The organism is Providencia sp. JUb39 (assembly GCF_012272845.1).
Taxonomy (GTDB): Bacteria; Pseudomonadota; Gammaproteobacteria; order Enterobacterales; family Enterobacteriaceae; genus Providencia; species Providencia lanzhouensis.
Genome location: NZ_JAAWXD020000002.1, coordinates 1 through 115,343, shown reverse-complemented (window position 1 = coordinate 115,343; position 115,343 = coordinate 1). Strand labels below are relative to the sequence as shown.

106 protein-coding genes and 15 pseudogenes (1 of these 121 running past the window's edge) are annotated in these 115,343 nt (G+C 43.2%); 79 read left to right on the top strand and 42 right to left on the bottom strand.

All coding sequences use genetic code 11. From position 1 onward, the window contains the following. Together HFU86_RS19340 and HFU86_RS19335 are read right to left on the bottom strand one after the other, a co-directional pair. Positions 1–255 carry the start of a plasmid pRiA4b ORF-3 family protein gene (locus HFU86_RS19340; RefSeq protein ID WP_187129929.1) on the bottom strand. It extends 327 nt beyond the left edge of the window, so 255 of the gene's 582 nt are visible here — the first part of the coding sequence; it begins with the start codon at positions 253–255; the stop codon falls past the left edge of the window. Between the two features lie 303 nt (positions 256–558). After that, a complete protein-coding gene (locus HFU86_RS19335; RefSeq protein WP_187129928.1) occupies positions 559–1,758 on the bottom strand; it encodes an IS91 family transposase in 1,200 nt (399 codons plus the stop codon). Positions 1,759–1,963: 205 nt separating this feature from the next. On the opposite strand from HFU86_RS19335, the pseudogene HFU86_RS19880 reads away from it, so the two are divergent. Beyond that, positions 1,964–2,083 (top strand): annotated as a pseudogene (locus HFU86_RS19880) (IS110 family transposase); the annotation flags it as partial. A gap of 10 nt (positions 2,084–2,093) precedes the next feature. On the opposite strand, the gene HFU86_RS19330 reads toward HFU86_RS19880, so the two are convergent. The 6 genes from HFU86_RS19330 to HFU86_RS19305 form a co-directional block, all read right to left on the bottom strand. Next, on the bottom strand, positions 2,094–2,804 hold the full coding sequence (locus HFU86_RS19330; RefSeq protein WP_187129927.1) for a fimbria/pilus periplasmic chaperone: 711 nt from the start codon (positions 2,802–2,804) through the stop codon (positions 2,094–2,096). 12 nt (positions 2,805–2,816) lie between these two features. Continuing rightward, positions 2,817–3,893, bottom strand: coding sequence for a fimbrial protein (locus HFU86_RS19325; protein ID WP_187129926.1), 1,077 nt, complete (start codon positions 3,891–3,893; stop codon positions 2,817–2,819). Between the two features lie 11 nt (positions 3,894–3,904). After that, on the bottom strand, positions 3,905–6,412 hold the full coding sequence (locus HFU86_RS19320; RefSeq protein WP_187129925.1) for a fimbria/pilus outer membrane usher protein: 2,508 nt from the start codon (positions 6,410–6,412) through the stop codon (positions 3,905–3,907). Between the two features lie 14 nt (positions 6,413–6,426). After that, a complete protein-coding gene (locus tag HFU86_RS19315) occupies positions 6,427–7,119 on the bottom strand; it encodes a fimbrial biogenesis chaperone (RefSeq protein ID WP_187129924.1) in 693 nt (230 codons plus the stop codon). A 52-nt stretch (positions 7,120–7,171) separates the two neighbouring features. Continuing rightward, on the bottom strand, positions 7,172–7,765 hold the full coding sequence (locus tag HFU86_RS19310; RefSeq protein ID WP_006663314.1) for a fimbrial protein: 594 nt from the start codon (positions 7,763–7,765) through the stop codon (positions 7,172–7,174). Between the two features lie 586 nt (positions 7,766–8,351). Next, positions 8,352–8,966: a recombinase family protein gene (locus HFU86_RS19305; RefSeq protein WP_132497268.1), complete on the bottom strand. Its 615-nt coding sequence runs from the start codon at positions 8,964–8,966 to the stop codon at positions 8,352–8,354. A gap of 310 nt (positions 8,967–9,276) precedes the next feature. On the opposite strand from HFU86_RS19305, the pseudogene HFU86_RS19300 reads away from it, so the two are divergent. The 13 genes and pseudogenes from HFU86_RS19300 to HFU86_RS19240 all read left to right on the top strand — a co-directional run. Beyond that, positions 9,277–9,432 (top strand): annotated as a pseudogene (locus HFU86_RS19300) (DUF4113 domain-containing protein); the annotation flags it as partial. A 674-nt stretch (positions 9,433–10,106) separates the two neighbouring features. Further along, positions 10,107–10,397 (top strand): hypothetical protein, encoded by a 291-nt coding sequence (locus HFU86_RS19295; RefSeq protein WP_132497267.1) that lies wholly within the window; start codon positions 10,107–10,109, stop codon positions 10,395–10,397. Positions 10,398–10,457: 60 nt separating this feature from the next. Then, positions 10,458–12,155, top strand: a complete 1,698-nt coding sequence (locus HFU86_RS19290) for a ParB/RepB/Spo0J family partition protein (RefSeq protein ID WP_187129922.1) — start codon at positions 10,458–10,460, stop codon at positions 12,153–12,155. Positions 12,156–12,321: 166 nt separating this feature from the next. Further along, positions 12,322–12,438, top strand: a complete 117-nt coding sequence (locus HFU86_RS19285; protein WP_187129921.1) for a chromosome partitioning protein ParB — start codon at positions 12,322–12,324, stop codon at positions 12,436–12,438. A gap of 42 nt (positions 12,439–12,480) precedes the next feature. Beyond that, positions 12,481–13,203 (top strand): plasmid SOS inhibition protein A, encoded by a 723-nt coding sequence (locus HFU86_RS19280; RefSeq protein ID WP_187129920.1) that lies wholly within the window; start codon positions 12,481–12,483, stop codon positions 13,201–13,203. A 13-nt stretch (positions 13,204–13,216) separates the two neighbouring features. Continuing rightward, the gene (locus tag HFU86_RS19275; RefSeq protein ID WP_132497264.1) at positions 13,217–13,483 is read left to right on the top strand and encodes a hypothetical protein; all 267 of its coding nucleotides are present in this window, start codon (positions 13,217–13,219) and stop codon (positions 13,481–13,483) included. A 767-nt stretch (positions 13,484–14,250) separates the two neighbouring features. Beyond that, positions 14,251–14,502: a hypothetical protein gene (locus HFU86_RS19270; RefSeq protein WP_132497263.1), complete on the top strand. Its 252-nt coding sequence runs from the start codon at positions 14,251–14,253 to the stop codon at positions 14,500–14,502. A gap of 96 nt (positions 14,503–14,598) precedes the next feature. Beyond that, positions 14,599–14,937, top strand: coding sequence for a hypothetical protein (locus tag HFU86_RS19265; protein WP_132497262.1), 339 nt, complete (start codon positions 14,599–14,601; stop codon positions 14,935–14,937). A gap of 95 nt (positions 14,938–15,032) precedes the next feature. Beyond that, positions 15,033–15,275 carry a hypothetical protein gene (locus tag HFU86_RS19260; protein ID WP_132497261.1) on the top strand — a complete coding sequence of 81 codons (243 nt, stop codon included), beginning with the start codon at positions 15,033–15,035 and terminating at the stop codon, positions 15,273–15,275. A gap of 37 nt (positions 15,276–15,312) precedes the next feature. Continuing rightward, the gene (locus HFU86_RS19255; RefSeq protein WP_132497259.1) at positions 15,313–15,585 is read left to right on the top strand and encodes a hypothetical protein; all 273 of its coding nucleotides are present in this window, start codon (positions 15,313–15,315) and stop codon (positions 15,583–15,585) included. Positions 15,586–15,594: 9 nt separating this feature from the next. Further along, the gene (locus tag HFU86_RS19250; protein WP_132497258.1) at positions 15,595–16,122 is read left to right on the top strand and encodes an N-6 DNA methylase; all 528 of its coding nucleotides are present in this window, start codon (positions 15,595–15,597) and stop codon (positions 16,120–16,122) included. Between the two features lie 464 nt (positions 16,123–16,586). After that, positions 16,587–17,066, top strand: a complete 480-nt coding sequence (locus HFU86_RS19245; RefSeq protein ID WP_132497257.1) for an antirestriction protein — start codon at positions 16,587–16,589, stop codon at positions 17,064–17,066. Positions 17,067–17,141: 75 nt separating this feature from the next. Further along, positions 17,142–18,008 carry an LPD29 domain-containing protein gene (locus tag HFU86_RS19240; protein WP_187129919.1) on the top strand — a complete coding sequence of 289 codons (867 nt, stop codon included), beginning with the start codon at positions 17,142–17,144 and terminating at the stop codon, positions 18,006–18,008. Between the two features lie 102 nt (positions 18,009–18,110). Here the strand turns inward: HFU86_RS19240 and HFU86_RS19235 are convergent, their stop codons facing one another. After that, positions 18,111–18,596: a transglycosylase SLT domain-containing protein gene (locus HFU86_RS19235; RefSeq protein WP_336431783.1), complete on the bottom strand. Its 486-nt coding sequence runs from the start codon at positions 18,594–18,596 to the stop codon at positions 18,111–18,113. Positions 18,597–19,037: 441 nt separating this feature from the next. Here HFU86_RS19235 and HFU86_RS19230 point away from each other — a divergent pair, with 441 nt between their 5' ends. The 22 genes from HFU86_RS19230 to HFU86_RS20250 all read left to right on the top strand — a co-directional run bounded on the left by HFU86_RS19230 (position 19,038) and on the right by HFU86_RS20250 (position 29,745). Then, positions 19,038–19,418 carry a relaxosome protein TraM gene (locus HFU86_RS19230; RefSeq protein WP_132497254.1) on the top strand — a complete coding sequence of 127 codons (381 nt, stop codon included), beginning with the start codon at positions 19,038–19,040 and terminating at the stop codon, positions 19,416–19,418. A 2-nt stretch (positions 19,419–19,420) separates the two neighbouring features. After that, complete coding sequence (locus HFU86_RS19225) at positions 19,421–19,738, top strand: hypothetical protein (protein ID WP_132497253.1); 318 nt, start codon at positions 19,421–19,423, stop codon at positions 19,736–19,738. Between the two features lie 136 nt (positions 19,739–19,874). Next, positions 19,875–20,546, top strand: coding sequence for a response regulator transcription factor (locus tag HFU86_RS19220; RefSeq protein ID WP_132497252.1), 672 nt, complete (start codon positions 19,875–19,877; stop codon positions 20,544–20,546). A gap of 101 nt (positions 20,547–20,647) precedes the next feature. Beyond that, positions 20,648–20,815, top strand: coding sequence for a TraY domain-containing protein (locus HFU86_RS19215; RefSeq protein WP_132497272.1), 168 nt, complete (start codon positions 20,648–20,650; stop codon positions 20,813–20,815). 261 nt (positions 20,816–21,076) lie between these two features. Then, the gene (locus tag HFU86_RS19210; RefSeq protein ID WP_132497251.1) at positions 21,077–21,442 is read left to right on the top strand and encodes a type IV conjugative transfer system pilin TraA; all 366 of its coding nucleotides are present in this window, start codon (positions 21,077–21,079) and stop codon (positions 21,440–21,442) included. 25 nt (positions 21,443–21,467) lie between these two features. After that, on the top strand, positions 21,468–21,773 hold the full coding sequence (gene traL, locus HFU86_RS19205) for a type IV conjugative transfer system protein TraL (RefSeq protein WP_132497250.1): 306 nt from the start codon (positions 21,468–21,470) through the stop codon (positions 21,771–21,773). 13 nt (positions 21,774–21,786) lie between these two features. Further along, a complete protein-coding gene (gene traE / locus HFU86_RS19200; protein WP_187129918.1) occupies positions 21,787–22,356 on the top strand; it encodes a type IV conjugative transfer system protein TraE in 570 nt (189 codons plus the stop codon). Continuing rightward, a complete protein-coding gene (locus HFU86_RS19195) occupies positions 22,340–23,113 on the top strand; it encodes a TraK domain-containing protein (protein ID WP_187129917.1) in 774 nt (257 codons plus the stop codon). Before traE ends, HFU86_RS19195 begins: the two co-directional genes overlap by 17 nt. Beyond that, positions 23,100–24,464, top strand: coding sequence for a TrbI/VirB10 family protein (locus tag HFU86_RS19190; protein WP_132497247.1), 1,365 nt, complete (start codon positions 23,100–23,102; stop codon positions 24,462–24,464). The genes HFU86_RS19195 and HFU86_RS19190 overlap by 14 nt, the downstream gene beginning before the upstream one ends. 58 nt (positions 24,465–24,522) lie before the next feature. Further along, positions 24,523–24,717: a hypothetical protein gene (locus HFU86_RS19185; protein WP_132497246.1), complete on the top strand. Its 195-nt coding sequence runs from the start codon at positions 24,523–24,525 to the stop codon at positions 24,715–24,717. Positions 24,718–24,721: 4 nt separating this feature from the next. Further along, the gene (gene rfaH / locus HFU86_RS19180; protein ID WP_132497245.1) at positions 24,722–25,213 is read left to right on the top strand and encodes a transcription/translation regulatory transformer protein RfaH; all 492 of its coding nucleotides are present in this window, start codon (positions 24,722–24,724) and stop codon (positions 25,211–25,213) included. 20 nt (positions 25,214–25,233) lie between these two features. Next, entirely contained in the window at positions 25,234–25,509 is a 276-nt protein-coding gene (locus tag HFU86_RS20255; RefSeq protein ID WP_132497244.1) for a hypothetical protein, read from the top strand. Positions 25,510–25,570: 61 nt separating this feature from the next. Then, entirely contained in the window at positions 25,571–25,921 is a 351-nt protein-coding gene (locus HFU86_RS19170; RefSeq protein WP_132497243.1) for a hypothetical protein, read from the top strand. 33 nt (positions 25,922–25,954) lie between these two features. After that, entirely contained in the window at positions 25,955–26,239 is a 285-nt protein-coding gene (locus tag HFU86_RS19165; protein ID WP_132497242.1) for a hypothetical protein, read from the top strand. A 43-nt stretch (positions 26,240–26,282) separates the two neighbouring features. Further along, positions 26,283–26,840: a hypothetical protein gene (locus HFU86_RS19160; protein WP_132497241.1), complete on the top strand. Its 558-nt coding sequence runs from the start codon at positions 26,283–26,285 to the stop codon at positions 26,838–26,840. A gap of 19 nt (positions 26,841–26,859) precedes the next feature. Further along, the gene (locus HFU86_RS19155) at positions 26,860–27,177 is read left to right on the top strand and encodes a hypothetical protein (protein ID WP_132497240.1); all 318 of its coding nucleotides are present in this window, start codon (positions 26,860–26,862) and stop codon (positions 27,175–27,177) included. A gap of 8 nt (positions 27,178–27,185) precedes the next feature. Then, positions 27,186–27,422 carry a hypothetical protein gene (locus HFU86_RS19150; RefSeq protein WP_132497239.1) on the top strand — a complete coding sequence of 79 codons (237 nt, stop codon included), beginning with the start codon at positions 27,186–27,188 and terminating at the stop codon, positions 27,420–27,422. A gap of 1 nt (position 27,423) precedes the next feature. Beyond that, positions 27,424–27,636 (top strand): hypothetical protein, encoded by a 213-nt coding sequence (locus HFU86_RS19145; RefSeq protein WP_132497238.1) that lies wholly within the window; start codon positions 27,424–27,426, stop codon positions 27,634–27,636. A gap of 107 nt (positions 27,637–27,743) precedes the next feature. Further along, positions 27,744–28,385, top strand: coding sequence for a hypothetical protein (locus HFU86_RS19140; protein WP_187129916.1), 642 nt, complete (start codon positions 27,744–27,746; stop codon positions 28,383–28,385). A 2-nt stretch (positions 28,386–28,387) separates the two neighbouring features. Further along, the gene (locus HFU86_RS19135) at positions 28,388–28,621 is read left to right on the top strand and encodes a hypothetical protein (protein WP_132497237.1); all 234 of its coding nucleotides are present in this window, start codon (positions 28,388–28,390) and stop codon (positions 28,619–28,621) included. Between the two features lie 207 nt (positions 28,622–28,828). After that, on the top strand, positions 28,829–29,383 hold the full coding sequence (gene traV, locus HFU86_RS19130) for a type IV conjugative transfer system lipoprotein TraV (RefSeq protein ID WP_132497236.1): 555 nt from the start codon (positions 28,829–28,831) through the stop codon (positions 29,381–29,383). A gap of 2 nt (positions 29,384–29,385) precedes the next feature. After that, on the top strand, positions 29,386–29,745 hold the full coding sequence (locus HFU86_RS20250; protein WP_255426026.1) for a TraC family protein: 360 nt from the start codon (positions 29,386–29,388) through the stop codon (positions 29,743–29,745). Positions 29,746–29,774: 29 nt separating this feature from the next. Here HFU86_RS20250 and HFU86_RS19120 read toward each other — a convergent pair. Continuing rightward, positions 29,775–31,129, bottom strand: a protein-coding gene (locus HFU86_RS19120) for an IS3 family transposase (RefSeq protein ID WP_132497260.1) whose coding sequence is annotated in 2 segments (ribosomal slippage) — positions 29,775–30,667 and positions 30,667–31,129 — 1,356 coding nt in all. Because the reading frame shifts where the segments join, the coding sequence is not laid out codon by codon here. A 68-nt stretch (positions 31,130–31,197) separates the two neighbouring features. Between HFU86_RS19120 and traC the strand changes: the two genes are divergently transcribed. From traC to trbB, 9 genes are read left to right on the top strand one after another with little or no spacing between them, the layout of a single operon-like run. Next, positions 31,198–33,540, top strand: coding sequence for a type IV secretion system protein TraC (traC, locus tag HFU86_RS19115; protein WP_336431788.1), 2,343 nt, complete (start codon positions 31,198–31,200; stop codon positions 33,538–33,540). Further along, the gene (gene trbI / locus HFU86_RS19110; RefSeq protein ID WP_132497235.1) at positions 33,516–33,941 is read left to right on the top strand and encodes a type-F conjugative transfer system protein TrbI; all 426 of its coding nucleotides are present in this window, start codon (positions 33,516–33,518) and stop codon (positions 33,939–33,941) included. The genes traC and trbI overlap by 25 nt, the downstream gene beginning before the upstream one ends. Before the next feature lie 8 nt (positions 33,942–33,949). Further along, positions 33,950–34,582 (top strand): type-F conjugative transfer system protein TraW, encoded by a 633-nt coding sequence (gene traW, locus HFU86_RS19105; RefSeq protein ID WP_132497234.1) that lies wholly within the window; start codon positions 33,950–33,952, stop codon positions 34,580–34,582. After that, positions 34,579–35,580 (top strand): conjugal transfer pilus assembly protein TraU, encoded by a 1,002-nt coding sequence (gene traU / locus HFU86_RS19100; protein ID WP_132497233.1) that lies wholly within the window; start codon positions 34,579–34,581, stop codon positions 35,578–35,580. The genes traW and traU overlap by 4 nt, the downstream gene beginning before the upstream one ends. Positions 35,581–35,595: 15 nt before the next feature. After that, positions 35,596–36,336 (top strand): type-F conjugative transfer system pilin assembly protein TrbC, encoded by a 741-nt coding sequence (gene trbC, locus HFU86_RS19095; RefSeq protein ID WP_243699019.1) that lies wholly within the window; start codon positions 35,596–35,598, stop codon positions 36,334–36,336. Beyond that, on the top strand, positions 36,333–38,174 hold the full coding sequence (locus HFU86_RS19090; RefSeq protein WP_187129914.1) for a conjugal transfer protein TraN: 1,842 nt from the start codon (positions 36,333–36,335) through the stop codon (positions 38,172–38,174). Before trbC ends, HFU86_RS19090 begins: the two co-directional genes overlap by 4 nt. Continuing rightward, positions 38,174–38,965, top strand: coding sequence for a type-F conjugative transfer system pilin assembly protein TraF (gene traF / locus HFU86_RS19085; RefSeq protein ID WP_132497231.1), 792 nt, complete (start codon positions 38,174–38,176; stop codon positions 38,963–38,965). Before HFU86_RS19090 ends, traF begins: the two co-directional genes overlap by 1 nt. A gap of 10 nt (positions 38,966–38,975) precedes the next feature. After that, on the top strand, positions 38,976–39,278 hold the full coding sequence (locus HFU86_RS19080; protein WP_132497230.1) for a hypothetical protein: 303 nt from the start codon (positions 38,976–38,978) through the stop codon (positions 39,276–39,278). After that, the gene (trbB, locus tag HFU86_RS19075; protein ID WP_132497229.1) at positions 39,275–39,814 is read left to right on the top strand and encodes a type-F conjugative transfer system pilin assembly thiol-disulfide isomerase TrbB; all 540 of its coding nucleotides are present in this window, start codon (positions 39,275–39,277) and stop codon (positions 39,812–39,814) included. The genes HFU86_RS19080 and trbB overlap by 4 nt, the downstream gene beginning before the upstream one ends. Before the next feature lie 74 nt (positions 39,815–39,888). On the opposite strand, the gene HFU86_RS19070 is transcribed toward trbB, so the two are convergent. Beyond that, positions 39,889–40,203, bottom strand: coding sequence for a HigA family addiction module antitoxin (locus HFU86_RS19070; protein WP_132497228.1), 315 nt, complete (start codon positions 40,201–40,203; stop codon positions 39,889–39,891). Next, a complete protein-coding gene (locus HFU86_RS19065) occupies positions 40,203–40,481 on the bottom strand; it encodes a type II toxin-antitoxin system RelE/ParE family toxin (protein WP_132497227.1) in 279 nt (92 codons plus the stop codon). The genes HFU86_RS19070 and HFU86_RS19065 overlap by 1 nt, the downstream gene beginning before the upstream one ends. A gap of 260 nt (positions 40,482–40,741) precedes the next feature. Between HFU86_RS19065 and traH the strand changes: the two genes are divergently transcribed. From traH to HFU86_RS20235, 14 genes are all read left to right on the top strand, one after another. After that, the gene (traH, locus tag HFU86_RS19060) at positions 40,742–42,118 is read left to right on the top strand and encodes a conjugal transfer pilus assembly protein TraH (RefSeq protein WP_132497226.1); all 1,377 of its coding nucleotides are present in this window, start codon (positions 40,742–40,744) and stop codon (positions 42,116–42,118) included. Positions 42,119–42,123: 5 nt separating this feature from the next. Further along, positions 42,124–45,012 carry a conjugal transfer mating-pair stabilization protein TraG gene (traG, locus tag HFU86_RS19055; protein ID WP_187129913.1) on the top strand — a complete coding sequence of 963 codons (2,889 nt, stop codon included), beginning with the start codon at positions 42,124–42,126 and terminating at the stop codon, positions 45,010–45,012. A 168-nt stretch (positions 45,013–45,180) separates the two neighbouring features. Continuing rightward, a complete protein-coding gene (traT, locus tag HFU86_RS19050) occupies positions 45,181–45,909 on the top strand; it encodes a complement resistance protein TraT (RefSeq protein WP_187129912.1) in 729 nt (242 codons plus the stop codon). Between the two features lie 119 nt (positions 45,910–46,028). Beyond that, the gene (locus HFU86_RS19045) at positions 46,029–46,235 is read left to right on the top strand and encodes a TraR/DksA C4-type zinc finger protein (protein ID WP_187129911.1); all 207 of its coding nucleotides are present in this window, start codon (positions 46,029–46,031) and stop codon (positions 46,233–46,235) included. Between the two features lie 57 nt (positions 46,236–46,292). Further along, positions 46,293–46,685: a hypothetical protein gene (locus tag HFU86_RS19040; protein WP_187129910.1), complete on the top strand. Its 393-nt coding sequence runs from the start codon at positions 46,293–46,295 to the stop codon at positions 46,683–46,685. Between the two features lie 63 nt (positions 46,686–46,748). Beyond that, on the top strand, positions 46,749–48,983 hold the full coding sequence (gene traD, locus HFU86_RS19035) for a type IV conjugative transfer system coupling protein TraD (protein ID WP_187129909.1): 2,235 nt from the start codon (positions 46,749–46,751) through the stop codon (positions 48,981–48,983). After that, positions 48,983–54,109 carry a conjugative transfer relaxase/helicase TraI gene (gene traI / locus HFU86_RS19030; protein ID WP_187129908.1) on the top strand — a complete coding sequence of 1,709 codons (5,127 nt, stop codon included), beginning with the start codon at positions 48,983–48,985 and terminating at the stop codon, positions 54,107–54,109. The genes traD and traI overlap by 1 nt, the downstream gene beginning before the upstream one ends. Positions 54,110–54,124: 15 nt before the next feature. Then, entirely contained in the window at positions 54,125–54,310 is a 186-nt protein-coding gene (locus HFU86_RS19025; protein ID WP_187129907.1) for a hypothetical protein, read from the top strand. Then, the gene (locus tag HFU86_RS19020; protein WP_187129946.1) at positions 54,262–54,744 is read left to right on the top strand and encodes a PIN domain-containing protein; all 483 of its coding nucleotides are present in this window, start codon (positions 54,262–54,264) and stop codon (positions 54,742–54,744) included. Before HFU86_RS19025 ends, HFU86_RS19020 begins: the two co-directional genes overlap by 49 nt. Positions 54,745–55,127: 383 nt before the next feature. After that, positions 55,128–55,376 carry a hypothetical protein gene (locus HFU86_RS19875; protein WP_255426025.1) on the top strand — a complete coding sequence of 83 codons (249 nt, stop codon included), beginning with the start codon at positions 55,128–55,130 and terminating at the stop codon, positions 55,374–55,376. Next, positions 55,351–56,004 carry a hypothetical protein gene (locus tag HFU86_RS19015; protein ID WP_255426024.1) on the top strand — a complete coding sequence of 218 codons (654 nt, stop codon included), beginning with the start codon at positions 55,351–55,353 and terminating at the stop codon, positions 56,002–56,004. Before HFU86_RS19875 ends, HFU86_RS19015 begins: the two co-directional genes overlap by 26 nt. Before the next feature lie 769 nt (positions 56,005–56,773). After that, complete coding sequence (locus tag HFU86_RS20245; protein WP_255426023.1) at positions 56,774–57,082, top strand: hypothetical protein; 309 nt, start codon at positions 56,774–56,776, stop codon at positions 57,080–57,082. Then, the gene (locus HFU86_RS20240) at positions 57,033–57,344 is read left to right on the top strand and encodes a ProQ/FINO family protein (RefSeq protein ID WP_336431780.1); all 312 of its coding nucleotides are present in this window, start codon (positions 57,033–57,035) and stop codon (positions 57,342–57,344) included. The genes HFU86_RS20245 and HFU86_RS20240 overlap by 50 nt, the downstream gene beginning before the upstream one ends. A gap of 55 nt (positions 57,345–57,399) precedes the next feature. Further along, the gene (locus HFU86_RS20235) at positions 57,400–57,582 is read left to right on the top strand and encodes a DUF2913 family protein (protein WP_336431787.1); all 183 of its coding nucleotides are present in this window, start codon (positions 57,400–57,402) and stop codon (positions 57,580–57,582) included. A 182-nt stretch (positions 57,583–57,764) separates the two neighbouring features. Here HFU86_RS20235 and HFU86_RS19000 read toward each other — a convergent pair whose 3' ends face one another. From HFU86_RS19000 to HFU86_RS18980, 5 genes and pseudogenes are all read right to left on the bottom strand, one after another. Then, the gene (locus HFU86_RS19000; protein ID WP_187129945.1) at positions 57,765–57,977 is read right to left on the bottom strand and encodes a helix-turn-helix domain-containing protein; all 213 of its coding nucleotides are present in this window, start codon (positions 57,975–57,977) and stop codon (positions 57,765–57,767) included. Positions 57,978–58,013: 36 nt separating this feature from the next. Continuing rightward, positions 58,014–58,718 carry an IS6 family transposase gene (locus HFU86_RS18995; RefSeq protein WP_187129905.1) on the bottom strand — a complete coding sequence of 235 codons (705 nt, stop codon included), beginning with the start codon at positions 58,716–58,718 and terminating at the stop codon, positions 58,014–58,016. A gap of 30 nt (positions 58,719–58,748) precedes the next feature. Continuing rightward, a complete protein-coding gene (locus tag HFU86_RS18990; RefSeq protein WP_187129906.1) occupies positions 58,749–59,483 on the bottom strand; it encodes an IS6 family transposase in 735 nt (244 codons plus the stop codon). Positions 59,484–59,690: 207 nt separating this feature from the next. Next, positions 59,691–60,080 carry a cytochrome b562 gene (locus HFU86_RS18985; RefSeq protein WP_132497328.1) on the bottom strand — a complete coding sequence of 130 codons (390 nt, stop codon included), beginning with the start codon at positions 60,078–60,080 and terminating at the stop codon, positions 59,691–59,693. Positions 60,081–60,867: 787 nt separating this feature from the next. Further along, positions 60,868–61,443, bottom strand: a pseudogene (locus tag HFU86_RS18980) (IS6 family transposase); the annotation flags it as partial. Positions 61,444–61,501: 58 nt separating this feature from the next. Between HFU86_RS18980 and HFU86_RS18975 the strand changes: the two are divergent. Next, complete coding sequence (locus HFU86_RS18975; RefSeq protein ID WP_187129905.1) at positions 61,502–62,206, top strand: IS6 family transposase; 705 nt, start codon at positions 61,502–61,504, stop codon at positions 62,204–62,206. 50 nt (positions 62,207–62,256) lie between these two features. Here the strand turns inward: HFU86_RS18975 and HFU86_RS18970 are convergent. Beyond that, a pseudogene (locus HFU86_RS18970) lies at positions 62,257–62,499 on the bottom strand (recombinase family protein); the annotation flags it as partial. A 189-nt stretch (positions 62,500–62,688) separates the two neighbouring features. On the opposite strand from HFU86_RS18970, the gene HFU86_RS18965 reads away from it, so the two are divergent. From HFU86_RS18965 to HFU86_RS18950, 4 genes and pseudogenes are all read left to right on the top strand, one after another. Then, entirely contained in the window at positions 62,689–62,949 is a 261-nt protein-coding gene (locus HFU86_RS18965; RefSeq protein ID WP_132497379.1) for a type II toxin-antitoxin system RelB/DinJ family antitoxin, read from the top strand. A gap of 6 nt (positions 62,950–62,955) precedes the next feature. Next, complete coding sequence (locus HFU86_RS18960) at positions 62,956–63,234, top strand: type II toxin-antitoxin system YafQ family toxin (protein ID WP_132497378.1); 279 nt, start codon at positions 62,956–62,958, stop codon at positions 63,232–63,234. A 253-nt stretch (positions 63,235–63,487) separates the two neighbouring features. Next, a pseudogene (locus HFU86_RS18955) lies at positions 63,488–63,844 on the top strand (transposase zinc-binding domain-containing protein); the annotation flags it as partial. 67 nt (positions 63,845–63,911) lie between these two features. Next, positions 63,912–64,616, top strand: a complete 705-nt coding sequence (locus tag HFU86_RS18950) for an IS6 family transposase (RefSeq protein ID WP_187129905.1) — start codon at positions 63,912–63,914, stop codon at positions 64,614–64,616. 673 nt (positions 64,617–65,289) lie between these two features. Here the strand turns inward: HFU86_RS18950 and HFU86_RS18945 are convergent. The 9 genes from HFU86_RS18945 to HFU86_RS18905 all read right to left on the bottom strand — a co-directional run bounded on the left by HFU86_RS18945 (position 65,290) and on the right by HFU86_RS18905 (position 75,642). After that, positions 65,290–65,634, bottom strand: coding sequence for a hypothetical protein (locus HFU86_RS18945; RefSeq protein WP_132497330.1), 345 nt, complete (start codon positions 65,632–65,634; stop codon positions 65,290–65,292). Between the two features lie 223 nt (positions 65,635–65,857). Beyond that, positions 65,858–66,703: a hypothetical protein gene (locus HFU86_RS18940; protein ID WP_132497331.1), complete on the bottom strand. Its 846-nt coding sequence runs from the start codon at positions 66,701–66,703 to the stop codon at positions 65,858–65,860. Positions 66,704–66,791: 88 nt separating this feature from the next. Further along, entirely contained in the window at positions 66,792–67,598 is an 807-nt protein-coding gene (locus tag HFU86_RS18935; RefSeq protein ID WP_187129904.1) for a hypothetical protein, read from the bottom strand. Between the two features lie 217 nt (positions 67,599–67,815). Beyond that, the gene (locus HFU86_RS18930) at positions 67,816–68,229 is read right to left on the bottom strand and encodes a hypothetical protein (RefSeq protein ID WP_132497333.1); all 414 of its coding nucleotides are present in this window, start codon (positions 68,227–68,229) and stop codon (positions 67,816–67,818) included. Between the two features lie 187 nt (positions 68,230–68,416). Then, positions 68,417–69,472, bottom strand: coding sequence for a hypothetical protein (locus tag HFU86_RS18925; protein WP_187129903.1), 1,056 nt, complete (start codon positions 69,470–69,472; stop codon positions 68,417–68,419). A gap of 71 nt (positions 69,473–69,543) precedes the next feature. Further along, entirely contained in the window at positions 69,544–72,156 is a 2,613-nt protein-coding gene (locus tag HFU86_RS18920) for a fimbria/pilus outer membrane usher protein (RefSeq protein WP_132497335.1), read from the bottom strand. A 124-nt stretch (positions 72,157–72,280) separates the two neighbouring features. After that, positions 72,281–73,075, bottom strand: coding sequence for a fimbrial biogenesis chaperone (locus HFU86_RS18915; RefSeq protein WP_132497336.1), 795 nt, complete (start codon positions 73,073–73,075; stop codon positions 72,281–72,283). A gap of 261 nt (positions 73,076–73,336) precedes the next feature. Beyond that, positions 73,337–73,663 carry a helix-turn-helix domain-containing protein gene (locus tag HFU86_RS18910; protein WP_132497337.1) on the bottom strand — a complete coding sequence of 109 codons (327 nt, stop codon included), beginning with the start codon at positions 73,661–73,663 and terminating at the stop codon, positions 73,337–73,339. Positions 73,664–75,051: 1,388 nt separating this feature from the next. Further along, complete coding sequence (locus HFU86_RS18905; protein WP_187129902.1) at positions 75,052–75,642, bottom strand: recombinase family protein; 591 nt, start codon at positions 75,640–75,642, stop codon at positions 75,052–75,054. A 168-nt stretch (positions 75,643–75,810) separates the two neighbouring features. Here HFU86_RS18905 and HFU86_RS18900 point away from each other — a divergent pair, with 168 nt between their 5' ends. The 4 genes and pseudogenes from HFU86_RS18900 (at position 75,811) to HFU86_RS18885 (ending at position 77,847) form a co-directional block, all read left to right on the top strand. Continuing rightward, entirely contained in the window at positions 75,811–76,071 is a 261-nt protein-coding gene (locus HFU86_RS18900; RefSeq protein WP_132497374.1) for a type II toxin-antitoxin system Phd/YefM family antitoxin, read from the top strand. After that, a complete protein-coding gene (locus HFU86_RS18895; RefSeq protein WP_243699029.1) occupies positions 76,071–76,271 on the top strand; it encodes a type II toxin-antitoxin system RelE/ParE family toxin in 201 nt (66 codons plus the stop codon). The genes HFU86_RS18900 and HFU86_RS18895 overlap by 1 nt, the downstream gene beginning before the upstream one ends. Positions 76,272–76,512: 241 nt before the next feature. Next, positions 76,513–76,884, top strand: coding sequence for a DUF4158 domain-containing protein (locus tag HFU86_RS18890; RefSeq protein WP_132497373.1), 372 nt, complete (start codon positions 76,513–76,515; stop codon positions 76,882–76,884). A 55-nt stretch (positions 76,885–76,939) separates the two neighbouring features. Beyond that, a pseudogene (locus tag HFU86_RS18885) lies at positions 76,940–77,847 on the top strand (IS481 family transposase). 69 nt (positions 77,848–77,916) lie between these two features. Here HFU86_RS18885 and HFU86_RS18880 read toward each other — a convergent pair. From HFU86_RS18880 to HFU86_RS18860, 5 genes are all read right to left on the bottom strand, one after another. Beyond that, positions 77,917–80,784, bottom strand: a complete 2,868-nt coding sequence (locus tag HFU86_RS18880) for an RHS repeat-associated core domain-containing protein (protein WP_222717705.1) — start codon at positions 80,782–80,784, stop codon at positions 77,917–77,919. A 189-nt stretch (positions 80,785–80,973) separates the two neighbouring features. After that, positions 80,974–83,724, bottom strand: a complete 2,751-nt coding sequence (locus HFU86_RS18875; RefSeq protein WP_222717704.1) for an RHS repeat domain-containing protein — start codon at positions 83,722–83,724, stop codon at positions 80,974–80,976. Between the two features lie 86 nt (positions 83,725–83,810). Next, positions 83,811–85,202 carry a hypothetical protein gene (locus tag HFU86_RS18870; RefSeq protein ID WP_187129901.1) on the bottom strand — a complete coding sequence of 464 codons (1,392 nt, stop codon included), beginning with the start codon at positions 85,200–85,202 and terminating at the stop codon, positions 83,811–83,813. A gap of 209 nt (positions 85,203–85,411) precedes the next feature. Next, positions 85,412–85,699, bottom strand: coding sequence for a cytoplasmic protein (locus HFU86_RS18865; protein ID WP_187129900.1), 288 nt, complete (start codon positions 85,697–85,699; stop codon positions 85,412–85,414). Positions 85,700–86,340: 641 nt separating this feature from the next. Then, the gene (locus tag HFU86_RS18860) at positions 86,341–86,985 is read right to left on the bottom strand and encodes an IS1595 family transposase (protein ID WP_132497357.1); all 645 of its coding nucleotides are present in this window, start codon (positions 86,983–86,985) and stop codon (positions 86,341–86,343) included. A gap of 1,631 nt (positions 86,986–88,616) precedes the next feature. Between HFU86_RS18860 and HFU86_RS20345 the strand changes: the two are divergent. Then, positions 88,617–88,903, top strand: a pseudogene (locus HFU86_RS20345) (helix-turn-helix domain-containing protein); the annotation flags it as partial. Positions 88,904–88,935: 32 nt separating this feature from the next. Here the strand turns inward: HFU86_RS20345 and HFU86_RS18850 are convergent. After that, positions 88,936–89,760, bottom strand: a pseudogene (locus tag HFU86_RS18850) (lysostaphin resistance A-like protein). Positions 89,761–89,942: 182 nt separating this feature from the next. Between HFU86_RS18850 and HFU86_RS18845 the strand changes: the two are divergent. Then, positions 89,943–91,145 (top strand): IS256 family transposase, encoded by a 1,203-nt coding sequence (locus tag HFU86_RS18845; RefSeq protein ID WP_187129896.1) that lies wholly within the window; start codon positions 89,943–89,945, stop codon positions 91,143–91,145. Between the two features lie 545 nt (positions 91,146–91,690). Here HFU86_RS18845 and HFU86_RS18840 read toward each other — a convergent pair. Both HFU86_RS18840 and tpx read right to left on the bottom strand, forming a co-directional pair. Then, positions 91,691–92,730 (bottom strand): annotated as a pseudogene (locus HFU86_RS18840) (IS110 family transposase). Positions 92,731–93,290: 560 nt separating this feature from the next. Further along, the gene (gene tpx, locus HFU86_RS18835; protein ID WP_132497343.1) at positions 93,291–93,803 is read right to left on the bottom strand and encodes a thiol peroxidase; all 513 of its coding nucleotides are present in this window, start codon (positions 93,801–93,803) and stop codon (positions 93,291–93,293) included. A 1,062-nt stretch (positions 93,804–94,865) separates the two neighbouring features. On the opposite strand from tpx, the gene HFU86_RS18830 reads away from it, so the two are divergent. From HFU86_RS18830 to HFU86_RS19845, 3 genes and pseudogenes are all read left to right on the top strand, one after another. After that, positions 94,866–95,726, top strand: a complete 861-nt coding sequence (locus HFU86_RS18830; protein ID WP_132497341.1) for a LysR family transcriptional regulator — start codon at positions 94,866–94,868, stop codon at positions 95,724–95,726. 243 nt (positions 95,727–95,969) lie between these two features. Continuing rightward, a pseudogene (locus HFU86_RS19850) lies at positions 95,970–96,546 on the top strand (group II intron maturase-specific domain-containing protein); the annotation flags it as partial. Between the two features lie 75 nt (positions 96,547–96,621). Then, a pseudogene (locus tag HFU86_RS19845) lies at positions 96,622–97,034 on the top strand (DDE-type integrase/transposase/recombinase); the annotation flags it as partial. 541 nt (positions 97,035–97,575) lie between these two features. On the opposite strand, the gene HFU86_RS18820 reads toward HFU86_RS19845, so the two are convergent. The 6 genes and pseudogenes from HFU86_RS18820 to HFU86_RS18795 form a co-directional block, all read right to left on the bottom strand. Beyond that, positions 97,576–97,737: a hypothetical protein gene (locus HFU86_RS18820; RefSeq protein ID WP_187129899.1), complete on the bottom strand. Its 162-nt coding sequence runs from the start codon at positions 97,735–97,737 to the stop codon at positions 97,576–97,578. A gap of 76 nt (positions 97,738–97,813) precedes the next feature. Continuing rightward, on the bottom strand, positions 97,814–98,179 hold the full coding sequence (locus HFU86_RS18815) for a hypothetical protein (RefSeq protein ID WP_187129898.1): 366 nt from the start codon (positions 98,177–98,179) through the stop codon (positions 97,814–97,816). Between the two features lie 94 nt (positions 98,180–98,273). Then, on the bottom strand, positions 98,274–98,819 hold the full coding sequence (locus HFU86_RS18810) for an Ail/Lom family outer membrane beta-barrel protein (protein WP_132497339.1): 546 nt from the start codon (positions 98,817–98,819) through the stop codon (positions 98,274–98,276). Between the two features lie 221 nt (positions 98,820–99,040). Continuing rightward, positions 99,041–99,430: a cytochrome b562 gene (gene cybC / locus HFU86_RS18805; RefSeq protein WP_132497338.1), complete on the bottom strand. Its 390-nt coding sequence runs from the start codon at positions 99,428–99,430 to the stop codon at positions 99,041–99,043. Between the two features lie 580 nt (positions 99,431–100,010). Next, positions 100,011–100,416: pseudogene (locus HFU86_RS18800) on the bottom strand (transposase); the annotation flags it as partial. A gap of 275 nt (positions 100,417–100,691) precedes the next feature. Then, positions 100,692–100,988, bottom strand: coding sequence for a helix-turn-helix domain-containing protein (locus HFU86_RS18795; RefSeq protein ID WP_187129897.1), 297 nt, complete (start codon positions 100,986–100,988; stop codon positions 100,692–100,694). A gap of 530 nt (positions 100,989–101,518) precedes the next feature. Between HFU86_RS18795 and HFU86_RS18790 the strand changes: the two genes are divergently transcribed. From HFU86_RS18790 to HFU86_RS18775, 4 genes and pseudogenes are all read left to right on the top strand, one after another. Next, complete coding sequence (locus tag HFU86_RS18790) at positions 101,519–102,721, top strand: IS256 family transposase (protein ID WP_187129896.1); 1,203 nt, start codon at positions 101,519–101,521, stop codon at positions 102,719–102,721. Between the two features lie 157 nt (positions 102,722–102,878). Beyond that, on the top strand, positions 102,879–104,375 hold the full coding sequence (locus tag HFU86_RS18785; RefSeq protein WP_132497316.1) for an MFS transporter: 1,497 nt from the start codon (positions 102,879–102,881) through the stop codon (positions 104,373–104,375). 195 nt (positions 104,376–104,570) lie between these two features. Then, a pseudogene (locus tag HFU86_RS20340) lies at positions 104,571–105,357 on the top strand (IS91 family transposase); the annotation flags it as partial. Between the two features lie 321 nt (positions 105,358–105,678). After that, positions 105,679–105,789: pseudogene (locus HFU86_RS18775) on the top strand (IS6 family transposase); the annotation flags it as partial. A 116-nt stretch (positions 105,790–105,905) separates the two neighbouring features. On the opposite strand, the pseudogene HFU86_RS19840 reads toward HFU86_RS18775, so the two are convergent. After that, positions 105,906–106,028, bottom strand: a pseudogene (locus HFU86_RS19840) (recombinase family protein); the annotation flags it as partial. Between the two features lie 414 nt (positions 106,029–106,442). On the opposite strand from HFU86_RS19840, the gene HFU86_RS18765 reads away from it, so the two are divergent. Both HFU86_RS18765 and HFU86_RS18760 read left to right on the top strand, forming a co-directional pair. Continuing rightward, positions 106,443–112,337: a neuraminidase-like domain-containing protein gene (locus HFU86_RS18765; RefSeq protein WP_132497314.1), complete on the top strand. Its 5,895-nt coding sequence runs from the start codon at positions 106,443–106,445 to the stop codon at positions 112,335–112,337. Between the two features lie 47 nt (positions 112,338–112,384). Further along, the coding region (locus HFU86_RS18760) for a SpvB/TcaC N-terminal domain-containing protein (RefSeq protein WP_187129895.1) at positions 112,385–115,343 on the top strand (2,959 nt) is incomplete at its 3' end.

Genomic DNA, 115,343 nt, shown 5'->3' with positions numbered 1-115,343 from the left:
ATCGCGATTTTCAAACTGAAATGAGGCAAGCGAAACCGACCAAGGATTATCATAAAAGCCTAATCCACCTTCGTAGCTAATACCGTAGTCTTTGCCATGAATATGAAAAGAGTGGAGGTGGTAGTTATCCCAACCAAACGCAAATTGCAGGAGAAAGTGGAAAGCGCCAAGTGACATGCCACCGTGAATACGAAAACGTCGCCAAATCATCGGGCTAATATCGCGAATAGCCACTTTGACCTTATAAACAGTCATTATTCCTCCTTTGTCACAATCAATACGAGAACGATCATACTAATTGATTAAAGAGATACCCCACACTTTTTTATGCTCTCCTCTTTTAGGAGGGGGTAGCCCACTTCATCGAAAAGTCCAAATTTTGCTCATAACACATTGATATCATAACTATGGATAGGTCATTTATTTCGCTGCTTTAATCGATTTTGATACCTTTGAAATCGTATGTCCTAAAGGGTCTATATCGTATTTAAATTTAACTATGCTAATGCGTAATCGCATCATTTTTAACCAAAAACTGAAGTAATAGGCACACTGATCCTAGGCAGCGGTTTGCAACCATCGTTTTTTGTCCATTTTATCCCGCCTTTCTGACAGTAAAGTCACCGCGTGTAGGCCTTTTTCCGCACTCATAAACCGCAGTCGGTTCCCACATAAAATGCATTGGTACGGATCGGTGTTTAAAAACCCTTTGATAAGCGCTGCAAAGCCCGGTTTTTCAGGCACGTTAGGATGTATCATGTCCAACGCGTCATACACTTTAGGTAACAAGCGTCCACGTTTTCGATTGGCTAAAAAACCGTAATAACGGATCATCTTAAAATGCCGCGCTGGGATATGACTGACATAACGTCGTATCATTTCTTCTTGGGATAGGGTCTGTCGTCGATATTGTTGGCTGTGGTGGTCATAATAATGATGAACCACGGTACCCCCACTGTAATGTTTCAATTGAGAAGCCGAGATAGGAGGTCGTTTTAAGTAACGTCCAAGATATTTGACGTTGTGCCACGCGCCTCGGGTCTTTTTAGCAAAATGCAGCTTCCAATAGCGTTGGAACTGGGCATTGAGGTAACGACACCAGGTCGGATAATCGCGAATATGCCCGAAGCCAGGCAATTTATTCGGTAGTAACTGGAAATAGCTGTCACGCAGGAGGCGAATGACGGCACTACGCCAGACTTTTTCGACGTCTTTCTTTTTAAAGAAAATGGGCTTCCAGGTGTCGTATTTGGTGAGACCGCCTCGGGTCACTGACAAATGAATATGCGGATGTTGATTAAGTTGGCGACCATAAGTATGTAGCGCACAAAAAATGCCAATTTCGAGCCCTAGGCGCTTGGCGTGTTTGAGCATAGCACGAGTGGCGCAGCGAAAGAGTTGGTTGAGCAAGGGCCAATTATTGTTGAAGAAAGACCAAAGCAGGTGGGGCATAGTGAGGGTGATATGTTGCCATTCGCAATCCGGCAAAATATGGCGCTGTTGGGCGATCCATTGTTTGGTACCTTTGAGACCACAGGCACTGCAGGCTTTAGATTTACAGGTTTGGCAAAAGAAGCGTGAATGGGTGCAATCAGGAGAAGAGCAGCAATAACGTCGAACGCCCATAGCACAGGTGCTACAGGCGAGCATCTTTTCGACACAGAGGAGTTGCCATTCATCGACGGGGTTGTTATCGATGAAGCGATCCCATCCGTCATGGTATTGAAATAGCAGTTTAGCCGGTCTGGGAATATACATAGAGCAGAGTATAAAAGACGAGAAGGGTGTTGCCTAGAAATAGAGCGGCTTTGCCGCGATGCTCACGCCAACGGCGTGCTTATGTTCTTAGCGTACGTTTTCATACGGTTGGGCTTCAGACCCCTTAAACTGTTAATCGAATTTCCTAACCATGAACGATAACCCAGTGCACTGTGGGAGCCTGTATATAAGATTGTGTAATTGCCTGATTTTGATATGTTCAATTCAACATCAAAATTGGGTTAAGCAATTATTACAAAGAAAAAACAATTTTGTGGTTACCTGCATTTTGGCCAATAAGCTAGCCAGAATTGATAAAATATAGGGTATGATTATCAATATAATTGATTAGTTTGTATAATGTGGCTTACTAGACTACCTTGATCATTGATATATACTGCAATAAGTTTGCCATTTTGCCGATGACTCCCTTCGATCTTTTCGGTTGAATAGGGTGGGATCATAACGCTTTTCGCGATGGGATTATTTTGGTTATTTTCATAATAGAGCTGTGAAATATTCAAAAAATAAGGGGTGGGATTTTTAATCGAAAGCTGATTTTCGGAATGTAACGCACTCACGTTATTGATAAACGACTCTACGCCATTGGCAAGCGCTGTGGGTCGATAAAAAACTTTGATACGAATTTGTAGCGCCAGCTGGATAATATTCATCCCTTCTTTATTTTGAGGTTTTGGCGAGATATTAAGAACATTCAGGTAAAAAACGGATTCTCTATCTTGTGGTAAATCCCCACCAATAAATCGAATCCGTAATTGCGTGCCATCATGAGCGGCGATTTTGGTCACGGGGGGCGTCACAATAAACGGCACCTTTGTCGTTTCAGGGGTGGAGTGGATATTGCCCTCATCAATCCAACTCTGGACTAAACTTGCTTGTTCACTGTCATTAATGGCTTGAATGTTGGCAGATTTTTGGTCGCTTAAGTAAATCAAACGCGTTTTTTTGAGTATTAAGCTCGCATGCGTCTGCGAGCTAAGAAGAAGCAACATTAAACCGTAAAAAACTCCTTGAATATACCGCATTTTTTCATCCTTCTAGTTGTATGACATGACTACAGTTGCGGTGCTGGATACGGGACCTTGTGTCACGATGGAAGGGGTATAAGGGTAATAGTAAGCCCCCATATTGAGGGTAAATGATGGGGAAATGGGACTTCCTTTTGCCACAGTGAAAATAGACGTTGCGGTACTTTGTGCTGACACGCTATTGGATAGAGTGATAGGCGTATTAGGATTACTCGCCATCACGAGTCTAAAACCTACACCGGCAGCGCCTTGGCTGGCAGTGTTATTCATGGTGGTTTTATCTGCTGGGAGTAAGCTGCTGCTGGATAAGAAAATACTGATATCCCTTGATGCATTGCCTCCCGCAAGAAAATCACTGCAAGTGAAGTTGAGATTAAAGGGGGTATAGCCTGCACGAGTTGCCGATTTGACCGTGCTAATACTGACGGGTGGCAAAGTCACGACTAGACCCTGATTCGCAAAGTTACAAGTGGTGGTAATGGGGCTATAAGTGACTAGCACGGGTTGTAAGTAAATATCGTCGGGTTGAGTCGTCCAAGTCAGCCCAAGTAAAAAAGCGAGAAGCCTGACAACCACATCCACAAGCCACTTCACAAGACCGAAGCTGGAGGCATCTGAGGCAAAAACGACGGGGTTAATAGAGACGGTATTACCAGCAATTTCAGTGTAGTTTGTACTAGGTTTGGTGCTCACAAGGGTAAATTGCATTGTAAAATTCACATTCAGTTCATTGGCGTTATGGGAGCCAACAGCAAGACCCGTGACATTATTTTTTTCTAGTTTGGTCACAGTAATTTCAACTAGCTGTTTGCCGCCATTAAACCCTACCGTTGCTTTGCGACCTTGAAATGGTGAGGCAATACCAACGACATTAGGGAGTAGTCCATTATTGGTACAAGTAAATGTACCGGAAAATATGGTTCGAGAGTCTTTGACCACGACAGTCGATGAGTTGCTTAAATCGTTTGATATATCAAACGTAATCGGGGACGCCGTGACTGTTGTCGCTTGTCGACAGTTCGCAGAGGCATACTGGCTGACGGCAAGTAAACTGGAAAATAATAATGCCAATGTGGTTTTTTTCATTGGATGTTCCTTTATTGACAGCGGTTTTTACCTTTATCCATCGTGTTAATTGGTTGATGAATGACGCACTCTTTTTCCCCTTTCAGCTTGACGTGTAAGGCTGAAGGTAGTTGATCACTCTTGAGGTACAACACGCCAGATTGCCCTACATATCCAATACTTTGCTGTTGTGGATCCACAACTTCTGTACCGAATGGCAGGCTATGACCATCCGTTTTTTCACCACGTAAAATAAAGGTTTGTCGAGTGTCTGTTTCTAACTTGATGTAGTTAACTGCGCCTTGATACGGGCTGATGTTCGCCATATTTCCGAGCACTTCAGCGCCAGCCGTGTTTTCGGTATCAGAAAGGGTATATGAGTTAGCGCGATAAGGGGTGCTGTTGGTCACGAGCACCACACCGCGCTGATTGGTTAGTGTGGTTTTATTGTCATTAACCATCATATTATCGGCCATTGGGGCATCAATGATGGTATAGGTATCCCCGGTATCACCCGATAAGGCGATATGGTTAGGGATAGCAACCAAGGTACCTCGGGCACCTAACCCTGCCTGACGATAATCATTCGCTTCGGTGTAAGAACCGGATAATGTGGTGTAAGGGTGTTTATAGGTAATATTTCCACCGAGGACATTGTTACCCCCAGACTGATTCGTGCCTGTCACGGTGTAATTAATTTGGTTATCTTTCCCCGCGATGCCACTGACACTCATGGCAGTTTGTTCATAGTGAGAATCAGTAAAATAGCTGCCTAAGCTCACGTTAGCGCGTTTTTCGAATAGGCTAATGGGAACGCTGATATTCATATAAACGCGGGTTTCTTCTTTATTATCATAATTACGCATCCGTGATACAGATACGTTGTAGGAAATGTCGTTGTAGTTGTTGGCATAACCAACTTGATATTCTCGGCTACTGCCGTGAGTATTCCAGTAATCACGATGGGTTCCAGAAACAAAAACAGAGCCATAATTGTCGCCAAGTTGCTGATTCAAGTTAACGGTGAAGGTATTTTTCGCCCGTGAGCCTCGTAAGGCATCGAAGTTACTTAGCGAGAGATCGGAATTGTTATTATTATTGCCAATTTGGTTGGCATTTTCGTCTTGATATCGTTGCCAGGCTTTATAGTTATCATGAGAATAAATTGAATCGACAAAGCTATAGTAGCCGCTAGTGGAATAGCGGTATGTGGCGAGCGTTAAACTGGTCGAAGTGGCATCAATAAATTTACTGTAGGTTAAACGATAGCTTTGACCACTCTTATCTCCACTATCCAATTTAGTTTTGGCATGAGTGACGTCTGCGGAGATAGCACCAAAGCGAAAGTTCCAACCACTTCCAATGACGGCGGAATAATATTTCTCACTGAGTAGAGCGCCGGAATAGAGCGTCACTAAGTTATTCAAGCCGTAATGATATTCACCTTGAATAAATTTAGGTTGGTATGAGGTATTGTCGATTTTTGCTTGCCCAGCAAGAACGTTATAGTTGGAAACACCCTCTTTAAGCATGTCGGGTACGGCGGAGTAGGGAACAGAGAATGATTCTTTTCGCCCATCCGCTTCTTGTATGACCACCAATAAATCACCGCTTCCCGCGCTAGGCTGAATATCGTTAAATGCGAATTCACCTGGCGGCACGTTTTCTTGATAGACCAAATACCCATTTTGATAAACGCTGACTAAGGCGTTGGTTTGTGCGACGCCCCGAATAATCGGCACAAAGTTTTGGCTTGAGTTTGGCAACATACCCACTTCCGTTGCGAGCATTATTCCTCGCATACGGATGCTATTAAATAGCGCCGTTGGTGTATAAAAATCGCCAGCCTTCAGCCCTGAGTTAATCTGGCTGATTGGGCGGTATACATAGCGGGTGTTATTGCGCCATTTTTGCGAGCCATGGGATGAATAGCGATAACTGGATTCATCACGAAATTGCCATGCACCTAAATTGACACCCGAGTTGAGGGTGGCATAGAAATTCTCATTATTTCTCTTTTCGTGTTTCTTCTCTTTATAAGTGTAATAGTTTGTATTATAAGCAAAAATAATGGCTGGCACGCCATGTTGCCACAAGCTGGGATCGACATAACCAGATTCAGATTGTTTAATCGACACTTGTGGAACGGTAATGTTTAGTCGTAATTCGCTGATTTTAAATTGGTAATGTAAATTGGGTGCCAGTGAGCTGAGTTGAACATATGCGTTATCCTCAGGCTGATCTGTTTGGTTAGGTGTGGTTTTTAAACCGAGCTTAGGGACATCACTTTGCGCAATGCTGATTTGCTTACCATTATCTTCAACATTGATGTCAAACTGTCCTTTCCAAACCTGATTAACATAGATGTCCGCAAGTTGTTTGCCCGCTGGAATTTGTCCATCCGAATAGAAACGAGAAATATCTCCTTTTGCAGATTCACCTACCAAAAGGGAGGTATCGAATTCATCTGCAAATGCATTTTTTAGATAAGTCTGTAGCCCTATTAAAATAAGGATGTAGAGATAATTTTCTTTTTTCATGATGGTTTCTTCTGTTAAAGCTGAAGGTTTTTAGATTTGAAAACACCATAGTCATCAACATAAGTCAGAATAAGATTGTTACCTTTTAACTGCTTTTTTAACGGCAGTGTTTTGGATGTGTGGGGTGGAACCATCTCTGAATCAACAAGCGTTGTTTTTTTATCTTCAGGCGTTGTAATAGCAGCAATTGTAAAGTGGTATTGGGAATTATTATTCACGACAATACCGTTATTATTTAGCTGGTAATTAATATTGTCCGTGATATTTTCAGGTGATTCAGTTAATCCCTTAGGTCGATAAAATAATTTTATTCTTGAACGCGCCGCTAATTGAATGACATTTTTCCCTTTCATTGAATCTGGCGCTTTAGGAATATCTAGGACATTTAAATAAAAAACACTTTCAACATTATCTGGAAGTTTTCTGTCTGTTTTTTTAATTTTTAATTGTTGACCTTGTAAACCCTCTATTTTGATAATAGGAGGATAAAGATAAAACGGAGTATCTGAATTTTCAGGTGTTGAGTTTATATTACCATCATCAATCCATGATTGAACTAATGACGGTGTGTTACTTTTATTAGTTAATTGCACAGACATGCTTTGTGCAGCTTCTGGATATATAATCCTTGTTCCTGTAATAATAACGTTTGAAAATGTTTCTTTAGAAAAAAATAAAAGAAGTAAGAATAATAATTTTATTTTCATAATAAATTCTCACTAAAAGCTAGGTTCAGAGGAACCTAGCTTGAGTTTATTGTTATAGATATGAAACGGTATAAACAACGTTTGATTGCAGCGCACCGACAGATGCGGCAGTCGCATTTGTTTTGTAGTAGCTAGCAATTAAGTTCAATGTTGCACCCGCAGCTGAAGTGGTATTGGCTGCGGTTAACTGAGTATCAAAGGTCGTATTTAATGGAATAGCAACGGTTGGTGATCCAGTCTGTGACAAGCTAAAGCCCACGTTACGAGCAACGGCCGGATCATTTTCGTTCACTGTTGTATTCATTAAATACAGGCCTGAAGGCGAAATATTACTTGAAGAGAAGTGAAGTTTTAATGTCCCTGCTGGCGTACCTCCACCAACAATTGCACAGTTTGAAAAGGTAAGCCCAAAGGCTTTTTGGTTTTTTGTAATAACTGTACTTGCCGTTGTTCCTGCATCAGAAGATATAATCGGATCTAAAGCAATCGACATATCAGCGCTGTTATTACCATTAATCGTACAGGTAGTATCACTAATTGCACCGGAGAAAGAAATAATACCTCCAGGGCTATTTGTGGCAGCAATTACTGAGCCAGATAACACGGATAAGGACAGTATTGATAGAGAAAGTATATGTCTAGGCATAATTAACCCCATCGAGGTTCTCGATTAATTAAAATAAGTGATTTTTTCGCTAGAAAAGTTGTCTAGCTTTCTTAAGCTTAGATAACGAGTGACAATATGTAAAGTGTGTTAAATTAAACTTTAAAACGCATATTTAGAGCCTATCTCAATAGGAGGTAAATTCATTACCTTACCCATCTATATCGATACTTAAAAGTCAGGCTGTATAAGGTTTTGGTTACAGTGATGATATTTTTTTATGCGGTAATTAATCCCTATTGAGATAGGCTCTAAACACGCTGGAAAAAATGCCCCTCTGAATAACCAGCTATTCAGATAATGACTACCCATTATTAATTAATCGAAGATGAGACGGTTATTTATTACGTCAGCTTTTAACCTTTAACTTTTACCTTATTTCTCCACCGGTCAATTACCTACCGGTATTTATTTTATCTAACCATAATATGGGATGTTTAACCATGAAAAAACGTCTGGTGTTTTTGTCTTTAGCGTCATTGTTTTTAGTTGCCTGCAGTTCTACGCCACACAAAAAAATCACATCGGGGTTCTACGCCGGAACCTCAGATTTTTCCGTCCGTTCAAATTATCCACGGTTGAGCAACTTGATCCCATCCGCTCGCAGTTGACCATCAGGGGAAATATGCCTGTACAAAGTTTGCCGGGTTATCCCAAGTTCCTGGCATAGCGTACTGACCTTTGTTTCTGGTTGCCCCATTGATGCCATTGCCAGTCGCAGTTTGACTGGCGTCATTTTATAAGGCCGGCCGCCGTTCCGCCCACGGGCTCTTGCTGATGCCAGACCTGCAGTCGTTCGTTCAGCAATCAGTTCACGCTCAAACTCGGCCAGTGCGGCAAAGATCCCAAAAACAAGCTTGCCGGCAGCTGTCGTGGTATCGATAGTCGCTCCGTGACCGGTCAGTACCTTCAGGCCTATCCCGCGTCCGGTAAGGTCATGCACCGTATTAATGAGATGACGAAGGTCGCGACCAAGTCGATCCAGTTTCCATACAATCAGGGTGTCATCTGGCCGCAGGGCCTTCAGACAGGCAATAAGTCCAGGGAGATCTTCTCGCTTGCCCGATGCCCGGTCTTCATAAAGATGGGCAGCGTCAACGCCGGCAGCGATCAGCGCATCACGCTGTAAATCATTCGCCTGAGAACCATCTGCTTTTGATACCCGCATATAACCAATTAACATTTTACACCTGTCACATATACGTTCGATTATGTGACATTCTGATTTTTGTGCCGGACTCTGTCAATGGAAGTCACATTACCCGTCATTTAAATTATGGCACGTAAAGGGTGTGTTTTAATGATAATGTGACAATTACGTTTGAATAAATATAAGGATCAGGGATGGCCATCAAAAATAAACGGCACTGTTGCAAAGTGTGATTTTTATAAAAAATAAAGTGTTATAGCCACAATATATTGGATTTTTATTAATATAAATGACTATATATGGTAGATAGGTTAATCTCAGTAAAACTTTGCAACAGTGCCCCATTAAGGGCATTGAGGCGATGCGAGCACTCCGAAAAGGCCAGGCTGAGCAATTTTATTATGGTCATCCCTTAGGAGCGTTGTGGAAAATGAAGCAGCAATTTCTTTCCCCGGGTTGGACAACTCAATTTTCGGACATTCCTGTCGTAAAATGCTAATCAATATTTGGTGATTTTTTGAACATTATTAATATTCATTCATTAATCAGCTCATTAACCTTGTTATCAACATAGTTATTTAAAGTTATCCACTGATTTTGTGGATATGCCTTTTTTGCGTTTCGGGGCAACGGCTTCATGCTGGCATTGAGCCAGGCTTAAGCCGAACGCCGGATTGACCCCATTTACACACAGTTGGCGCAGGTTCCCCGTACACTCCCGTTCTCGCGCCTGTTTGGGGCGCGTTCACTGGCTCGCCAAATGTGGAAAATGGGGTCAACCGGCTTGAAAGGTCAACCGCTGCGCCTTTTTTACGTTTTCAACGTGGCGCAAAGGGTAGGGGTGCAGCCCCCTGCGGGACCGCCCCTGGTTCACTGCTTAGCTGCGCTAAGCGTTAATGTCGACTTGCCGTTCGCTTCTCTCGCGGCAAGTCGGGTGCTGCCATTTTCACCGTTTGTGTCGTTAATCGTTCATTGTGTCCCACAGCTTGGCCTAAAACATAGCCTCAAGTCGTCATACAGCAAGGGTTAAGTGAACTCCACCAAAATTCTTGCCGCTGCGCTTACCAACAATTTTGTCTCCGCCCTTGCTTTCTTCCTTGTCTCGGCTCTGTACGGCCTTTGCAGCGGAGGAACTCAACGAAAGAAATCATTAACACCGAGGAGGATTCAAATATGTCATCACATCAACACCTTGCAGCTCCAGAATCTAACGAAAGAAGGGGTAAAACCCCACTGACAGATGGTCAGAAAGCGGATTTATTGCATTACATTGCGCCATTAACACGGTTATTGGATTTGTTCGAGGGGGATATTTCACCTGAGTTGTACGACGAAGAAATCACGCTGCACAGTGATGCTTTCGATTCCAACAGTATTTTTATGAAAGAGGGGTATCCGATTGGTTTTAGTGACAATTTGAACCATTTATTTTATCTGCGCCCTGAACTGATTCAGGGGAAATAGGGGTTAAGCGAGGTTGAGTCTCGCTTAACCCAGACCATTAATCAACTAGAGGTAACTAACATGTCTACAGTAGAAACTATCATTAACCCAAAACAACGTAAAGCAAAAAAAGGCACAAAATCCGCACAGGCCGACGCGATTTATCAGGCATTGGACAGCATGGAAGCACATGTATTGCCGTTATCGGTATTGATGCAAAGTGAACTCAATGTGCGTAAACGCCCAATCGATGAAAAAGCCTTGTCAGAACTGGCAGACAGTATTCAAGCGGTCGGGGTGTTACAAAACTTGGTGGTTTACCCGATGGACAATGACGTCTACGGGGTTGCTGCGGGTCAACGTCGTTTTCTGGCGTTACAACAATTGGTGACAAAAGGGCATTTAGCGTCGAGTTTCCCTGTGCCCGTCAAAGTGGTTTCAGAGTCCGATGCGCTGATTATTTCCCTGACGGAGAACAGCCAACGTGAAGCCATGCATCCAGCCGACCAACTTCATGCTTTTATCGAGCTACAAAAAACAGGCAAGAATGCGTCTGAAATTGGTGACTTATTAGGGTTTAGCACTCACCATGTGAAAAAGTGTCTGCGTTTGGCAAACATGGCTCCCGAGCTATTAGCTGAGTTGGATGTGGACAATATCGCCCTAGACCAACTGCAAGCGTTAGCCGGAACGCCTGACCACGACCGCCAAGTGATGGTCTGGAACAATGCAACGGGTTGGAAAAAAGAGCCACGTTACTTACGTGAAGCGGTTGAAGAAACTAAAACCCCCGTCGAAAATAATCGACTGGTGAAGTTTGTTGGGTTGGATGCCTACGAGCAAGCAGGGGGAACCCTTGAAATTGACCTCTTCACCGAAGCTGGATTCATTGAAAATGCTCCACTATTAGAAAAATTGGCACTCGATAAGCTCACTGTGTGTGCGGAGCTGTTAGCCGATATTGAGAATTGGCAGTACGGTATTGCCCGCTTAGAGCGTCCAAGTTTTTACGGTAATGACGCGGAAACCTTGTCTCTCAGTCATGTGCCCGAGGCGGTCATTCCCCCTGAATTTACGGATTTACTGGCTGAATTGCGTGCTCGTGAAACAGATTTACGTCAGCAATCATGGGAAACAGATGACGAAAATGAACAAGCTGACCTTTGCCAAGCGGTGGCAGATTGCGAAAAGCAGATTGAAGACATTAAAGACCGTACCAAAAATCAGGCGTGGTCAGCCGATGGAAAAGCCACAAAAGGCGTAGTTGTCTTCCTTGACCGTGATGGAGAGCCGTGTGTCATCCGTGGCGTCATTGACTTAGCACAGCAAGCGCCACAGTGCAGTGAAGCGGAAAGCGAAATTGAAAGTGAGAGTGAACAATCAACGACTCAAGTTGAGACGGTTTCTACCTACAGCGCAGCGTTGTGCAAAAGTCTTTCTTCGGAGCGCACCTTAGCCGTTCAAGCGGCATTAACACAACATCCGAACGTGGCATTGGTGATGTTGGTGCATGACGCGTGTATTCAGGTGTTTGGTTCCCCGTATGCCAAAACCGCGTTTAACATTAAATTTTCACGTGCTCAGGACGAATTACTCAACAATGCACCGACGGCTCAAGACAGTGAAGCAATGCAATTACTCAATACGCAATTTGAGTCATGGTCAATGCGTCTCCCTGACGCATGGCAAGCCGATTTTTCATGGTTACTGACATGGGAGCAAGCGGATTTAGTCGCATTACTGGCGTTTTGTTCAGCGCAAACGTTGACCGCACGATAACACGTTAGCCAAAGCTCTGCGCCCGATTGAACAGGCGATTGCCTTTGATTTTCGTCAATGGTGGCAACCGACGAAAGCGAACCTCTTTGGGCGTATCAGTAAAGACCAAATCAGTGATTGTTTAACCGATGCAGGGGCATCAGATAAAGCCCTTGAAGCTGTCAAAATGAAGAAAGGGGATGCGGCGGAATTAGCTGAAAACAGCCTCAAAGACACGCATTGGTTGCCTAGCTGTTTTCTCAATGTCAACGCAGACACTCATCACACGGATAATGTTCAATAAAAACGAGGAGACACTGCCTTGAAAAGGGCAGTGTGACTAATCATGACAACGATCCCAAACCATTTAGCCCTTGTTCCTTTTAACGACCGTCAATATGCGGCAGCAAAAGCCATCATTCATGTGGAGGATAAAATTGAAAAAGGACACTATCAAAAACGTTATCCGTATGCGTGTGCTTTAATTCGGTTTTTTACGGGCAATACGGGCGCAATCACATGTGACGACCTGAAAATCACCCTGATTTTGGCGTTTGATGACAAACGGGCTATGCCGTCAAAAAATCGTTATCTTGCGGCACTTGATACCTTTATTCAGTCCCGAGGACTGGTCTGTCCTTTACCGTTATCCGATCGCAATGTACGCGATTTTTTCCCTGAACGCTATTTTCGCGACTGTGAACGGCAGGATCGCAAAATTCAATCGCATAACCACGTTGAGAGTCGCGCCCGACAAAAAGCGCAAATTAAAGTCGAGCAACAGTACCAGAACCGATTAGCGCAAGCCGAAATTGAGTTAGCGTTTATTACCCCCAGTGAGTTTAAATCGTGGTACAACCGGTTTAATCGTGATGGTATTCACGATTATGATCTGATTGAATTACTGGTGAACTGGACGCAGCGTTTTAGCTCGTTGAACTTACGAAAATACCTGGATTTTGCCCCATTATGGTCGGCTCTCTTGGATTTTTATGACGAAATTGATACCCGATCATACGGAGAGCAATTACTGGATGGTTATGCCATACCCAATAAATTAACCCGTTAAAAGGGGGCTTAAGATGAAGGAAACACCAGTTGTTTTACTCGAAACTGAGGACAGTTTGGTGCTCATAATGCGAGGTGAGCACACTAAGGAAACTGTGATTAACTCTGCCATTGCGGCCAATGAGATCACCGAGGATGATCGCGCTACGTGGATAGCCTGTGACGATATCATGGTGGGCTATTATAAAGCTGTACCAAAAGATGATTATGCTACTTATTACATGCCCTGCAATCAGGATATCAAAGGTGCATTTTTAGCAACTTGTCTAACGCTGTTTTAATACTAATAATAAATACTGTTTGTTATGAGGTAAAAATATCCAGTGGTGCATCCACATTGACACAACATTGGAGCTTCGTTGAGCAAAGACAAGAAATGGTTCGGGTAACCCCGAACCATTCTGGGTTTAGCGCAACATAACAATAATGATAGAAAGAGAGTGTTAGAGGAGAAAAACTGTGGACTTAATTAAAAATGAGTAGATTAGGTCTAAGAAAAGGGTTGAGTAAAAAAACGAGGTAAAGTGGATTATTCATCGTAATAACAAGGCATTGAAACTAATTTATCCTAAAAAAGACACAACGACCTATGGGTTCCTACGGCAACTCGATGTCTTCGAGCTGTCGCCTACACTCCAACACTATTCGTTTTACGAATGGGTTTCCGCAGAGCCGCACGCGTCTCTGTCCTTCGGATAGCAAGCGAAACCTAACGGCACGGCATTTCGTGCTTCGCACGGCCTCTAAGGACGCCACGCGTTGCGTGTCGGCCGAATTCATCCTTACCTATCGCTTTTATCTCTCCGTAAGTACTTTCGCTAGGGCGTGTATTTCGCACCCAAACTCAAGATCTTGCAAGGGTTCGCTTCGCCGCATTGCGCCCTTGCAAAACCTTTCCTTTGTTTGCTTCATCGCCCTTGCCGCGAAAGAACTCACAGAGAGATGTATTAAAACTTGCAGGTAAACCAGGATGTCTTCGGAGAACGTCAACACCGCCGCTCCTGAATCTTCAGAAAGATGGGTTAAAACCAAAACAAGGAATATCAATATGAATTATCAAGTTTTATTTTCAGAAACGAATAAAAAGAGCACCACCGAGGATGCGTATGAAGTTTATCACTTTGATTCAATTAATGAGTTTTTCACTTCTCTGAAAAAAACGCGATTCACTGAAAAAATGAACACCCGTTATCGCTACATATTGACGGATGGAACAACCCATTTCGATTTAACTTACCGAGAATTAATCAGTGAAAGCCACATTAAGCCATTTAAAAAAAGGCTTCACCAATATGTTTAAAGCGACCTATTGAATAGCGCGAAATCGTAACGCGCTATTCAATATCGAGCCAGTTCGATATTGATTCAATGACGAAAACCTAAAAGGAGAAACAGTATGTATCACGCATTAGAGCAGTACGAAACAGACCCTTACCAAGAAGCGCAAAGCGCGGAAATGATGTACTGGATAGGACGCGAACAAGCCGCCAAAACCGCACCCAAAGAAATCACGTTATCGCAATTTATGGATGCCTTATCTGTCATGCCGCCATTGGATTGGCAAGGCAATAACAATACGGAGTCATTTAAATTGCAAGAAATGGTGTTGGGGAACGTGACGGACATTTTTGTCAAAGTGGATGGGCGTTATTTCACGTTTAGAGATGGTTCAACGTTATCTCACGCGCAAATTGTGTCGCGTGTGCGTTGTGCGGGATTACTCGCACAACAATGAAAAAAGCAGGCTTTCGCCTGCTTAATCCGTGCCTTGAGACGCTTTTTTGCAGGAAGAAACTCAAGGCATATCATCAACTCAAAGGAGAAACTCCGATGAATGCAAACATCATGGCATACGCTGCCAACCCTGTAAAGTCCAAAATGTCCGCCATACCCAAACGCCGAGTTATGCGCCACGATATGGCAATCAGTGATATTGAGCCGTGTTATCGTGCAATGGCGCGACATATCGACAAACAACTTAAGCGAAAACAGCCCGTTCGTATCCCTGCGATGAATAATCATTGTTTGGGGCAACTGTTGCGCTGTTTAGAACTGCGTAAATCGTGGATTTAAGTTAATTCACTGCCCCTGTTTTTTTTGGAGTATCGATATGTCACAATTGAGTTTTTTTGATGTGGATTTAAGCCAATCTGTGAAAAAAACAAGCCCTGTTAACGCGGAGTTATCCCGTCAAGCTCAGAAAATAGCCGAAAAAACGGTCGAAAAAGAGCATTTAGTCATAGTTAATCCCACGTCAAACCGCGACTTTCACAAAGAATTTATTCAACTTTTTAACCAAACCGCGCGATCTCACAGTCGTTTAACCGTATTCCGCGATTTTATCCATGTTGCAGCCATTTCATTAGAAAACAGCGTGAAATAATGCCCTGAATTGGAACAAACTTACTTTACCGTGATTGCGCGTTATGAAAGAGCCGATTTAGATGTATTCGCTAAATTACTCGCAATTTGCGTTAATGCTTTAGACCAACAAGCCACCGATTTTTTAGGGGCGGTGTTTATGGCGCTGGAGCTAGGCGAGGGGGCATGGGGGCAATTTTTTACCCCGTTCCATGTTAGCCAGCTCATGAGTGATCTCATCACCGGAGATTGTGCGGCGGTCATTGAGAAAAATGGCTATATCAGTGTGAGTGAGCCGACGTGCGGTGCAGGTGGGATGGGGATTGCTTGTGCCAATTCGGTTTTACAGCAAGGGTATAACCCACAAACGCACATGATAGCGGTGTGTACCGATATCGATGAGGTCGCCGCCCGAATGTGTTACGTCCAACTGGCATTATTGGGGATACCTGCCATTGTGAATATCGGTAACAGCTTAACGCTAGAGGTTCGACAAACACTGTATACCCCGATGTTAATGCTAAATTCATTCCGCTTTAAATCCTTTTTCACAGCCTAATTCACGTTATTTTCAAGGGGATTTATTCCCCTTTTCGCGCATCGGCTTAATCCTGGCATCGAGCCAGGCTCAATCCGACAATATCAACCCCTGCGCCTTTTTACGCTGACGCGTGGCGCAAAGGGCTGGGGTGCAAGCTCCCGTTGGGAGCTGCCCCTGAAATGACCGCTTAACGTTGTTAAGCTCTAACGACGACTTGCGATTCGATTCTCTCGCCGCAAGTCGGGTTGCGTCATTTTCTGTCTGTGAGTTGTTAATCTTTCGTTGTGTCCCTCCGCTTGGGCTTAAACATAGCCTCACTGCGTCATCCAGCAAGGGTAAAATGCACTCCGCCAACATTCTTGCCGCTGCGCTTTCCAACAATGTTGTCTCCGCCCTTGCTTGCTTCCTCGTTTCGTCTCTGTCCGCCCTTTGCAACGAAGGAACTCAACGAAAGAAATCATTAACGCAAAGGGGACACTAAAATGCCACAACAGCAACATCTTGCAGCTCAAGAATCTAACGAAAGAAATGGAAAAGACGAAGTGCGGATCACTGCAATTGAAGTGACAAAACCGCAAGCCCGTTTGGATTTTTTATTTTCAAAGCTCCGTTCACAGTGTCAGGTCTTTGAACGCAGCGTTTTTAATTACATGAGCCAACATGCTATCGCTTATCAAGGGGGCTTTTGGGATTTTTATCATTTGTCGAATGGCGGGTTTTATCTACAACCGCCAAGAGGTTACATGCTTACGACCCCAAACGGCTTTATGGACGAGGTCACGGCGAAAGAAGCGGGGATCATTGTCACTTTAATGATGTTGAGTCATTTCTCATTTTTGACTCATGAAAAGGGATTACAGGACGATTTTGAGCGTATTTCTGCTTATTTTTACCAATTGCGTGAGTTTATTTTTACCTTATCTGCGGAGTCCCAATCCACGATATTTAGAGCCATTGATTAATCACACCACCGCGCAAGTTTCAGGCTTGCGCGTCATTTAAAACTCATTAACGTATTAGGTAAAGGAAAAAAGAATATGGAACAGCAAACACAGTTATCTATCGGACAAGTTGTTTACACCAATTTATATAATCTGGGTAAAGGGGTGATTGTTAATATTCATGGAAAGCAAAAACCGGAAAGTATCCAAAATATTCATGACATTATGGTCATTGGCGGAAACGCGGAATTTGATATCGTCTTTTTTAACGGTGGGAAAACCCAACGTTTACCGGAAAGTATTTTACACGGTATCCAATGGCAAATTGAAAATGACCGTGTTGATAAAGAAACAATAGAAGCACTCATTCAAAAAGCGGATGCTTTTGAGAAAACTAAAATAGCCGAAGAAGAACAAAAGCAACTTGAATTTAATCAAGGTGTCGAATTACAGCGACATAATGAAAAATATACACACCTGACACAACGCGGATCAAAATCAAACAGTGAAATTAAATTAGTCGGTAAAAATATCCGTGTAGATTTAAAAAAGCATTTTCCTAAAACAAAATTCTCTGTTCGAATGCGTCATTATACGTCGTATACTATTTCATGGACGGATGGTCCAACTGTCGATAACGTTAACTCAATTTTACTGAAGTATAAAACGGGACATTTTAACGCTTATGAAGATTATCATTATAATGAAAATACCCCCTTTAACGTGATTTATGGTGGTGTCGATTATGTTTTCACCGATCGCAATTACAGCGATGAAAAAATAGAAATGGCAATACAGTTTTTAATTAACAAACACGGTGAGTTTTATCATTTTGATATTAGCCTTATGACCGTTGAAAATTTTCACCACGGTAAATTATGGAATGTGGGTGTAGATCAAGCCAGAGGGAATAATGGGATGCAAGGAGAAATTCACCGCGTATTAAGTGAAACAACCTATTAAAAGAAAACGCGCCAATAGGCGCGTTTCTTTTTTTAATACTAAGCCACATGCATTGCTTAATATCAAACAAGATTATAATTATAAAAATAAAAAACAACAGCGTTAAGTTGATTTATTTTCTTTAATCTTTAGATAAATGTGATAGATCTCCAGTGCGTATTGATTTCTTTTCTGTTCTTGCTCGATTGATTTTTTGAGTCCTGCATTATAAGCGCCTACCCCTTTCCAGACGTCCCCTTGTATTCGAATGAATTTCGCTAAATAAAATGCACCTGTATAAATATTCATGCATGGATCTTGTTTTAAATGATTTTCGGTAATTCCATATTGGGCTAATTCGCCAAAATTTTGTGAGTGAATTTGCATGAGTCCGATAGCATAGCGAGTCGATGAGGCTTGATTAATGGCATTAGGATTAAATGAGCTTTCCCGAAATGCGACCGCGCGTAATAAATCTGGGTCAATTTTGTAATCATTACCCGCTTTATCATAGCAATCATAGGAAAATGAAAATGGCGAAACAAATAACGCAATGAGAATAAAGATTATTCGCATAGTGAACCTCATTAAATAATGATATTTCTGCACTCAGAGTCCCCCATTTGAATAAAAAAATAAAGCACTATTTTTAGACAAGCCAGAAGAACTGAGAAGCAATAAATATGCTCCTCAGACAGGAAGAACTCACACCCCATGCAAAACTTCGTTTTGCAAGAATTTATATTTAATACAGCATGTTATCATTTTATTTTTATGCGAAAATTGACAAAAGCATCATTTAATGACCACCATTAGCCCATTTAAGTGTGATAATGATGGTCTAAAGGTGGTTTTTTGGTGGGTATCTTTATTAATATCATGGGGTTAAAATTTTTAATTGAAATTGATGGGCTAATGATGGGCTTTGTAATATACTGAATATTATGAAAGTAAAATTGATGTGCTTTAAAGGTGGGCTCATTGTGGGCTTTTGATTTTGGCTTTAAGACCCACAGTGGTGGGCTTTGAATTACGAGGAAATAAAAACGAATGCCACGTCAACATATATATATGAAGCAAAAAACATTAGACGGAATAAGAGCTATTGTTGATAAAAGGAAAAATGATGGTGCTGATGCAAGTATTTCAAATGTCAGTGCTGAACTTTTAGATATAGGCTTGAGAGTTGTTGAGAACTTGGATAAAGAAAAAGAAAGTGATGATGGATTAACTTTAGAAGAGCGTTATAAAAAACAAATTTTAGAGGAAACTTCAAAATCTAGACAGTGTATTCAGGTTATGTTCAGAATGATGTTTGACCTCGCAGAAATTAAAGATGATAACCGATATGATTACCGTGAATATATAGAACAATTTAAAGAGCGAACTCAACTGATGTTGGGGGAGTTTTTCCCAGATGAGGGGGATTGATTATGGGATTCTTTGATAGTAAATCCAAAATAAGTCGACATTTTGATAAAAGGGTTTTTATTGGAAGTGCGATTAATAATGTAAAGAAAATACATAATATAGGATTAGTTAGCGCATCTTTAACAGTTTCTGCTGGTAAGTTTTCAAATGAAGATGAAAATTTAAAAAATGAGTTAATAGATATTTCCATTGAAAATGGAGGGAATGCAGTTATTAATTTTAGGGTGGAAACTGGCCCGATTCAGATTGTTGGAAGTAGTTGGATTTCTAGCTATATAATAGCATATGGAGATGCTGTTTTTATTGAATATAATGATTGATTTAATATGTAAATATAGGTATATTTATCTTAAGTAATTAATATTGCTTAAGTAAAAAATTAAGAATCGCCCAATAAAGGAGTTCTCAGCTCCCTTATTGAGCTAAACACATAACCCCAATTTAGGAGACGGTTACATGTCTACTTATGATCCTATTGATCTCGATGCGATAAAACAAGCTGTTTTTCGAGAAAATCAACCTGATTTTTTAAATAACGTATACTTCTGGATAATTCTTGACCAAGATAGTCACGTTTTATCATGCAGCTCTCATGAGGAGCTTCCTTCAATTTTAAACTCTCTAAAAATCCCAAAGAAAGATAAGCGCTTTAATATTTCATCGATTGAATTAGTTAAGCATCAATCATATCCAGTTGTGATCGCTATGGAGGTTATTGATCTTATTTTTTCTCATGAAAATAATATCTTAAAACTAAAAATATATAATTACATGCAAAGTTCTAATATTAATTATAGAATTTTCAATTCAAAATTAACTATAAGGAAAGATGGATTTTATAATAAATTAAATTTATCCATATCAATGGAAAGATTAAAAAACATAAATCCATTAGAGTTGTTAACCAGTACAGAATGGACAGTGGCATGGCTTGTTATTCATGGGTTAACTAATCCAGAGATAGCTTTAATTATGGAACGAAGCCTTGAAACAATAAAAGAGCATGTTAGTCGAATACTTGGTGCTAGTCGGCTGAATGTTTTTAATCGTTATTTATTATCAGATGTTGCATTTCAACTTAATTGGGATTGTTTTATTCCTCTATTTATTCTTGAAAAGTATCAATAACAACCCCCCGAGTCGGGTGGTTTACAGATTGAATTTTTTATATATGATAAATTTATGGTTAATAATAATGAGACTCCCATGAAAGAAAAAAATATAAACCGATCACTATAAGTGTCCCTATAAGCGCTGAAACTAACCGTTTATTAACTGAATCGGCTAAGCAATCTCGACGCTCTAAAAAAGTTGAAGCAGTTTTACGACTGTCAGAACACCTTAGATTAGTTGGACAGATTGAAGGAAATTACCAAGAGCTGTTAATTAAATATTAAATTTCAAAATTATTAGTTTTTATTTTCTTTGTTGATTACACACAGCAACGGGGTTGTTTTGCCTAAAAAATGGTAATGCATTCCGGTGCGGTAGCTTTACCTAAATCTAGGGAATATTACCGCGTTTTATTTCTGCTTATTATGACGATATTTACTTGTCGTTTTAATATCGCGGGAATAAAGCGAGCTAATAAGCTCTCATTGTTGTAGATAATTCTTTATTTACACTTAACTCAGGCTTTTTATTAATAAGGACAGACTATGAATCAAATTGTTATTGATTCACCCGTCACAAAGCGCAAGGGTGTTTTCGCGCGTGCATGGCAGTCATTGAATACCAAAGCGGCAAAATCTATTTACTGTTATGTGGTGGCGCCGCTTATTCTTTGGATAGCTGCACGCGGTTTTGCCCAAGCTGCAGATTTGGCAAAAGCGGGAACTAAGGATGCAGAGGATACGTTTGGCGCTACATCCTCTGTGATGTACTACATCATGATCGCTGAAGCACTTTTGATTTTCATTGCGTTCATGAAATCGCAGAATCCTGCAATATTATTGCTGATCCCAGTGTTCATTGTGGGGACTAAGATAGTGTTTGGTTTAATTGGTAGCGCGCCAACGGCGTAATTTTTCAATTTGCTAAGGATTAATGATGGAAGATGAACGTGCAGCACGTTTTCTTTTTCCTCAGACGTTATCCCAGCCAGGCGGCATGCTTCCTTTACCCAACGATGAAGCAGTTGTTCTTCTCAGCCCCATGTTATGGGGCTTTTATGAAGGTGAGTCGATGTCAGGTTTAATTGCTGGCGCCTTGCTCTGGTATGCACTGAGGTATTTTAAAAAAGGGCGTGGCAGTCTCTGGTTACTGAACGCCTGTTATTGGTATTTACCCGCCTATTGTTTTAAAAGCATTTACAAAACTCTCCCTGAATCTGCGTTTAGACTCTATTTAAAGTAAGGAAGGAGGCTGCATGAAACTGAGCGCAGCAAAGTCCGCCACAAAATACACCTCGTTACTGTTTGTCTCTCTCACCTTTATGTTGGGCTTGAGTTTAACGGGCAATATTTTTGCGTGGCTACGATTAGATGATTTGTTAAACAGTCGACAAGAAACGTATATTCCGATGTTTTTCGACACCCCTTTTACCTTGACGCGTTCACATGCCGACGCTAACTACCTTGAATCGGTCGCCCAGTCGCTGATTTATCTGCGTTATAACGTCAGTCCTGAATCGGTGAAAGCCAATCACCAGTCGCTCTTGCGTTATGTGGCAAAAGAATCACGGCCAGAAATGCAAGATGTATTGTCGGTCGAGGCGAAAGAAGTGATTGGTAACAATGTGACGTTCGCCTTTTATCTCTCAAAAATGGAAGTCTACCCCGTTGACGGCATTGTCGATATTCAAGGTGAGCTGAAAACGTGGATTGGAAAACGCGAAGCGTTGCCTGAATTCAAAAAAGTCCGACTGCATGTGAAATATCAAAATGGCATAACCGAAGTCATCAGTTTCGAGGACATCATTGATGAAAACAAACCATAACAAGGTGATGGGGACACTGTTAGCCTTGTTCATTAGCAGTGTTTTGCATCCCGCCAGTGCTGAACCTGTCACCCAGCTTCCCACCCAAATTCCCGTATCACCAGATGCACAAGTGAAAGTGGAGTTCAGTAACAGTGAACCCAATCTCTTAGTGGTGCCGGGCGACAAAGTGGTGGGAATTGATAGTGCGCAAGGGATGTTTATTAACGGTAACAATAAAGGTACTGCAGGTGCCGCAAACGGTGGGGTTGTCTTAATGACCGCCCAAACGACGCCGTTTACCTTTTATGTCAGAACAGCAGGGGGATTGACGGTTTCCGTGGTGGCCGTGCCGAAAAAACGGGATGGTCGTGTCCTGCAATTGATATCGAACAAACCCGCTCCGCAGGTTGCCGCGAAACGCTGGGAGCGTTCATTGCCGTACCCTCAGATGCTGATTGACCTGCATAAAGCCTTACTGAATGGTGAATTGCCGAACGGGTTTGTTGCCGCGCCTGTGATTGCGGTGCCTAACTTTCATTTGCCGTCAGGGTATACCGTGTCAGCCGACACGATGTGGAACGGGGGCGGACTGCGGGTGTATCAATTACATGTTCGTAATACCAGCGCCGTAGCGAAATCCTTGTCAGAGCGTTTGTTCAACCAATCCGGTGTGCGCTCTGTGGTGATCTATCCCTACAGTGAAACAGTTCTGGCGGGGGCCACGGCAACGGTGTGGTTAACCGTCAGTAATGAGGTGGACGATGGCCAATATTAATGTCAAAGCAAAACGCAAGCAGACGGTGATATTTGTGTTGTTAGCCTTGGGCTTATCGGGGGTTGGGGCTGCAGCATGGTACATGAGTTTACCGCCCGCGCCAAAACAGTCATCCTCTCAGCAATCTCGTCCTGCTCCCAATATGACAGGGGTTGTCTCTTCATCCTTTGATAAAAATGTCGGTAAATCGGCAATGGCGGATTTGCAGTCAACCGCATCGCAAATGGACAAGAAGATGAAGCAGGTGGATGCGCGTATTGCAAAGCTTGAGCAGGAAAACAAAGCCTATCGAGACAAGATTGCGGAGCAAGATAACGATTTAACCACCTTGCAAGAGCAGTTGACGGACATGAGCAATGGCATGATCCACGGTGGCAATGCGTTACCGTCACCGCAACCGCCGCCGTTACCGACAGGGCAGTTACCCACGTTAAATACGGGAGCAAACCAACCGATTATACCGCCGCCAACCAATTTTTACCCAGCAGGACAATATCCGGTGGGACAACCTCAAATCAATATTAATCCGGTGTTGAAGCAAGATTTGGAGTCAATGACCTTTGAGTATGAAGGCGATCAGGTGCGTGTGGAATTACCCCCACTTCCGTATATCCCGTCAGGCAGTTTTGCCAAAGCGAGTGTGATTGAAGGGGCTGATGCCAATGCGTCTGTCACGGGAAACAGTAACCCGTCTCCCATGCAGTTTCGGCTTATCGGTAAATTGATTATGCCGAATGACGAAGAGTATGATTTGAGTGGGTGTGCGGTGACGGCGGGTGTGTATGGGGATATTTCCAGTGAGCGAGGGTTAGTCCGCACAGACCGTTTGTCCTGCAAATTATTGGGACACACCGTGGATATGCCGTTTAAAGGGCATGTCTCCTTCATGGGGAAAAACGGCATTAAAGGCGAACCCGTTATTCGTAATGGTCAATTGGTCGGGTATGCCTTTGCAGGCGGATTTATTGATGCACTGGGCTCTGGGATTTCTCAAGTCGGTTCTACCTCCGTCGGAATGGGCGCCAGTAACACCACCTCATTTGGGGATGTGGCCCGAGGCGGTGTCGGCGGTGGGATTCAACAGTCGGGGAAAATGGTGTCGGAATACCTCATTAAGCGGGCTGAGCAATACCACCCCGTTATCCCCATTGGGGCTGGGGTTGAAGTCACCGTGGTATTCCAAGAAGGCTTTCAATTGAAATTCATCGAAGAGATGAATAAAGCCAAAAAAGGCAATGCCGATTCCCCCACTCTAAAAGAGTCAGTGAATAACGGCATCACTGTTTCGAAACAGGCGCTGGAGCGTATTTCGATGGGCGATGCTATCCCTGCAGATCCGTTACCACAATAAACCGTGAGGTCAGGCTGCTCTGACCTTTTCATTCTTCTTTCGCATTCAGGTCTTATTGATGAAAAAGCCGACCTCGTTCTTCACATTCAACGTGTCTATACCAGTCATGTTGATAACGTTATTGACTATCTTGCCTGCCTTTCTGTTTGTCTGTGCGCATTTTAGTTGGGATGCGGGGCTTTTTTTAGCGGTTTACAGCACATTAAGTGTTTGGGTCGTGCAAATTTTGAATGCAGAGCACCAAGGGCATTAACACCATGGATAAATGGTATTTACTGTATTGCAAGACAGGACAAGATTTACGGGCGATTGAACACCTTGAGCGTCAAGGGGTGAACTGTTTTTCTCCGCGCTATGAAGCCGAAAAAATGGTGCGAAACCGTAAGCGTAAAGTAATGGAACCTTTGTTTCCTAACTATTTATTTGTGAAATTCGATTATGAAATCATTCACTTCTCGACCATTAATTCAACGCGGGGTGTTAATTACTTTGTGCGTTTTGGCAAGTTGCCGGTACTGGTTCCCGATGAAATTATTGCGTCCTTAATGGTGCCGAATTTCATGAAAGAGGTGAGTGAGCAATTGCCTCAAAAAGGGGATGAAGTGGTCATTTATGATGGTGTTTATCAAGGTGTTCGTGCGATATACAGCGAGCCAGATGGTGAAGCCCGTTCAGTCTTACTCCTGAATATCCTCAACAAAGAGGTTCCTCGTGTTGTTGATAATCGTAACTTTGAAACCATCAAATAGCTGAGGGATGGAAAAGAATTATGTCGATACTGTATACGATTGCTGGTTCTTTTTTTACTGTCATATTTATCTTAGCTATATTTACTTCATTTATAGAAGATGAGTTAACTAAAGGTATTTTTGGCGCAGTTGCGGGCGCGGTTGTGGCTATATGCCTTTTCGGATTGTATGACAGTATATTTGGTGAACAGACTGGAAATGTGAGCAAAGGAGAATATTACTCAACTCAATGCCAACTCATTGAAACCAATATTGATTTCAATCCAATACCAATAAGCTCAAATGCGGTGATGTGATTGAAAATGTCACGCTGGATGATTATCTCAGGGCAATTAAAGCTTACAAGGATAACTAGCAATGGAATCAATGACTTTTCCAATACTTTTAATTGCAATTTTTTTCTTAGGTGTAGCGCTGATTTGGGCCATTAAAGAGGAAGAGCCTGAAATTGCGACGGGCATAGTTGTCATTGCTGTCAGTATGCTTTCTCTCTATGCCATCACTTTTGATGATGAAGATACGGAAAAAAATGTAATTAAAGGAGAATATTATTCAACCCAATGCCAACTCATTGAAATCAATATTGATAATGGGGTGTTTCTATTAAATACCAATAAGCTCAAGTGTGGTGATGTGATTGAAAACGTCACTGTGGATGATTATCAAAAATACATTGAAGCGTATAAAAAATCTCAAACTAACCACTAATTATCATCTTTAGAAACGAGGAATTTAATGTTAATGGCACGAATACAGTACGTTATTATTATTGGCTTTTTGTTCTTGTGTGGATTGTTGGTAGTGAAATTTATCTTCTATTGGGAAGAGGATACCGAATATCGACGTGTTCATAGCTTTATAAGCAGTTGTACAACACCTGTAAAGAATGAATTGGCTGATGGGTTATATCGCTATCGTTGTGATGCTGGATTCTATACCAGTACCTTATCACCTAAAAAGTATCTGGAACTAACATCTAAAATTCCAGAATATCCTCAACAGGGACCTTCCCAAAGTGGTCGATAATCGCAGCTTTGAAACCATCAAATAACAAGGATATTGGGATAGCATGAAACGAATATATTTACCCACTGATGGCGTTTCATTAGCAAGCATTGTGGCAAAAGGAACGCATAGTAGTGATTGGAGTGGTGGCGGTGTTGGTTTAGGGGGTGGGGGACTCGCTGTTGGCGGTGCAATGGGGACGTCGGTATCACGTTCAGAATTGGCAAAAAGTTTTGATGTATTGGAAAAGGCTCCCCAACTTAGGCCTGCGGACTACAATATACTGGCAATCCCCATATTTTTCATCATGTTGCTTTTCCTCGTGATGCCAGTAGTGAATATCGAAAAATACCAAGTAATTATCAGTATCATACTGGTTGTTCTCGGTATCGTTTGTACAGCGGTGTACGGCATCTACTTTTCGGGCGCTAAAAATAAAGAAATCGAGGAAGAAAATGCCAGATTAAAACGTGAGTATGAATTAAAAAAGCAAATTTATTATCGTCTACGTTTTGTGGAAACTGATTTTGTCGTCTTTGATCCTGTCACTGGACATTGGGCTTATGCAGAAAAACCGAAGCTTATCGCACTAATAGCAACAATTAAAACTCAATATCGATAAATAGAGAGGTGAACATTTATTGTTTGATATTTTAAATGGCGAAAATGGTGATATTAATATGGATATAAACTGGATATATCTTTTCTTTGAGTTGTTAATTGCAATCTTTATTGTGGGTCCTTTAATTCATTATATGGCACAACGTAAAGTTACTAAGAAAAACATCTATAATGGTGAGCGATATTCAAAGCTTGAAATTTTCAAGTCAATAGAACGAAATGGAGAGGTTATTTATTACTTAGGTAATGAGAAAAATCAAATTGAAGTTACTAAAGAATATTACGAAGCAGCCATTAAATCCTACCGAGATAGTATGCGAAATAATCAATCTAATTAGAGGTATTTATGAGTAATTTTATATTTGGTGTGCTTGTTGGTTTTTGTGTGGCACTACTCATTGGTTATTTGGCCAATATGGGTAGTATGGATGAAGGAAAAGCCTTTTTAAAAACCTGTCCAGAATATCGGGTTGAAGTTGATAATGACAAGTACAAATTATCGTGTGAAAACGGAAATATAGAAATGAGTGCATACCGTTATTTGGAATTTATTAAAAAGAAAGAAATTTTATCTAATAACTAAGATGAAACGTAAATTAAAGATTAACTGGCTGGGGCGCTGTGTCGTGTATGGCTCCGAAAATAGTCTCGTCGAAACCGAGTTCGGTTCTGAAGATTGTCTCTTTGAAAAAGATAAAATCACGTGCATCGGCTGCGGTCATAAGGGACTTGTGGTCATAGAAAATGGGATAGCCTATGCCATTTGGGATGCATCTGAGAACATTCAAGCCCCTTAATAATGCGAAGAGAAGGATTAAATTTATTTCAGCCTTCGGGTTCGTATTCTGCCTCTAACTTTATCAACAGAATGACATGAAAATAATCGTCCTAATCAGGAAACTTTATGCCAATCGATAATCTATTCAAAACGCTCATTTATTCACTTCGTAATCAATTTAATCTCATTGAATTGATTAGCTTGAATATCAATGCACTTTCTGATGATGATATTACGATTATGATGGGGAATGCTTTACAAACAATTAATGGTTTATTGTCTTTGTATGAAGAACATAAAGCTTTTTTATCTGAGGAGTATAAATTAGAACTGGTTATAGAAGATAATGATTTAATTATTTCAACATCATTACTACCGCATAGAATTATTTGTCACTTGGCTTATATTGAATTATTGCAACACCGTAATTCTGATGTATATACACGACACAAGAATTTAATGCAGCAAATGGGATTTATACCACAACCCATACGTAATAAGCTTCATTATCGTGTGTCATCTGCCAGCTATCGATTTCCGAAATTAGTGGAAGCATTAAATGGTCAAGTGACCAAAGAGACGATAGCAAAAATGAATTTGATATTAGGGGATAAAAATGAGGTAACTTCGATACGATTAAGGCCAAAAACCCGAGCTGTTCTTCATGCTTATAGTGACAATCTGGGAATATCGGTTTCTCAAATTATCAATATTATGATTGATGGTGTGATTGAACAAACCTTTCAGTATGATTTTCAACAGGATTAATAATGGATATACAGTTTAAAGATTTTACGATAGATGGGGTTGTTATTTCTAATTTAAAAAGTGTTAGGCGTGACCGGCGACTAATGAATGATGAAATGAACCAATGGCTAAATGAAAATAATATAACTGATATTATTAATATTGAATCCTTGGAATATGAGGTTCCTCCAACTATTGGAAGCCTTGGTGGTGTTAAATTTCACGGGTTTAGGCTTTGGTATAAAATTATCAAGTAACCTCTTTCGTTTAAATTCAAATTCCTACCATTGCTAGAAACTCATTTATCTCAAAAAATACATGATTATCAGTTAATTAACCGTATTTAATTAAATGGTTATGAATAAAAATATTTGTTGTTCGTCACTGAATAAGCGGCGACACAAATTCATCGTTATTTCGCCACAAAACACCTCTTTTTGTCATTCATTTATAAGGTTCATTTTATGAAAAAACTCCTAATATTAGGCGCATTAAGCCTGCTCGCAGGTTGTACCGCCGGACTTAAAGATTCCTTTGATTGTAACGCGATAGCCCAAGACAGTTGCATGACCATGGAAGAGGCTAATCAACGTGCTTCCGCACAAACGTCCCCCCTTGGCAAATCTCAGACGTTAGGGGGAACCGCGCAAAAGCGAGCGGAGCTGCCGCGGTTAGCACCGTTGGCAACCCCCATTGTCCCAGTGACCACAACAGCCACGACCCGTCAGGTTACACCGGTTGAGGCAAAAAACTCGGTGACTCCGGCTGCTGGTTCATCGCTGAGCGCCTTTGCGCATTCTAAGTCACCAGTAAAAAAGGTGGCCTCCTTCATGCCAGCCATCACCGGAAGTTCAACACCATGGGGGTCTTGGGGTGATATCGGTATGTCTCCACCGCAGCGATTACCGACAACCACCGCTCGCTTATGGATAGCGCCGTGGGTTGATGAACACGACAACTTATACCAGCCTGCCGTGGTCTCCTTTGTTGTCAAAGACGGTGAGTGGAGGGCGAAGTAATTATGAAAGAGATGCCTAATTTACTGGATAAGTTGATGGCCCCCTTCTTACCCAATAAAAAAGAAATCAGCTTTGATGATGAACCGCAGCCGCTCACATTGCAGGAAGCCTTATTAAAGAACCTGTTTACGGGCTGGCGTGAAAATGACGGCAATAAACGGGCGGAAGAAGCGTTGGAGGACATGGATTACCCGTCGTTCTGCAGTATGTTGCCGTATCGTCATTACGATGAAAAGTCAGGGCTGTTTATCAATAAATCCACTATTGGGTTTGCGCTGGAGTGTACGCCGCTCATTGGGGCCAACGACAAAATCGTGGATGCGTTGGATTATTTCTTGCGCAACAAACTGCCCCGGAAATGAAGTGAACCCCATATATTGGATATATTTATTTAATTGGCAGTCGATTTGGTCTGAGCTCGATATTGCACAGGGCTCAGACCATTTAATTTGGTTTTGATTCTTTCGTTGTTGTAATAATGTATATATTCATCTATTGCCACTTTAAGTTCATCTATGCTTTCATACTCTTCATGATACCAACATTCTGTCTTCAAAAGACCAAAAAAATTCTCTATCACGGCATTATCCAGACAGTTCCCTTTACGCGACATGCTTTGCGTTATGCCTTTAGCTTTCAGCGTATTTTGATAACTCGCCATCTGATATTGCCACCCTTGATCTGAATGTAAAATGGGCTTATCGACAGGAGATAGTTTTTGAAAGGCATCTATCAGCATATTTTTCACTAAGTCTCCAGGCCGTGTTGCCATCTTCCAAGATATTATCTCACTGTTAAAAAGATCTAGCACTGGCGAAAGATATAATCTCGACCCTTTAACCTTAAACTCTGTAACATCTGTGACCCATTTCTGATTTGGCGCATTTGCCTTAAAATCTCGGTCTAAAATGTTTGGAAACACTTTACCATAAACACCTTTAAATGATTGATATTTCTTGACTCTTAGGCGTGATGCTAACCCCATGTTACACATTAGCTTTCGGACTGTTTTATGATTTATAAAGTAACCTTCATTTCTCAAAGCCAGAGTTATACGTCTGTAACCATAGCGACCTTTATGGTGATGAAATAATGAAATTATTCTTCGTCGTTCACTCTTGTAGCGAACTCCTTTCGTACTTGATTTTGTGTGCCAGTAATATGTGCTACGAGCCAGTCCTGCTATATTCAGTAGCATTTTCAGTTTATGATGGTGCCTTAATTCAGTGATTATGACTGCTTTGTCTTCTGCTTTTCCCGAATCAAGGCTTGGAGCTTTTTTAGGTAAGCATTCTCAGCACGTAGATATTCAAGCTCTTCTTCAACATCTTTGAATTTAGGAAGAGAATTGGACGTTTCTTTATTTAAAGCGTTATATTTATCTAACTTCATCAAACTATCTCTGCGTTTATCTCTTAGTGCGATGATACCACCTTCATTGTAGAGCCCTTCCCACTTGCTAACAGTGCTAGCTGCTGAGATACGAAAATGCGCTGCAGCTTTGCGAGATGATAGATTATGTTCTTTCATCCAAAGAACAACTGATTTTTTAAACTCTGCAGTGTAAGTTTTAGTCCTAATGGCAAAGCCTTCTTCTCCACTAACTTTCCAATGTTCAGTCCAAAGCCGAACTGCTCCGCGGTCAATGTTAAATAATTTGGCTGTTCTTTGAGCGCCATCGCCACTGTTTATATAGTGCAAAGCAACTTTCTTTTTAAATTCAACCGAATATTTTTTTCTTCCCATTTAAAGATAAAACCCCTAATAGTTGATTGTCCAACTTTCGGGGTTCACTTCAGAAAATCCCGCTCACGGTGTTACTGCTTGGCAGTAAATGTGTCAGTAACCTCTTGGATTACGGACTGAAGGATTTTGGCTGGCAAGGTGACATGGCGTCACAGTTTAACCACATTACGCGGGCATTCTATGAGCGTGGGGCCTTGCAAGGCTTTAATAATAAGCTTGAATTACCCTTATCACTACGTAATTATCGGTTGTTTATTGTCTACGCCGAAGAGCATAAAAAAGCCGACGCCATCACCTTGCAAAAGGTCAATCAAACCTTGAGTGTGGTACAGCAATCCTTGGCGGCGGCAGAGCTGTATGCCAATCAGTTGAATGAAAAACAGCTACTGCAGGTGGTGCGGGAACTCAGTAACTTTAAGCATGATCAGATAGCCTTACCGAGTGCCGAAGTTGATCCGTATGAGTCATTGAATGAGCAGTGTGCCGACCGTTCCCTGACGTTGGAAATTCGACCGGATGCCATTCACCAAACGCTCTCGACTACGCGAGGGCAGAAAAGCAAAACCCGTATTCTAAATTACATGTTGGAGAAAAACCCGACCCAGTTTGCTTTGTGGCAGGCGGGAGATAATCTCTGTAACTTACTTGATCCGGCTTCCACCGTTGCGTGTCCCTTCGCCATTAGCATGACAGTGTATGTGGAAGATCTGGTGAAAACCCAAAACGAAGCGAAGCAAAAGTTTGTCACCAATAACTCACGGGCTAACTCAAAGTACGTGAATTGGGTGCCTGGGGTGAAAAATAAAGCCAAAGAGTGGGGGGAATTGCGTGAAGGGTTGGACTCCAACCAAATTGCTTTAGCCCGTTATAGTTACGGCATTACCTTGTTTTGTGAGGATGATGACGACAAAGCGCTCAAAGCCGAAATGGCGTTAATGAACACCTACACCACCAATAAGTTAACCTTGTGTCCGCCCACCTTTATGCAGCTTCGCAATTACCTCGCGATGTTCCCCTTTGTGATGCAAGAGGGATTGTGGGGCGATATGGTGCGCTCCGGTGGCACCTTACGGGCGAAAACCTTCAATGTGGCCAATTTAATGCCGGTCGTCGCTGATAACCGCATTTGCCAAAGTGGGTTACCGATACCCTCTTACCGACACCAGTTATCGTACCTCGATATCTTCGACCAAACCTCGGGCCTGGGTAATGACAACTACAACATGGCGGTGTGCGGGACGTCGGGAGGCGGTAAATCGTTTTTAATTCAAGCGATGATCCGCCAAGTGCTGGACAGCGGCGGTTGGGCGTATGTGTTGGACATGGGGGATTCGTACAAGGAACTTTGTCACAGTCTGGGCGGAGTCTATGTCGATGCGCGAGACTTGAAGTTCAACCCGTTCGCTGGGGTGGTCAATATCAAGGAAGCGGCGGAAAGTATCCGCGATTTGTTACTGGTGTTGACCAATCCCTCAGGCGGAATGGACGATACGTCCAAGTCTATTTTACTCAATGCGGTACAAGAAGTCTGGGAAGGTAAAGCCCCGAGTAGGAATAAGGGAAATGAAGCGCTGATTGATGATGTCCATGATTATCTGCAGCACTTGATTGATCGTGCGTATTTTGACCCGCAAAGTACCGTGTATAACAAGATGCAAGAGATTGTGGTATCACTGAAAAAATACACGACCAAGGGCATTTACGGTGAGTATTTCAACAGCGATAAACCCGCACTGAATGAGCAAGTGCGCTTTACCGTACTGGAAATGGGTGGCTTACAGAATAAGCCTGACCTGCTTGCGGCTGTCATGTTCTCGATGATGATCTTCATTGAACAGCGTATGTACCTTTCCCCGCGTAACGTCAAAAAAGTCGCCATTATCGATGAAGGCTGGAAATTGCTGGATAACAAAAGCAGCTTTGTCGGTGATTTTATTGAAGGTGGTTATCGTACTGCCCGTAAATACTACGGGGCCTACATTACCATTTCCCAAGGGATTGAGGACTTTGATGGGGATAAAGCCAGTGCAGCAGCTAAAGCGGCGTGGAGTAACTCGTCGTTTAAAATTATCTTACGGCAAAACATGGAGTCATTTCGTAAATACAACCAGAAAAACCCTGATCAGTTCAACTCCATCGAACGTGCTGTCATAGAAGGCTTCCCGTCGGCAAAAGATGCACACTTTAGTGCCTTTATGTTGCGAATTTCGGGTCGTTCATCATATCACCGACTCATTACCGACCCGATTAGTCGTGCACTGTTCTCAACCGATGGTAAAGACTTTGAGTTCCGTGAAGAAAAAGCGGCACAATGGCTAAATCAACAAGAATCCCTATTGGCTTTAGCCAATCATAAATTCCCGCAAGAAATGGAGAGCTTATCCCAATGGCAAACTCAAACTCGGCATTAACCGACGCGCGTGAAACCCCGGTTTCACCTCGCCGTCAACGTCGTCAGCGCCAATGTTTAAAAGCAGTGTGTTTTTTTATGTTGATTGGGCTGGGGCTGAGTGTCGCGATCTCTGTCTTAGTGATGCGTGCATTATTGCCCGTCACAGTGACTTTTGACATGGCGGATACGGTCAACCAGTACCAACAGCAAATGGCCCTGCAATTTAATGCGGAAAACCCACTCAGTGAACAGCAAATTGCACAGGCGACCCAGCGGTTTCAGATGGCATTAAGTGACAGCCTGTCTGAATACCAAGTGCAGCACCACGCCTTGATTTTAGTCACCCCCGCCGTGGTGATGGGGGCGGAGGATATCACGGTGGAAATTCAGGCGGCGATAGCCAACAAAATGGCGCAATAGGAGGTGTGATGAAGCGATTACGGTTATTTCCCGTTGCGCTATTACTGTGTGTACCGGTTGTTGGGATAGCGAAAGATTTGGGTGTCTGGGGGGATGTGTACCCTGTGCAGGAACAAAGTATGTTGGCGTTTATTCAAAACCGGTTAAAACAGTTGGAGACGACTGGCGAAATCGCTCAGATGCAGCAGGATTTTAAAGACCGCGTGATTGAAAATACCTTGCGGCCACCGTTCGTAGAGGGGCTGCTCACCGACACCGAGTCGCATACATTGTGGTATGACCCCACTTTTACGGTGCAAGGTGATTATGCCGACCATCAAGGGGTGGTGTTTGCGCGTCACGGTGACCGGATTAACCCGCTCTCGATGGTGGGGCTCGGGCAAACACTCTATTTTCTCGATGCGGACGATCCTCGACAAGTGGCGTGGATGAACGCACAAACCCCACCCACGCTGCGTTATAAGGTGATTTTAACGAACGGCAACATCAAAACGGCCACTGAGCAACTCAATACCCGTATTTACTTTGACCAAGCGGGCAGCTTGACGCGGCAATTAGGCATTCAGTACATCCCCGCCGTGGTCACCCAAGAGGGAGAAAAGCTCAAAATTGTCTCAGCACCGATGAAGGAGGAACGATGAAAATAGGATTTAAATGGTTAGCGCCAGTCTGTTTACTCGGTGGATTACTAGGGAGCGTGCCGGCCAAAGCGGACGCCATGTGTGAGGGCAATTTTGTTAATCCGATCACCGATATCTGTTGGAATTGTTTGTTTCCAATGACGATTGGTAAGACAGCCGTGTTTCCAGGTATAGCGCCTGATACTCGCAATCCCAGTATGCCGATCCAAATTTGTCCGTTTCCGCCGCCGATATTTAAGCGCATTGGCCTGGCTATCGGTTACTGGGAGCCATTTGCGCTCACTGACGTGACGCGGTCACCGTATTGCATGGTTAATCTGGGTGGTTTTAATATCAATGTGGGTAAGACGGGCGGCGGAAAGGCGGGGCAAAGTGATTCCCCAACTCCAGGGGCGTTCTACCATGTGCACTGGTACAAATACCCTCTGACGTATTGGCTGAATATTATTACCTCCATGGGATGCTTACAAAGTGGGGATATGGATATTGCTTATTTGTCCGAACTTGATCCCATGTGGAATGACAGTTCGTTGTCGTCGATTCTTGCCCCAGAAGCGTTTGTGTTTGCCAATCCGATAGCCCAAGGCGCCTGCGCGGCAGATGCCATTGCCAGTATGACGGGGAAACCAATCGATGCCTTGTTTTGGTGTGCGGGTTCGCAAGGCAGTATGTACCCGTTTACAGGCTATACCTCGAATGAATTTAGCCCACAAGCCTCGTCTGTGCTGCTATCTGAGCGAATGGCGTTCAAATTACACCGACAGGGTTTGGTGATGAACAGTGTCGGTGAAAATAAGGCGGTCTGTTATGAATATCCGTCCCCCATTATTCCCAAAGAGCGGTATCGCTATCAGATGGTGAATATGCATCCGGATAGTACGCAGTGTCACCCGTTTGGGCGTTCTGTCATGCGTTGGCAAGCAGGCCATGCATCACCCAATAGCCGTAAAAACTTTGGCTATCTTATCTGGCGTAAACGTAACTGCGTGTTCCTCTAAACCGAGACCCCCATCATGAAAAAATACGTCATGTGGTCCGCAATCTTACTGGTTGCGGCGAAGTGTCATGCCTTAACGGATGACCAGCAATTTTTTGAATCCTTGCGCGATCAAAGTGTGAGTGCGCTGAATGAAGCCTCCGTTTCGCCGGATGACCAAGCGTTTTTAGAGGCGCTGCGTGAGCAACAGAGGGCGGGGATTGTGCCGCCGGACGCGCCTTATCCCGAAGGTGAACCATCAGTATCTACACCGACTCAATGGTCTACTTCAACGGGGAAAAGCAATGGGATCTCAGCGGAAAATCAAGCTTGGATCAACGGTATTTTGGAAAAACAAAAACAATCGCAGCAAGCGACGTTACAAGAGTCTCAGGCTCAAGCGCAGTCGGACAGCCCATTTGTCTATTTTGTGTCGTTTTCCATACCAGAAGCGGCGCTTAAGCAGATGTTACCAGAAGCGACGCGACTGAATATCCCCAGTGTAATTAATGGGTTAATCGATAATGATTTTCGCAAAACGGCAAATGCGGTTTTTGAACTGACTAAGGACAGTGGGGAGAGCGGCGTGCAGATTGACCCAAATGCCTTTGCGCAATACGGGGTTACCCAAGTGCCTGCGTTAGTGCTTCGCTGTGAACAAGGTTATGACGTGCTCTACGGTAACGTGCATCTTCGTACCGCGATTGAGCACATGGCGAGCTCGGGCGATTGCCAGCAAACTGCGCAACACTGGCTTCAGACTCGGGAGGCACCATGATATCGCGATGGAGTGTCTTGGGATGTGTTTTGTTGGCGGCGGTGAGCATGGCGGCAGATGACTATAAAACGGGCTCACAATTTGCCAGTGGGCTGAAAAATCAAGGGTCAAACACCCTCAGTCACACCAAACCGAATGAGATTATCCCCAACTATACCCCGAACCCGTCTGAAAGTGGGTATTACGGGGGAGTCACCTCGGGGGCAGCGTCAGGGTTGGAAAATGCGGGCATGAAAGCCATGGCGGGGACCGATGCCGGTAAAACCACCACGGGGGTCATGAAAAATCGCCCGCCGGATAAGCTGGATCTGGAAGCGCCGTTTTTGAAGGCGGGTATCGATATGCGGGAAAAAGCGGAGTCTGAAAGCGACCAGATCACCGTTCCGTGCCAGGATGTTACGGTGGATAAAACCGAAATCACCACACATCAATGTGAACGCGTGCCTGCCGCCAGTTTAGCCTGTACACGTACCGCTAAGATCACCTGGGAAGAAGTCGATGGGTGGGAAACGCGCACAGTGACGATATTGCCCCATCAATTTGTGTTTCGAAAAGGTGGAAGTAGCCGGAACAGCTATTTCACCTTTGAATTTCGCGCCCCAATAAGTGGTGTTGTTCAAACAGGAGCGCTTAATATCAGGGTGTTAGATGGGACGCTGTTTAACCGGACTGGGGTATTTATGAATACCTCTATCAAGTTCTGGAAAAGCGAAACTAAAACTCTCAATGCGCACGGGGTAGAACTGCAAAAAAACACGGTGGTATCGAGCGGGACGTTTTCGGGGAGCGGTGCGTGGGCGGGCAAAATTACCGATGCAATAGTCGGCCGATTTCAAGGCAGATCGGCAACGTTAACGTTGACCTTGACGGTATTGGTGAAAACGAAAATCCCGGCACCGAAGATTGAATGGGTAGAGCATTGCCCTTTTGATAAGTCGGAAGAAGTCAAAATTGAGAGCCAGTGTACCGAAAAAGGCGGCACCAAAACCGTGACGGTCGGGGGTAAAAAATACGATGTGCACAGTGACTGTTGGCAGTACACCGACTATTACGCTAAACAAGCGGCAGACCGAGGCAGTTGTAGTGAATATATGGATAACCCAGCCTGTACCGTGGTGAAAACCGCCTGCACAGAATCCGTGGCAGGTACGTGCTTGCGTGAACAGGCGGTGTTCTCCTGTCAAAAAGGGTTAAGTGGCACCGGGAAAATGTGCGGGGTCGAACTGATTTGCGCCAGCGGGGAATGTGACCAAATCAAGAACGACAAAGCCAACAGCTTCCAAAAAGCCGTGTCGGCGTTAGCTGCAGTCGCGGCAGCCGGTAAAGATGTGGCCGAACTCAATGATGTGAACGTTAGCGCTTTTACGGGGCAACGGACCACCTGCCGTAAAGCGGCAGCAGGGTTCAGTAACTGCTGCAAAAGTAGCGGTTGGGGGAATGATGTGGGACTGGCAAATTGTGACAGCGAAGAAAAAGCGCTTGGTAAAGCCAAACAGCGCAAACTCACCGTGTATGTTGGGTCGTATTGCTCCAACAAAGTACTGGGCGTGTGTCTTCAGAAAAAAGAAGCGTACTGCCAGTTTGACAGCAAACTCGCCAAAATCGTGCAGGAGCAGGGGCGTGCTGGACAGTTAGGGATTGGGTTTGGTAGTGCCAAAAACAGTGATTGCCGGGGCATTACCGTGGATGAACTGCAAGCGATTAACTTTGACCGACTGAACTTCGCCGATTTTTATGCGGACTTGGAATCCGGCTCGACTATCCCCGCCGACCAAGACTTGATTGACCGCGTAAAAGATCAAATAGCCAACAGCCTACAAGGGCAGGGAGGTCAGTAATGAAATGGACGCTGTGTTGCCTCACCTTTGGGGTGGGGCTGTCATTTTCGGTGGGAGCGGCAAGTGACATTCCCACCACAGGAACGCACACCTATGTGGATGAGCCGATTGTTGGGTGGCATTGGTATAACGAGCCGAAACCGGAAGACGAGGACGATGAGCCGCCACCTGAGCAAATCCCCGTCGCCAGTTTGTCACCCACCTTACAGAAAAAAGTGATGCAAGCTTTAACCCAAGAAGCGTTAGATACCGCCATTATGCAACCGTCAGCAGAAAATGCTGCAAAATACATGGCGCTTCAGCGCTTTTGGTTAGACCAGTCAGGGTTATTTGAGCGTTCGGTGAAAAAAGCGCTGCTGCAGACCCCGTCACTGGATTACAACTTAGAGCACAGTCACTACAACAGTACGGTGCCGTTACAGCTGTCACAGTTGCAAGAAAAAGAGCAGACGGCCATTGCGCAACTGTCTGCACAGTACGGCTTATTCTTGTTCTATCGCGGCAGTGATCCCTTGGATAGCCAACTGGCAGGTGTGGTTGACCAGTTTGCAAAACAGCACGATATCACGCTTATTCCTGTGTCGGTTGACGGTGTTCGCAGTCAATATTTACCTCAAACCCGGCCGGATACAGGGCAGGTAGCCAAAATGGGGATCACCCATTTTCCGGCACTGTTTTTGGTTGATCCAAAAAGCGAACAGTATCAACCGTTGGCGTATGGGTTTATGTCGCAAGATGCATTGACCCGCCGGTTCTTAGATATCGCCACTGATTTCACCCCTAATTATTAAGGAACACACAATGACTCAACCCTCATTTAAAGAGCGGCTGATTGAAAATAGCTTAATTTATATTGGCATGACATTGATTTTTGCCGCGTTGATTTTTTACGGCTTACTGCAGTATTTAGTCGCGATGCGTCGTGCGCTATTCAGTGAGTCGACATTGCAAATCCTGCAACTGATACAAGAAACGGGCATGGTGTTTATTTTTGCCTTGGGGGCCGCGTGCAGTCTAGCGGGCATGGTGTATGCGGTGGTGAAAACTTGGCAGCGTATTAAAGCCCCGTCTGATTTCCCTGATGATGAGGTGAAACATCCATGAAAAATGTGCTTGTACTCCTGTGTTTATTGGGGGCCATGATGGCGAATGCCAGTGTCCTTGAGGAAATAGCGGCATTGGAAGCCCATAAAGGCGAGACGGTCACTGAACAACCTGCCGTGGAGTCTGTACCATCAGAACCGGTAGCCTCAACAGCACCTGCCGCCAGACCTTACCGACTCCCGAATGGCAAAGTGGTCAATTTGAATGATTATATCTTGGTGCTGTTTATGCAATCGCAGTGTCCCTATTGCCACCAGTTTGACCCACAGTTTGCGTTATTGACAGCGAAAATGGGATTCAAGGTGTTTCCCTACACCTTAGATGGACAAGGGGATATGGCTTTTCCGAATGCCATCCCAGCACCGCCTGACGTGGTTCAAACGTTCTTTGGGGGCGGATTGCAAGTGTTAACCCCGTCGGTCTTTTTGGTGGAAGTCAATACGTTAAAAACCTACCCACTGTTACAAGGTCTCACGGAGATGCAGGATGTGGTGAACCGTGTAAACAGTAACCTGATGTTAGTGACGCAAGAATAGGAATATGTCTGCAATCATAAATTTATGGTGAGCAATTGGTAATCGGAGTGACTTGAAGCTTTGATTAAATTTACTTAATGCTTTGAATTTACCTGAGACATATCTGCATGTTCTCCATAAGAAGTAATACAAGAGGTGTCAATTTGGTTTTCTAGCTGACGTAGGTCATAGGCGCTTTGTAAACGTAACCAGAATTCAGGAGTGCTTCCCAAAGCGGCGGCAATACGTATTGCCAGTGACGGTGTTAACGCTGTTTTGCCTGCAAGGAAACGAGAGACTGTTGCGGGTGTTACACCAATATTGAGTGCAAAACGGCGACCGCTAACACCCATATCTTCTAAATCTCTGGCAATTATCTTTCCAGGATGGGAAATTTTAAACTGTCTCATCAGTGATAATCCTCATAATTCAAAATGTAAGCATCACCGTTAATAAACTGAAAAGTGATGCGCCAATTAGCTCTGACTGTAATAGACCAATAACCTTCACGTTCTCCTTTCAAAGGGTGCAGTTTATAAATTTGACGGTTTAATTCGCCTATTTCATTTGCTGTGTCAATAGCTTGTAAACGGTCATTAATCCGCTCTGCATCCTGCGCGGGAATGCCTGAAGTTATGCCTTTTTCAAAAAGTTGTTTCAGCCCTTTATGTTTGAATGACTTGATCATCTTTTTATCCATATTACATGATGTGTAATATCTTATCGTGATGTTGCACGTTATGCAATGCCAATAAGCTCATTAAAATGTATGATTATGTTTTATATGGGTTTTTGCAATTTCATAACTCACGAGTATATAGAGGGTTATGGCACTTAATGAGGTTTCACCATAATGATTGACTTACTCAACTGGTTTCCTGTGCGGAAAGCGGCGATGGATTTTGACTATTTGACGTGTCGGTGTCGGATTCAACTAGGAGGTTCGCTATGCGTAATCGGATAGTTGTAGGGCTTTGTGTATCACTGCTTGTTAATCCTATGGCACTCGCCAGTGTCAATAGCGACATGAATAGCTTCTTTAATAAATTGGGCTTCGAGGGGAATGCGACCGCGGCCCAAGCATGGCAGGGACAAGCGGCAGGGTATGCCACAGGCGGAAATTTATTCTTACGCAGCCAAGTCAAGCAGTTGCAGATTGCATCTTTTACGCCGCCGTCGATTAATGCGGGCTGTGGCGGGATAGATGCTTACTTGGGTTCATTTTCCCATATTAACAGTGAACAGCTTCAGCAATTTGTGAAGCAGTTGATGACAAACGGGGCGGGGTATTTCTTTGACTTAGCCTTACAAACCACAGTGCCGGAATTGAAACAAGCTAAAGATTTCCTGCAAAAAATGGCGTCCGACATTAATAGTACCAATATTTCTTCATGCCAGGCAGCGCAGGGCATTATTGGCGGTTTGTGGCCGACTAATACCGTGCAATCGCAGAAGATTTGTCAGGATATCGCGGGTGAAACCAACATGTTTGCCGACTGGGCGGCATCGCGCCAAGGCTGTACGGTGGGCGGAAAGATGAATGATGCGCTTAATCGTGCGCCCGATAACATGAAAGACCAAGTCATGAAAAACAAGAACCTCATGTGGGATATTTTAACCAAAAATGATTTCTTGAAAAATGACACAGAACTCAAAGAATTAGTGATGAACTTAACAGGGACGCTGATATTCGATGCCAAAGGCAATGTGAAAGCCTTAATTCCTAAAGTTAACCGCCAAGACATTATCAAAGCCTTAATGGAGGGCGGAACAATTACGCTAGAGGGCTGTGTATCGGCGGTCGATTGTCTCGATATTCGCACAAAAAAAATCACCATCGATAGAAAAAATGGCCTCAATGCCATGACGAAATCGATGGTTGAACAAATCCAAGGCAAATTAAGCAGTGATACGGCGTTATCTCCTAAAGAAAAAGGTTTTATTCAAAGCACCTCGATCCCCATTCTGCGCTATCTGGTTGACCCGATGCAGCTCAATATTAAAGCCAGTTTATTGCCTGCCTTAGCAGACTACATTGCTTACGACATTTTACTGCAGTACCTGCAGGAACTGATTGACCAAGCGAAAGTCGCCATGGGGAGTCGTAACTACCCGGAAGAGCCGTTAAAAATCTTACGTGAAAACGTGTCCGAAGCCTCACGCCAACTGGAATCCTTGCAGCAGATGGTCAATACCAAAGCGAATGTGTTGATTGAATTGGAGCGACAAATGAGTTTTTTACGTCAGCAAACCTCCAGTCAGTTGCAAGAGCGGTTTCAGCAAAACTACCGTTTCCACATTGTTAACCCGGAGAAAAAAGGATAGCCCCAATGGCGACCATTGATACTGTGTATGTCTTGGGCGGCGGTGAATACATGATGAATGTGTTCAATGGTGTTGCTGCCCTCATTGGTTCAGACAGTTGGACCTCCATGTACCGAATTGCATTGACCTTATCCGGTGTTGCCGTGATGGTCTCGTTTATGAAAGCCCATGACCCCAAGGAGCTACTGAAGTTTGTGGCAGTGATGGTGATAATGTCGAGTATCTTGTTAGTCCCTAAACACACGGTACACATTATTGACCGCACCAATCCGACGGGAGTGTACTTAGTTGACAACGTTCCGGTGGGATTGGCCGTACCGGCACGGTTTATTACCTCGATAGGCACCAGTTTAACGGAAGCGTATGAAACGGTGTTTCATACGCCCGACGCGATGACCTACAGTAAGACGGGCATGTTATTTGGGGCGGATTTGGTCGGCAATGTCAGCGATATTTTGTCCGTGGACGGGGATTTAGCTGAGTTGATGGGGCTTTACACCAAAAACTGCGTGATTGGGGATATTTTGATTAACCATAAATACTCCTTCCAAGAGCTGATGAACAGCCGTGACCCGTATACGTTGATTTTTCAAAAGCCGAGTCCCCTTCGCGGCATTATCGTGCCGAATGGTAACAGTGCTGCTGTTGGCTCCAATGGCGTGGCTCAAAGTGGGTTTTGGACTTGTGAAGACATGGCGCGTCATGTGTTGATGCCGAAGTTAAACTTGGACACCACCACGGGCGGTAAAACCTGGAACTACACCGTAAAACAAATCTTTGGTGGCCGTCCTGATGCGAATGTGTTGTATGCCGCGATGTTGGGAGACAGTTACAACTTTTATTATCAGGGTGGTGAAACGGCCAGTCAGCTTATGCGCTCTTCCGTGGTGATGAATGCCTTAAAACAAGGGATTGGGGGTTACAGTGCACAAAGTGGTGATACTGCCAGTTTGGTGAATCTGGCATCAACGTCGTCGTACAATAAAATGCGACTCAGTTGGGCGACGTCGTCACAGGTGGCCGTGGCGTTTGTGCCTATCCTTAATACCATTCTGTTGTCGTTAGTGATTGCACTATTTCCGATTTTTATCCTGTTAGCCGTGATTCATACCCTAACGGGTCGTATGATGTTTAACTACATTATGTCGATTATCTATCTGCAATCGTGGCCGCCGATGTTCGCGATATTGAACTATGCCACCAGTTTTTATTTGCGGGGCAAAACAGGCGGCATGGATTTTAACTTGGCGAACCAAGCCAGTATTCAGCAGATGCACAGTGATATTGGGCTCATTGCCGGTTGGTTATCAATTTCTATCCCTTTCATTGCCATTGCGATAGTCAAAGGGTTAGGCCCGGCCATTGCTCAAGCAGGGAATTACTTGGGAACGGCGATTAACAGCTCTGCTACCGCAACGTCCTCACAAGCGGCGGACGGCAACTGGTCATTTAATAACATGCAAACCAGTAATGTATCTGGGAATAAGTGGGACACTAATGCCAGCTTCCGCGATGGTCAAATGACTAGGCAGTTATCGAGCGGGGCAACCAGTACCTTAACCAGTAACGGGCAAGAAGTGGTTGATACCAGTGGGGCGATGTCGCGATTGCCAATTTCCATTAAAGGTAGTCAAGCCATGGTGAGTTCACTGAATCAAAGTGCTCGCCATGCAGAGGTGAATGCGTCCAGCGCGCAAAAAATGAATCAACATGCGGTGAACAGTAGTTGGAGTATGTTATCCCAATTCCAAACTCAAAATGGTAATAGTATGACCTTATCAGCACAAAGCGATGGAAGCGAAGGTGTGAGTCACAATAAAGCCTTAGATAAAATTTGGGGGATTGCTGAAGTTTACGGTAAAGCCAATGGGTTAAGCACGAAAGCCGCATATTCCGAATTAATGGATAAAACGTCAAAAGGAACCGTGACGGCTGGAACCAAAGGCGAGGCGGGTCTACCGCTAAGTGGATTAACAGGTATAAAAGGTGGTGTATATGGTGATGCCAATGTCTCTGGCTCAACAGGATCGTCCCATGGTACACAGGAAAGCAGTAATGAAAGCAATGATAACCGTTATGATAAAAATGCACAGTTACAACAACAATTTAGGGAGGCAAGAGATTACTTTGACCGTATAAGCTTCACAACCGGATCTAGCTCAAATGATAATGAAGCCAACTCGAACATCCAGCAATTTGCTGCCGCGTTAAATATTGCTGACAACTATCATGAGCAATATGCGTTGAATAAAACGAAAAGCCAAGAATACAGTGATATGGCGAGCTGGGCAGAAAATAACAGTGCACAAATTGATAATGTGTTTGATCAGCAGTTTGCCAGTTATGTTAGGCAACAAGCGCCAGACCGTGCAGATATATTACTGAGTAACACGAGCGACCCTATGATTGCGAAAGAGAGAGATGAATTAGCACAACAGTTTGTCAATGGCAGTATTTTGCCGAATTTAGAAGCTAATTATGCTAAGAATTACGGTAAAATTGAAAAAATGGACAATATTGGCACCGATATTAAGGGAATGTCTGAAGGAAATATACGGGAGCAACATGACGCCAATAATGAAATTATTCATGGATTAACTCAAGGTGCAGGTATTAAACAGGGTATAGGGGATACCGTGAAGAGCAATCATGAACAAACAAAAGGCACTATTCAATTAACCGAGCGGGAAATTGAAACCGGAAAACAACCTGTCCAACAAAAATATACACAATTGGAGCGTGAGCATGAGCAAGCGAAAGAAAAACATCGTATTGGACTTGAACGAGAAAAAGAAGAACAAAATTTAATACCTGACCATGACCAATTAAAAGAGCGTGTTGAATTAAAAACAACATGGCCTCCTACCGTGGAAATAAAAGAAGATAAGAAATAGTCAGTTTTATTTATCCTATTTCTTCTTTTCTTTCGTTATAAATTTTGGATCATTATTCTTTTTTTCTTTGATATTGTTCACGAAGAGATTAATGATTATTTTATTTGACTTAAGTTGTAGTGTATAAGTTATCGTTCAATATAGATAAAAAGATAAGGTCTTTATTTTATGAAAAGAATGCAGGTTATAGTTCCACTAATTTTAGGTGTATTTTTATTGACAGGTTGTGGTGCAATGAGTACCGCTATTAAAAAAAGAAATTTGGAGGTGAATACGCAAATGAGTGAAACGGTTTGGCTCGAACCGTCAAATCAAAAAACAGTATACCTTCAAATCAAAAATACCTCTGATAAAGATATGAGTGGATTACAATCTCAAATTGCGAATGAGGTTAAGAGTAAAGGCTATGTTGTGACAACCTCACCAGATGAAGCATATTACTGGATACAGGTGAATGTGCTTAAAGCCGATAAAATGGACCTGAGGGAAGCACAAAGCTTCTTAAATCAAGGCTATCAAGGTGCAGCATTAGGCGCGGCGATAGGGGGCGGTATTGCCGCGTTTAATACAAGTTCAACGGGGACTGCACTGGGTGTAGGGTTAGCCTCGGGACTGATTGGAATGGCGGCAGATAGCCTTGTTGAAGATATTAATTACTCAATGATCACCGATGTTCAAATTTCTGAAAAAACAAAAGCCAATGTGACGACAACGAATGTTGCAAAACTTAAACAAGGTACGTCTGGCTCGAAAATACAAACCAGCCAAGAAGAGGGTGATCGCCATAAATACCAGACCCGGGTTGTGTCTAATGCGAATAAAGTGAATCTCAAATTTGAAGAAGCAAAACCTGTATTAGAACAGCAATTGGCTAAATCCATTTCAAATATCCTCTAAGAGTTTGTTGCTTTAGCGTCATTCAGTGGTGTTCTAACGCACTTCGTTTGTTTACACACTATTCCCCTAAATAATGAATTTTTCAGGGGAATAGTGTGTCTCCTTTTTTGTGGTGATTTATGGCTGATGAAATTGATGTCTCTCAAGCTGAGAGTGATTTTTTGCTGTCTTTACGATTGAGTCAACGTGCTCAGTATCAAGGTCAAAGTGCCGAGGTCTGTGTGGAATGTGGAGAGCATATTCCACTGGCTCGACGAATGGTACTACCGGGTGTGAAACACTGTGTTTGTTGTATTGAATTACAAGAGCTGTCCCGCACAAAATAATCAATGATTGAATTAATCCTGCCTACGTTTTATATCAAATACTAATTTGAGGTTTATATGAAAAAATCAACACTGAATAAAGTGGGGGTTGCTTTATCTTTATTTTTTGTGACTCAATTTTCTTTTGTTCATGCTATGAATGGAAAAAATGACGGGTCGTTACGTTATCTTGCTCAACGCGATGTTATTGTTGGCTGTGGTCAATATGTTGTTGGCTATCAAAATCCGAGTCAATCCAATCAAAAAAACGTGAGTCAATATTTAAATTACTTGGGTATTCTCTCACCTAAGTTAGACCGCGTGTTTTCTGAACTCAATAAATTGAGTTCAGAAAAGATAAGGGTCGATATTCCTGAATATATTAAAATGAACAATTTGAGTCGAGAGCAAGGAATAACATTTTGTGCGCTTAAATCTCAACAGTCAGTCGATGATATATTAATACAATAACATCGAATTATTCATCCCTTCTTATTTATTCTCTATTCGTTATTCCGACGGAGTGTTCTTATTATGAGTTCAACCAAGTATATTACGCAAGGTGGGCAGGTCTTTAGCTATATGCTGGGCATGTTCATGCAAGTGAATAAAAGGATCTCTTTTTGGCTTATTCTATTTTTTCTAATATTTTTCCCTATTATTTTTTATTTCAAAGTTCCCTTTCAGGAAATAAAAAATGGGGGCTTATATTGGTGGCTCTATTTTATGTCTGGCGGGGAACAAGCTCTTTATCGCGTTCCCCCGATTTATGACGTCAGTTTTGATGGACAACTCTATCGTTTTACCTCCGAAGCCATTCTTAAAGACGATTACATGATCTATGCCGGGAACATTGTCTTGCAAGAGTTGGGCTTATCTTTGTTATGGGCCTGTATTTTAGTGATTGGATTGGCCTTTATTATCTACCGCTTTTTACACCGACTGGGTCAGCGCCAAGCCCATAATGATGTTATCGGCGGGCGAACCCTCACCGAGGATGTCAAATCTGTCCGAAATATGCTTCACGCCCGCCGAGAGGCTTCCTCAATTACCTTTGATGGATTACCACTGAAGCTGAACAGTGAAGTGCAAAATATCTTGATGCACGGAACACCAGGATCAGGGAAATCCAATGCGATTAATAAGCTATTAATTCAACTGCGTCAGCGGGGTGATATGGTGATTGTGTTCGATAAAGGCTGCTCGTTAGTGAAAAAGCATTACAACGAAAATATCGACAAATTACTCAATCCCTTAGATGAACGGTGTGAAAATTGGGATCTGTGGCGGGAATGTTTAACTACCCCAGATTTTGACAGTATGGCAAACACACTTATTCCCCAAAGTACCTCAGAAGATCCCTTTTGGACAGGCTCAGCACGCACCATCTTTACGGCGGTGGCCGCAAAGTTGAGTGGTGACCCGAAGCGCAGTTATAACAAGTTGTTGCGAACGTTACTGGCCATCGACCTTAAAACGTTACGTGCGTATGTGGCGGGCACGGAAGCCAGTAACTTGATGGAAGAAAAAGTGGAAAAAACCGCGATTTCGATTCGAGGCGTATTGACCAACTATGTTAAGGCCTTGCGTTACCTTCAAGGGATTGAACGTAATGGTAAAGCCCCGTTTGCTATCCGTGAGTGGATGAAAACCGTCAATGAACCGAAAGAACGCCATGGTTGGTTGTGGATCACCAGTAATGCGCGTCAGCATGAATCTTTAAAACCCCTGATTTCCATGTGGTTAGCGCAAGCGGCGAACTGTTTGCTGGAAATGGGTGAGAATCCAGAGCGGCGCGTGTGGTTTATCTATGATGAGCTGGCCTCTTTGCATAAGTTGCCGGAGTTACCGCAGGTGCTGTCGGAAGCCCGTAAGTTTGGGGGCTGTTTTACGCTGGGCTTTCAGAATAAACCCCAATTGGATTACACCTACGGTCGAGATTATGCCGACGCCATGATGGATTTACTCAACTCCCGTTTTTTCTTTCGTTCACCGGATGAAAGTGTCGCGAAATGGGTTCGCGACCAACTCGGGCAGGAGCGGATCAGGCGGTTCAATGAGCAATACAGCTACGGGAAAGAAACCGTGCGGGATGGGGTGTCCTTCAGTAAGCAGCAAGAAGACAGTGATTTGGTGAACTACTCCGATGTTCAATCTTTACCTGATTTGACCTGCTACATAACCTTGCCGGGTCAATATCCCGTGGTGAGACAAGCCATGCGTTATGAAAAAATCAAACCCGTGGCCGCTGAATTTACCCCGCGTAACATCAATGACAGTTTAGACCAAGAAATTGAAACGGAAATTGAGTTGAGACTTCGGCACGACACCTTACCCGACAATGTGGGACGTTTCATTGATGGATTGATTAGTGGCGAACCTGTTGATATTCCGGCTGAGGTGAGTGCCACCTCGACGGTAGAAAATGCGGTAATAAATACGACTTCAACCGGTGTGTCACAGCCTGCTGCCGCGGTTATGCCCGCCACTGCACCACTTAACACCGCTACGAGTGAGGCGCCGAGCGCGCCTTTAACCAGTGCGAATACGACAAGTGGCCGTGAAGTGATGATGGAAGGACTTAAAGTCAACACCGAAACGGGGGAAGTGTTAGGCCCAGTCACCGAGCCAGAAGAAAACCCACAGGATATGTATGACAATTACATGCGTATGCGGCAGGAAGAAAATGAAATTCTCACGCATATCGCGCCGTCTCATACACAAAACAAGCACGAGAATACCACTCATGACGAACCGGAGGTGTGGTAATGCTCACTGTTGCACCGATTGCGAATAATGCGGCCAATTATTATACCCATGAAGACAATTACTATTTTTTAGGCAACCTAGAAGCCCGCTGGATGGGCGAAGGAGCTAAATCACTTGGCATGACGGGGGAAGTGACCAAAGATCAACTGGGTGAAATCTTGGAGGGGCGCTTACCCAATGGGCAAAGTCTAGAGCGCATGGAAAATGGTAAAAACGTCCACCGCGAAGGGCAAGATTTAACGTTTTCGGCACCCAAAAGTGTCTCGGTATTAGGGCTAGTTCTGGGCGACAAGCGCATGATTGAGGCTCATAACTATGCCGTCGAGGTCGCCCTAAAGGAAGTGGAGAGTCTAGCCTCAACACGGGTAATGGTTGAGGGCAAAACGTCGTTGGAAATGACCAAAAATCTGGTGATTGCGGCATTTAACCACGATACCTCCCGCGAGCACGACCCCTTAGTCCATACGCATGCCATAGTGATGAACATGACTGAGCACAATGGCGAATGGCGCACGTTATCCAGTGATACACAACAAAAAAGCGGCTTCAGCGAAGCCGTTTATGCATTACAAGTATCACTTGGCCAAATCTACCGCCATGCTTTACGTGAGCGAGTCGAAAGCTTTGGTATGCAAACCCATGAAACGGGAAAAAATGGGTTATGGGAAATTGTGGGTGTGCCGGTTGTGCCTTTTTCTCAGCGCCATGCTCAAATCATGGATGCGGTGGGGCATGAAGCCTCACTGAAATCCCGTGATGTGGCAGCGCTCGATACTCGTCAAGCCAAAACAACCCCTGAAAAAAGCGAGTTGTTGACCGACTGGTTTGCCCGCTTGGATAAAAATGGCTTTGGCCCTGAAGAACGTAAAGCGTTTTACGCTGAAGCCGAGCAGCGCCTTGCCAAAGGCCAGATGGGCGATACCTCTCGGGATATACAGCCCGATATTACCCGCGCTGTCACCGATGCGATTGCGTTACTCAGTGATAAGCAGCTCAGCATGACTTACAGCCAAGTGTTGGCTAAAACCCTTGGGGGATTGGAAGCCCGTGCGGGCATGATAGCGCAGGTACGTGAAGCGATTGAAGTGGCGATTGAACAGCGTCAACTTATTCCACTGGATGAGAAAAAAGGGCTATTTACCTCGTCCATTCATTTGATGGACGAGCTGAAGCTGCAACAAATTGCCACCGACATGAAGCAACATAACCGCACCGTCAGTTTTCAGGCGCGGACAGAAACCCTCACTCCCTTGATGGAAAAAGTGGCAGATACCTTACCCAGTATTGCGATTGTCACGAGCCAAGGGCTCGGTAAAGCACAACGAGACGGGGTATTAGACGGTGTTACGATGGCGCAATCGCAAGGACGTGACGTTGCCGTGATGACGCTCGATACAACGAGTGCAAAAGCTTTTACCACGGATAATCGCTTTGCTACTGTGCCAAAAATGACCTTGGGTGATGGTCAACCGCTTAAACCCAACAGTACCTTGGTGGTTGCTAATGCGGAAAAACTGTCACTGAAATCCGCCTTATCCCTACTTGAAAGCGCTCAATCTGCCAATGTGCAAGTGCTCATGATGGACAGTGGTGGGCGCAAAGGCACGGGAAACGTATTGGCGACGTTGCAAGATGCAGGAGTGTCACGTTTTCAAGGTGAGTTGTCATCCATTGTGACAGTAAAAACCGCCCATATTCCCGATAAAAATCACCGTTATGCGACGCTGGCTGCAGATTATGCGCAGTTGCACAGCGACATGAAACCGGTAGTTGCACAAGTGAGTGGGGTTCGGGAGCAAAAGATTGTCACTGATACCATCCGTCAGACCCTCACCGAACGTGGGATGCTCAGTGAGAACACGGTCACCGTTACCCAGCTTAAGCCCGTGTGGCTCGACAGCCATTCACGCAAGCAAATCGACAGCTACCGTGAAGGCATGGTGATGGAGCGTTGGAATGCGGACAAAAAAGAAGTTGAACGTTACACCATTGACCGTGTGACGCCTGAAACCCGTTCGGTCACGTTGCTCGATGACCAAGGGCAAAAACAGGTGATGAAGCCACAGCAATTTGATGGCCAATGGAGTGCCTATCAACGCCAAACGATGGACATCAAGCAAGGCGAGCAGTTAACGATACTGGCGAAGCAAAATAAACTCTCTGCACGTGACGCTGTCACGGTTTCCGGTTTTATGCCAAACGCCATAATGGTTAATTTCAACGGCAAAACGCACCGTATTGATGTGAGGGGCGGTGTCAAAGCCGATTACGGCTATGTTACTGCGCCAGGACAACAGGCTAACGATACCGGTACGGTGTTATTGGCCGCATCTGCGCGTGATACGCAGCCCACCTTACTCAATACGGCTGCCCGCAGTGGTGAGCATATTACGGTGTATACGCCACTGGATAAGATGGAAACCGAGCGTCGTTTATCGCGTTCGCCTGTCTATCAGCAAGCGCGACAGTTAGCAGGGATTGAGGGGCAGGATGCGAAAGCCATTGAGCAAGCCGCTGATAAGGCGGCTCACGCGTTATGGTCTAAACCCGAAAAAGCCTTGCAACAAGGCATGGAGTTAGCGCAAGAGAGTCAGGTTTTTTTCTCGCGCATCGATGCGATTGCCAAAGCGTTACCGTTACACCCTTCGCTTGACAGTCAATCGGTGGGAAACGCTTTTGACCGCTTAGTTTCCCAAAAAGCCATCATCCCCGTGAGCAGTGGCAAGGGGGCAGCCCAACAACATTATGTGGTCGCCAGTACGTGGGAGATGGAAAAACAAATCCTCACAACGATTTTAGCGGGCAAAGACACACAAACGCCGTTGATGGCGTCTGTGCCAGAGGCGCAACTGGACGGATTAACCTCGGGACAAAAAGCAGCAACTGAGCTGATTTTAGGCAGTCGTGACCAATTTGTCGGTATCCAAGGCTATGCCGGGGTAGGGAAAACCACGCAATTCACTGCCGTTCTCAAGGCGTTGGATACCCTCCCAGCAGCGCAGCGACCTGAAGTGATAGGCCTTGCGCCCACGCACCGTGCCGTTGGGGAAATGGCCGATGTCGGTGTGAAAGCACAAACCTTGCATGCCTTTTTGATGGATGCGAATCAACGCCAACAACAAGGCGAAACGCTCGATTTTAAAAATACGCTATTTTTAGTCGATGAAAGCTCTATGGTCGGCAACCGAAATTTAAGTGAAGTTTTGCAAATCATCGCGCATGGCGGGGGGCGAAGCGTGCTCAGTGGGGATACGGCCCAGCTATTATCGGTGGACCGTGGTACGCCCTTTGCGCTTGCGCAAGAACGCTCAACCCTTGATACCGCCATTATGAAAGAAATTGTTCGGCAAAGACCCGAACTTCGTCCGGCCATTGAAGCCATTATAGCAGGCAATATTCAAACTGCTATCGACACGATGAATAGCGTGACGCCTGATGTGGTTCCGCGCCGTGCCGATGCAGAATTACCTGAACAGTCAGTCATACACTCGGGGGATAGGGTTCTTAATCATATTCTCGTCGATTATCTCGGGCGAACTGTAGAGGCGCAAAAAGAGACACTTATTGTGGTGCAAACTAACCGTGATAAAGATGCGCTTAACGGCGGCATTCATCAAATCTTACTCGATCAGGGGCAATTGCAAGGCGGAAACACTATCCCGATACTGGTGCGTGAAAGTACGCGCACCGAAGCCTTGCTCTCAACGGTTGGGATGGCGACACATGTCGGTAAGATTGCTCTCATTCAAGAGCAGTACTATCGAATTGCGGTGACAGAGACGGGAGTGAGTGAGGGGGTTGTGACCCTGGTTGATGAAGAAGGTAAAGGGTATTTACTCTCGGCTTTTGAAAGTAGCTTACGGGATATCGGTATTTACCGCCAAGAAAGCCGTCATATCGCGGTTGGCGAGAAAATTAGCTTTACCCGTACCGACAAAGAGCGCGGACGCGTGATGAACAGTGACTGGACGGTCAGTGAAGTCAGCGAAAATGGAAAAATCACGATTACCAAGGGCGATGAGTCACGTGAGCTTGACCCGAATAGGGCATTGACTGACCAACATCTGGATTACGGCTATGCCGGTACGGCACACAAAGCCCAAGGGGCGAGCAGTCAGTTTGTGATTGTCCTTGGTGGCGTGGCAGGAGGCCGACGCTCTCTGGCAACCTTGCGCGATGCATACGTGGCTCTATCCCGAACAAAAGCCCATGTGCAAACCTACAGTGATGATTTGGATAAATGGACGAGCGCAATTAAAAATCCGGGGAACCGGAAGACCGCCCACGATGTTTTGCTGGCCGAACAAGACTACGCGGCTAACGTCGGTAATCAACTGTTTGAACGGGCGCAGCCGCTCAATGAGACGGCAATAGGACGAGCATTAAGCCGTCAAATGGGATTGGGTGACACCCATGAAGGGAAGTTTGTTTATCCGTCCACTAAGCATCCCGAACCGCATGTCGCGTGGCCGGCTTACGATGTCCACGGTAAAGCTCAAGGTACGGTGTTACAAGCGATTGAACTTGACGGTGATAAATTGCAAGGACTTCGAGCTGAAGGGCGTTTACTGGGGAGCGAACAGGCACAATTTATTGTGGTGAAACCTAGTCAAAACGGACAAACCATGATTGTAAACAGTCTGGATGCAGCCTTTGAGACGATGGCACAGCAACTCGAACAGGGTGTGGTGGTACAGCTCAATCCTGATGAACGGTTACACACTGCCATGATTGAGAAAATCACGCAAGGGGAAGTGGATAACGCCTATGCGAACCCGAATGCCGCGCAAACCGATAAAGCAGACAGTGGCCCGAAATCCCTGCAAACCCCTGAGGAGCAGGCGATGGATAAGGCCTTAAAAGAGGCTGAAGCTGCCCTGCGCCAGCAAACCAGTAGTGAGTCTAAAACCCCTGAGTTTAACGAGGAGGAATTGAAACAGGTGATGGCTCAAGAGCGTGACAGCTTACTGAAAGGCGAACATGACTTCATGGAGGCGAAAGAGCGTGTCATTGAAAAGGCAGTTCAGTTTGAGCGTGAACATCAGCAACAACAACGGGATATCTTGCGCCAACAAGAGCGTGAAATCGTGATAGAAAAATCCCGCGATCGCGAATTTGGTGATTAAGGATGTTAATTATCTATGAAAGAACCAGTTATATCAGAAAAAAACCAATGGGCGTTTATTGATTTAGAGAATGTCCCGCATTTAGAGTCAATAGCGTTTGAGCAGTATCAGCAAGTCTTTATTTTTGCAGTCCCCAAGCAAGCCAATCTCAAATTACCCGTACAAACAACCGCCGCTATATTCTCAACATCATTAAAGTAAGCCAAGTCAGTCAGAATAATGTGGATTTTCACCTTGCCTGGTATTTAGGGCAAGCACACGAACAAGCAGATAAAACGTGCCATTTTACCGTATTTAGTAACGACAAAGGGTTCGCCCTCTTAGTCAGTACGGTAAAACAACTCGAGCGATCATGTACCTTGCAAGAGTGCATCCAAACCAAGCAAAAAGTGACACTTTCACTCAATGAGACCAAAAAAATGCTTAAAATGCCCTTTTTTCAACGTAACAACGGTTTTCCGAAACAGCTTACGGGGTTGCGTCGACGTTTAATCAATATCGTAGGTGCAGCCCAGGCACACACTGTCGAAGCGCATATTGCGAACTTGGTAACACTGAAGGTGATTTCTTATAATGGGGAGGCACTTGCTTGGTATCTTGCTGGACTTGCTAAACACCGCAAATCCCCGCATTGATTGTTGGCTATTTCCGCCAGTTCTATTTAGTTTTCTCTCGCGTCGAACCTCAAGTTTTATCACAAATTATTGTGAATAAATCACGTCTTTATCGTGAAGACGTTGCTTGAATGCGCATAGAGTGCTAAATTAGCCGACAATTGATGTGAACTTAGTGGTCGCCACGCCGAAAGGTGGCAAGAAATGGGATGTAACACACGAAATGTGCTGTGAACCCAAATAGAAAACCCCTGTAATCTTCTTCATACTTGGCGGTGCGAGGAAAGATTATCAGGGGTCATCAGAGCAATTCCGCTAGGGGTAATGTTGAACTCCTAGCGGGGAGTATAGAATTATGTGCAAAAAAATTCAACTCCTTCCGTACAACATAAGTGCGGAGAGACATGACTAATGGGATCTCAATTCCTGCAATTCCTTGTTCCATCGGTAAAATCCATCGGCATTATGCGCCAAAATTTTTAGGGCAATTACCGAATTTAGTGCCTGTACGCCGCTTTGCGGCGGCGTTAAAGCGTCACGATTGGAACCGAAACCCTCATATTTACCAACTGCGTTATAGCCGAAAACAACGGATATCCGTGCGTTCAGAGCGTCGAGAGACCTTTGATGCCCTCGCCGATGGCCATGATTGAGTTCGCCGATTATAACCCCGAAAGTGATGCCCTGTTTGAAGTGATGTGCTCGGTGGAGAAGTTGGCGGAATTGTGCGGTCAACTGTATCGCTATGACAGTGGCCGTAAAAGTTACGACCCGATATTGCATGCGCTGCGCGACTGGGAACAAGCTAACCTCATTGTGATTGACCGCGATTTTGATGTTGAAGCCAAACAATACAAAGCGATGCGCATTTGGATTCGTCCGGAGTTTTTCCATGGACTCGGGTTTTCTGCATCGGAACTGCGCGAAGTCGTGTCCAGCTTTAGCCGCTGGATGGAAAAACAGGGATTAAAAGAGAGTTACCAAAAACGCTACGCCCAACATGTTTTGCGGCTTGCCCGCGCGAACGTGGCGTCACTGGAGACTAAACATAAACTTCGCAACCTGCTCAATAAACTCAAAACCCTCGTGATTGGGAAGGATGAAGCGCTTAAACAAGAGAAGAAACATTTAGCCAAGGCCCTGAAAGAAAAGAAAGCCTTAGCCAAAAGTTTGGAAGCACCTGAAAGCGCAGAACACGCCGCATGGCGTCGTTTTGAAGCCTGGAAGGTGACACAGCCTATTGCGGCAGTCATTGCCTTTGAGCGACAAATGAAAGCCTAGTATCCGAGTATTCAAGGACAGGCACTCTACCTGCATTACTTGGAACACTTGCCCGACTCGTAATTCATCCCCCTAAATTTACCGCCTTGACTGGCGGTGGTCTCGTTCGCCCTAAATCTGTAAAGCTTATTTTTTTGAACAGGAAATTCGTTGATTCAATCTCTGCATTCATCTCGACGATGACAGCTCGACTATTTTAGTGTGATATTTACCCTATTAACTTCGAATGCATTTATTCTCTGCAATTAACTTCGAATCAGTTTGGTGTTTTATTGTTAAATTCGTTTTTAGATTCCGAACTAAACGTCCTTTTAAATAAAAGGAGTTGCGGCTCTGCTTTTTCAAGCCGCACACTCTAAAGAAATAAACCCAATAAAGCCTTCGCTTACACGCCATACATGGCGGTCGCTCAGATAATGGTGTCAGAATAGTGCCATTGCCCCCGTAAAGCTGGCCTATGGCCACCTTTACGCGCAGCTACAGCCGTTCATCGAGGCTACGCCTCTCGCCCATCTCACTGCGTTTTACAAAGGGGCAAAAAACATAATAATGGTTTTAATTACGCAAGGCTCAACCAGCGCAGGGGGCGATAGGGGGAATTAAACGCTCTGTAACCGCTAACGCGGGTCTCGACGGCTCTCACCTAATACCGTTCTCTGTCACAACGTTTGCCGTCTACAGCCCTACGGGCGGGTGATTTCGGTTAAATTTCGTGATACTCTGGTTATTAATGTATTGAGAATAAACACAATTTTGGTGTGAGGTTGAAATGGAACGCAAAACACTGACGATAAAACGCCCCACGACGGAAAATGTCGCGGAAAGTGCGGATCCTGTTATTCAACGTCGCCGTAAACAGGTTGTGGTCAATACACAACGTAAACCGAATAAACCCGCCAAAACAACGCCAACTCAACCTTCTAAAAAGGGCACACCTCCACCTGCGAAAAAAAAAGGACACGGTTGTCACTCCATTAGAGAAAAAAGTCATTCCCCCTACGCCACCGAAACAACATCTCCCGTTAGAGGTGGCTATCGCGAACCTATCAGAATATTGGCCACACCTTTTTCCCAATGAACAACTTCGACCGATGACTGTTGGCATACGTGAAACCTTGTTTGCCGATAAAAAGGTACGTGAATTGCCAATTTCGACTAAAAAATTGAAACGCAGCCTTGCGGTCATTAGCCACAGTGTTAAATACCGCACCACCATTATGCCTGGCGCGGTATGCTATGATAAAGACAGTCAACCGAACGGGATTGTCACGGAATCGGATGTCGCTGATACATTGAAACGCATTCAAAAACTGGCTAAACAACAATCACGAATCGTATGACAAAGACATTCAATTCCCCGATTACCGTTGAAGAAAAGAATCGTTGGCTGGGTAAATTAGCCTTTGCCGCTTTAGCGCGCTTAAACTAGCCCAATCGGATGGAAAAGCGGCTCGAAACGTCCAGTCTGAAAATCTTTATTTGCTTCGCTGGCTACAAACGGTCCTGAAACAAAAACGGTTTCATCGCTGTGTCGGCCATGATTTTAAATGGCTTATCAACCTTGGTCAACAACGGTGAATGACCTCAAAAATGAAATCGCGGTTAGAATATTTATGGCGTTCGTGTTGTTGTGATATTGCCAGCCAAAGTGATTTATTTCGCTTAACCTACGCGACTGAGCTGCTCAAAGATTTAGGGGTATTGCGCCCAATTCACCGAAAAGTTCCACGTATTCTTATTAATTATTATATTTCAGTAGGTTATCCTTCTGGTTCTTGAATTATATTACCTTGCTTATGTTTAGCCATATTCAGTGCCCGATAAATTGTGGCTTCACCCAATTTAAATACCTTGGCTAACTCTCCAATCGTTGAACCATTCATTCTACGGGTATAGATCTCGTTGCATAGCCCATCATTGAGCTTTGCTGGACGCCCGAACTTTACACCGCTTTCTTGGGCACTGTTGCAAATAAAGTAGTGTGATTGAGTTTTTCAACTCGAAATGTGCTACACACCAAAGGCTCGATTCACTAGACGCATTTCGCCTAGCGGCTGACCATAGTAAAAATGTTCAGCTTGACCTTTGCGAAGCGCACGCATCACCTCAATGCCTTTAATGGTCGCATGTGCCGTTTTAATGGATTTAAACCCTAAGGTGGGATTTATCACGCGCTTCAATTTTCCATGATCGCATTCAATGACATTATTGTGAAATTTGATTTGCCGATGCTCGACATGTGTAGGACATTTCCCTTCTCCTTTGAGCAGGTTAAGTGCTCGACCATACGGTGCGGCTTTATCTGTATTGATAACCCTAGGGATTTGCCATTTTTTAACGCGATTGAATATTTTTCTTAAAAACCGATAAGCCGCTTTGGTATTACGGCGTGGTGAGAGGTAAAATTCAAGGGTATGCCCCCGACTATCGACAGCTCGGTAAAGGTACGCCCATTTTCCATTCACTTTGATATACGTTTCGTCTAAATGCCAATTGTTGAGATCAGAGGAATTACACCAATACCAACGTAACCGCTTTTCTATTTCTGGCGCATACCGTTGAACCCAGCGATAGATTGTCGTGTGATCTACATTGACACCGCGCTCAGCCAACATTTCCTGAAGTTCTCGATAACTGATACCGTATTTGCAGTACCAACGCACAGCCCAAAGGATGATAAACCCGGTGAAATGACGACCTTTAAATGCATTCATGAGGTAAGCTTCCGTAGAGGGCTGGTTAACTTAGCATAATGGCTCATTCAAACTTTGCAACAGTGCCCCAAAAGCTCTGTTCACTAGACGCACTTCCCCTAAGGGATGACCATAATAAAATTGCTCAGCTTGGCCTTTCCGGAGTGCTCGCATCGCCTCAATGCCCTTAATGGTGGCATGTGCCGTTTTGAGGGATTTAAATCCTAAGGTGGGATTGATGATCCGCTTCAATTTTCCGTGATCACTTTCAATGACATTATTGCGATATTTTATCTGTCGGTGTTCAACGCCAGCTGGGCACTTCCCCTCTTTTTTCAGTAACATGATAGCCCGGCCATAGGAGGCTGCTTTATCGGTATTAATGACTTTGAGTGCACTGCCTTTTTTCATCCGGTTGAAGAGTTTACTTAAAAAACGGTAAGCCGCTTTCGTATTCCGACGCAGTAAGAGATAAAAATCCAGTGTATTCCCTTTACTGTCAACGGCGCGGTATAAATACGCCCATTTTCCATTGATTTTTATGTCCGTTTCATCAAGGTGCCAGGTTCGGGCACCGATTGAATTATGCCAATACCAACGAAGTTTTTTGTCCAATTGTGGCGCATAATGTTGAACCCAACGATAGAGTGTTGTGTGGTCCACATTCACGCCACGCTCGGCCAGCATCTCCTGCAGCTCACGGTAACTAATGCCGTACTTGCAGTACCAACGTACAGCCCAGAGGATGATAATTCCGGTGAAATGACGACCTTTGAATGCATTCATGAGGGAAGTTTCCGTAGAGGGCTGGTTAACTTAGCATAATGACTCATTCAAACTTTGCAACAGTGCCACCGGGAATGACTATCTCCCATGTAATTCGTTTTCAGGGTATTCAACCCAGACGGCTATTTAATTCGTTTATTTGGTTCGCTTCACTCGTTAATTCAGAGGAAAATCCCAAATAATAAGGAATATAAACAGTCACCGAAATTAGCGATACGTCTTATGAGCAAGATCTCGGGTTATTTTGAGATTATTAACCACCTTTTTGGCATCATCAATTTGCCCTTGCTCCACATAAATCAACGCTTCGTCAATTTGCTGAATTAACCTGTCATAGGTATGCCGATACTGCTGCATCTCTGGCGATTGCTGAGGATAACCACGCAGTTTTCGTGGTGTTTTCCCCTGCGCTTTCTGAGCCGCAGCACGCATGACGTTCAGTGCATCCTTAAGTTGTACTGGGTCAGTAGATTGTTCAACGGTGCGCAAGGTACCGCTGAGTGTTTTCATGTCACGCGATAGCGTTTCCGCCATCATCGGCGGTGTACAGAGCGCTAATCCCATGGTAAACAGAAAGGGCAATGATTTTTTTTGCATAAGCTGACCTAATCATAATTAAATTGAAATAAAAGGTACTGTTGCAAAATTTTTCTGAAGATAATTTTGCTACCAGTTATGGTACGAACAGCTGGATATTACATGCTTCAACCGCAGGGTTAATTGCCGCGATGGTTTAAATCGCGAATAAGCCTCAAAATTTTATTGCAGGGGGTTTATTATTTTCTACAAAAAAATGCCTTCTCTCATTAAGAGAAGGCAACTCATCGTTTACATCAAGGAAAAATAGAAGAAAATCTAATATCGTCGGTTCACTATAGTATAATTAACTTAAATCAATCTTAAATTAGCCTTAAACTTACGGATTAAACATTTCCATTCTCCCTGAAAAGGCAATAGTTCCTCTTTTAACGCGGCAAACTTCTTTATATATCGAAAAGTGGCTCCTATATAATAAAGATTAAGCCATGATTTATTTCTGGTTTAACTGTATTTAGGTTTAATGTAAATTAAATACCATGAATACATCACGCATTAAGCTACAGCTCTTCGTTTTAGGGGATGATAACGTGTATTTGTATTCACTTATTTTCCCGAGTTCACTTAATGAGGTCTTATGACATATTTTAAATTCAGCTGCTTTGGCTTTTGCTTTTTACTTAGTGGCTGCTTCGCATTACAAGGTGCCACCTTAGGGGGATTAAATCAAAAAGACGACATCTGCCCTCAGCAATCGACCTCTGCACGCATTCATGGGAAATGTCCACCCTAACAGGGCACTGTTGCAAATAAAATGGAAGTACTAAGTTTTTGGCTCACCCTTATATTACAAACCAAAAGCTCTGTTCACTAGACGCACTTCCCCTAAGGGATGACCATAATAAAATTGCTTAGCCTGGCCTTTTCGGAGTGCTCGCATCGCCTCAATGCCCTTAATGGTGGCATGTGCCGTTTTGAGGGATTTAAATCCTAAGGTGGGATTGATGATCCGCTTCAATTTTCCATGAACACATTCAATGACATTATTGCGATATTTTATCTGTCGGTGTTCAACGCCAGCTGAGCACTTCCCCTCTTTTTTCAGTAACATGATAGCGCGGCCATAGGAGGCCGCTTTATCGGTATTAATGACTTTGAGTGCACTGCCTTTTTTCATCTGATTGAAGAGCTTACTTAAAAAACGGTAAGCCGCTTTCGTATTCCGACGCGGTAAGAGATAAAAATCCAGTGTATTCCCTTTACTGTCAACGGCGCGGTATAAATACGCCCATTTTCCATTGATTTTTATGTAAGTTTCATCAAGATGCCAGGTTCGGGCGCCGATTGAATTATGCCAATACCAACGAAGTTTTTTGTCCAATTGTGGCGCATAATGTTGAACCCAACGATAGAGGGCACTGTTGCAAAGTTTGAATGAGCCATTATGCTAAGTTAACCAGCCCTCTACGGAAGCTTACCTCATGAATGCATTTAAAGGTCGTCATTTCACCGGGTTTATCATCCTTTGGGCTGTGCGTTGGTACTGCAAATACGGTATCAGTTATCGAGAACTTCAGGAAATGTTGGCTGAGCGCGGTGTCAATGTAGATCACACGACAATCTATCGCTGGGTTCAACGGTATGCGCCAGAAATAGAAAAGCGGTTACGTTGGTATTGGTGTAATTCCTCTGATCTCAACAATTGGCATTTAGACGAAACGTATATCAAAGTGAATGGAAAATGGGCGTACCTTTACCGAGCTGTCGATAGTCGGGGGCATACCCTTGAATTTTACCTCTCACCACGCCGTAATACCAAAGCGGCTTATCGGTTTTTAAGAAAAATATTCAATCGCGTTAAAAAATGGCAAATCCCTAGGGTTATCAATACAGATAAAGCCGCACCGTATGGTCGAGCACTTAACCTGCTCAAAGGAGAAGGGAAATGTCCTACACATGTCGAGCATCGGCAAATCAAATTTCACAATAATGTCATTGAATGCGATCATGGAAAATTGAAGCGCGTGATAAATCCCACCTTAGGGTTTAAATCCATTAAAACGGCACATGCGACCATTAAAGGCATTGAGGTGATGCGTGCGCTTCGCAAAGGTCAAGCTGAACATTTTTACTATGGTCAGCCGCTAGGCGAAATGCGTCTAGTGAATCGAGCCTTTGGTGTGTAGCACATTTCGAGTTGAAAAACTCAATCACACTACTTTATTTGCAACAGTGCCATATCAATTGCATTGCGGCCAAGACGATCCAACTTAGTCACAATCAGGACATCACCATGCTCCATTCTATCCAATAGACGTGAAAAACCAGGTCGATCACCGGCTGCCACAGAGCCACTAATATGCTCTTCAATAATTCGATAAGGTTCTACCTTAAATCCTGCAGACTCAATTTCCCTTCGTTGGTTTTCTGTGTTTTGTTCCAGTGTTGATACACGGCAATAAGCAAAAACTCGTGACATAATGAAATCATCCGTACTAAATAGATGTCCGAATTATAACCTATGTACGAAATAAATTACCACTAGTTTAGTACACCATTTAAATAACCTGTACGAAACCGAACCATTTCGGATGTCTTATTTGATATATTTCAATTGTTGCTCAAATGAGCTACAATTGAAATATACTTAATTACAGAGGACTTAACCATGTCTGCAAATGCTTTTGTTCGTGCACGTGTTGATGAAAAACTGAAAAATGAAGCAGCTTCTGTTCTTGCTGAAATGGGACTAACCGTATCAGATTTAATTCGCATCACGCTGACTAAAGTAGCTAAAGAAAAAGCATTACCTTTTGGCATGCAAACTCCTAATAGCCTGACGGCTAAAGTTATAGCCGACAGCGAAGTAGGTCTTGACGTACATAAAGCAAAAGATGCTAACGACCTTTTTAATCAATTAGGAATTTGATTACGCATGAGTAAACATCGAGAAATAGAGTACTCAGGTCAATTCCATAAGGATGTGAAAAAAGCCCAAAAACGCCAGAAAGATATGACCAAATTAAAAATATTGATGACACTTTTAATTGAAGATAAATTGCCGCTTCCTGCTACATACAAAGATCATCCATTACAGGGGAATTACAAAGATTATAGAGATGCGCATATAGCCCCTGACTGGTTACTTATCTATAAAATAACAGATGATGTATTACGTTTTGAGCGTACAGGAACACATTCTGATTTATTTTAATAAGCATCATTAAAAACGGCAGCATAACAGTTGGCCGGTAATTGGGGTTTCGGGTGAGTAGAGCTGTCCAGTCACCCAGACAGCCCCCTCCTCAGAACCGGACGTGCGGAACTACCGCATCCGGCTCCCGACAGACCTGTGTCCCCACACATATTCAGCGAGCATTGAACATAAGCACGCCGATGGCGTGAGCATCGCGGCAGAGCCGCTCTATTTCTAGGCAACGCCCGTCTCGTCTTTTATACTCTGCTCTATGTATATTCCCAGACCCGCTAAACTGCTATTTCAATACGATGACGGATGGGATCGCTTCATCGATAACAACCCCGTCGATGAATGGCAACTCCTCTGTGTCGAAAAGATGCTCGCCTGTAGCACCTGTGCGATGGGCGTTCGACGTTATTGCTGCTCTTCTCCTGATTGCTCCCATTCACGCTTTTTTTGCCAAACCTGTAAATCTAAAGCCTGCAGTGCCTGTGGTCTCAAAGGTACCGAACAATGGATCGCCCAACAGCGCCATATTTTGCCGGATTGCGAATGGCAACATATCACCCTCACGATGCCTCACCTGCTTTGGCCTTTCTTCAACAATAATTGGCCCTTGCTCAACGGCACTGTTGCAAAGTTTGAATGAGCCATTATGCTAAGTTAACCAGCCCTCTACGGAAGCTTACCTCATGAATGCATTTAAAGGTCGTCATTTCACCGGGTTTATCATCCTTTGGGCTGTGCGTTGGTACTGCAAATACGGTATCAGTTATCGAGAACTTCAGGAAATGTTGGCTGAGCGCGGTGTCAATGTAGATCACACGACAATCTATCGCTGGGTTCAACGGTATGCGCCAGAAATAGAAAAGCGGTTACGTTGGTATTGGTGTAATTCCTCTGATCTCAACAATTGGCATTTAGACGAAACGTATATCAAAGTGAATGGAAAATGGGCGTACCTTTACCGAGCTGTCGATAGTCGGGGGCATACCCTTGAATTTTACCTCTCACCACGCCGTAATACCAAAGCGGCTTATCGGTTTTTAAGAAAAATATTCAATCGCGTTAAAAAATGGCAAATCCCTAGGGTTATCAATACAGATAAAGCCGCACCGTATGGTCGAGCACTTAACCTGCTCAAAGGAGAAGGGAAATGTCCTACACATGTCGAGCATCGGCAAATCAAATTTCACAATAATGTCATTGAATGCGATCATGGAAAATTGAAGCGCGTGATAAATCCCACCTTAGGGTTTAAATCCATTAAAACGGCACATGCGACCATTAAAGGCATTGAGGTGATGCGTGCGCTTCGCAAAGGTCAAGCTGAACATTTTTACTATGGTCAGCCGCTAGGCGAAATGCGTCTAGTGAATCGAGCCTTTGGTGTGTAGCACATTTCGAGTTGAAAAACTCAATCACACTACTTTATTTGCAACAGTGCCGCTTTTGGTTTGTAATATAAGGGTGAGCCAAAAACTTAGTACTTCCATTTTATTTGCAACAGTGCCCAAAATACTGTTTTCATGTTTACCTTCTTTTTATTGGCCCCTCATCGTAAAAAAGGGATAATTGAATCCTGCGAACACGGGACTTGAGGCTGAAATTAACGGTGTTTTCATCGCGTGTATTATTTAACTGGCCGTCTTCGTTAAATGCGATATTCCAGTCTTACTGGGGAGTATCACTCCATGAGTGTCGTGATTGACATTCACATTTTAATCATGTGCTTTAATGTTGACTAAATATCAAAATGCTTCTGATGTAATTTCCCAGATTATTTCATTTTTCCTGTGAATGGACTAATTCATATTAGAAACAAAATAAGTATAGAATTATAGGTAATACCATTAATAGGGCGTAAATAATGATAATAATAACTTTGGTGGCGAAACTTATTTCTTTCAATGTGAATGCCTTTTCTATTTTGTGATGATAATTAAATTGTCATTTTCTGCAGAAAAGCAGCCAATATTGGGCTTTTTTCATGCTGTATTCAATACCCACCTCCCCGAGGAGGTATTCGTAGCCCATAAAATGACAATGATGTAATGCTCTAAGGCGGCATTAGTCATAAATTACAGTGTAAATACCTAACTGGTTATCTTTATTAATCCAATTAAATGTTTGGATGCCTTTATGATTGGGTAATCGAATCTCTTTTCCTGCTAATTTAATGGCATCAATAGACGCTGTTTTTTTTTCACCGTTATCATGCCAACACTGAGTTTCAACTTGATGTCCATCCGTTTCAACGACACAGGGTGGGGCGACAATCGCTCCTGTAAAATGAATAACGCCAGTAGGCGCGTGTTTCATCTCACTGGATTGTGAGGCAAACGCGCTCATACTCTCCATCAAAGCTGTAAACACAATAATTGCGGGGGCAATCTTTTTTACTGAGTCAGTCATTGAAAATTCTCTATTTTCATTATCGCGTTCGGTGACCGCCTAAACGGCCACTTCTGAAAACGGCATTTACACAGTATCGTGTACAGGATCTCACCTGCGCTTATCTCGGCGTTAGCGTTGTCACTGCCGTCGCTGTCAGTACTTCCCCTTCGGCTAACCGAAATACCCTCATCTTATAAGATGAGGGTATTTGTCATTCACTACTCAATGTTGTCAAACACCATTATACGGCAGTGATAGTCATCACGGCCGTTGCGCTCAACTCTTCACCCTCAGCCAATGTGGAGTCATCCAACACATGGGTGGTTGAATTGTATGGTCCAAGACCAAATAAAGGTTTGACTGCAAACGAGACAGACGTCAGCCCGTTTCCGCCCGGTAGAAATCCCACGCTTCGTTGAACTTCGTTGAGGAGAGTCCAGTGAGAATATCCATTAGTCAATGTTATCGGCGAGTATGCAGCCTGTCCGATAACTGTACCACTCCATTTAAGCGGGAGTTTCACACGGTTTTCGACTTCATGAAATCGAGCAAATCTGGTTGAATCAGTCACCTTCTGCTCCTGAAGGTTAGTATATGAATAATTTATTGGATTTATAGCCCGTCCGTTAGAAGCCGTCACTGTCAGGATTGGAGTGGCCCCCTCGTCTCGCGATGTGGCGCTCACATTGCTCAGTGCAAAATTCACCGGAAAATACCCCGTTCCACTGCGGGTCGGTATACCATAAACGCCGCCATCGCCCGCGATTTTATTTGCCCCTGTATACTCTGTTTTTGCCCGCAAGTTAGGTAGCACACACGACCTTCCCCCGCTTGCCGTGATGGTGACCGTCGACGGCTCACCGTTCACTATCGTCAACTGACCTGGCTCCTCATCCTTCCCCTTCATGTACGTCGCGGTGCCTTGGGTGTTACCCGTCTGCGCCACCGTAAACGCACAAGCGGCCTCTACCTTAGCGATACCCGCATTAAAATTGACCGGAGCCGCCATTGCGCCTTGACCACTTAACAGCCCCATCCCCAACAATGTCACCACGACAGGCACTTTCTTGTTTAAACCCGTTTTCATTCGATTCCCCTCAAGTTATTATCCATGAGCATCCAAGTCTGAGTAGATCACACGTCCCCCACTCACACTAAGATAACCTTGCCATCGCTTATGGCAATTCCACCGTCACAGTAAACGGTAAGTTCACATTCTCTACCGTATCTAACAAAGCAAAATCCGCTTGCCCTTCTGCATTCACCGGATTCTTCGCCACCAATGCCCCCACGCCAATCAAGGCACTCTTAACTGGCTCCGCGGCCGTTGACTCCAGCGTGACCGCCTGCGCCTGTCCCCCCAGATTGAATGGCGTAATCCCCGTTGCATTCACGTAGTTATGCGTTAATGCCAGAAAACGCTGTGTTGTCCCCTCTACGGTTACCTCGGTATTCGCATTGTGCTGTGCCGTCTCAGAGATTACGTGTTCACCTGCCGCATACTTCGCTTTCACGGTATTCGCCGGCAGCTTGGCTGCCGCGGTTCCGGCTTCCGCCCCTGCCACTGTGCTAAAAGTCTCTAGCTTTGTTAGCGTCGGCATGTATTCCCAAAAACCCTCGCCCACCGCCGCTTTAAATAAGCCCGTCGCCGTCGCCGTCGTTGCCGCCGTTGCGCCCAGCTTAATGCCGTTTAAGCTACACGAAGCCCCCGATGCATCAGTCAGTTTCACACGCACCAACAGCGGCTCACCCAGTTCACCTTCCTTCACTGTTAAGGTACTGGTGCCCGCCGTTCGGTCCTGCTCTTCCCAATTCAGTGCCCAAGCGGTATCGCCCTGCGCCGCCACACTCAACACACACGCATCTGCACTAAGCACTCTAATTTGGGTTCTAAATTCCGCCGTGTTCGCTAACGCGGAGACACTGCTTCCCATCAGTAACGCGCTGCCCACAAGCAACCCAATACGTTTTTTCATCATCATCGTCTTTTCCATCATCGTTTCCATTGAGTGTATTCACACCGTTTGTTTCATTTATGTGTGATATCCGTCATACCGCCTTAAACAGCATGACACTGTTTATCCCTTTTATGTTCCTTCCACATCGCTGCTTTAGGGCCATAGCATCCCTGCCATGAAAAATGAATTCATGCCGATTTTCATTAACCGACCCAGGTAACTTTTTCGCTTTCACGCTGAGCTAACGATACGTCAACTCAACCGAGAATCCGCCTTCCAGTAATTCGGCACTCTCCATCATGCCCGGCTCCCCATGGTGTAATGATACCCAAAACGCCATCACCGCCTCCGTGTGCCCGCCCTCTGGCGCCACCGTATAGGCATAACGCGTGCCGTCTAACCGAAAATAACGTCGGGGCGTTTTATCACCCGCAAGTGGCGTGTCTGCCACCAAATCCGCGCCCTGCTGCAATACCATGGATGACGCGGTACTCGCGTCTGCCGGTGAAACTCGGTAATGCCACTGATTTGTCGGGATCGGCGCCTTCCCATCGGGTGTTGGCACATTGAGTCCGCCCCAATGTTCATGCTCCCCTTTCAGCGTCGTCCGAAATGCCACATCAACCGCTTCCACATCACACTGACTCAAATGCACAAACTGCGGCTGTTTCGGTGACGCATCCTTCGTCTTCAGCGTGAGTTGTGATGATGTCTGTTTCACCACGCACGCCGGGACGTCAAGCGTGCCCCCTATCGTGATGTCCTGTACCGGCAAATACGTCTCCGCCCCCATCACGCGGGCCATCACGAAGGTCACCCCGATACCGAATAATCCGATCCGTTTAATCATAAGACACCTGATACATCCCTTTGGCGCTGATGTTCCCTGCTCCCATCGGTAAACCGTTGTCCGGCCGCGCGTAAAACACTTGTAATGACACCCGAACGCCTTCGCGTAACTCCCCCGTCCATGTTGTTGGGGTCGGATTACTCAGTACCACGGGGTGCTTTGCATCCCAACGCACCGTGCCGTGTTGATGTTGACCAAAGCCTTCCGCGTCATACTGCATCACAAACCCAACTCCGACGGTTTGTTGTTCACTGTCTTGCCCCACCAATAACGTGGCGGGCCCCGCCGTTGAGTCCATCACTTCGCTCAAGGGAATAAACCGTAAGCGCACATTTCGGGTGTTTTCCGAACAATTGGCGAGCACCAACTGAGGAAGAGAACTAAAAGCCTGAGCAACTCCCCCCGGTTTGACATGCTGACGCAGCCATCCGCGGTCAACTTTCGGTAACTGAAAATGCAACCCGCCCACTTGGCTGGTACAGGTCGGTACCCGAAAGTCCGCGGATACCCGTATCCGGTCAACCTGTTGGTATACCGCCTCGCCTTCCACACTCAAGAATGTGGTGACCCGGGTAAATTCCGTGGCCGGTAAATCCGCTAATCCAGCTTCCACATGACGCTCGACGCGAACCAAACCGACCTCAAGCTCACCGAGTTCCTTCACCTGGCGCCCTTGTCCCTCACGAACACGTGGTGCCTGTTTATCCGTCCGAACCCCAATTCCTATTCCCGATAGCCCACTGCGAAAAACATACCAACCCTCCTCAACACGACTGTTGTTCGAGTCCAAGGTCAAGGTAGAAGCAGACCAGGTTTGCGTCCAGGTATCCTCAGCAGTACAGCGTGTGCAAACCACATCAGGCAACGTCACGCGCTGTGATACGAACGCCGTACTTGAGTTGACCGGGATAGACGGCGTCAATGATTGCACACCAAACGTGACCGCTATCGGGGGACTTTGAAACGCGTCCCCTGGGGCAGGCCAACCCACGCGAGCGCACACGCCACTGATCAGTACGGTCACTAACAAAACCCACCCAAACTGCACGCGGAGGACTCTCGATAAAGACTGTCTCGCTTTTTGGGGCGTTGTGTTGTTCGTTGTCATGTCCGTTATCCTCATGATTGACAACTGGACGCCAATAACGCCAGTCGCGTGATGTCCGTCCCTTCAGGGATGTGATAATTCGCCGTACATTGCTCATCCGGTTCATCGCCCCAACGAGCAACCAGCGAACCTGCAGCTGGCATACCGGATAAATACACCTGCCCGGCCTCAGCCACAATGCCCGTAATCGGGGGCTGCGCTGACGCGTCAGACTGCAAAGCGACACTGGTGCCAAATAGCAGCGGCTCACCCTGGTGCGTCAAGGTCAATAAAACGCGATACCCTTGCTGACTGTTAAAGGTCGCAGCAACCAATGCTCCCCGCACAGGAACCACGTGACGACTTGATGAATCCAATTCCACATCACCCGGCAATTGACTGGTGTCAACCATCACATTCCCACGAGCGTACGGGGTCAATCCACTGACCAGGGCATACCCTCGCCAATCCGTTCTCGCCCCATTGACGGGAACCCCGCTCGCGCCCGGAATAGACACCAAAGCATTTCCCCCACTGAGCGACACTGATTTGCCTAACGTCACGCCGTGAGGGTGTGCTGCAAATGCGCCGCTCACCCCATACGACAAGGCACTGTTCCCTGCTTGATAACTGTATCCTCCGCTGAAACTACCATACTGGCCGCCATACCCCAGACTCAGACTTCGACCTCGAGCGCCAGTCAACGCTTGCGACACCGAATACGATAAATCGCCTGACAAAGCCGAGCCACTGACCCCACTTTGCTGACTCACCTGACCGTTACTCTGGGTGTAAGAATAGTTACCGCTATTGAGGTAAGAAGAGCCCGACCACTTCCCGAGCGGCAACGACATCATCAGCGACATTGAGCGGTCCGTTTTATCCTTCCCACGATGCCCTCTCTCGCGCTCAGACTGTTGACCCCGTACCGTATTCATTCCCCACGCCAAGGACAGCCCCACATCCGCTATCGTGGTGTTATACCCCAGCATGATATTTTGCGTGACTTGGTCGCTGTGCCATTGGGTCGCACGAGACAGATTTAACGTGATATTGCCGTACTGCTTTAACGACTGTGAGAGCGAAATTCCCAAGTTATCACGCAGCCCCGAGCGAGGTTGTTGCCACTCATCGTCAGCGAGTGGCGCCAAACTCAACATTTCTGAATAACTGCGCGCATTCGGACTTTGCCCTCGGGTATAGGTCATTCCCAGTGACGTCTCATGAAAACGTCGTGACCAACTCACATTGTGCGCGAGTCCCATCGCCACGCCGGTTCGTCCGGGTATCGCCGACAGTTGGCTGCGACTGCCTTGCATCGAATACGTGAGTGCCCCAAAACGCCCAAGGTAAACCCCAGAGCCGAGGGCTAAAGCTTGATAATTTTTGGAGAGCAGAGCCCCGCCTGTCAGGGTGGTATTTTCCCCAACGCCGTAACTGCCCCCGGCTTGCACAAAACGGGGGTCAACATACTTGCTCCGCACCGTCGCCACTCCTGTCGACGCACTGTACGACAACGCCCCCTTCGGTAATAAACTGCTACTGTTCGCTTGCGCCAGAACAAATTCACTCACGTGTCCGTCAGCATCACGCACTTCAACCGTCACGTCCCCGCTGCCACTGCGATTAAATTCTGACAGTGAATACGGCCCTTGCGGGATGTTCTGCTGAAAAATAACCTGACCATTCTGACGCGCGGTGACCGTGGAAGGGGTGTTCGCAATCCCTGAAACCGTCGGGGTATACTGTATGGTCATGGGGTCAAACATGCTCTCATCCGAGTCCACCTTTGCGCCCCAAAAAGCCACAGAATCCACCCCGCCCCCGGAAGATGCGGTATACCCCAGCGTCACCTCATTGCCCCCCAATTGGGCAAATCCCCGCTGAGCATACCCGTTAGACACATTCCATTCTGCCGACTGTCCTTGGCGTTGATACGCCGATATGTCGTTACGAAATCGCCAACCCAGCAAATTCAATTGCCCACTTAATCCTAAAAAGTGGCTACCCTGCTTTTGCCCATGATGCCATTGTTGAACGCCCGTCAATGTGTAGTTCACGAGCCAAGCGGGCAGGCCGCTATCCCATGATGCTGCCGGCACGCGCAACTGTGCGCCTTTCCCTAGGCTGGCTTGGGGGACGGTCAACGATAACAGGCGACGATTAAAATCAAACGACTCCTGAGCATACGGCACCAACGCCATAATGCCCCCCACTGGGCAATGGGTCTCGGTTGACTCTGTATCATCAGCCACCTCTGGGTGCGCCGCCGATACATCCCTGTCCACTTTTTTTTGCGTCGCGGTAATCCCCCACCACGTCAAAATGTCATCCGCCGAGACGCAGGCGTACAACTTTCCAGGTTGGTCTGGCAACGATTTAAAGGTCAGCACCCGCCCTTCATCCACGAGTTTCCCGTTGACCTTCACTTGCACCGCATATTGCCCTGGGGCCATACCGCCTTTGTGTGCAAAGTAAGATAAGTCAATGTGTTTCTCCGTTCCTCGGTCTGTACTCCCCATCGACAAAAAATCACTGTCAAACGTTAAGGCATTCGAGATTTCGTCACTCGCCGCCTGCACGGGCACATTCAGCAATACCAAGCCACTCAGCGTGGCTAGGTAATGGACACGAAAAAAAAACATAACGGTTCACCTCGAAGACAACCTTGTGTGATGATAAATGGGCAGTCAAAATCCCTATCGAAATGCTCATGCTCCCACCCGTCCTCTCCTGACATCTTTCGAGGAGCGACAGCAATAACTCGGCTTAAAAACGCAGGCTTAACACCGGTGTCGTCATCCCTCTGTCATCAATCGTGCTGTAGGTTAGCGTGCCTTCCGTTACGTTAACGGGAAACTGGAACATGCCAAACGGAGCAATCATCGAATCGCCTGCACCGGCATCAATCGGCTTACCGTTGACTTGCAATTGACTTAATGTAATGAAGTACGGTGTTGGGTTTTTCACCGTCATCGTTTTCCCTTGAACCGCCGCCGTTAATTTCGAGGGTGCCGCCTTTACTGCCGCCATATCACTGATAGCCACTGGACGATAAAACAGCTTAATGCGCGTATTGACTGCAAATTGCAGTCCACTTTGCACGGCCTTTTGATACGTCATTTCCCCTTTTTTTGGGGGGATCGCTAAGTTGTTTAAGTAATACACCGACTCACGATCGGCTGGTAAGGCGTCACTCAGTAAATTAATCCTCAATTGCACGGCCGTTTTCGGATCCAATCGGTACAGCGGAGGGGTCACAGCAAATGGCACTTCTGGGACGACTTGACCGGTTGAGGGCGGCATACCGGCCTTCTCCTCGCCCTCTTCATAAGGGGAAACCCAAAAGCGCATTAACCACACTGCGCTTGAGGAGGAGTTCGTGACCGTCATCGACTCGGCGTGGTTCGCGCCATTAAAAATCACCCGAGTCCCCCCGAGCTGCACACCGCCGGTGTCCATGTCACTGTCTGTATTGGCTGACGCAGACACACTACTCAGTATCATTAAGGCCGTAATCAGACGAAATACGCCACGCGTTCTTATTTGTTTATTCATTCTCATTTTGTAACCTAAAAAAGTAACAGGGGGTAAAGAGTTACCGTTATTGTTATGCTCGACCTATTTCCCGTGAAAGGAGAGCAATGACGATTATGATGAACACACCCAATACCCCCTCCATTTTGGCAAATGCCACGCAGGGGTATACGCGCCCTGCTGTTTATTGGTACAGAAGGTCAGGCATGTCGTCTTATCTATATAGGGTATTTTCAGTGTGGCCCCTGACAATACAAGGGTTCACCATGTCAAAAATCCTGATGCGGCTTATCGGTGATAAGACATCCAGATGGGGGATTCCGCATGAATGACTTGGTGGATAAGCTCATCCCAACGGAGGTCTAAAGCGTGAACCATTTTGCTCATCATCAGTAAATTCACCGTGGTCACGCCATTTTCATAGCGAGAAACCTGCTGCTGGCTGACATTTAATCGCTTTGCCAATTCACTGCCGCTTAATCGTTTTTGCTCTCGTACGTAACGAAGGTAGGCTCCAAATCGGCAGCGTATCTCTTGCGCTCCCATAGTCCTAGGATTAGGCATCATCGCATTTAGTTCACATGTCATCGCGGTGTTATCCTCTTTGATAGCCATTTTATTAAAACTCTCTCCATCGATGTTACCCTCGGCAAAATCCGTGTTCTCGGTCAGTCTATCGACTCACGTAACGTCTTTTTGCTCTTTTGAGTCTCGACGTCTCCCGGGTAAATAAATCGTTAAATCTGTTACCCCAAGGAAGTGTGATTAGTATAGAAATGTTATTTCCGTGTGTCTTTATGTCGAGTAAATACATTAATAAATACAATAACAAATAATATTTACGAGTATTTATTAAAAATAACACAACAAATAACGAATCATTACAAAATGCAACAGAATTAACATCTGGATAATTGAAAAATTACAGGATAAAAAAGCCCCCCCACCCCTTCTCTTTCGCGTTAAAAAACACAAAAAAGTAGTATTTTTTAACCCCCTCCCTAAATAACACATCAAAGGGAGAGTAATGGCTTGATATATTTTCGTGATTAACTCGAAAAAACCAGCATTAATTAATATTATTTAATATTAATTAATGCAATTAAAAATAAGATCGAAAAAATCGATCGTAAAGACAAAGCAATTCGATCGAATTATTTCAAAAAAACTAAAAATAAAGCAAATATCAATATAAATAACTGCAATGGCGATATTTTGTATTAATAGAGACCGTGCTATTGAATAATGGTCAACTATTCAGTTTTTATTGATAAAGAAAAACTCAATAATAATCAGGTGGTCATTATCGTGGTCCGACCAAATTCGCGTACTTATTCATCAAAAAAACCGAATGAAACGGAAATTAACGCATATTGCGAGTCATTATTCACTTTTACCGAATCGGATTAATCTTGTTCGTTTTAAGCGCGATTGATATAAAAACGAGAGGCTCCAGCGCCCATAATCAAACGGGGTGATGCAAACATGAGTATGCCTCTAGCCACGTTAAGTAAAGTCAAATAGCAGAGACAGGACGTTGGCTGACACAATGGCAAACGTCAAGCCGATGGGGTGGTAACATGCCACAGAAGCCGAAGACAGATGAAAATAGGTGGACAAAAAACGATGGTTGCAAACTGCTGCCTAAGATCAGTGTGCCTATTATTTCAGTTTTTGGTTAAAAATGATGCGATTACACGTTGGCATGGTTAGGTTTAAATACGATAGAGACCCTTTAGCAAACTTTGATACCGAAACATCTCGTTATTAACTCATTAAACTGTTCATCGAATTTCCTAACCATCAAGCGTTATGAAAATCACTAAACTCATTGAGCTAGCGACGTTTGCGTTAAGCGAAAAAATGAAAAAGGGATAGAGACAGACTACTGCAGGGAAATGAGCTCTTCACGGCTTAAACCGGTACTCTCAACTATAAGGGGTATTGCGCCCAATTCACCGAAAAGTTCCACGTATTCTTATTAATTATTATATTTCAGTAGGTTATCTTTCTGTTTCTTGAATGATATTACCTTGCTTATGTTTAGCCATATTCAGTGCTCGATAAATTGTGGCTTCACCCAGTTTAAATAACTTGGCTAACTCTCCAATCGTTGAACCATTCATTCTACGGGTATAGATCTCGTTGCATAGCCCATCATTGAGCTTTGCTGGACGTCCAAACTTTACACCGCTTTCTTGTGCTTTCGCTATTCCTTCTGCTTGACGTTCGGTGCGAAGATCATTTTCAAATTCTGCAATTGAAGCCAGCATATTGAACATCAGCCGGCCTGTAGATGTGCTGGTATCGATATTTTGATCGATAACCAATAAGTCAATTTGCTCTTTTTCAAATCGCTTTGCTAACTCAGATAGATGATTAACTGAACGAGCAAGGCGGTCGAGCCGGGTCACTATTAACGTATCGCCTTCTCGAAGATAATCCATGCAAGATTGAAATTCGGGTCGGTTAGCCGTTCGGCCACTTCGTTTTTCTTTGTAAATTCGCTCACATCCGACTTGACTCAACTTTCCAAGCTGAACTGCCAAACTTTGCCCTGTCGAACTAACGCGTGCATATCCAATTTTGGCCATAATCTATCAAATTCTCTTAAATGTTTTGATTTTATACTTATGATAGTATTTTTGATAGATGAAATCACCACCTATCAAAAATTATACTTTTTGATTGATCGTAATTTTGACAACCAACATTCGGTTTAACTATTATGATTAAATCGAATGATACGTGAGGTAAAGAAAATGCATGCACTTTCGGCCAACGAAGCAAAAACTCATTTTGGTGACATGCTGTTAAAGGCACAGCGTGCTCCGATTCAGATCAATAGAAATGGCAAACCTGTCGCGGTTGTGATGTCCGCGGAAGATTATCAGAACTTTGAAGCTATGAAATTACAACTCTTGCAGGCAAGAGCGGCACAAGCCAAGGCCGATATCGCTGCGGGTGATCTCATCGATGGTGAAGCCTTTTTTGATGAATTGGGAGCGGGTAAATACGACTGATGTCAACCTACCACATAACACCAGATGCCCGGGCCGACTTGATAGGGATTAGACAATATACGGTGCAGCAGTGGGGGAAACTCCAGTCTCAAAGTTATCTGTCTGAATTACGTCAGGCCATCCGCATACTTGCTGAAACGCCGTCACTGGGGAAATCCAGAGCCGATGTCGGGACCGGAGTATTCATGCCAGTCATATGATCTACTACGTTGAGCAAGACTGTCACATTGTAGTATTCGCCGTTCTGCATCAACGGATGCTGCCATCATTACATTTAACCGAAAGAGAAATCACTTAAGGGTTCTGGCGTTAGATTTTTAGGGTTGTTTTAGCATTAATTAAAAAATGAGTATGTTTCCCTGCCTGTCAGGTAAGGCAGACAGGGACCTTATATCCCTGAATTTTTCACGAGCCGTTTCCCGCCCCGTTACTGAGTAAGATATGCCATCAACACGCAACAGCAGAATACAGATCCTCACTTCCGATGAAATCGATGAATTATACCGACGGCCAGAGTTCAATCAGACGGAACGTGAAGAGTTCTTCTCCCTCGATACACGGGCGCTCGAACATATCCGGAAAATGGAAAAGCTGGAATCCCGGGTCCACTTCATTCTTATCATGGGCTACTTCCGCTCAAAACCAGTTATTCCTCAGTTTCACTTAAAGGACGTCAGGCAAGACGTCCGATATATCTGCCATACCTACTTTGCCGGCGCAAAACCTCAATACACGGTATTGCCTAAATCAACCCGCTTTAGACTGGTAAGCCAGGTGATCTCTTTCCTTGGTTTTGAACAACTAACACTATGAAAGTCTGGGCTTCGGTTGACAATTAGTTTTTTCTAATTGTAGCCGGAGGTCAGATATGATGAACATTAAAGCTAAACGAGATATTGCACATAAAACAAAAATCTTAAATCATGCCCGCGAGAGTAAAAATATTGCTAAAACGTGTCGTCATTTTGGGATCAGTAGAGAAACGTTTTATACTTGGAAAAGAGCTTATGAACGAGATGGCGAGAAAGGATTAATCAATAATAAACCCTGCCCTGAAAATCCAACCAGAAGAGTTGCAAAACACTTCGAAGAGCTGGTTATTTATCTGCGTACGACTTACCATTTTGGTCCCCAACGTATCGCTTGGTATCTTTACGGTTTCATAACATCAAAATATCACGCTCTGGCTGTTACTATGTATTGTTAAGAAACAAATTAAACCAACTTCCTCAAAATCAGAGAAGTCGTTCTAAACCGCTATTTAAACGTTATCAGAAACAAGTTCCAGGGCATCATGTTCAGGTTGATGTGAAGTTCCTATTTTTTTATACGCCTGATGGACAAAGAATTAAACGTTTTCAATATACTGCGATTGATGACGCAACACGGATCAGAGCACTTAAAATTTATGAAAGGCACAATCAGGCTAATGCCATTGATTTTATTAATTATGTTGTAAATAAATTTCCCTTTAGAATCAAAACGATTAGAACTGATAATGGGCACGAATTCCAATCGAAATTTAATTGGCATATTCATGATCTCGGGATGGAGCATGTTTATATCAAGCTAGCTACACCCAGATTGAATGGGAAAGTCGAGAGTTCTCATTTAACAGATAAACAGGAATTTTATCAATTAATCGATTATAAGGATGATGTCGATTTACATGAAAAATTAGCTGAATGGGAGGCATTTTATAATTGTCATCGCCCCCACTCAGCTCATGCTGGTAAAACACCGTATGAAGTGTTAAAAAATAAACTTGGTCTTTAAGACTAAACGTCAGCCGAGGTTCTGAGTGACACACTTTATCAAAATCGGAAAGCATGTAGAGCCTGTACATTAGGTTTTTCGAATGAAGTTTGTAACGAATGAATAATCTAATATTAATTCATCGCTGGTTGAAGAATCAAAAGATACTACTTTCCCTTCTCGATTTACAAAGCGTAGGTCAGTTGGCAGTATTTCCCCCTTGTACCTAACTGCACCGTCTGGTTCTTGTTTATCTTCTTCTAACGTTTTATCAGAAAGTAGGTTTTCAGGAATAGCCAGCATTACCATCTTATCATCGGAAGATTTGTAATTATCTACATATTTTTTTAGTGTATTTCTAGTGGTAGCAAGATAAATATATCCTTTTGTATTTACTGACTCTCGTGTTTGATCCAGTAGTGGTATTTGCGTTATAATGTTATTAAGTTCATCATCATCTAAAACACTCATTCTTGAACGTGTAATATCCTCCTGCTTATCGTGTTTTACTTGAAACCTACTTTTATCGGTCACCGTAGAAATACTACGATGAATAGCGTTATTGAGTTTATTTCTGGCGCTATCGATATCATTATCATTTGCAATATCACCTCCTTCTAACTTAAGCGCGGACCAGAAATCTGGAGGCATCTTAAAACTATGGGGAAAAATTTTATTGCCTTGATTCATTTGATTATATTCTTTGGCTACTTGAGCATAAATACCTCTCATTATACCTTCTTTTCTCCTCCTTAGACTATCAGCTGAAAGTGTAGGTCCCGGAGAACCTTGTGGAATAAAACCTTTATTTACAATACTCATTAAATTTCTAGCATTAGTCACATGGTAATAATATCCATCCTCTGGCTTTTTCGGTTTTAGTCCATCCTCATCTTTGAGTAAAATTGGATTATTCCGCACCATTCTGAATAAGTTCATCCCGTCCACAGTCCCCGCGGGGTCAGAGGATAACCATCTGCCTACCCATGGCTGGTAATAGCGATACCCGTAGTAATACAGCCCCGTCGCATCACGCTCCTTACCGGAGTACCTCACTGTTTTGTAGTTCGCTTCAATTTGACTCCGAGCCGACCAAACTGAGCTTCCCCCGTACGGGTAATACTCCTCTATGCTGATGATATTCCCATTGCCATCGACCTCCAATCCGCTGCTGCCTATAAGGTTATCGTAGCTGTAACGCATTGAGTCATTTTCAATCTCTTCAGGTTTTCCTCTCACCCAATGCAATACCCTCACTTGCGCTCGGCCTGCCTCTCCTACCGTGATGACTTGCAGGTTTTCGATTTCTCGTAGACCATTGCTTGTTATCCTGTACTCTAATCCTTGCAGGTATATTACCCGCTGAGTTTGTGTGGAACTTCGGGTCTTTTGTGTACTGATTTTCACAATACGTTGGCTATTACTGTCATAACGGTAATTTTCACTGTCGTCTTGATGACCATCACGTTGTACTGGGTTGATTTTTAGGAGCTCATTACGTGGTGCCCAGACCAGCAACTGACCCGGTTGTAACTGTTGTTGCTGACCGCCCGCGGTGAAAAACGTCTCCACGTCTGCGGGATTTTCCGTCAGGGTACTCAAAACGCCTCGGTTACTGCGATGACTCACCGTTATTTGTGTAGTGTAATTATTGCTCGTCATCGGTGCCCTATGGCGGATTTGTGTCATGTTACCGGCACTGTCGTAGCTGTAAGTGCGGGTGTAATTTGTGTATGCAGCGTTGTCTGTGGGAAAAGGGACAAGGGCAGCAGGAGAGTGATTACCTTGTTGGCTGATGTTTGCCATCTCTCGTCCAGTAGCGCGGATTAATTGATATAAGCTGTCATACGTATATGTGTTCTCTGGCACTACTTTCTGATTGCGCCAGAAACGGGTTTCTTCCGCATCGTTGGTGATTTTCAGTACGTTGCCTACAGGGTCATATTCGTAACGCAAGTCTTGAAGTACCTTTCCCCCTGCAAGATGATTAACTGGGCGCTCAGTTTTTATCCCTGTGAGGCGTTGTGTTTCTGTCTCGTACGAGTAAGTGGTTACCACCCCATTACCGTGCACTTCACGCAGCTTTTGTCCAGCAGCTGAGTAGGTCAGGGAAGCCACAATAATCTGCTCGTTACGACCTTTTAAGGTCAGCCAACTGCCCGATAATTGCCCTGCAATATTGTATGCGACACGCTGTAAATTGCCTTCGGCATCTTGTGTCATCAACATCGCTCCCGTCGCATCGGTGACACTTTTTGTGGTAAACACCTCGGTATCAAGTTGCTCTCTCCAAATAGACTCGTCTTCGCCCTGCCAATCAGCCACTGTATCGGGATTATCCGCGTTCTTCAACAGACGACGAGAGAGGGAAAGCGGTTCGCCAGTCAGAGCAATACTGTCGGTTTGTATCAGTCCTGCGGTATCATAATGGCAGATACATTGCCCTGAGAGGTTCAGTGCTTTATCTGCGTCACGATTGCCTGCATATAAGAACCGTTCGACAGTACGGGGAGCTTCACCGGTAACCTGCTCTGTCACTCTCAGGAGGCGTCCTGAATGTCCCTCATCCTCATACTGCCAACGTCGGGTTAGCGCTTGGCTTCTGTCTTCTGTGCCATCATCAGCGATATCAATATTACTCACGGCGATATAGGGGCGACCAGCGGCATCGTTCAATGTGACGGTGATACCATTATCCACACCTTGCGAGTGCAGCGTCTTGCCCGACAAATCGGTGAGGTAGTGAAAGTTTATCCGCCCAGCGTCATGTAAGCGCGAGTCCACGCTTTGAATTAAGGCACCACGGGCATCATATTGATGACGAGTGATGCGTGGCTCAGTCTCAGCAGGGGTATCCGGGTGTCGATAATATTCGACATTACGTACATTCAATCCCCGATTATCCAATACCGTGACCGTAGGGGTCTTTTCGAACACAGAGGCACTGATAGTGTGCATAAATAAGTTCCTTTATCCATATATCCATAAAATAATAACCCCTCTCAACGGGTAGGTTAATACCTTACCCGTTGAGAAGACGGGAATTAAAGAGAACGAGCCTTCTCCATTGCGGTATCGTTCATCATATCTGACCTCCGGCGACAATTAGAAAAAATTAATTGTCAACCGAAGTCCAGACTTTCATGCTTAACATTTCCTCCAACCAACGATTTGTAAAGGGGTAATGAATCCCGGAACCGAATATTCATTTATTCTATATTTTTGAGGTAACCTACCATGAATTCTATCCAGCGTAGCAGGTAGATGCACTGCCTGGTGTGGGTTAAGCTTTATTTTATATTCATATTTACCGTAAGAACCTCCCTTTAATCTTTTATCTGAAGTTGACACAAATGAATACTCTTTTGTCGAACCTTGAGAATGGTCCTCCAGTGTGCCAATCTCAAGTGTCCTGGGATAAAATCCCCCCGCATTAATAATCTCATCTAGTGAACGATTATCCTGACGATAAACTACTATTTCCTTATCGTTAGTAACCCAACGCTTGTGATCAAACGGTTTTCTTAGATTTACTGGACCGTGCAGCGGTGCTGCACCCCTGTCAACATCAGATTGACTAATATTCACGGGCTCGAAGTCTTTATCTGGAGCAACGCTCAACGCTTTATCCGTATCTCGTTTCTTTTGCAAAAAGAATTTTTTGAAAAATGGGATTCGCCCTGTTCTTTTCACGTCTTCTGGAGATACGTGTTGGGGGATTTCTTCCGGGATTTTATTCACTGCATCGATTAATGTTCGTGCTGAAGAGCTAGGTTCTGATGGTATGGTGTTGCGCGCATTTTGTTTTTTATTAGGCGCTTTTCCATCCGGATCATGCAGCAAAATTGGATTATTCCGCACCATTCTGAATAAGTTCATCCCGTCCACAGTCCCCGCGGGGTCAGAGGATAACCATCTGCCTACCCATGGCTGGTAATAGCGATACCCGTAGTAATACAGCCCCGTCGCATCACGCTCCTTACCGGAGTACCTCACTGTTTTGTAGTTCGCTTCAATTTGACTCCGAGCCGACCAAACTGAGCTTCCCCCGTACGGGTAATACTCCTCTATGCTGATGATATTCCCATTGCCATCGACCTCCAATCCGCTGCTGCCTATAAGGTTATCGTAGCTGTAACGCATTGAGTCATTTTCAATCTCTTCAGGTTTTCCTCTCACCCAATGCAATACCCTCACTTGCGCTCGGCCTGCCTCTCCTACCGTGATGACTTGCAGGTTTTCGATTTCTCGTAGACCATTGCTTGTTATCCTGTACTCTAATCCTTGCAGGTATATTACCCGCTGAGTTTGTGTGGAACTTCGGGTCTTTTGTGTACTGATTTTCACAATACGTTGGCTATTACTGTCATAACGGTAATTTTCACTGTCGTCTTGATGACCATCACGTTGTACTGGGTTGATTTTTAGGAGCTCATTACGTGGTGCCCAGACCAGCAACTGACCCGGTTGTAACTGTTGTTGCTGACCGCCCGCGGTGAAAAACGTCTCCACGTCTGCGGGATTTTCCGTCAGGGTACTCAAAACGCCTCGGTTACTGCGATGACTCACCGTTATTTGTGTAGTGTAATTATTGCTCGTCATCGGTGCCCTATGGCGGATTTGTGTCATGTTACCGGCACTGTCGTAGCTGTAAGTGCGGGTGTAATTTGTGTATGCAGCGTTGTCTGTGGGAAAAGGGACAAGGGCAGCAGGAGAGTGATTACCTTGTTGGCTGATGTTTGCCATCTCTCGTCCAGTAGCGCGGATTAATTGATATAAGCTGTCATACGTATATGTGTTCTCTGGCACTACTTTCTGATTGCGCCAGAAACGGGTTTCTTCCGCATCGTTGGTGATTTTCAGTACGTTGCCTACAGGGTCATATTCGTAACGCAAGTCTTGAAGTACCTTTCCCCCTGCAAGATGATTAACTGGGCGCTCAGTTTTTATCCCTGTGAGGCGTTGTGTTTCTGTCTCGTACGAGTAAGTGGTTACCACCCCATTACCGTGCACTTCACGCAGCTTTTGTCCAGCAGCTGAGTAGGTCAGGGAAGCCACAATAATCTGCTCGTTACGACCTTTTAAGGTCAGCCAACTGCCCGATAATTGCCCTGCAATATTGTATGCGACACGCTGTAAATTGCCTTCGGCATCTTGTGTCATCAACATCGCTCCCGTCGCATCGGTGACACTTTTTGTGGTAAACACCTCGGTATCAAGTTGCTCTCTCCAAATAGACTCGTCTTCGCCCTGCCAATCAGCCACTGTATCGGGATTATCCGCGTTCTTCAACAGACGACGAGAGAGGGAAAGCGGTTCGCCAGTCAGAGCAATACTGTCGGTTTGTATCAGTCCTGCGGTATCATAATGGCAGATACATTGCCCTGAGAGGTTCAGTGCTTTATCTGCGTCACGATTGCCTGCATATAAGAACCGTTCGACAGTACGGGGAGCTTCACCGGTAACCTGCTCTGTCACTCTCAGGAGGCGTCCTGAATGTCCCTCATCCTCATACTGCCAACGTCGGGTTAGCGCTTGGCTTCTGTCTTCTGTGCCATCATCAGCGATATCAATATTACTCACGGCGATATAGGGGCGACCAGCGGCATCGTTCAATGTGACGGTGATACCATTATCCACACCTTGCGAGTGCAGCGTCTTGCCCGACAAATCGGTGAGGTAGTGAAAGTTTATCCGCCCAGCGTCATGTAAGCGCGAGTCCACGCTTTGAATTAAGGCACCACGGGCATCATATTGATGACGAGTGATGCGTGGCTCAGTCTCAGCAGGTGTATCCGGGTGTCGATAATATTCGACATTACGTACATTCAATCCCCGATTATCCAATACCGTGACCGTAGGGGTCTTTTCGAACACAAAGGCACTGATAGTGTGCATAAATAAGTTCCTTTATCCATATATCCATAAAATAATAACCCCTCTCAACGGGTAGGTTAATACCTTACCCGTTGAGAAGACAGGAATTAAAGAGAACGAGCCTTCTCCATTGCGGTATCGTTCTCATCCTCATTGACGACAAACCAAGGGGTATATAAAGTGCGACGTAGGTCGCCTTTCGCCGTTATGACCTGACAGACTCGGCCTTGCGGGTCGTACCGATGCGTATCTGCATACAGGTCTCGACGCGCACTATCATCGCGAACATATCGCCAATCGTTCAGAAAATAAGGCTGATAAGTGCGGATAGCTTGCCCTTTATTGTCATATTCCGTTCGACCTGTCACCGCCCAACGAAACATTGTTTCATCGACCAACGGTTCACCATCTCGCCCTACCGAAAGTGCCCCGTTACCAATATATTGCCAACTTTCACCGCCAGTCTGGCGAGTCGAAACTTGCAATTGGCGTCCAAAGCCGTCACTAAAATTCACTTGCTGACGAATTTGCTGAGCAGGATCATGATCAAAACGATCTGTTGTCAATGTGATGATATGCGGTGGTTGACGTTCTCCTTCGGCTTGCATCCAACTGTCTGCGACATAAACCATACATTGAGACACGGGTAACGGGGAAGCCAAGGACAAAGCCTCATCGGCAGAAACTGGAACAGAAAAATCGACAGCACTATAGCCCGTCATTTGATGATTTTCGGTTCCAAAAAAACGTAAGCTAGTCACCCGCCCTAAGGCATCATAAGTCACGCTATGTACATTATCATTTACGTCTATCACACTAACAGGGGTTAAAAAACGCCAGTCATATTCAGCTGTAATGACTAATCCCGCGGCATCCTCCTGTTGTGTTACCACACAATCGAACTTATCTCTTATCACGCTTACTGCACCAAGTGGAGGAGATTCTCGATATGTGACAGGCAACCAAAAGTGTTTTTCTGTCTCGTATGTTGTTATCCCCTGACGCACCGCCCACAATTTTTTCTTCTTGTCACCATATTGAGTAAACAGATAATCAACAGCATGATATCCTGCTTGTATAAGCCTTTCTTCGGTGAAATCCTGAGACAATTTTGTTGTCATTTCGTCATTCAGTAACGCTATTTCGGTAAACGCAATTCGAGGTGGAAATGCAGGCATATCTACTGTTTCATGCCCTTTATCACTCCAATACCATACTCTAGATTGGCCAGCCAAGGAGATCAAAGCGTCATTCATTAATGGATTGTCTATCTGATCAAAGTCTTCTCTCGTGAGCCCCTCAAAAGCAAAAGGCTTCTCAACATTGAGCACATCATGACGAACCGCAGCTTCTAGCCCTATACACCAAATCCCCGCTGGTATATCCGATAGCAAATGCCAAGCTTTTTGCTCCAACGTCAAACGTAATATTTTTTGCTGTTCATCTACACTGACCATCAATAAACCATCAGGTATCCCACTTAACTGGCTGGGTATCATTGATTTTATCTTTGCGATAAGATCAGCACCCATAATACTGTCTATACATACAGTATTATAATGAGATCGGGAAGGTCAAGATAAATTTTAGCTATCCGAATATGTTCGGTTTCGTACAGTGGTGATAAATAGTGTACGAAACTAAGCTTAATTAATTTCGTACACGTGTTATTATTCGGATATCTATTTCGGATGGATAATAACGTTAATTAATTTTTTAAAGACCAACAACTTCCGCCATACAGTGTTGAACCAATGATTTCTTCCCATATATCGTGTTCGCTGAGTAAGTGCTTAATTGACTGAAATTCGATGGCACTTAAAATACATTCTTCTTCTCCTTTTGGTGAGATCAGAAGATAACCTTCAGGTATGCGAACTGAGGATTGAAACGCGGCTTTCGAGGATAAACGATAAAATGTGGTGATTGTGTACCCTCGACGTAATAGTGTGAGGAGTTGTTCTGTTGGGCTTGTTGCAAAAATTAACACTCCCAATAACGAATCCCTAGCCGGTAGAATAATTTTGATGGAATAAGCTAATCCCCTGTTTATACAGATTCATAACAGAGACACTTGTTGCTGGCTCACGTTTAAACGTCATGAAAAATCAGCCCCGAGAGCCTTTTATTTTTCCGTGTTATATAACACATACATGCCAAAACGAATATTGATTTCCCATTATTTTATTTCCTGAAGATAGAACAATTCTCTCACAATATCATTTGGTTTTATCATATAAAAAAATTTCAATTTAAGCATTTACCGTATTAATTATAATATAGAATTAATAATACGTGAATAACTGACAGAAAATAATGAAGAATCATACTTTTCCAATACAGCAACATTTCTTAATCAATGTTTTTTCTTTATATATTTTCAAATAAAAATGAAGCCTTTTATAAACCCACATTTAATATGAAAATTATTTATACACATCTATACAACAATTCAAAAAAAGACAACCGCCACACGCAGATAATCAACCTTACCAACACCTAATAAATTAGCATTGAACTCACTATTAGCGATATCGACTAGAGAGTAATTTTTAAAATCATAATTCATCCATTAATTGTAATTAATCTCAATAAAAACTTATTAATCAATATTACAAGCACAGTCATAGATAAAGTTTAAAATTTAACTTTAACCATTTTCTTTAGAATTGTTAATTGCTGTTTTACATTTGGCGTGTTAAATCGCCATTCACATTCTTTCAAATACAGCTCAAAATGGGCCTTAGGAATACCATTAAATTTATGCATATGACGCTTAACCTGCCCCCAAAAATTATCGATACCATTAATGCAATTTTGTCGTTCTTTTTTGTCAAAAAACTGGAGCCTATGGTGAAGCCTGTAATACTTAAAATAATTTACACCTCTACCTGCGTGACACGTGATATTATCCGTGTAAACAATACTATCAGGAATAATTCTTGACTCAATTGCTGTCTGTAATGAACGACATTTGGCATCCGAGATAACCTTCGTATAAACCTTACTTCCACGCTTTACCAATGCAAAAACAGGCTCTCCTCGTTCAGACTGATCGTTATCGCTATCTCCAAAATAACATTCGTCCAATACTATTTCGCCATCGAATCCATAATGCTGGTTAATATACTCGGCTATCAACACTCTAAGCCGATGAAAATAGTAAGTAGCCGTGTTCTTGTTAACGCCGACTAACTCGGCTGCAACACGCGCGGTAGCACCTGCGATGAACATTTCGAGTAACCGCTCTTGCTTGTAACCACTGAGTCTGCTTTTTCTCATAAAACTACCGTAAATAATATTATTTACCCAAGATAACCACTAATAATATTGATTAGATATAAAACAAAAACATGAACTTTCACCACTAAATCCGTTTCTTAGCCCTACCTTTTATTTTTCATCAAGCCGTGATAATGGTGAAGTTACGATAAATAGTGTTTTTCACAAGCTTACCTTTATTTACGTTACTACATTCATTATTCATTGAGATACACTTAATTTAAATAAGCAATTAATCATTAAATACTACAGGTTAAATCACATAAAAAAAACAAAAAAAAACAATATTAAAATTTAATAATAAATAGTTAAAAATCAAATTTGACAGCTTTATTAGATAGTTTAAATCGAAAAAATCGATTAATGAAATTAAATAATACAAGGGGCTATCCTAGATAACACCATCAATCTCACTCTAATAATTTACTTGGAAATGGTTAATTATTAATGTGCATTATATATACCAAATCACCATACACATCCTTTCAAATACAGTTAAAAACAAGCTCTGAGAATACCATTAAATTTAGGCGCGTGACGCTTATTCCACCTCAAAAATTATCGATACCGCTGATGCAATTTTGTTGTTCTGTTTTGTCAAAAAACTGGAGTCTATACTGGAATCTGCAATACTTGAAACCTCTCCCACTTCATTGCGAATGATATTATCCGTGCAGAAAACACTATCAAGGCTGCCTGTAATGCATAGCATTTAGTATCCAACACAACCTTCGTATAAACCTTCCCCCCTCAACGCTTTAAGGTCCGGAAAATAGACTCTTTACCCAATAAAACGCTCCACCCTCAGCTCTTTGAGACAATGAAAAGCCCCCCTGTACACACCTACTAACTCAGCTGCAATGAAAGCTATAACCCCCTCAATAAGCAGTCCAAACAGAGACACCTCCTTGTAATCACTGAATTTACCATTTCTCTTAGCTCTAAGAGAAGAGATACCGCTTACCTATGACAGCCCTAAAAATAAGCAAAAGATAAATTTTAAGATAAAAATAAAAACAAATAGTAATAATTAGCTATTTGACACTGAAATTTAATTTAAATAGATTTTTTATTTCTTTTCTCTACTACAATTCAGCCAAGTTTTGCTCAAAAAAAACACACACAAATAAAAATTCTTTATCAATCAAATGATTAATAACATTACTAAACAAAAAAAATCGATCGTCACGAAACATGATCAAAATGAAGAGAGTCCATCATAACTTCATATACAAAAGTGTACCTAGACCTATATAACTTGCTAAATGCTATAAACATTAAACTAAATAGTTAATCGATTAGTGTTTATCTGAATAATAAGGACGCCTAAAAACATTCAAAACTGAAGCCGTAAAATAAAGTTACTCACCCACAAGAGTAAGTAAATCGATTAGAGATTTAACTGAGATGATAAATGAACAATTACCAGAAAACACCAACACCAGAGGTGCTCTGTATTAAATTAAGCTAATGATAATGGTTCCCTGAGGAAACCATTCCTTTTATGAGTAAAACAGTCCAAAAGAAGAAGTTTAAAAAGATAATTAGGTGTATATAAGCGATGCTATAGCTATGAAAGTATGGACTTCGGTTGATAATTAGTTTTTTCTAATTGTAACCGGAGGTCAGATATGATGAACATTAAAGCTAAACGAAATATTGCACATAAAACAAAAATCTTAAATCATGCCCGTGAGAGCAAAAATATTGCTAACACTTTGGGATCAGTAGAGAAACTTTTTATACTTGGAAAAGAGCTTATGAATGAGATGGCGAGAAATAATTAATCAACAATAAACCCTATCCTAAAAATCTAACCAGAAGAGTTGCAAAACACATCGAAGAGCTGGTTATTTATCTGCGTACGACTTACCATTTTGGTCCCCAACGTATCGCTTGGTATCTTCTACGGTTTCATAGATACACATTCGCTTAACTTGCGATACATCCTCAACTAGGGTACGGTAATCGCAGCAATACTGGATAAGTAAAAAAGAGTAAATGGCACAAATTTAGGCCAACATGAAACATTACTGATACCCATAACCTTCCACTCAACATCCATGCTAATCCGTAAATCAGACCAGCCAGCGTAGTAAAGATGATTAGCAAACTACCACCTAGATAATGCATCCCCCCAAACAGTAGCGCAGTGATAACCAACCCCAATACGGGATGTACCACAGAAGATAAACGCTGCTGAAGGTAACCTCGAAAAAAGCCTCTTCTGACAGTGACACAAAGAATATATTAGCCACCAGAAACTGAAAAATCCATTCGGGGTGGTGAAGTTCAATCTTTAGCCCTCCTATCGCGACAGCCCCCATAAGTAAGACAGGGATAGAAACGACTAATGCTAACCAGTACAATGGCTTAACCTGTAGTTGCCTATCAGTGGTGAATAGAGACTTTAGGAAGATAAGCAATATGAATGGCACTAAAGCTTTATCAAAGTTGTAATACATCGTGTATGGAGAGCTATTTGGACCAAGCCTAATACCATCAAGTACTTTGAGGTTATGAAAACCAGGTATCAAATGCAGCATTAAGCCAACTGATGCCAATACTAGCAGGATCTCCAGTATAATACGCAGAATCTTGCCGCTAAATTTATAGTAAACCCCCGCAATGATGGCTAACACCGAAAAAAACAAATGTACGCCAGTCAAGAGCCTGAGCATATCCCCCAATGGCAATGGCCACTGCAAGGAGGAATATGGCTATTTTTTTATTGAACTGCAATACAAGTAAAGATGCAGCAAGAAAATACCACATAAGCTTTCCTCTGATTAGGTATTAAAAAACATTAGATGTGTTGTGGAAATAAAAGTGAATCACGTTAATCATTCGCTCTATACACTCAAGAACAACAGACGTTAATAGCCTGCCCTCTCAATGCGAGGGAGTGTTAGAAATTCTGTGTCATTCCGGTAAACTACCTCAAAAAGGAATGACTGATGACACAACCTTTCGATTTTGATAAAGCCCTAAAAGCACTTCAAGAGGGGCAGGCTTTAACTGGTAAAGACGGTATCCTGACCCCATTGATTAAACAGCTAACTGAAGCCGCATTATCCGCTGAATTAGATTCTCATTTGCTCAATGACATTGAAGCTAATCGTCGAAATGGAGCTACCAAAAAGACGATTAAAACCCCAACAGGTAACTTTGAGCTAGCAACTCCACGCGATCGCAATGGCTCTTTCGAACCGCAATTGGTGAAAAAACACCAAACAACGCTATCTAATGAGATTGAACACAAGATCACACGTCTTTTTGCCCTTGGTATGAGCTACACGGATATTAGCCGAGAAATTGAAGATTTGTATGCATTCAGCGTATCAGCTGCCACGATTAGCGCGGTGACTGATAAAGTTATCCCTGAACTTAAGCAGTGGCAACAGAGACCACTAGAGGCGCTTTATCCCTTTATCTGGCTGGATGCCATTCACTACAAAGTGAAAGAAGACGGGCGCTATGTGAGCAAAGCAGTTTACACTGTTCTCGCCCTCAATTTAGAGGGCAAAAAAGACGTACTTGGTCTGTATCTCTCTGAAAGTGAAGGTGCTAATTTTGGGCTTAGTGTGCTGACTGACCTGCAAAATCGGGGGCTAAAAGATATTCTGATTGCCTGCGTTGATGGGCTGACAGGCTTCCCTGATGCAATTAACAGTATCTATCCTCAAACGGAAGTTCAGTTGTGCGTCATTCACCAAATCCGCAACTCAATCAAATATGTAGCCTCAAAACACAATAAAGCGTTTATGGCAGACCTTAAGCCTGTTTATCGAGCCGTCTCAAAGGAAGCGGCAGAAACCGCATTGGATGAGTTGGATACTAAATGGGGGCAGCAATATCCTGTCGTTATCCAAAGCTGGCGCCGGAAATGGGACAATTTATCCGCTTACTTCCGTTACCCCGAGAGCATCCGCAAGGTTATTTACACAACAAATGCTATCGAATCTGTACACCGTCAGTTCCGTAAGCTGACGAAAACCAAAGGGGCATTCCCCAACGAAAATAGTCTATTAAAATTGCTGTATCTTGGATTACTTAATGCACAGGAGAAGTGGACGATGCCAATCCAAAATTGGAATCTAGCTCTATCCCAGTTATCGATATATTTTGAAGGGCGTCTCGATAATGTGATAACGTTGTAATTATTAAATTAACGTGACACAGAATTCTGAACGCCCTCCAATGCGGTACGATATACTTCTAAAAAAACGCCTTATCTCATAGAAATAAGGCAACTAAACATAATAACTCATATATAATTTCAAGGAAATTGCTAATTGATAATATTATAATTAACTTCAACCACTCTTAAATCACTATTAAAAATAATATCTCACTACACGTTTTTTTCAGCGGAAACGTCGTTTTTTCCGTTTTGCCATAAATATCACCCATCTGTATATGAGGTACTAATATCACCTCAGACTTGGTGGCCTAATCAACTATGCCATATATGGACGTCCCGTGTTGTGCAAGCTCTGAGTTGATACGGTTTGCTTCCATATATTCGGCGTCGTTAGTGGCTCTAATGACCAGCGCCATGATGTCATCCGCCCCCTGTTTCCTTATCACTACATCGGTATGTCACTACCATGGCATAGTTCAGGCTATTACAGGGTCGGTGTACCGTTTTCTCATCAGTGCCTGCAAACTCAGGATAAATCCTCTTCTCTGGATACAACTACGGTCAGTTCATCGCAAAAGCCTTGTCGATATTAAAACTTGTGGATTCTGTCAGTAACCGCCTGACAATACGTGTCATCTTATTAGCCAGCGCAACCGTGGCTTTCATTTTTCCTCTTCGTTCAGTAAGCCGTTTCAGCCACATTCCCAGCGCGTCATCGCGTTTATGAGCACAGTACATAACAGACCGCGCACCATGAATGATCAATGTCCGGAGATCACGATTGCCGTTTTTGGTCATCGCAAAAAGGCTGTTTTTTCTTCCAGAACTGTGTTGCCTAGGAACCAGACCACACCGGGCCGATAATTGTCGTCCGTTAGTAAATTGCGCTGCGTTAACTTCACTTAAAAAAGCAGCTGCAATAAGTGGACCGATACCCGGTATTGTCATCAGTACTTTGTATTTGGGTTGTTGCTGACAAAGAGCTGCAAGACTGTGCTCTACAGAAAGAATACGTTCATTTAGTGAATGTATATTTTCTAGCAACGAGAACAGCAACTGGCGCAGCACGGAAGAAATTAACTGTTCTGCATCTTCAATAATATCGGGCAGTCGTTGCTGTAAAATATGAATCCCGACAGGGATCTCAACACCTTGTTCTGCCGCCAGTGACCGGGCCTGATTTGCCAGAGCAGTGCGCTGTTCAACCATCAACTGACGGGCAGCTCTGAGGACCTTAATATCTTGTTGTTCAAGTGTTTTTATAACGACAAAATGAATGCCTGGGAGAAAAGCTGTCTCACAAATAGCGAGAGCATCGTTGGCATCATTTTTCTGGTGATGTGTTAATGCTTTTACGTGTTGCGTGGGTATCAGCCGAACCTGAAAGCCGATTGACTGAAAAGTACGCCCCCAGTAATGGGAAGTAACGCAAGCCTCCATTGCAATCATCGACCCGGAAGGGAATTGACGAATGGTATCCAGCAATTTAGCCCGGGAAACCTTGCGGTTAAATGCAATATTCCCATTCATTCATCCATCCAGACACAAACCTGAAAGACAGATTTTGCCAGATCGATACCGATAACTTTAATCTCGTTCATGATGTAGTACCTCTGTAAATAAAATCGCTCAGCATAAGTATGGCAAAACTTACACAGAGGGACATCCATTACATCACTTCAGACTGTGTTCACAGTATTTGGCTTGTCCTATATTTTTGTGGGGGAACTTCAATGAGAGAGTTGCTTAGAATCGTATATGCATTAATACTCAAATTCCTAGATGGTCTGCCCTACTTCGACCAAGATTATAATAGCATTGATGATACTTTATTTATTCCCGAAACATTACCATCAGAACAAGCAGTAGAATAGTTAATCAGGCTAACTCGCATTTGATAGCTCATTTTTAATTGTTATAGTGACTATTTTGGTGATTTTACTGGCTAGTTTACCTGTACTACCTTATTATTAAGTCAAAGAACGAACCATTGCCTCTCCTTATTAACTAACGAAAGTAGATAACAATCTGAACAGGCAGCTAATACCTCGCCAATCTCTATCATATCAACTATGTACCAGCTCCCCTCGCTTCTTCCTCATGTAAAACAAAGCGGAAAAACATGAAGAATATCTCTCCGCTTTCTAACCTATTTCAAACATTAGTCAGATGATTTCAAATACGATAATGCTTTTACATAGTCCGGCTCATTCGTAATTTCAGACACTCTCTGGCTATACAAAACACGGTTATTTTCATCGATCACAATCACCGCTCGAGCCATCAACCCTGTAAGTATTCCATTTCTGATTTCAACGCCATAATCATTTGCAAAAGTAGTATTGCGAAAAGTCGACAATGTCACCACATTTTCCAATTCTTCAGAGCCGCAATAACGGGATTGGGCAAAGGGCAAGTCTGCTGAGATACATAATACAACGGTATTAACTACCTCACTAGCCACTTGATTAAATTGACGTACCGACGCCGCACAAACAGGAGTATCAATACTGGGAAAGATATTTAATACCTTACGCCGCCCTTTATAAGTTTCTAATGTCACTTCATTCAGCGCATTATCGACTAACACAAAAGGCTTAGCTTTATCGCCTGATTGCAAAAACACCCCATTCAGTACAACATCGTTACCATAAAATTGAACCGTTTGTAACATCATATCACTCCTCTTAATGACCATAGCAAAAACACATTTCCACGACAACCAAAATAAGAAGTCCATTGAAAATAGTGTTAAAAACTATGCCCGTATGTCAGATTTAACAAAAAAACCGTGAGATAAATTAATGCCCTCTACTTCACATTTCAGGTCATAATAAAAAAGATGATGGCAAGCTGTAGTCCTCCTCCGGTTACGGCAATAAACAATAAAAATCAAGGGGTAATCCGATTAATAAACCAGAAACCAGCCAGTTAATACACCGCCCTCTAGTTATATTTTTCAAATCACCTCCTATGACCCCAAAGCCATCATATTTTCTGATAAAAGTAGTCATTATCCATACTGAGACAGTAACTAAACTCTTTTTATAATAATTGACCACTTATTATGCATAAAATATCACAACCAATAAAACATCAATAATGTGTATATTAATTATTATTTATATTTTGACAGGACTTACGTTTAAAATGACAATATTACCTAACTAATTGTTAACGTGGGTTAACTTTCACTAAATAGACAAAAACCATAAACCAAAAGCTAAACCATTCATCAACTTTATCTAAATAAGGGTTGAACCACCCAATATAAATACGATTTAATACTTACATTATTTGCTTTAAAATCAGTAATCTTCCTTAAGGGCAATACCTGTGCATACGTATATAAATACAGAAATACCGTTAACACGTACCATTTAGGCCAAACGCTCGCATTTTATAATGAATATGAATGACACACTTATTAACTTATTTAACCAAAACTCTCATCGAGGTTCTATGCTACTTTTTAAACTCAATTGGCTTGCAATCTGCCTCTTACTCTGTGGCTGTAACGCATTACAGGGTGTCACCTTAGGGGGATTAAATCAAAAAAATGATATTTGTCCTCAGCAATCCACCTCTGCACGTATACAAGGTAATTGTCCACTATAATTTCTAAAAGGTAATCAATATCCGCATACCTATTTCGCATGTATGCGAGCAGATCACCATATACATAATTGAGTATTATTTCGTACATTAATGATCATCGCTTTTGTTAGGGCTAATTATGCTAAAACTATATTCACCAGAATCTCTTTGGGCATTTGTTGAGGTCGTTTCTCTTAATTCCTTTACTTTAGCCGCTCATAAATTAGGCAAAAGTCAATCCACAATCAGTACAGCAATTGCTAACTTGGAGATTGATTTAGGATTTTCGTTATTTGACCGAAGTTTTCGAAAACCAATCTTAACGAATGAAGGTAAAAAAATTTACAGCTACGCACTAGATATTATTGATGCTAATGAAAATCTTCGAACTTTAGCTTACGGTTTGACTGAGGCCATAGAACCATGTTTAACATTAGTTCTTACCGATAGTTATATCGCACCACAAGCACAGTTAATGCAAGAATTTGCAATGAAGTTTCCTGACGTTGAATTGGAGTGTATTATCGCTGAGGATGCGGACGCCATTACCCATATTCAAAATGGACGAGCGCACTTCGGGATTATATTATCAATGCGTGATTATCCTTTTGATATTATTGCAAAGCGCTTGACACAAAAAGCTCATTTAAGTGTATACGTTGCAAATAGCCACCCACTTGCATCCATCCCTAATTTGTCTATCCAAGACTTATCTGGCTATAGACAATTATGCCTCCACAATATTTATAATGCACAAAAACCATTAAGCCAAAAAAGATGGTCAGCTCCCCAATATTTAATGTTAATGGAAATGGCTATACAACAATATGGTTGGGCTGAACTTCCCCATGATCTTGTTAAGTTATATGGGCAAAAACAATTAACGCAGTTATCTCTTTCAGATTACCCTAAAATAGTACCATTAGATTTGATTTGGTCCAGAAAAATGTTGCTTGGTACCGTTGGCAATTGGATTACCAATCGATTTAGCTATAGTTAATGAAAAATCAAAATAATTATCGATAATATCATCCTCTAATAATCTGAGCATACAATACGTATGTTAAGAATAATGAAAACAGTAATAAAGACATTGTGTAAAAAACTTTGTGATACAACTTTGCATCCTTTAAAGGAATTCATCTACGTTTAAAATCATTGAAAACATATATCGATATAGTCACTGTTTAAATAATTTTATTGTATAGCGATTTCTAGCTAACTTAATAAATATCCTCCGATTCTGAAACTCAGGTTGAACATGGACAAGACTAGGATCACCCATGTTAATGACGGCTTTATCTTTCTGGGACACCGGAGCATCTGCAAACGCAATCGTTATAGCAATATGCAGGTGGCCTCGACGATCCCACAGGTCAAAGCCAGAAACTTCACCGCATCGCTGATAGCACTATTATCAGGCAATTATAGTGAAAGCAAAATCGATATGGTTGAGATACTCAACCGGAAACTGACAGGCTGAGCTATGTTCTATCAGTTCGTTGATTTTAAAGCTAAAGTCTTCAGTTATGTCGATCGTGTGGGGTTCTGGAAGCTGGCACATTGGCTGGCACGTAAATACCGTACAGGTATCGCTTCCCTGATGAAGAGGTGGTATAAATCACCAAAACCGGGTCATAGCAAAACGTGGGTTTTATTTGGTAAAACCAACCACGATACGCTCAATGGCGAAATCCTGTGCCAGCTGGTCGGGCAAGGCAAGACATTTGCCTGAAGGTAAGCCCTATTTGAGGGCGGAAACCAGAAACACATATACATTGCGTTACATTGATGTGGAAATGGCGTCCGCTAGCGTTTAAATGGAGAGCCGAATGCGCTAAAAGGTACATGTCCGGTTCGGAAAGGCTGGAAAATAGTCCGGCTACGCGCTGCCTATTACTCTACTTTGGTCAGGTAACCTCTGGATGTATCTTGCTGTTGTGATGGATTTATTTGCTCGAAAGCCCATTGGTTGGGCGATGTCATTTTCACCGGATAGTCAACTAACAGGAAAGGCATTATCAATGACTTTTAAATCAAGAGATAAGCCAACAAATACTCTGTTTCATTCAGAGATCAAGGAAGTCATATACAAATCGTCAATAATGCGCCGATGGAGCGATTCTTTCGAAGTTTCAAGACAGAATGGGTACCTATTTTAGGTTGCCATAATTCCATAGAAGCACAGCAAGAAATAACATGATATATTATCAGGTATTATAGCCAGCTTAGACCTCATCAATATAACGGTGGCTTAAACGATCATGTTATGCTGCAGATTTCGGACGAAAGAAAAAAGGTCGCATAACATGATTGATAAAGCTCACAATGGTGGTCGCCATCACTACGAAAAATGTCTGTTTAAGTGATATATGAATCAGATTGAACAGAATATTTGCTCCCTCTGTTAGTGGTCCTTTCGCTATCATTAATGTTATTGTAGGCGTTATCTGTGACGGGTTAATGGGCATGTAAACCCCACCATATTAGACAGGGAATGCCGTGTAAAATTGATTACCCAGGTACCTCTGCTATACGATTTGTTTTTGCAAGGGACAACTTGGCATGCTTGTATGGAAACCATCACTTCATAAAATTACTAAGAAATTACAACATCTATAGATGTACGGTTCGTAAATGTTTTAATTGAACTGAACTCCCTAGTTATCAGTAAGCCGCTCATTCTAACCGTATTGACATTAGATATTGTAATATTAAGTTTTAAGGGAAGCAACTCATACGCCTTGTTTGCTGGCCAGTCAGCTATATGACTCATACTGTAACTATATTTCAGCTTCGACACCATTAAGCCGGCAGAAGCAGATTAATGAGTATAGGATGGCTGCCCGTTAATCTCCCCCTGTCATCAGCTCACGAACAGCCAGGTTTTCCGTCCCAACAGCGATGCAACTCATAGCATTTTTCGCGATATTATTGTCGATATCCACCCAGTAGTTACGACCGTACTTATTCAGATTGTTCCATAACTTCAGTATGTAAGTAAGCACCATCGTTGTCTCCGAGAGTGATGACAGCGTTGCTATCTACCGCTGTATTCAGTCAGCATCAGCAGAGACCTTGCTTTTTTTACCCCCCGACGATTGCAGCAGCGAGTCCTGCGGCAGCAAGCCCGACAATCACCGTGATGGCGACAAGGCCACTAGCCCCAATAGCCATAGTGGTCTTGCCGGTAGAAATATTTTTTTTCTCGAGATCAGATATGTGTGATAATAATACGGTTTTGCCTTGGCTATCAGTAAATTGATGATGATTAAGTGTAATAATACGAGATTCCAGAAGTGGACCATGATTAACACGGTATCGAATGGTATCACCTACTTTAAGGGGGAGGGGGGCTGTGCTCTGTGCTGTAGGCACCTCCAGTTTTTGATAAGAAGAGCATCCGATGAGCAAGAATGTAAGGCATAGACAAGATAATAAAGGGAGCTTCATGTGTAAAGAATTCCTGTTACTCTCTTCTCTCGGTGAGTTGTTAAATATGACGATGATAGTGAAATGACCGAGAGATGATGTTGTGAGAGAGTGCTTAGAATCGGTAACCGACACCAGCAGTGAACGTGTTCATTTTAAGGTTTTTGAATTGGGCATATTCATAATGGGTATCTAAACTCACATTTTGAGTGATGTTAAATTGGAAACCAGTTCCTGCAGTGAACGCGTTATGGGTGAATGTTTTATGAAATGGGTCGATATTCCCGTTAAAACGAGCATGACCGATACCTGCCAATGCATAGGTACTAACGTATTGATTTAGACGGTAGGATGGCCCAGAGGTCAAAGAATAATAGGTGGCATCAGCACTGCCTGTTTTTTGACCTTGATTTTTGATGTTATAGATGACTTTGGAACGCAGAACGGATGTTACTACACCGAAACGGTCATTAAACTCATACCGATATTTTAGATTTAGACCATGAAGATTGTCGCTGCGAGATAAGTTATCAATTTTAAGTTTTGCATGGCTATTTACAAAACCAAGTGAGATAGTCGTGTTTTCAGTCGCGCCAGCCCCTGCTGAAAGACCTGTTGAAACGGTGAATAATATCGCGATTGCTGTTTTTTTTAAGTGCATGGTGAATGTATCTCTTTAATAGTATTAGTAATAATTTATAATAAACTTGTATGGTGAAGGTGTCTTTTCCACGTATTTGCTATGGGTCTATGTATTTCCGCTAAACTGTAGCCGGTTAACATTAAATGCTTTCCAAACAAAAAAAAGGTATTGACTCATTTATTCAATAGATATTATTCGTAAATTCCGAAAACACCTGAATTTCTGGTTTTTTCGGCGTGTTATCGGTATTTTTTGTGGTAGATGTTACGAGTTATTTTGATGTCATTCATGATATTTTTAGCGTCATCAATTTGGTCTTGTTCGACTAAAACCAAGGCGTGGTCAATTTGCTGAATTAAAATGTCATAGGCATGGCGATAATTTTGTATTTCAGGGGATAGGTCAGGGTGATGTCTTAGTTTACGAGGGATTTTTTTCTGAGCATTCTTTGCTGCGGAACGCATGGTGTGTAGCGCCTTTTTGAGTTGTTTGGGATCATTGGATTTTTCGATGGCGCGCAGAGTACCATTTAGCGTTTTCATGTCATGAGATAAGTTTGCGGCCATAGCCAGAGAGGAAGAGAGAGCGAATCCGATGAGCAGAAGGAAGGACAACAATTTTTTTTTCATAATGTAACCTAATTGAGATAAGGTGATTTTAATAAGATGAGACTGTCTATTTTACTGGAATATATGTCATGATTCTCATAATAAACGGTGAGAAGTGATACATTGTGATATTGAATTACTGGCATGGTGAATACTCCGTTATGAGCTGGGTTTACCGAAAGATGATTAAGTGAATAAATCATAAAATAAATGAAACAATGTTCTTTTAGTTGATTTGGTTGGTGACGTAAATGCGTTTATTTCGAAGAAAGGATTCGGTTATTTCCAAATAAGTCCCTCTACAAGGGCATTACATTTCTGGCTCTATTTTACATGTAAAACCTAGGGGGATGTAAGAAAACTCATCTGTTACGATATAAATGTTTAAGCTGATATGTGTAATTCAAATAAGGAAAAACTAAGGGGTATCGGTGTGGAATGTGGGACGCTTGTGACTATAATTATTACATTCTCTTTAGTTAACATTGAAAGTGGTTTATAAGTCAAACTATGAGCTTACGTCAAGGGAAGTGTGCGATTTTCTTACTAGAAATAAATTTCACGAGGGCGTTCAGAATTCTGTGTCACGTTAATTTAATAATTACAACGTTATCACATTATCGAGACGCCCTTCAAAATATATCGATAACTGGGACAGGGCTAGATTCCAATTTTAGATTGGCATTGTCCACTTTTCCTGAGCATTAAGCAACCCAAGATACAGTAATTTTAATAGGCTATTTTCGTTGGGGGAATGCCCCCTTGGTTTTCGTCAGTTTACGGAACTGACAGTGGACAGATTCAATCGCATTTGTTGTATAAATAACCTTACGAATGCTCTCGGGGTAGCGGAAGTAAGCGGATAAGTTATCCCATTTTCGGCGCCAGCTTTGGATTACGATGGGATATTGCTGTCCCCATGTAACATTCAATTCATCCAATGCAGTTTCTGCCGCTTCTTTTGAGACCGCGCGGTAAACAGGCTTAAGGTTTGCCATAAACGTTTTATGGGGCACTGTTGCAAAGTTTGAATGACTCATTATGCTAAGTTAACCAGTCTGCTTTTTTCAAAGCTGAAAGCTTTGAAGTGAACCTCATATATTGAATCTATTTATTTAATTGCATCCTTTCAAAGTTAAATTGAGTATTGCTTTGGAAAATTAATAATCGAGCAGCTCATATTCTGCTTTACCTAGTAATATATTTATGCTGTTTACTTCTAAGATCAATAAAATCAACTAGAAATAAATACGCCATCACTCTCTATAATAAAAGAATGAGTTTAATGCTGATTGTTCATCGGTATCTTTCTCTCTACTGTGCGGCTCCGAACTCGAAGCCAGGAAGGTGATTCAGCATAAATAATCTGGTGAATAAATTCATCCCATCTTAATTCTAAGGCGTTAATGATTTTTTCCATCATAAGCAAATTAACCGTTGTTACACCTTTCTCATACCGGGATACTTGCTGCTGACTCACGTTTAAACGTCGTGCAAATTCAGCACCCGAGATCCCTTTATGTTTCCGCATATATTGTACATACATGCCAAAGCGAATATTTATTTCTCTATTTTTCATCACTTTACTTCCTAATGGTAAAATATTTCATCTCAATATCATTTGATTTTATCATATAAAAGCTTTTCAATTTAAATATTTTCTCTGTATTTATTATAAAATTAAGAGTATACAGATGACTGAGCGCAAACTATAAAAAATGATATATTTCGAATATGGTAATACTTCTTAATGTATACTTTTATTCTATATGTTTTAAATTAAACCAATAGATTTAAAATACCCTGTCAAAACTGAATGTTAACATAATTCAAGTGCAACCCTATCTAATAAATGTTAAATTGTTTATTACTATATTAGATAAGTCTGATATTAAATTTATAGACCTAAAAGGTTATGCTTCTAAATAGCGTTGTCAATTCCTTATATGCATCACTTCAATAAAAGTAAATATACATGAGGAGAGTTTAATACTAAAAATGAATAACATCTATTTTTTAGATGTTATTCATTACGAAAAACTATGGTGAAATTGGGAGTGTTAGAAATTCTGTGTCATTCCGGTAAACTACCTCAAAAAGGAATGACTGATGACACAACCTTTCGATTTTGATAAAGCCCTAAAAGCACTTCAAGAGGGGCAGGCTTTAACTGGTAAAGACGGTATCCTGACCCCATTGATTAAACAGCTAACTGAAGCCGCATTATCCGCTGAATTAGATTCTCATTTGCTCAATGACATTGAAGCTAATCGTCGAAATGGAGCTACCAAAAAGACGATTAAAACCCCAACAGGTAACTTTGAGCTAGCAACTCCACGCGATCGCAATGGCTCTTTCGAACCGCAATTGGTGAAAAAACACCAAACAACGCTATCTAATGAGATTGAACACAAGATCACACGTCTTTTTGCCCTTGGTATGAGCTACACGGATATTAGCCGAGAAATTGAAGATTTGTATGCATTCAGCGTATCAGCTGCCACGATTAGCGCGGTGACTGATAAAGTTATCCCTGAACTTAAGCAGTGGCAACAGAGACCACTAGAGGCGCTTTATCCCTTTATCTGGCTGGATGCCATTCACTACAAAGTGAAAGAAGACGGGCGCTATGTGAGCAAAGCAGTTTACACTGTTCTCGCCCTCAATTTAGAGGGCAAAAAAGACGTACTTGGTCTGTATCTCTCTGAAAGTGAAGGTGCTAATTTTGGGCTTAGTGTGCTGACTGACCTGCAAAATCGGGGGCTAAAAGATATTCTGATTGCCTGCGTTGATGGGCTGACAGGCTTCCCTGATGCAATTAACAGTATCTATCCTCAAACGGAAGTTCAGTTGTGCGTCATTCACCAAATCCGCAACTCAATCAAATATGTAGCCTCAAAACACAATAAAGCGTTTATGGCAGACCTTAAGCCTGTTTATCGAGCCGTCTCAAAGGAAGCGGCAGAAACCGCATTGGATGAGTTGGATACTAAATGGGGGCAGCAATATCCTGTCGTTATCCAAAGCTGGCGCCGGAAATGGGACAATTTATCCGCTTACTTCCGTTACCCCGAGAGCATCCGCAAGGTTATTTACACAACAAATGCTATCGAATCTGTACACCGTCAGTTCCGTAAGCTGACGAAAACCAAAGGGGCATTCCCCAACGAAAATAGTCTATTAAAATTGCTGTATCTTGGATTACTTAATGCACAGGAGAAGTGGACGATGCCAATCCAAAATTGGAATCTAGCTCTATCCCAGTTATCGATATATTTTGAAGGGCGTCTCGATAATGTGATAACGTTGTAATTATTAAATTAACGTGACACAGAATTCTGAACGCCCTCCTTATAAATTTTTCGTTAATGCTTCATTTAGCCCCTTTCAGTTTAAATACCTCCGTATGGATATATATCAAGGTATCAACATCAATGAATGATATCTTACAAAATTATGAGATAATATTATGTATGGCTGTTATAAACGTTGGTTCGTATTATCGTTGATATCAAGTGTCTTATTCCTTATAGTCATTGATGTCACTATTCTTTATACTGCATTACCTCAGCTAACTTATGCGCTTAAAGCTACCCCATCAGAAAAACTCTGGATTATGAATGCTTACCCCCTTTTTGTTGCTGGCTTATTACCATTAACAGGGGCGCTCAGCGATAAAGTTGGACATAAAAAAATGTTTTTATTGGGGCTCCCATTATTTGGTATTGCGTCCCTTTGTGCCGCGTTCTCACCAACAGCAATGAGTTTAACTTTCTCTCGCGCTTTTCTAGCTATAGGAGCTGCAATGAGTATGCCTGCAACGTTAGCCATTGTCAGACAATTGTTTTTAAGTCCGAAAGAAAGAGCATTAGCAATAGGTATCTGGTCTGCAGTTGCATCAAGTGGGGCTGCAATTGGCCCATTAATTGGCGGGTTCATACTTAAATATTATTGGTGGGGTTTTATTTTCCTTATCAATGTCCCCATTATTTTATTAATAATCCCATTGGCTTACATCATGCTCCCACAAAGCACAGGGCAGAAGCTAAAAAAAATTACACTATGGGATCCTATTTTTGTCTTAGTGGGATTAATTGGTATTCTTTATGGATTAAAAGAACTCAGTAAACCACAAACTAGCGGCATAATAGTTTTAATTTCAGGTATTATCGGTGTGTGTTTTGTGCTCATTTTTAAACATCGACAAATGCGTACAACATCACCCTTGATTGATTTTACCCTCTTTCATCAAGCTAAATTTAGCTCAGGAATAGCGATAGCAATGTTGTCGGTGATGGTAGTTGTTGGTATCCAGCTACTCCTGAGCCAATGGTTACAATTGGTTATGGGTAAAACTCCGTTTCAAGCTGCTCTTTACCTACTTCCTATTTCCATTGCATCTATTAGCTCAGCCCCTATCACTGGTGCCTTTTTGAATCGATTAAGTGAGGATAAATTTACGATACTTGGCTTATCATGTATGTTTGTCGGGATAGCTGGCTTAGCATCTATTTATCAAATATCGACAGGTATTTTGCTGTGGCTCTTCTTATGGAGTATTGGTTTTGGATTTGGCATGCTGTTGACTGTTGCCTCAAGTACCGTGATGCTAAATGCTCCAGATGAAAAAGCAGGAATGGCGGCATCAATAGAGGAAATTACTTACGAAATGGGTAGCATTCTCGGTGTGACACTTATGGGAGGACTAATTAATCTTATGTATACGTTAACACTTATACTCCCAGATTATCTTAAAACTCACAGCCAAGTTTATAATAGTATTGATGACGCTTTATTCATTTCCGAACAATTATCACCAGAACATGCTATCACCTTAATTAATCAAACAGCTCTGGCATTTAATGAGGCATTTTTAATCGTGATGATGACTATTTTAGTGATTTTGGCAATTAGTTTATTTATTTTGCCCTGTTATTTACGTGAAAAACCTACTCATAAAGAATAATAAAGTTAATTTATCCACCAGGCTAAAGGTGATATTCTACTTCAATGTCATTACCGTTAAACATTTAAGCCCAAAGGGCACTATTGCAAATAGGGGTAGTGGTTGAGTAGGGCTATCCAGTCACCCAGATAGTCCCCTACTCAGAACATAAGCGCGCCTTTGGCGTGAGCATCGCGGCAGAGCTGTTCTACGTATATTCTTAGACCTGCAAAACTGTTATTTCAATATGACGACGAATGGAATCGCTTTATTGATAACAATCCCGTCGATGAATAGCAACTATTCTCTGTTGAAAAGATGCTCGCCTGTAGCACCTGTGCTATGGGCGTTCGCCGTAATTGCTGTTATTATCCTGAATGCGCACACTCCCGTTTCTCTTGTCAAACCTGTAAATCCAAAGCCTGCAGTGCGTGTGGTCTCAAAGGCACCGAACAATGGATCGCAAAACAACACCATATTTTTCCAGATTTCGAATGGCAACATATCACCCTCACGATGCCCCATCTGCTGTGACCTTTCTGCAACAATAACGGGTCCTTACTTAATCAATTTTTTCACTGCACCACTCGTGCCATGTTCAAACACACCAGGCAGCTTGGGCTCGAAATTGGTATTTGTTGTTCCTTACATACCGATGGTTGCCAACTCAATTAACATCCACACCTTCATTTATCTGTCACCCAAGACGGACTCACTGAATATGACACCTGGAAACCAATTTTTTCAAAAAAAAGCGTCGAAAAGGTCTGGCGTAATGTGGTCATTCAGCTCCTTCGAGACAGCTATTTTCAACTCCAACCCAACACATTGCCGGGCTTCGGACACATCCGACCTGGTGCCGTTACCTCAATGCCCAGTTTCAACGTTATTGGAAAGTGAATTTTGCCAGAAGACCCGAGGCGCTTGGCGCAATGTGAAATATCCGGGTCGTTATCTAAAACGGCTACCTATCTCAGCCTCTCAATTGAAACACTACAGCGGAATGAGCGGGAAAATAATTTCGTAGTGACCTACTCTCTGGCAAACAAACTGGCCAAAATCACCTGGGCGATGACGACCAAGCAACACCCCTTCGAGGTATAGTTATTATTTTAAAGTAATGAGTTATATGGTTTTATGAATACTGATTATGGATGATATTAACGGCTAACCGACCTAGTGAAAAACCTGTGGTTAGGAATGGCAGTTAAAAATACCGCTCAAGTTTATAAGGTTCACCAGGTGCGGACATAAAGGAGCACTGTTGCAAAGTTTGAATGACTCATTATGCTAAGTTAACCAGTCTGCTACGGAAGCTTACCTCATGAATGCATTTAAAGGTCGTCATTTCACCGGTATTATCATCCTGTGGGCAGTACGCCGGTACTGTAAGTACGGCATCAGTTATCGTGAGCTGCAGGAAATATTGGCTGAGTATTTTTATTACGGATATCCCTTAGGGGAAGTGCGTCTAGTGAACCGAGCTTTTGGCCTATAATCCACTTTGAGCTGAAAAACTCAACTTCATTTCTTTATTTGCAACAGTGCCCTAATTTGCTCTTCAATAATTCGATAGGGCTCAACTTTAAAACCCGCCGCTTCAATTTCTCTTCTTTGGTTTTCTGTGTTTTGTTCCAGTGTTGATACACGGCAATAAGCAAAAACTCGTGACATAACGTTATTATCCGTCCGAAATAGATGTCCGAATAATAACACGTGTACGAAATTAATTAAGCTTAGTTTCGTACACTATTTATCACCACTGTACGAAACCGAACATATTCGGATAGCTAAAATTTATCTTGACCTTCCCGATCTCATCATAATACTGTATATATAGACAGCACTATGGGTGCTGATCTTATCGCAAAGATAAAATCAATGATACCCAGCCTGTTAAGTGAGATATATCTGAAACTGTTGCAACATTTAATTTTTATGAAATTGGATTGCTCCATATTCTAGAGAAGCTCTTGTCCGTCAAATTTTTCAATAGTTCTAAAACTCAATCTAACCATACTATTTACAACAGTGTTGTTAATAGAGAGGAGCCGACAGGGCCAAACACACTGTCATAGGAGTATATAAATGTATAATATTAATAATATTTTAAATAAGTTAAATACGTCGAATGCCAATTTATACAGTAATGCCGCTGAGAATACACCGCAACTTACGTTGAGCGACTTTATGGGCACGTCTCTTTCAGAAGTTAAAATGTTAAGTGAAGGAATATTAAATAATGGTGAGCAACAGTATCTCTGGGAAAATGCGCAACAGGAGGATAAAAACAATCGGATGACGGATGCCGGAATTTTAAGTCGTTCGAATCCACAATTAGCTCAAATATCCTCTTTAGGCATTCATCAATCAGAACACTTATCGGGTTATGAAAAACTTTTACGAGGACGGGCAAGTCATTTTGTTAAACCCGGTGATGTCTCTTCGATGTTTTCACCTGCGGCCTATCTAACTGAATTATACCGAGAAGCAAGAGAATTATATTCAAAAAACTCACCCTATCATTTAGATAAACGTCGTCCAGATTTAGAGCATCTACCGTTGTCCCAAGATGCTATGGATACTGAATTACCTACATTGGCACTTTCTAATCAGATTCTAAAACACGCGATAGGTGCAAGCAAAAAATCGAAGGATTGTATTTTAAACGAATCCTATCATGTTGTTCGCCAAAGTTTGTTATTGAAGGATCCCGATTTTTCTATTTTTCGTTGGAAACAAAACATCGCTTGGTTTAAAGATACTGAATCTCTGCTTTTTCTTGAGGCGAATATTTCTCCCGAACTTTATGCGTATCTTATTGAGTCAAATGACGATACAGGCAAAAAACTAGAACGTCTATGTGAACTAACAGGCTTAACGCTGGAAGAAATGGATCAATCAATGAGGGACTCGGAAGGTAAGCGAGATATTACCCCGAACACCTTAGTCTCTTTAGCGCATATACTGCGTTATATACGACGTTACCGAATTAGCGCCTCCGAGGCAAATGCATTATGTAATCCCCCAAAGAAAGCGAATGAATTTAATGAGGCCATCAACCGATTGGGTAAGCATCACCATCTCACAGAAACTGAAGTTGTGCTGCTAGCACAAATTGAGGGGGGGATCACAAACAAAGAGGATATTTCTCTAGGGGAATGGTTACAATTTATTGAGTATATTGATAAAACATCAAATTGGCTAAGTATTCAAGGATGGCGCCCTCTAGACTTATACTTAATGACGACATCGGAACATAATGGGCAAGAGTCACCACAAGTTCAAGAGTTATGGGAAACCCTTAAAGATGGTCTCAGTAACCATAATGAATCCGAGTATTTTCATGCTGCAACTCCATTGATTGCCGCTAGTTACCAACTGGGTTCTACGGATATGGCTAGGGGTATTCTTCTATGGCTTAACCAGTTAAAACCTGGGGGATTGAGTGTAGAAACTTTTGTGAAGCAATTGGTCCAGCACCCTGATACAAATCTGAGTTTGGAGGCGATCACTTTTTGCCAAACATTAGGGCAACTGGTCTTGATTACTCAAGCTTTAAAGTTAACACCCAGCGAGCTCTTATTTTCTGTAGAAAATACTGAGAAATTACGCTCAGGAGAATCTTTTTTAAAACACGATGTGCAAAATATTATTTTATTGGCGAGCTTACATCAGAGACTTGCTCAATGGGGAACGCTCGCACCTGAAATCCTGAATGCATTAGGTCACGGCACATTAGACATTTCCTTGATTGAGACGGTCATGCACATTCCCCACCATGTGATGAGTCAAGCTTTAACTCAAAATGGAACCATTAATGATTCTCCGTTGAGCTGGGCTTGTATTGAGAGTGCATTACAGTGGATTGAAACTGCAACTCAGTTGGGAATGAAACCTGAAGGACTAGGAAAATTGTTGGCATTAATATCCAGTGAATATCCAAACAATTGGAGCGATGTCGCTAATGAATTGAAGTCAGGATTAACTGAGCATCAAATAATACTTCTGGATACCGCATTGAATGAAGAGTATAGCGCCATTCTGACCGCATTTGCCTTAGACCATTTCAGTGATATTTGGGGTAATGGCATGAAGCTAGTCGATAATCGTGACAAACTGTATAGCTGGTTGCTACTGGATAATCAGGTATCAGCTCACGTCAAAACGACTTATATATCAGAAGCGATTGCGAGCATTCAATTATATATTAATCAGGCTTTGTCTGATCAGTCTAGTCTGGTGAGTATTGCCGTTCGAGAACGCCCATTTTTTATCAATTGGGATAAATATAATAAGAGTTATAGCGCTTGGTACGGGGCATCATTGTTAGCGTATTACCCTGAAAATTACATCGAACCAACGTTTCGAGTGGGGCAAACCAGTATGATGGATGAGATGTTACAAACGCTCAGCCAAAGTCAGTTAACTGAAGAGTCGGTGGCGGCGGCTTTTAAAACCTACCTGACTCGTTTTGAGGATATTGCTAATTTAGAGATTATTCATGCCTATCATGATGAGATAGATGACAAAAAGGGATTAACTTATCTTCTTAGCCGTTCTGCTTCAGGTCAGTATTACTGGCGTTCAGTGGATATAGGAAAAATGAAAGACGGTCATATCCCTGCAAATGCGTGGACTGAGTGGGTAAAAATAGACATGGGCATTACAGTGACAAAAAATTTGATCCGACCTGTCATCTTTCATGATCGGTTGTATCTTGTCTGGGTCGATAGTCAAGTCTATCAACTCCAAGATAAAAATAACACTGAGGATAAAAACAGTACTATTCAGGCTACTCTTAAATATGCGCATATTCAGCATGATGGTTCTTGGAGTGCCCCTGTGGAAATAGGCTTGGATATGAAAAATGGCCTATCAGAGACGTTAAAGAAAGATGCTCATCAGATAGGGATGTATTGTGCTCGGCATGATAGTGATGGGACATTGTATTTTTACTTGTATAACAAGAACAGTGGAAATAATGAACGCATTTTCATTAGCATAACCACGCAGGGAGAGATACAGAAAGAGGCGCCAGAATCCTCCTCAATTTTGAAGCGAATTCGCAAAATCATCGACGGCCCTACCAATATTGATAGTGTTAATATGACATTCCACGATGCAGCATATGTTTATCAAATAGAGGGTAACCTTATCCCCAATAAGATGCCTCAAATAGGGCCCCCTTTCCAGGTCGAGACTTCACCTTCAATTAGTATTAATCAGCAAGTAAACGAGAATGGGGATATATCCTTAAACATAACCAGTACCATGAAATTACCATATGTTAATTTCAGATCCGATGGGAATCCAGAGGTTAAAAGCACCTTTATTATCAAATACAGAAATGGAGATGGGCATCTTAACCAGATAGCAGAATTTCAGACAATCGCTAAAGAGAATCGCTCTGGGGGTTCCGGCATTATTGCTGAATTTAAAAATAAAAAAATTGGGATTTTGCCTGAAATGCTGAATGGTGAGCAAATATCACTCATACTCTCGATGGTCTATGAGTATCCAAAAGGCGGGAAAAAAACGGGGTATACGTGTACGATAAATCTGAACCGTGTAGATAACTCGGTGTTTTCTACTATCGGATTAGTTCAGCCTGAAAAGGGACAGCAATATTTACAATACGGTCAATACAAGATCAGAATCAACTCTTTGTTCGCCAAAAAATTAACAACTAGGGTAAATCAAGGGATTGACCATGTGTTATCAATGGAGTCCCAGCATTTACCTGATGTCGATTTCAATAGTGCGAATGCCTTGTATTTTTGGGAAATGTTTTATTATATCCCTATGATGATTTTTTATCGGTTATTACAGGAAGCCCAATTTGCTGAAGCGACGCGATGGATAAAATACATTTGGAGTCCCGAAGGTTATATCGTCAATGGTCAGCGTGCTCTATATACATGGAATGTTCGTCCATTAGAAGAAGAAATTGATTGGAATACAAATCCCTTGGACTCCGTTGACCCTGATGCTATCGCACAAGCCGATCCCATGCATTACAAAGTCGTCACGTTTATGGGATACCTTGATTTACTGACCGCAAGAGGGGATGCGGCTTATCGTAAGCAAGAGCGTGATTCTCTCAATGAAGCAAAAATGTATTATGTTCAAGCAATGGAGCTTCTGCGTGACGCGCCAAGTCAAGTGTTCGAGACTCAATGGAGCAACCCAAAATTACGGGATGCAGCAGACAAAACGACACAAACAACCGTTCGGCAGTTATTGCAGTCACTTAATTCTGGTGAGATATCGCCAACTGTATTGAGTGCCAACTCACTAACAACGTTGTTCTTGCCACAAATGAATGAAAAATTACAAGGTTATAGGGAGACGTTACAGCACCGATTGTATAACCTTCGACATAATTTGTCTCTGGATGGTCATCCATTATCTTTACCAACATATGCGAATCCTTATAATCCCGTAGCATTGTTAAGCTCGGCGCAAAATAGCGCTGGGACTAGCCGTTCGCTACCATCCTCAGTAATGCCACTTTACCGTTTCCCCGTTATTCTCGATAGTGCCAAGAGTGTGGTTAATCAGTTAATGCAGTTTGGCAGTACTTTACTCAGTATATATGCTCAGCAGGATGCCGATGCGTTGTCTCTATTGATGCAAAACCAAGGTGCCGAATTGATGCGTCAAAGCATTGCATTACAGGATAAGAATATCGCTGAAATTACAGCAGATATCAACGCCATGAATGAGAATCAAAAAGGAGCCGAAGCACGGTTAAATCATTACAAAAAGTTGAATGAAGAAGGGATCAGTGCTTCAGAGAAAAAGGCAATGGCACTTTCTCTCTCATCTGCAGTACTGAATAGTAGCAGTACTGTATTACACACGGTTGCGGGTATTTCAGCACTTACACCTAATATAGTAGGTATGGCGGTTGGGGGCTCTGATTTCGCCGCTCCAATTACAAGCAATGCACTTAATTTACAGATACTTTCGGATGTCGCTCGCATTAAGGCTGAGAGTATTGGTCAATCAGAGGTTTATCGCCGACGTAGTGAAGAATGGGATATTCAGCAGAAAGTTGCAGAGGCGGAAAGTAATCAGATAAAGGCACAATTGAACGGTCTGAAAGCGCGTAGAGAGGCGGCCGAACTACAAAAAAAATACTTGAGTACACAGTATTCACAGACGTTAGCTCAATATGCTTTTTTGAAAAATAAGTTTACCAATACCGCACTATACAGCTGGTTAAGGGGAAAACTCGCCTCGGTATATTATCAATTCTATGATTTAGCTCTTTCACGTTGTTTAATGGCTCAGGAAGCCTATAAATGGTCACTTGGTGCAAAGGTACAAGCGAATTTTATTCGACCGGGTGCCTGGCGGGATAATTACGCCGGTTTATTGGCAGGAGAAACGCTAATGCTGAACCTGACTCAAATGGAGCACGCTTTTTTGAGTAAGGACGAGCGAGCGAAAGAAGTGACACGAACACAGAGTCTTGCCGAATTGCTACCTCGAAGTCGAGAGGCGTTTATCGGGGCAATCAAGCAAAAAGTCGACCCTCTATCATCTAATCAGGAAGGCAACCCTTCATGGTTAGAATTAAACCAAAATGAATTGACGTTTAGTTTCACATTGTCAGATTTGAAGATAACCAATGACTATCCTCATGACCTTGGTCAGACACGCCGAATCAAGCAGGTTAGCTTAACCTTACCAGCCTTACTTGGTCCATATCAAGATGTTCGGTGTGTCCTCCGTTACGAGGGAAGTCTCCATGTTCCTCGAGGATGCAGTAGTATTGCCGTCTCTCACGGTATGAATGACAGTGGGTTATTTCAATTAGACTTTAATGATAGTCGCTGGCTCCCTTTTGAAGGAATACCGGTTGATGATTCAGGAACGTTTACGTTGAGTTTTCCTGATGCAACCAGCGCCCAAAAAGCACTGATACTGAGCTTGAGTGATATTATTTTACATATCCGTTACACCATTCAATAATGATTTGACTGTTTAGCCCCCTAACCGGGGGCTATGGAGGTTTATTTATGCAACATTCAGACAGTATTGTACTGGATGCACCATCGCTGCCTAAAAGTGGTGGGACTATTAGCGGATTGAAGGGAAGTATGGCTGCTGCTGGGTCCGATGGAGCCGCGACACTGACTCTCCCCTTACCCATTAGTACGGGGCGTGGGTATGCACCGTCTCTTTCATTAAGTTATCATAGCCGAGCTGGTAATGGACCATTTGGAATGGGATGGAATATCAATTTACTCACGATACGCCGACGAACTCATCGAGGAGTCCCTACTTATCAGGATAGCGATGAATTTACTGGACCTGATGGCGAGGTGCTCGTTCCTGCATTACGTGCTGACGGTAGTGCAGAAATACGCCAAACCAGTACGCTATTAAATGAGAGCTTGGGGGAAACGTATTCGGTTCATGTTTACCGCTCTAGAGTAGAAAGTGACTTTAGTCGCGTGGAATATTGGGTATCACAAGATAAAAATAATCGCGACTTCTGGGTATTATATTCGCCCGATGGTTCGCTTCATCTGTTAGGGAGACACATTCAAGCTCGCCTTTGCCATTCGGATAATCCGGTTAAGACAGCTGAATGGCTGATTGAATCCTCTGTTTCAGCGACTGGGGAACAAATTTATTATCAGTATCAAACTGAGAATGATGAAAATTGTGATGATTGGGAAAAGGAGAATCATCCGACAGTAGCTCAGCGTTATTTATCCGCCGTCTGGTATGGTAATCGAAAAGCGAGTCGAAGACTTCCTGCTGTAATGAGCCCGCCTTCTATCAATGATTGGTTATTTCTCCTTGTCGCGGATTATGGCGAGCGAGAAACAGATATTCTTACCATGCCAAGCTGGTTAATGCCAGGACAAGGGGACTGGGTATGTCGAGAGGATTTTTTTTCGGGTTGGGAATACGGCTTTGAAATTCGTACTCGTCGCCTTTGTCGACAATTTTTAATGTATCATTTTATTTCTGCCTTAGCAGAAAAGGAAGTGATGCAAACACAAACACCGCCACAATTGATTTCCCGATTATTATTAGAGTATACGCTTACCTCCTCATTTTCCATGCTTAAAACGATACAGCAGGTGGGCTATGAACCGGATGGAACATTATGCGCTTTACCTCCCGTGAATTTGGAGTGGCAGACGTTTTCCAAACCTGATGTTGACGATATCACTTGGCAAGTACGGGAAGATCTGGCTAATCAGAATCCATTCCAATCCTATCAGATGGTTGATCTCAATGGTGAGGGGCTCCCGGGGATCTTGTTTCAGGACAGTAATGCTTGGTGGTATAGGGCGCCAGAGCGTCTTGTTGGGGATAATTCAGATGCGATCACGTGGGGAAATCCAACACTTTTATCCAATATTCCAGTGACCCGAGAGGGAGGGGCGTTGATCGATTTTAATGGCGATGGCTATCTTGAATGGATAATGCTTACGCAGGGTATCGCAGGGTATTATGAACGTACTCAAGAGCGTGAATGGAAGAATTTTACACCGCTATTAGCCATACCGACTGAATCGGGACACCCTCAATCGTTATTGGCGGATATTACAGGAGCAGGTTTAACGGATATCGTCCTTATCGGACCGAAAAGCATGAGAATATACAGTGGAACTGGGGAGGGGTGGAAAAAAGCCCGGTCAGTTGCACAGTCTGCGGGAATTACATTACCAGTACCTAGCACAGATGCTCGAGTATTAGTGGCATTCAGTGATGTGGTGGGGAGTGGGCAGCAACATTTAGTTGAAGTTCGTGCAGAGGGCGTACGTTATTGGCCGAATATTGGTCATGGTCTGTTTGCTTCCCCGGTGCGTATTCCTGGTTTTAGCCAGCCGACTGAGTCATTTGATCCTAACCAGCTTTTTTTTGCTGATATTGATGGTTCAGGGACTATCGACTTGATTTATGCACTGAGTGACCATTTACTGATTTATTGTAACCAAAGTGGCAATTTTTTTGCCGAACCTTTCATCGTGCCATTACCGGAAGGGATTTATTATGATCACAATTGCAGTTTACAGGTCGCAGATATTCAAGGGTTAGGAATGGCAAGTCTAGTATTGACAACGACTATTCCTTCTCCGCGTCATTGGGTGTGTCATTTCTCTGAAAAAAAATCAGGCTTAATCAGCGAGATGAACAATAACATGGGGGCAAAACACTCTCTGCATTATCGCAGTTCTACTCAGTTCTGGCTAGATGAGAAAGCTGAGGCTGTAGCAGCAGGAAAACCTCAACCAATCTGCCGACTTCCTTTTGCTTTGCACGCGTTAGCTTATACCTCAATCACGGATGAGATCACGGGGAACCAACTAACCAGTACAATCCTTTATCGACATGGGGTGTGGGATGGCCGTGAGAAAGAATTTCTCGGATTTGGATTTGTGGAGCTCAGAGATACAGATGTGTCTGTTGACTCAGAGACTTCCAGCGATATTTGTATGCCCACGATAACGAAGAGTTGGTATGCGACGGGGTTACCGAGTGTCGATAATCGATTATCAGAGGAATATTGGCGGGGAGATATCCAAGCATTCACCGGATTTAAGCCTCGTTTCACCATCAGCAGCGGGAATGATGAACGAGTATATACTATTCCAAATAAAGATATCGCATTCTGGCTTAATCGTGGAATGAAAGGGATGTTGCTACGTCGTGAGTGTTTTGGGGCTGATGGTAGCAGTTTGGCTGATATCCCCTACACTGTGACAGAAATGCGCCCACAAGTGAGAATACTCTCTGCTGATGGCATCTACCCCGTCGTGTGGCCTGTTGTTGTGGAAAGTCGTACATACACTTACGAGCGAATGATTAATGATCCTCAGTGTAGCCAGCAAATATTATTGAGCAGTGATAGTTACGGGCACCCCCTTAAGCAGGTCAATATTTTCTACCCTCGTCGGGAATTAAACGATATTCGTTTGTATCCTGATACCTTACCTGATGGTTTATTGATGGCCA

Excerpts from the sequence above, each read along its gene's own strand:
- HFU86_RS19335 (WP_187129928.1), bottom strand. The coding sequence starts at position 1,758 with ATGTATATTCCCAGACCGGCTAAACTGCTATTTCAATACCATGACGGA.
- HFU86_RS19330 (WP_187129927.1), bottom strand. The coding sequence starts at position 2,804 with ATGCGGTATATTCAAGGAGTTTTTTACGGTTTAATGTTGCTTCTTCTT.
- HFU86_RS19325 (WP_187129926.1), bottom strand. The coding sequence starts at position 3,893 with ATGAAAAAAACCACATTGGCATTATTATTTTCCAGTTTACTTGCCGTC.
- HFU86_RS19320 (WP_187129925.1), bottom strand. The coding sequence starts at position 6,412 with ATGAAAAAAGAAAATTATCTCTACATCCTTATTTTAATAGGGCTACAG.
- HFU86_RS19315 (WP_187129924.1), bottom strand. The coding sequence starts at position 7,119 with ATGAAAATAAAATTATTATTCTTACTTCTTTTATTTTTTTCTAAAGAA.
- HFU86_RS19310 (WP_006663314.1), bottom strand. The coding sequence starts at position 7,765 with ATGCCTAGACATATACTTTCTCTATCAATACTGTCCTTATCCGTGTTA.
- HFU86_RS19305 (WP_132497268.1), bottom strand. The coding sequence starts at position 8,966 with ATGTTAATTGGTTATATGCGGGTATCAAAAGCAGATGGTTCTCAGGCG.
- HFU86_RS19295 (WP_132497267.1), top strand. The coding sequence starts at position 10,107 with ATGTCATCACATCAACACCTTGCAGCTCCAGAATCTAACGAAAGAAGG.
- HFU86_RS19290 (WP_187129922.1), top strand. The coding sequence starts at position 10,458 with ATGTCTACAGTAGAAACTATCATTAACCCAAAACAACGTAAAGCAAAA.
- HFU86_RS19285 (WP_187129921.1), top strand. The coding sequence starts at position 12,322 with ATGAAGAAAGGGGATGCGGCGGAATTAGCTGAAAACAGCCTCAAAGAC.
- HFU86_RS19280 (WP_187129920.1), top strand. The coding sequence starts at position 12,481 with ATGACAACGATCCCAAACCATTTAGCCCTTGTTCCTTTTAACGACCGT.
- HFU86_RS19275 (WP_132497264.1), top strand. The coding sequence starts at position 13,217 with ATGAAGGAAACACCAGTTGTTTTACTCGAAACTGAGGACAGTTTGGTG.
- HFU86_RS19270 (WP_132497263.1), top strand. The coding sequence starts at position 14,251 with ATGAATTATCAAGTTTTATTTTCAGAAACGAATAAAAAGAGCACCACC.
- HFU86_RS19265 (WP_132497262.1), top strand. The coding sequence starts at position 14,599 with ATGTATCACGCATTAGAGCAGTACGAAACAGACCCTTACCAAGAAGCG.
- HFU86_RS19260 (WP_132497261.1), top strand. The coding sequence starts at position 15,033 with ATGAATGCAAACATCATGGCATACGCTGCCAACCCTGTAAAGTCCAAA.
- HFU86_RS19255 (WP_132497259.1), top strand. The coding sequence starts at position 15,313 with ATGTCACAATTGAGTTTTTTTGATGTGGATTTAAGCCAATCTGTGAAA.
- HFU86_RS19245 (WP_132497257.1), top strand. The coding sequence starts at position 16,587 with ATGCCACAACAGCAACATCTTGCAGCTCAAGAATCTAACGAAAGAAAT.
- HFU86_RS19240 (WP_187129919.1), top strand. The coding sequence starts at position 17,142 with ATGGAACAGCAAACACAGTTATCTATCGGACAAGTTGTTTACACCAAT.
- HFU86_RS19230 (WP_132497254.1), top strand. The coding sequence starts at position 19,038 with ATGCCACGTCAACATATATATATGAAGCAAAAAACATTAGACGGAATA.
- HFU86_RS19225 (WP_132497253.1), top strand. The coding sequence starts at position 19,421 with ATGGGATTCTTTGATAGTAAATCCAAAATAAGTCGACATTTTGATAAA.
- HFU86_RS19220 (WP_132497252.1), top strand. The coding sequence starts at position 19,875 with ATGTCTACTTATGATCCTATTGATCTCGATGCGATAAAACAAGCTGTT.
- HFU86_RS19210 (WP_132497251.1), top strand. The coding sequence starts at position 21,077 with ATGAATCAAATTGTTATTGATTCACCCGTCACAAAGCGCAAGGGTGTT.
- traL (WP_132497250.1), top strand. The coding sequence starts at position 21,468 with ATGGAAGATGAACGTGCAGCACGTTTTCTTTTTCCTCAGACGTTATCC.
- traE (WP_187129918.1), top strand. The coding sequence starts at position 21,787 with ATGAAACTGAGCGCAGCAAAGTCCGCCACAAAATACACCTCGTTACTG.
- HFU86_RS19195 (WP_187129917.1), top strand. The coding sequence starts at position 22,340 with ATGAAAACAAACCATAACAAGGTGATGGGGACACTGTTAGCCTTGTTC.
- HFU86_RS19190 (WP_132497247.1), top strand. The coding sequence starts at position 23,100 with ATGGCCAATATTAATGTCAAAGCAAAACGCAAGCAGACGGTGATATTT.
- HFU86_RS19185 (WP_132497246.1), top strand. The coding sequence starts at position 24,523 with ATGAAAAAGCCGACCTCGTTCTTCACATTCAACGTGTCTATACCAGTC.
- rfaH (WP_132497245.1), top strand. The coding sequence starts at position 24,722 with ATGGATAAATGGTATTTACTGTATTGCAAGACAGGACAAGATTTACGG.
- HFU86_RS20255 (WP_132497244.1), top strand. The coding sequence starts at position 25,234 with ATGTCGATACTGTATACGATTGCTGGTTCTTTTTTTACTGTCATATTT.
- HFU86_RS19170 (WP_132497243.1), top strand. The coding sequence starts at position 25,571 with ATGGAATCAATGACTTTTCCAATACTTTTAATTGCAATTTTTTTCTTA.
- HFU86_RS19165 (WP_132497242.1), top strand. The coding sequence starts at position 25,955 with ATGGCACGAATACAGTACGTTATTATTATTGGCTTTTTGTTCTTGTGT.
- HFU86_RS19160 (WP_132497241.1), top strand. The coding sequence starts at position 26,283 with ATGAAACGAATATATTTACCCACTGATGGCGTTTCATTAGCAAGCATT.
- HFU86_RS19150 (WP_132497239.1), top strand. The coding sequence starts at position 27,186 with ATGAGTAATTTTATATTTGGTGTGCTTGTTGGTTTTTGTGTGGCACTA.
- HFU86_RS19145 (WP_132497238.1), top strand. The coding sequence starts at position 27,424 with ATGAAACGTAAATTAAAGATTAACTGGCTGGGGCGCTGTGTCGTGTAT.
- HFU86_RS19140 (WP_187129916.1), top strand. The coding sequence starts at position 27,744 with ATGCCAATCGATAATCTATTCAAAACGCTCATTTATTCACTTCGTAAT.
- HFU86_RS19135 (WP_132497237.1), top strand. The coding sequence starts at position 28,388 with ATGGATATACAGTTTAAAGATTTTACGATAGATGGGGTTGTTATTTCT.
- traV (WP_132497236.1), top strand. The coding sequence starts at position 28,829 with ATGAAAAAACTCCTAATATTAGGCGCATTAAGCCTGCTCGCAGGTTGT.
- HFU86_RS20250 (WP_255426026.1), top strand. The coding sequence starts at position 29,386 with ATGAAAGAGATGCCTAATTTACTGGATAAGTTGATGGCCCCCTTCTTA.
- trbI (WP_132497235.1), top strand. The coding sequence starts at position 33,516 with ATGGCAAACTCAAACTCGGCATTAACCGACGCGCGTGAAACCCCGGTT.
- traW (WP_132497234.1), top strand. The coding sequence starts at position 33,950 with ATGAAGCGATTACGGTTATTTCCCGTTGCGCTATTACTGTGTGTACCG.
- traU (WP_132497233.1), top strand. The coding sequence starts at position 34,579 with ATGAAAATAGGATTTAAATGGTTAGCGCCAGTCTGTTTACTCGGTGGA.
- trbC (WP_243699019.1), top strand. The coding sequence starts at position 35,596 with ATGAAAAAATACGTCATGTGGTCCGCAATCTTACTGGTTGCGGCGAAG.
- HFU86_RS19090 (WP_187129914.1), top strand. The coding sequence starts at position 36,333 with ATGATATCGCGATGGAGTGTCTTGGGATGTGTTTTGTTGGCGGCGGTG.
- traF (WP_132497231.1), top strand. The coding sequence starts at position 38,174 with ATGAAATGGACGCTGTGTTGCCTCACCTTTGGGGTGGGGCTGTCATTT.
- HFU86_RS19080 (WP_132497230.1), top strand. The coding sequence starts at position 38,976 with ATGACTCAACCCTCATTTAAAGAGCGGCTGATTGAAAATAGCTTAATT.
- trbB (WP_132497229.1), top strand. The coding sequence starts at position 39,275 with ATGAAAAATGTGCTTGTACTCCTGTGTTTATTGGGGGCCATGATGGCG.
- HFU86_RS19070 (WP_132497228.1), bottom strand. The coding sequence starts at position 40,203 with ATGAGACAGTTTAAAATTTCCCATCCTGGAAAGATAATTGCCAGAGAT.
- HFU86_RS19065 (WP_132497227.1), bottom strand. The coding sequence starts at position 40,481 with ATGATCAAGTCATTCAAACATAAAGGGCTGAAACAACTTTTTGAAAAA.
- traH (WP_132497226.1), top strand. The coding sequence starts at position 40,742 with ATGCGTAATCGGATAGTTGTAGGGCTTTGTGTATCACTGCTTGTTAAT.
- traG (WP_187129913.1), top strand. The coding sequence starts at position 42,124 with ATGGCGACCATTGATACTGTGTATGTCTTGGGCGGCGGTGAATACATG.
- traT (WP_187129912.1), top strand. The coding sequence starts at position 45,181 with ATGAAAAGAATGCAGGTTATAGTTCCACTAATTTTAGGTGTATTTTTA.
- HFU86_RS19045 (WP_187129911.1), top strand. The coding sequence starts at position 46,029 with ATGGCTGATGAAATTGATGTCTCTCAAGCTGAGAGTGATTTTTTGCTG.
- HFU86_RS19040 (WP_187129910.1), top strand. The coding sequence starts at position 46,293 with ATGAAAAAATCAACACTGAATAAAGTGGGGGTTGCTTTATCTTTATTT.
- traD (WP_187129909.1), top strand. The coding sequence starts at position 46,749 with ATGAGTTCAACCAAGTATATTACGCAAGGTGGGCAGGTCTTTAGCTAT.
- traI (WP_187129908.1), top strand. The coding sequence starts at position 48,983 with ATGCTCACTGTTGCACCGATTGCGAATAATGCGGCCAATTATTATACC.
- HFU86_RS19025 (WP_187129907.1), top strand. The coding sequence starts at position 54,125 with ATGAAAGAACCAGTTATATCAGAAAAAAACCAATGGGCGTTTATTGAT.
- HFU86_RS19875 (WP_255426025.1), top strand. The coding sequence starts at position 55,128 with ATGACTAATGGGATCTCAATTCCTGCAATTCCTTGTTCCATCGGTAAA.
- HFU86_RS19015 (WP_255426024.1), top strand. The coding sequence starts at position 55,351 with ATGCCCTCGCCGATGGCCATGATTGAGTTCGCCGATTATAACCCCGAA.
- HFU86_RS20245 (WP_255426023.1), top strand. The coding sequence starts at position 56,774 with ATGGAACGCAAAACACTGACGATAAAACGCCCCACGACGGAAAATGTC.
- HFU86_RS18995 (WP_187129905.1), bottom strand. The coding sequence starts at position 58,718 with ATGAATGCATTTAAAGGTCGTCATTTCACCGGGTTTATCATCCTTTGG.
- HFU86_RS18990 (WP_187129906.1), bottom strand. The coding sequence starts at position 59,483 with ATGAATGCATTCAAAGGTCGTCATTTCACCGGAATTATCATCCTCTGG.
- HFU86_RS18985 (WP_132497328.1), bottom strand. The coding sequence starts at position 60,080 with ATGCAAAAAAAATCATTGCCCTTTCTGTTTACCATGGGATTAGCGCTC.
- HFU86_RS18975 (WP_187129905.1), top strand. The coding sequence starts at position 61,502 with ATGAATGCATTTAAAGGTCGTCATTTCACCGGGTTTATCATCCTTTGG.
- HFU86_RS18965 (WP_132497379.1), top strand. The coding sequence starts at position 62,689 with ATGTCTGCAAATGCTTTTGTTCGTGCACGTGTTGATGAAAAACTGAAA.
- HFU86_RS18960 (WP_132497378.1), top strand. The coding sequence starts at position 62,956 with ATGAGTAAACATCGAGAAATAGAGTACTCAGGTCAATTCCATAAGGAT.
- HFU86_RS18950 (WP_187129905.1), top strand. The coding sequence starts at position 63,912 with ATGAATGCATTTAAAGGTCGTCATTTCACCGGGTTTATCATCCTTTGG.
- HFU86_RS18945 (WP_132497330.1), bottom strand. The coding sequence starts at position 65,634 with ATGACTGACTCAGTAAAAAAGATTGCCCCCGCAATTATTGTGTTTACA.
- HFU86_RS18940 (WP_132497331.1), bottom strand. The coding sequence starts at position 66,703 with ATGAAAACGGGTTTAAACAAGAAAGTGCCTGTCGTGGTGACATTGTTG.
- HFU86_RS18935 (WP_187129904.1), bottom strand. The coding sequence starts at position 67,598 with ATGATGATGAAAAAACGTATTGGGTTGCTTGTGGGCAGCGCGTTACTG.
- HFU86_RS18920 (WP_132497335.1), bottom strand. The coding sequence starts at position 72,156 with ATGTTTTTTTTTCGTGTCCATTACCTAGCCACGCTGAGTGGCTTGGTA.
- HFU86_RS18915 (WP_132497336.1), bottom strand. The coding sequence starts at position 73,075 with ATGAGAATGAATAAACAAATAAGAACGCGTGGCGTATTTCGTCTGATT.
- HFU86_RS18910 (WP_132497337.1), bottom strand. The coding sequence starts at position 73,663 with ATGGCTATCAAAGAGGATAACACCGCGATGACATGTGAACTAAATGCG.
- HFU86_RS18905 (WP_187129902.1), bottom strand. The coding sequence starts at position 75,642 with ATGGCCAAAATTGGATATGCACGCGTTAGTTCGACAGGGCAAAGTTTG.
- HFU86_RS18900 (WP_132497374.1), top strand. The coding sequence starts at position 75,811 with ATGCATGCACTTTCGGCCAACGAAGCAAAAACTCATTTTGGTGACATG.
- HFU86_RS18895 (WP_243699029.1), top strand. The coding sequence starts at position 76,071 with ATGTCAACCTACCACATAACACCAGATGCCCGGGCCGACTTGATAGGG.
- HFU86_RS18890 (WP_132497373.1), top strand. The coding sequence starts at position 76,513 with ATGCCATCAACACGCAACAGCAGAATACAGATCCTCACTTCCGATGAA.
- HFU86_RS18880 (WP_222717705.1), bottom strand. The coding sequence starts at position 80,784 with ATGCACACTATCAGTGCCTCTGTGTTCGAAAAGACCCCTACGGTCACG.
- HFU86_RS18875 (WP_222717704.1), bottom strand. The coding sequence starts at position 83,724 with ATGCACACTATCAGTGCCTTTGTGTTCGAAAAGACCCCTACGGTCACG.
- HFU86_RS18870 (WP_187129901.1), bottom strand. The coding sequence starts at position 85,202 with ATGATACCCAGCCAGTTAAGTGGGATACCTGATGGTTTATTGATGGTC.
- HFU86_RS18860 (WP_132497357.1), bottom strand. The coding sequence starts at position 86,985 with ATGAGAAAAAGCAGACTCAGTGGTTACAAGCAAGAGCGGTTACTCGAA.
- HFU86_RS18845 (WP_187129896.1), top strand. The coding sequence starts at position 89,943 with ATGACACAACCTTTCGATTTTGATAAAGCCCTAAAAGCACTTCAAGAG.
- tpx (WP_132497343.1), bottom strand. The coding sequence starts at position 93,803 with ATGTTACAAACGGTTCAATTTTATGGTAACGATGTTGTACTGAATGGG.
- HFU86_RS18830 (WP_132497341.1), top strand. The coding sequence starts at position 94,866 with ATGCTAAAACTATATTCACCAGAATCTCTTTGGGCATTTGTTGAGGTC.
- HFU86_RS18820 (WP_187129899.1), bottom strand. The coding sequence starts at position 97,737 with ATGGTGCTTACTTACATACTGAAGTTATGGAACAATCTGAATAAGTAC.
- HFU86_RS18815 (WP_187129898.1), bottom strand. The coding sequence starts at position 98,179 with ATGAAGCTCCCTTTATTATCTTGTCTATGCCTTACATTCTTGCTCATC.
- HFU86_RS18810 (WP_132497339.1), bottom strand. The coding sequence starts at position 98,819 with ATGCACTTAAAAAAAACAGCAATCGCGATATTATTCACCGTTTCAACA.
- cybC (WP_132497338.1), bottom strand. The coding sequence starts at position 99,430 with ATGAAAAAAAAATTGTTGTCCTTCCTTCTGCTCATCGGATTCGCTCTC.
- HFU86_RS18795 (WP_187129897.1), bottom strand. The coding sequence starts at position 100,988 with ATGAAAAATAGAGAAATAAATATTCGCTTTGGCATGTATGTACAATAT.
- HFU86_RS18790 (WP_187129896.1), top strand. The coding sequence starts at position 101,519 with ATGACACAACCTTTCGATTTTGATAAAGCCCTAAAAGCACTTCAAGAG.
- HFU86_RS18785 (WP_132497316.1), top strand. The coding sequence starts at position 102,879 with ATGTATGGCTGTTATAAACGTTGGTTCGTATTATCGTTGATATCAAGT.
- HFU86_RS18765 (WP_132497314.1), top strand. The coding sequence starts at position 106,443 with ATGTATAATATTAATAATATTTTAAATAAGTTAAATACGTCGAATGCC.